We start from the raw sequence: 86,770 nt of genomic DNA, 5'->3' as shown, positions 1-86,770 counted from the left end.
TCGCCTCGGCTCTGCTCGCGGGCGGTTCCCACCACGGCGAGCGGGTGCTCTCGCGGCCGTTGGTGACGCTGATGACCAGCGACCACCTGACCCCGGCGCAGAAGGCGGTCTCCTGCCTGCCGATGACGACAACGAGTCGTGCCTCGTGATGCAGGACATCGAGGGCAACGAATTCTGTCTCGACTGAGTGGCCGCGAACGTGTCACCTTCGCGAGTCGACTGGTGCAGTTCGCCATCACGAGTGTCGCCGTCCCGCCGTCCGGGCGTTCAGTGGGGAAACGCGCGGGGGATGCGTGCGTTGAGGAGTTCGTCGCGGAACGCTTGGATGCGCGTGATGACCTGTCGCCTGCCGATGGTGTTCTCGATGCGGTCGAGGTAGAGGCATCGGGCGGCGAGTTTGTCGAGGTCGACGGTGAAGTAGATCGCCATCAGCGGGTTGACGAACAGGTCGCCTCCGCCGGTGCGCCGGGTGAACCGGACGTCTCCGAACGCGCCGCTGGTGGCGGCGGCGATCTGTCCTTGGACGATGCTGGGCCGGTCCGGGGTGGCGGCCTGGGCGTCGGCGACAGCATCGCGGTAGAGCGCCGCCTCGCGGCTGGAACCGGGGATGGACAGGGCGCCGAGGTAGCCGCCGTCGCGGTCGAGTGCGGCGAGGTTCTCCAGCACCTGGACGTGGTTGACGCCGTCGTAGGCGTCGATGCCGAAGCCGAGACTGGTGACCAGCTTGACCGGTACGTCCAGCGCGGCCACGGCGGCCAGGCTGGTGATGTCCTCCACCGGGGTGCCGAGGTCGCTTTCGTCGCCGCGCAGCAGGACATCGGTGCCGCCGTCGACCAGTACCACTGCATCGATGTTGAATTGTTCGACCAGGTGCCGGTACGCCGCCCGTAACGGCTGGACGCCGAGCGGCGGGAAGGCGTACACGGTCGACGGCAGATGCTGAGCCGCCAGCCACCGGGCGAGCGTGCGTTCCGGGAAGTACCAGTCCGGGCTGGTGGTGTCCGGCTGCACCGCCGCGACGTGCTCCGCTACCCACGCGTCCCGGTCGATCAGCTCGAGCTGGGAGAAGGACAGGCTGGCCAGGTGCACCTGTGCGCCGCCGCGCCACAGGGCGAACGCCAAGGGCAGGCCGGCGTACACGTCGAACCCCCCCATGCCATCCAAGCCACCGCCGCGACCGGCAACAGCGATCGGGTGTACGCACATGCCGCTCGGCAACGATGGCGCGCCGGCGGACCCCGGATCGTCGTTTCCTGACCGCGGACACGAGCGCAGCCGGATCAGCGCCGCGAGCGGTCCAGCCCACGGCCCGCAGTGCCTGCTCGATCTCGTTCGCCGAGGTGCTCCGCTGCCGAGGGTTCTCAGGTGGTGGCCTTGGCCGGTCGGCGGTCGAGCGCAATTGGCTGCACGGCCCCTTCGGCAGGCTTCAGCTGAGCTGTTCGGCCAGTCCGACGATGATGCCCTCGGGGCCGCGGACGTAGCAGAGCCGATAGCTGTCCTCGTACTGCGCCAGCTCGCCGACGAGTTCGGCGCCGTGGGTACGCAGGCGGGCAACGACGTCCTCGATGTCGTCAACGGCGAACATGATGCGACGGATGCCCAGCGTGTTCGCCGGTGCATCCTTCGGCTCGGCGCTGATCGCCTTCGGCGTGTGGAACATCGCCAGCTCGATCCGGCCGTGGCCGTCCGGGGTCCGCAGCATCGCGATGTCCTGTCGGACGCCGTCGATCCCGATGACACGCTCGACCCAGCGTCCCTCGATTGGCCCCTTGCCCTCCAGCTCCATGCCGAGTTCGACGAAGAACGCAATTACCGCGTCGAGATCGTCGACCACGATGAGGACGTTGTCCATCCGCTGGATCGTCATGCAGGGTCTCCTTAGCCTCGTGCGGCCACGGTGGCCGCATCCACTCCTGCGCCGTGCCACCCCGGGCCGGCGGCCGGGCGCGGCGCCCATTCGCTGCTGGTGGCGGCGTCCCGTTGCTCGCGCCTCAGCGTGGCGCGTTGGCGCTCGCGATTGCGGCCTCCCGCGTGGCCTGTCCGATCGGGAGCATCATGGGCCTGGATGCTATATCGACCCCCGGGCCCTCACCGCGGTTACCGGGACGGCATGCTCGGGGTCGGTGCTGCAGGAGTCGTGATGCTGCCAGGTGTTCAAGCCTCCGATGGCAGAAAGAGCGTCCGCTGGCGGTGCCTGGATCAGGGGTCAACGTGGGGCCGCTTTTGTCTGCAGATTCAAAAGTTGAACTGCTTCGACCTAAAGATTAAAGTGTCGGCCGTCGATCTTTTGTGCTGCGAGATCGAACATGCCGGCCCAGGGGAGGAAAGCCGCACCGATCCTCCCGGCCGGGCCCCCACCACTCGCACCAGGAGGAACCATGACCGCACCGAACAGCCGGCGCCGACGCCGGAGAGCGGTACTCGCGGCCGCAGGTGCCGCTTTGGCGACCCTGCTCGCTGCCGTCCCCGCCACCCCGTCCGCGGCCGCACCCGTCAACGCCGACGTCCCGCCCCAGGAACCCGGCGTCACCCTGCGCTCGTACGACATGGGCGTACCACTGGCGGCGCTGTGCACCCTCAAGCCCGCACAGACCCCGAACGTCGACAAGCTCATGCCGCAGATCAACTGGACCAGTACCGACGAGTTCGGCCTGTCCGACCGGTTCATCAGCCACGCCATCGCCAACCTCACCGTGCCCACCGACGGGCAATACACATTCCGGCTCACCAGCGACGACGGGTCGCGTCTGACGATCGACGACCAACTCGTCGTCAACCACGACGGCCTGCACGGCGAGACGTTCAAGGAAGGGTCGGTCACCCTGAGCGCCGGCCTGCACCCGTTGTTCGTCGAGTTCTTCGAGAACGGCGGCGGCCAGGTGTTGCGGCTGGAGTGGCGCCCCCCTGGCGCAAACGGATTCGAGCTCGTGCCGGCCTCCGCGCTGAGCACCGAGGCCGACGTCGTACGCGTCACCGCCCCTGGATGGAAGTACTGCGAGGGCGCGACCGACTCGGCCGGGGACGGCCTGCCCCTCGATCGGGTGCACCCCGGCTACACCCTCACCGACCTGCGCCCCGAAGGCTTCAAGCCGCAGGTCACCGGCATGGCCTTCATGCCTGACGGCGACCTGGTGATCTCGACCTGGGGCGGCAGCGACAACGTGGCCGGCGAGGTCTACCTGGTCGAGGGCGTCACCGGGAAGACCGGCCCCGAACAGGTCACCTACCGCAAGTTCGCCCAAGGGCTGCGCGAACCCCAGGGGGTGGCGGTGGTCGACGGCACCGTCTACGTCAGCCAGAAGCACGAGCTGACGGCCCTGCGCGACACCGACAACGACGGCGTCGCGGATGACTACCGGACGGTGGCGACCTGGCCGTGGGGCCGCAACTTCCACGAGTTCGCGTTCGGCCTGCTCTACCGGGACGGGTACTTCTATCTCAACCTGTCCGTCGCCATCAACCTGGGTGGCGCCACCACCGTGCCCCAGCCGGCGCGCAACCGCGGCACGTCGATCAAGGTGAACGCCGCGACCGGCGATATCACGTACGTCGCCGGCGGCCTGCGCACCCCCAACGGCATCGGATGGGGCCCACGCGGGGAGGTCCTCGTCACCGACAACCAGGGGGGCTGGCTGCCCGCGAACAAGCTGGTCCAGATCCAGCAAGGCGCCTTCTACAACCACTACACCACGCCCGCGGGCCCGTACGACGACAAGGCGGTGACCCGTCCCATCGTCTGGCTCCCGCAGAACGAGATCGGTAACTCACCGTCCACTCCGGTGCTGCTGAAGCAGGGACCGTACGCGGGGCAGCTGGTGGTCGGTGACGTGACCTACGGCGGCCTGCAGCGGGTCTTCCTCGAAGAGATCGAGGGGCAGTACCAGGGCGCCGTGTTCCGGCACACGCAGGGCCTGGAGTCCGGCGTCAACGACGTCGCCCTCGGCCCCGACGGTGCGCTCTACGTCGGTGGCCTGGGCGCCGGCGGCAACTGGGGCCAGGAGGGCAAGCTCACCTACGGCCTGCAGAAGCTCACGCCCAACGGCACCTCGGTCTTCGAGGTCAAGCAGATGCGCGCGTCGCATGTCGGATTCGAGCTGGAGTACACCAAGCCGCTGTCCATCGAGACCGCGCAGAAGCTCGCCGACGCGTACCAGGTGACGCAGTGGCGCTACGGCGCCACGAGCCAGTACGGCGGGCCGAAGCTCGAGCTGGAGACGCTCAAGGTGGCAAGGGCCGAACTATCGACTGACAGCCGCACGGTCAAGCTGCAGATCCCGGGCCTGAAGGAGAACCGCGTGGTGCACGTACGCTCGCCGCGTCCGTTCTCCTCCGGCGACGGCGAGGAGCTGTGGAACACCGAGGCCTGGTACACGCTCAACGAGATCCCGGGACGGGTGGTGCAGCCGCAGACATTCTTCGAGGCCGAGGAGGGCCGAACGGTCGCGGTCGGCATGGCCACCGACCACGCCGCCTACTCCGGCGCAGGCTTCGCCGCCGGGTTCACCCAGAACGGCTCGTCGACCAGCATCTCCGTCGACGTCGGCGAGAGCGGCACGTACGACCTGGCGATGCGCTACAGCAACGGCCCGAACCCCTACTCGGGGCGGAAACAGCTGAGCCTGTACGTGAACGGTGAACGTGTCGAACAGACGGTGTTCCCCTCGACCGTGACCTGGGAGGAATGGGGAACGGTCACCACCACGGTGCCGCTGAACAAGGGGCGCAACGTGGTGGAGTACCGCAAGGAGGCCGCGGACTCCGGGCACGTGAACCTCGACGTGCTCGCCGTACGTCCGCACGGCAAGCGCATTACGCTGTTCAACGGGCGCGAGCTCACCGAATGGCAACACACCGACGGACGCGAACCGACCTGGACCGTCGCCGACGGCGCCATGACGGTGCGCAACGGTGACCTGCGCACGTTGCAGGGCTTCGGGGACTTCCGCCTGCACGTCGAGTTCAACCTGCCGCTGTACCCGCCGGACGTGACCGGCCAGGCGCGCGCCAACAGCGGCGTGTTCCTGCAGGACCGCTACGAGATCCAGGTGCTGGACTCGTTCGGCATCGACCCGCCGCAAAAGAACGACGCCGCGGCCATCTACAACCAGAAGGCCCCCGACGTGAACGCGGCGCTGCCGCCCGAGACCTGGCAGGCGTACGAGATCGTCTACCGGCAGGCCCGCTACGACGCGGCCGGCAAGAAGGTCGAGAACCCACGCGTCACGGTGGTCTGGAACGGCGTCACGGTGCACGACGACGTCGAGATCCTTGGCCCGACCGGCAGCAGCCGGCCCGAAGGCCCGGCGACGGGTGCCATCCGGCTGCAGGACCACGGCAACCCGGTTCAATACCGCAACATCTGGATCGAGCCGCTTGACCTGTAGGTTCGCCAGCGATCAGAGCGCGGGCGGTCGGGTACCGGTTCGCCGTCCCGGCCGCCCGCGGCCCTCGGTGGGTGCCGCCCTGAGCAGGACGTGTTCGTTCACACCGACGAAGAGGTCACTGGTTCGATCCCAGTATCGCCCACCGTGGATACATGCAGGTCAGAAGCTCGTTACCGGAGAACCGGTAACGCGTCGACCAACTCTCGATCGGCGGGCCGTTCCACCCGCCGGTCCGCCAGCGGCGCGACCAGCCTCCGCACGGCCACCGCGCGCGTTCAGCCGCGGCCGCGTACGAGCGGCAGGAACACCTCGTCCACGATCTCGACCAGCACCTCGTCGGGCACGGAGGGGATACCGCGCATCGCGTATTCGGCACGCAGCAGCAGCATCGGCGTCGTCGCTACCCGGTGGTGCGCGGCCGCGGCAGGTGCCTCGCCCCGGGCCGCGGCGCGCTCCAGCATCGCCAGCCAGGCGCGGTCCATGGTGTCCGCGCCGGACCGCTCCCGCATGAGGGTGAGCAGCTCGGGGTCGTCGGCTGCGGCGGCGAGCAACCCGCGCAGGATCGCACCGTGCGGCGACGACCACGTCTCGTTCGCCCGCCGGAGCATCTCCAGCGCGTCGCCCCGCAGGGTGCCCGTGTCCGGGTTCGGCATCACGGTGTCGGACAGGTGACGGTACGCCGCGATGCCCAGTGCCGCCCGGTGCGGCCACCGGCGGTAGATCGCGTTCTTGTTGGTCCCGGCCCGGGCGGCAACCCGGTCCATGGTCATCCCCGCATAGCCGGACTCGCGCAGCTCCTCCGCCGCCGCGTGCAGGATCGCCCGCTCCAGCTCCTCGCCCCGGCGCCTCGTGCTCATGCCTTGCATGGTACTGGACGTACCTTATAGGGTACGCAAAGTACCTTACGAGCGAGGAGAGCCGTCCGATGCGCGTCTTCGGCATGAACTACGACACCGGCTTCGTGAGCGGGGGGTCCACGACCCACGAGCCGTTCGACCCCGAGACCGTGCGGCGCGACCTGCGCGTCATCCGCGACGAACTGCACTGCGACGCGGTGCGCATCACCGGCGGGGTCCAGGACCGGCTCGAGCTGACCGCGCGATTCGCCGCCGAGGCCGGGCTCGAGGTGTGGTACTGCCCGTTCACCAACGGCCTCGACCGCGACGGGCTCATGGCGTTCGTGCTCGACGGCGCGGAGCGGGCCGAGCGGTTGCGGCAGAGCGGGGCGTCGGTCGTGTACCTCACCGGCTCCGAGATCGCCATGTTCACCGATGGCTTCCTACCCGGCCGCGACCTGGCAGAGCGCATGGCGCTGTTCACGGACCCGATGCGGATGCGGGAGGCGGTCCCGGCCGCGCGCGCCGCAGTGCGCGACTTCCTCGCCGAGGCGGTGCCCGCAGTGCGGGAGCGGTTCGGAGGGCCCGTCGGCTACGCCTCGATCCCGCTGGAGGCCGTGGACTGGGCGCCGTTCGACATCATCGCCAGCGACGCCGGGTACCGCGACGCGACCAACGCCGCGGCGTTCCCGCAGACCCTGGCGGCAGCGGTAGGGCAGGGCAAGCCGTACGCCGCGACCGAGTTCGGCTGCTGCACGTTCCGCGGCGCGGCCGACGTCGCGGGCGGGTCGGAGCCGGTGACGTACGACGAGCACGGCCTCGCCGCGAAGCTCACCGCGGGGCTGGAGCGCGACGAGGAGGGCCAGGCCCGTTACGTCGTGGACCTGCTGCGCGACTATGAGGCCGGCGGGGTGGAGGCGGCGTTCGTGTACACGTTCGCGAACCGGCACCTGCCGACCACCGACGACCCGGAGCGCGACTTCGACCTGGCCGCGCGCGGGATCGTCCGGGTGCTGCCGGACGGCTCGTGGACGCCGAAGGCCGCCTTCCACGCCCTAGCCGCGTACGGCCGCTCCCGTGCTCAGAGCCGGTCGGCCGCTCAGGCGCGGTCGGCCACGTAGAGCGCGTGCCGCCGTTGGCGGGGCGGACGCTGATGGTTGTGCGGAGGCCGGTGACGGGCTCGTCGAACACGAGTTCGTGCGGCGCGGCGACGCTCACGTAGACGAACCGGAGCCGGCGGGTCGCGCCGTCCGGCGCGCGGGTGTCGAGCGCGAACTCTCCGCCGGGACGCAGGTCGACGGTTACGGACTCAGGCGGCACGGTGGCGTGCGAACCGCCCCAGAACGCCGCGATGCTTGCGGGCGAGGTGAAGGCGGCCCAGACACGTTCGGGTTCCGCCGAGAGGTGGCGCTTAGCGATCAGTTCGTCGCCGCGGAGCTCTGAGCGGGTGGTCAACGGACCGCTCCGTCATCGGTGAGGTGCTACTCAAGGGCGTCGAGCCGGTCGTCCCAGGCGCGGCGCTGGTCGTCGATCCACGTGCCGAGCAGCGACAGCTGATCGACCCTCAGCCGGCACGGGCGTCTGGTGCCCTCGCGTCGCTGCTCGACCAGGCCGCACCGCCGCAGGACACCAACGTGGTGGGAGATCGCCTGTGGGGTCAGGTCGAACGGTTCAGCGAGCTCTCCCACCGTGGCGTCACTTCGGGCGAGACGAGTCACCAGGGCGCGACGGACGGGGTCGGCGAGAGCGGCGAAGGTCGAGTCGAGGTCTGGGCCAGGGGCCGCGAGCGCGGGAGGCATGGCCTTACCCTAATGCAAAGAGTTGTTTGTGCAAATGGCCGTTTGTGGAGCCCGCGCCAGTTTCCGCTTTCCCGCCCGGTCCGCGGCCCTCCTGATGGCGGCCGCTGGGCGGCGTACCGGCATGCGGCTTCTCTGTCTCGGTCCGGTTACGGACCTTGACAACCTCCGGGAAACTTCAGACCCTTCATTCACTCGCCGAATTTAGCGGTGGAAGGAAGTGTTCGATGACGGCTGCGACGTCCGGACCGCGCCTGCGGGACGTCAACCGGGTCGCCGTGCTTGCCTTGATTGGCCGACACGGACCGATCTCGCGGGCCGACATTGCCCGACGGCTCGGCCTCAGCCCGGCGACCGTCACCGCGGTCACCCGCTCGTTGATCGAGGCCGGGGTGATCCGCAAGGTCGACGACGGCATTCCCCAGGGCGGCCGACCGGCCGAGCTGCTTGCGGTGGTGGGACGGGCCGCCCATGCGATTGGGGTCAAAGTCGCCGCCGGCCGGCTCACCGGCGTGCGCGCCGACCTGGACGGGACCCTCCTCCACACGTTCTCCGCACCGTTCGACGAGACCGCCGTCAACCCGTTCGGTGCCCTGTCCGAGCTGCTCGCGCCGCATGTGGCCGCCGTCGATGACGCACCGCTGCTTGGGATCGGGCTCGGTGTTCCCGGGTTCGTCGACAGCCGCACCGGCCTGGTGGAGGCCCCGCTGCTGGGCTGGCGACACATGCCGCTGCGTGATTACCTCAGCCAGCTTCTCGACGTGCCGGTGCTCGTCGACAACGACGTCAACACCTTGGCGGCGTACGAGCACCTGTATGGGCTGGGCCGGCCGTACGAGGACTTCCTGACCATCACCCTCGGGCAGGGCATCGGCGCAGCCGTCGTTTCCGGAGGTGACCTGCGCCGCGGCGGACATGGGGCGGCGGGTGAGCTCGGGCACCTGCCGATCGATCCCGCGGGCCCGCCCTGCCACTGCGGTAGGCGCGGCTGCCTGGAGACCTACGTCTCCGACGGCGCGCTCGTCCAACAGGCACGCGAGGTCGGAGCCGTCGGGCCGGACGCGGGTCCAGCCGACCTGCGGGCGGCAGCAGACAGCGGGCACCCAGGGGCGCAGGAGGTCTACCGTGCCGCCGGAGCACGCGTCGGGACCGTTGCGGCCGGGCTGGTCACCGTGCTGGACCCGCAGGCGGTGCTGGTCAGCGGTGAAGGAACTCTGGCCTGGACGCACCTGGCGGACGGGTTCGTCACCGCCCTGCGCGCCGGCATGTTCCTTCCCCTCGTTGACGCGGTCAACGTGCACGTCGACCCGTGGGACGACACGAAATGGGCGTTGGGTGCCGCCGCTCTGGTGCTCCGGGCGCCGTTCACGATGAACGCCGAGCCGCACACCGACGCCATCCGCGCGCGGCTGGCGGCCTTTCCCGGTGCCGAGGTGACCCAGTGACCGCACCGCCCGCCGCCACCACTGCCCGGCCATCACCCCGGGCTCGAGCGCCGCAGCGCAGGCGTCGGTCTGGCGCCGCGCGCCGCAGATTGCGTACGGCCATCGCAGTCGCCGGCTTCCTCGCCCCCAGCCTGCTCCTGCTGCTGGGCTTCTGGATCGGCCCGATGCTCGGCACCGCATGGGTGAGCCTGCAGGACTGGAACCTCATCGGCGTACCGACCTTCGTCGGGCTGGACAACTACACCGAGCTGCTGAGCGACGCCGAGTTCCACGCCGCGCTCGGCCACACCTTGGCCTACCTGGCCGGCTACCTTCCTCTGGTGCTGGTCAGCGGGCTCGCCGTGGCCCTGCTGCTGGACGCCAAGCTCCCCGCGATGACCCTCTACCGGGCCACCTTCTTCCTACCGGTGATCAGCAGTTGGGTCGCCGTGTCCCTGCTGTGGAAGTGGCTGCTCAACCCGGCCGACGGGCTGGTCAACCGGATCCTCGGCATGGTCGGCGTCGCGGGACCCGGGTGGTGGACCGACCCGGACTGGGCGATGCCCTCGGTGGTGCTTGCCTCCGTCTGGAAGGACGTCGGGTTCGTCGCGGTGATCCTGCTGGCGGGCCTGCAGGCCATCCCGCGCGACCTGTTGGAGGCTGCCGCTCTCGACGGGGCCGGTTGGTGGCGCAAACTCCGCAGCATCACCCTGCCGATGCTCTCGCCGTCCCTGTTCTTCGTCACCGTGATCAGCCTGATCAACGGCTTCCAGGTTTTCGACCAGGTGTGGGTGATGACCGAGGGCGGGCCGGGCGGCGCGTCCAGCGTCGTGGTCGAGCAGATCGTCAAGAACGCCTTCTCGTACGGGCGGGTCGGCTACGCCTCGGCGATGAGCATGGTGCTCTTCGCAGTGATCCTCCTGGTCACCCTGGTCCAGCTCCGACTGCAGCGCAGGTGGGTGCACTATGAGTAAGAACGTCCTGCGGTATGTCGCGCTGACGCTCGGCGCGGTGGCGATGATCGGCCCGTTCGCCTGGATGCTGATCACCTCACTCACGGGCGACGCGCAGCTAGCCCGGATCGACGCGTCCCTGCTGCCCGACCCGCCGACGGTGGAGCCGTACGAGCGGCTCGGCGAGGCCTTTCCGTTCTGGCGCTTTGCCGCCAACAGCGTCGGCGTCGCGGTCGTGTCCACGCTGCTGCAACTGGTGACCAGCGCCACCGCCGCCTACGCCTTCAGCCGGCTGCGGTTCCGCGGCAGCAACGCGGTGTTCGTGCTCTACCTCGCCACGATGATGATCCCGATGCAGGTGATCATCGTCCCGCTGTTCATCGAGATGCGCCACCTCGGGCTGGTCGACAGCTATGCCGGGCTGCTGCTGCCGACGCTGGTCTCCAGCTTCGGGGTTTTCATGCTCCGGCAAGCCTTCATGGCGCTGCCGAAGGAGCTGGACGAGGCGGCGTACGTCGACGGGGCCGGGCACCTGCGGGTCTTCGCCCAGGTGCTGCTGCCGCTGGTGGCGCCGGCGCTGGCAACCTTCGCCGTCTTCGCCTTCATGTCCAGCTGGAACGCGTTCCTCTGGCCGCTGGTCATCGCACAGACCGAGGCGCACATGACCCTGCCGGTAGGCCTGTCGCTGCTGCAGGGCCGATACAGCACCGCCTGGAACGTGGTCATGGCCGGCTCGACCATGTCGGTCCTACCGATCCTCGCGCTCTACGTCTTCGCCCAGCGCTACGTCGTGCGGGGCATCACCTTCACCGGAATCAAGTCCTGACCCCCCTCACCCCCACACCCCCGAGGAGAGATCCGATGACCACCAGAAGACGTTTCCTCACCGCCGCCGCCGGAGCCTTCGCCGCGATGAGCCTGCTCGCCGCATGCGGGCAGGACGGCTCCGGTGGCGGCGCGGACGACGACGCCACCGGCACCGTCACCTACTTCACCTTCTCAGCCGCCCCCGACCACCTGAAGGACCTCGACGCGATCAAGGCCGAGTTCGAGAAGCAGAACCCCGGCATCACCGTGCAGGTGCAGACGGCCGCGTACGACGACTACTTCACGAAGCTGCAGACGGCGATCGCCGGCGGCACCGCACCGGACACCTTCGAACTCAACTACGAGAACTTCGTGACGTACGCCCGCGCCGGCGCGCTGCTGCCGCTCGACGAGAAGGCCAAGGCCGACAAGGACTACGACGCGAACCGGCTCTACCTGAAGGCGCGAGAGGCCTTCCAATTCAAGGGCAAGCTCTACGCGGTGCCGTCGACCTTCTCCGACGTGGTGCTCTTCTACAACAAGAAGCTCTTCGACGCCGCCGGCGTCGCCTACCCCACAGCGGACTGGACCTGGGCCGACGAGCGGGCGGCAGCGCAGAAGCTGACCAACAAGCCCAAGGGCGTATACGGCGACTACCAACCGGTCACCTTCCACGAGTTCTACAAGGCCCTCGCCCAGAACGGCGGTTCGTTCCTGTCCGAGGACGGCAAGAAGGCGACGTTCAACGACGCCAAGGGCCTGGAGGCCGCCCAGTGGCTACTCAGCAAGCCGGGCACCGTGCAGCCCACCGTCGCGGAGATCGGCGGAAAGGCCGACTACGACACCGCGCTGTTCACCTCCGGCAAGCTCGCCATGTGGCACAACGGAATCTGGCAGATCTCGAAGCTCGCCGGCACCGCCGGCCTGGACTTCGACATCGTCACGGAGCCCGGCAGCACGCAGAAGGCCAACGCGGTGTTCATGAACGCCACGGCCGTGTCCGCGAAGACCAAGAAGGCGACTGCGGCGTGGAAGTGGGCCCGCTTCCTCGGCATCTCACAGAAGGCCGTGGAGACGCGGCTCGCCTCCAACTGGGAGCTGCCGGCGGTCAACGACCAGGCCGCTTTCGACAACTACCTGAAGAAGACGCCCCCGGCCAACCGTCAAGCGGTCTTCGACGCACTGTCGGACATCGCGCTTCCGCCGGTGCTCGACGCGCAGCAGTCGAAGATGCAGGACATCGTGACCCAGGCGCTGGAGAAGGCGGCCTCCGGCCAGGCCACGCCGCAGCAGGCGCTCGACGAAGCGGCCTCCGCCGTCACCGGCCTCATCAAGTAGTCGACACGAACGGGGTGCGGCCGATCCGCACTCGGCCGCACCCCGGCACCCCCACCTACCGAACCCTCCTGGAGGAGCCCCGTGCCGACCGCCGCACGGTCCGACCTGCGCACCCTGGTCGAATCCAGCCTCAACCTCATCGAGGCCCACCAGCATTCGTCCGGTGCCTACCCGGCCAGCCCGAACTACCCCGTCTACCGGTACAGCTGGCTGCGCGACGGCGCGTTCATCGCCGACGCGATGAGCCGCGCCGGTCGGGTGGACAGCGCCGACCGGTTCCTTCGCTGGTGCGCCGCGGTGATCGACGCCCGAGCCGAGCGGATCTCCGACCTCGTGGCCCGCGCCGGGCGCGGCGAGGAGATCAGCGCCGACGAGATGCTGCCGACCCGCTACACCCTCGACGGCGGCGATGGTGACGAGCCCTGGTGGAACTTCCAGCTCGACGGGTACGGCACCTGGCTGTGGGTCCTCATGGCGCACGCGGCACGGCACGGGCGGCCGCTCGACGCCTACCGGCGGGCAGCCGCATCCACCGTGGACTACCTGGTCGCGTTCGGCGACCGGCCCTGCTACGACTGGTGGGAGGAGCACGCCGAGCACCGCCACGTGGCCACCGTTGGCGCGGTGCTGGCCGGGCTGCGCGCCGTGGTCCACGCTCGTGACGAGCACGGAGAGCCGTTGCTCGACGCAGAACGCGCCCGCGGTGCCACCGCCAGCATCAGTACCCTCGAAGCGCTTCTCGCCACGGGCGGCATAGCCGACGGCCACCTCACCAAATGGCTTGGTGGCACGGCGGTCGATGGCAGTCTCCTGGCCTGCCTCACCCCCTTCGAAGTGGTCGACCCGCACGGCCCGCTCGCCGAACGCACCTACGAGCAGGTACGCGACGACCTGCTGCGCGGGGGCGTCTACCGGTACCTGGGCGACACCTTCTACGGCGGCGGGGAGTGGCTGATCCTCACCGCCTGGTTGGGCTGGCACGAGGCGCGCACCGGCCGTCAAGACGAGGCCCTTCGCCGACTGGACTGGATCGCCGCTCAGGCCACCCCCGACGGCCACCTGCCCGAGCAGGTCAGTGGCAATACCCAACACCCTGAGTACATCGCCGAGTGGACCGAGCGGTGGGGGCCCGTCGCCACACCCCTGCTGTGGTCGCACGCCATGTTCGTCACGCTCGCTCTGGAGGTCGGACTGTGAGTGAGTCCCTGATCAGCCACCGCCCGGCCGGCACCGGGCACCCCTACCGGTACGACCTCGACCAGCGGGTCCCGGTGCACCCGTTGCGGGGCGAGGAGTACGAGATCCGCGTGCTCACCGACCCGCGGGTGACCGAGGTTCGGGTCGAGTTCGGCGATGGCACGCAGGTGCTCGCCAAGCGGGTCGACCCCGCGACGGTGACACTCGACTTCGGTGCGCCCGCCGCTCCGCTGACCGGCTCGGCAGGGCACCTGACCTCCGCCGCCTCGGCCGCACCGGACACTGGCGGCCGTACGACTTGGATCGCCCGGGCCATGGCCGAAGGGGACGACGAGTACGCCGTGGTTGGCCGAACCGCCGTGGGCGGTGCGGCCCGCACAGCGGCCTTCCCGGTGCGACCGCTGGTGTGGCAGCGCGACGGCGGGCGGCTCGACCTCCGCGACCCCGATGCCGCCGGCGTTCTCGACCCGGGCAGCGTCGAGTGGTTGACCGGCAGCGACGGACCCCGGCGGGCGCGATTCGCGTTGCGCTTGGCCGAGGGCGAGCACGTGGTGGGCTTCGGTGAGCGGTACCACGCACTCGACCAGCGCGGCGAGGTGCTCGACGCGACGGTGTTCGAGCAGTACAAGCGGCAGGGCCACCGCACCTACCTGCCCATGCCGTTCGCGCTGGTCATCGGCGGAGCGGCCGACTGGGGCTTCCACGTGGTGACCAGCCGGCGGACCTGGTACGACCTCGGCGCCTCCCGACCGGACCGCATTCTCGTCGAGGCCGAGATCGACCCCGCGAAGCCCGTGCTGCCGTTGCGGCTCTACACCGGCGAGCCGGCCGCCGTCGTGCGCGACTTCCTCTCCGACACCGGGCGGCCCCCCGTACCGCCAGCCTGGGTGTTCCGGCCATGGATGAGCGGGAACGAGTGGAACACCCAGGCCAGGGTCCTGACCGAGGTGCGCCGCAGTCTCGCCGAGGACATCCCGGTCGGTGCCGTCGTCATCGAGGCGTGGAGCGACGAGTCGACCTTCGTGGCCTTCCGCGACGCGCGCTACCCGGTGCACCCCGACGGCGCCCCGCACCGCCTCGCCGATTTCGAGTTTCCGGCCGACGGGGCCTGGCCCGACCCCAAGGCGATGATCGACGAGCTCCACGATGCCGGCGTGAAGGTGCTTCTCTGGCAGATACCGCTGATCCCGACCGACCGTGGCGACCAAGGCCAGATCGCCGCCGACCTGGCCACCATGGCCGAGCGCGGCTACGCGGTCCGGGAGGCGGACGGGTCACCGCACCACAACCGCGGCTGGTGGTTCCCCGGCGCGCTTCTGCCGGACTGGACCAACCCGGAGGCCCGGCGGTGGTGGCTGGAGAAGCGCCGCTACCTGGTCGAGGAGCTCGGCGTCGACGGTTTCAAGACCGACGGCGGTGAGCACCCCTGGGGCCACGACCTCCGCTACTTCGACGGATCACGCGGCGATGAGAGCAACAACCTTTTCCCCGTACGCTACGCGTCCGCCTACCACGACCTCATGCGCTCCGCCGACATTGACGGCGTGACGTTCAGCCGAGCCGGCTTCACCGGATCCGCCGCCTTCCCCGCTCACTGGGCCGGCGACGAGGACTCCACGTGGGAGGCCTACCGAGCATCGATCACCGCCGGCCTGACCGCCGGTGTCGGTGGCATCTTCTTCTGGGGCTGGGACCTGGCCGGCTTCTCCGGCGACATCCCCGACGCCGAGCTGTACCTACGCTCCGCCGCAGCAGCCTGTTTCGCCCCGATCATGCAGTACCACTCCGAGTTCAACCACCATCGCCAGCCCTCGGTCGACCGTACGCCCTGGAACATCGCCGAGCGCACCAGGGAGCCCCGGGTGCTGGAGGTTTTCCGCCGCTTCGCCCAGCTGCGTGAGGAACTCGTGCCGTACCTGGTCGAGCAGGCGCAGCGGTCCGTCCAGACCGGCAAACCACTGATGCGACCCCTCTTTTTCGACCACCCCCACGACAAGCAGGTCTGGGACTGGCCGCAGCAGTGGCAGCTCGGCGACGACCTGCTCGTCGCCCCGGTCACGGAACCCGGCGTGACGACATGGCCCGTGTGGCTGCCACCGGGGGAGTGGGAGGACTACTTCACCGGCGAGCGGCACAGTGGGCCTATGGAGGTGCACCGAACGGTCCCGATAGACGAGATTCCGGTCTACCGCCGGGTGGCGTGACGCGGATGTCTTTCCGACCATTCGGCACTCGGCTATCGGCTTCGTGACACACGGCGGAGTTGTGGGCCTACTCGGGTACGCGGTGCTTAACCTGCCGGCGGCCGCCTCGCCCCGAAGCCGCGTTAGCCTCAGCCCCGGCGGACGTTCTTGGTCAGCGCACCAGTCTCGGCCCCGTCTTCATCGAGCGGTAAGGCCGCCAGTTCCTTTCGCGACAGGTAGCCGAGCTTGCGCAGTGCGCTGGAGATGTGGCTCTCGACGGTGCGCCGGGAAAGGAACAGCTCGATGCGATCTCCTGGTTCGTCTTGCCCTCCGCCGCCAACAGCGCCACCTTGCGCTCCCGCGAGGACAGCGTCTGGCCGAGGGAGGGCCGCCCGCCCCGCCACGGGTACGGGATTGGCGCGCCGTTCCGCCGCATGATCCGGCAGATTCGCGCGATGTCGCGGTCGGCGTGCATCGCTCCGTACAGGCGCAGTGCGCTCTCCAGCAAGCGCCCGCCGTCTGCGGCCTCGCGCTCGCAGCGCAACCGGCCGAGCCGTTCGGCGGCCAGGGCCTCCTCGTACCGCAGCCCCGCACCCTTCAGCACGGAATGCGCCGCGTCGAGCAGGCGATCAGCGTGCCCCCATTGGTCGCGGGAGCGGGCCACGACAGCCTGGGCGATCAGCAGGGCGGCCCGGGCGAGCGGCGCGTCGGCCCCCGTGATCCCGGCCGCGAGTTCGTCCACCAGCTCCGCGGCCTCGCCGCCCCTGCCCAGCGCGTGCAGCGCATCCACCAGGCACAGCACAGGCTCGGCGCCCCACACCCAATTCCCCTTGGCCCGGACCTGGGTGAGGGCGGCGCCGGCGTGTTCGGCCGCGCCCGCGGCGTCGTCCAGCGTCAGGAGCAGCCGCGACAGCGTCGTTCTGGCAGGGATGAGCGGCCAGACGGCGCCGACCCGCTCGGCCACCGCGATCACGTCGACCAGGAGGTCCACGGCCTCCTCGGTCGGCCCCATCGCCGTAAGCAGCGCGCCGTGCAGCAGCCGCGAGTCCAGGGACGCCGCGGCGAACGTGGCCGCCGCGCCGCCCAGCCGGCGGACGCGGTCCACCAGGCCCTCCCAACGTCCCGCGGCCTGGTCCACGGCGGCCGTCACCAGCTCGACCACCTCCGCCACCCGCAGGTACTCGGCCTGATCGGCGACCCGGCGCGGGCCACAAGACCGACGACTCCCGGATGATCGCGGTGACGCCCGACGGTGCCACGGTGATCGTCAGCGGGCAGAGCCCGGGCACGGCCGAGAACGGCTACTCCGACTGGGGCACGGTCGCCTACGACGCCAAGACCGGCGAGCAGAAGTGGGTGAACCGCCACGACGGACCGGCGCACGGCTTCGACATCCCGTCGGCGATGGCGATCCCCGTGACGGTCAGTCGGTGATCGTGACCGGCGCCAGCAGTTCGGCCACCACTTCGGTCGACCTGGCGACGGAGGCCTACTCCACCGCCACCGGTGAGCTGCTGTGGTCGGACCGCTACGACGGTCCGGGGCACGCCACCGACAACCCGTACGCCGTGAAGGTGGTCGGCGACCGGGTCTACGTCACCGGCAACACCGAGGGCCAGGGCACGCGCTTCGACATGTCGACGTTCGCCTACGACCTCGCGACCGGCAAGCGGCTCTGGGTCCAGCGGTACGACGGTGCGTCGCACTACGACGACACCTCGTGGGGCCTCGCGGTCACGCCGGACGGCAGCAAGGTGGTCATCACCGGCACGAGCCAGGACACCGACGCCGGCACCGACTACGTGACGATCGCCTACGACGCCGCGAGTGGCAAGCAGGTCTGGCTGGGCAGGTACGACGGCCTTGTCGGCTCCGCCGACCGCGCCCACGCTCTCCGTAGCAACCAGTTCCGGGGCGCGCCCGCTATCCGAAGCGGTCAGCCAGCTTCGTCAGCTTGGTGACGTACGCCGGCCAGTCATAGTCGTGCGGGATGTTGCTGTTCTCCCGCCGCAGGCCGATCGCCGTGTCGTGCTGCTCGCGCATGATGTCGGCGTGACCGGCGTGACGAGCGAGGTCGCAGGTCACGTGGACGATGATCCTTTGCAGCGTCACGGCCTGTCCACCTGGCCGCCACCACGGCACTCGCCCCGGCGCGTCGAGCGGTAGCTGTTCGATCGTCTGATCCGCGAACACCCCGACACGGCGATACAGGTCGATCAGCCCATCCTTCGTCTCCTCCTCCCGCGCGTACCAGTCTGCCTGCGGGTCCTCGTCGTACGCCTGCATGGGGACCAGTTCCTCAGGCGTCGGGAATTCGCGCCCGAAGGTAGGCCCGAAGTAGCCGGCTTCGACATTGAGGCAATGCTTGAGGACTCCCAGCAGGTTGTTGCCGGTCGCGGTGCGGGGCAGCCTGGCCTCGCGTTCGCTCAGCCCGTCGAGCTTCCAGATCAGGTCTTCGCGCGTCGCCTGGAGGTAGTGGTGCAGCGCAGCCTTCGCATCGCCCAAGTCAGCCATGCCCGCCAGTCTCCCTCATGCGCCGAGCCCTGAGATTCAGCGGCGGGACGCCATCGAAGAGCCGCGTGCCGCCGCCGAGCGTCACCGGCACGATGTGCAACCGCAGCTCGTCGATCAGGCCGGCGGCGAGGTGCTGGTTGATCGTGGTCGCGCCACCCAGGATCGACACGTCGCCGTTGCCGGCCGCCTCCCGCGCCTGCCTCAACGCGGATTCGATTCCGGCGGTGACGAAGTGGAACGTGGTGCCGCCTTCCATCGGCTGCGGGTCGCGCGGTAGTGGGTGAGCACGAAGACCGGAGCGTGGAACGGCGGGTTGTCGCCCCACCAACCCTTCCACTCCCGATCCCGCTCGCCACGCACGGGGCCGAACATGTTGCGCCCCACGACGAATGCGCTGGCCGCCGTCATCTGATCGACCTCGGCCCGGCTCTCCTCGCGGGTTTCGAAGATCCAGGCGTGCAGCTTGTTGCCCCAGCCGTCTCCGCCGTCGGCACCGAACAGGCGCTCCTCGGTTTGGTTGTGCCCGGCAGAGTAACCATCGACCGAAATCGACAGGTCGCAAATCACCTTGCTCAATGCCCTCTCCTCTACGGCTGCGCGCTTGTCTGTTGGATCTCTTGCATTACCGCACCACCCGAAATCCCAGGTGCGTCACGGCAGGGGTTACCAGCACTTCGGTGCGTTCGAGGGTGATCGCGGAGTCCAGCGTGGCAAACAGGGGCGTGCCGCCACCCAGCAGGACGGGGATCACGTGCACGCGGATCTCATCGACCAGGCCGAGCGGTAGCGCCTGCTTCTCTCAGGGCGTCCGCACCGGGCCGATTCGAACAGCTCTCCCTTACACGGGCGACGCCCGTGTAGGTACACACGTCCTTCCTCCGCCAGGCGGCCCAAGGGTTAGGACGGCCCGGCGGAAGCAGCGGCGCCGAGAGCGACGATCTGATCTGCGGCCTCGACGAGCGTGCCGACGCCTTCGGTGGTCCACGGGCCGGTCGTGATGACGCTGACGTGATCGATGCCCAGGTCGGCGAACGTCGCGCAGCGGGTCACGAAGGAGGCCGTGGACTCGCCGGGTTGCAACCGTGTCGCGATCACTTTTTCGATCTGGTCGTACGGCCGTCCGAGGTCGTCGCACAGCGCGCGCAGCACGGCGAGCTTGTGCCGTACGGTTTTGCCGCCATCGGGGATGTCGAACACGTGGCAGGCGTCCGCATAGCGCGCGACCAGCGGCAACGTTCGTTTCTCCCCGGTGCCGCCGATCAGGATCGGCGGGTGCGGCCGGGAGACCGGCGGAGGGCTACCCACCGGCGCGTCCAGGGTGTAGTGCCGGCCGTGGTAGGGCGACGTGTCCCCCGTCCATATCTGCAGGGCGATCTGCAGCGTTTCCTCCAGTCGGTCGAAGCGCTCCGGTACGGGCGGCAGCGGCAGTCCCATCGCTGCGGCCTCCTCGCCCTGGTAGCCGGCGCCGATGCCGAACAAGGCGCGACCGCCGGAGAGCACGTCGAGGGTGGTCACGGCCTTGACCAACAGGGCGGGCGGGCGGAAGGTCACCGCGCTCACCAGCGTGCCGAGCCGTATGCGAGACGTTCGCGCGGCGAGGTAGCCGAGCGTGGTGTAGGCCTCCAGCATCTCGGTCTCGCCTGGGCCAGCGCCGTACGGATCGGCCTGCAGCAGGTGGTCGGAGACCCAGAGGCCGTAGATGCCGCCGTGGTCGGCAGCCTCCGCGATGCTGACAAGGTGCTCTTCGAGGCCCTGACGCTCGTCACGCCAGGAGAAGTTGGTGATGCTTATGCTCAGCCGCACGTCTGCGCTCCTTTCGTGTCCACGCGCAGCGGTACCGGAGTTCAGGCTTAAACTCAGCGGACCGTGCCGCTCCGTCCGTCGGTGTTGCGTTGGCGCCTGAGCTCGGGTTAGGACCCCTCAACCGCCGCTGCCGTACGGACGGGTGATGATCTCCAGGTTGTGGCCGTTCGGATCTTCCCAGTACACGCCGCGGCCGCTGTCGTTGGTGTTGATCTGGCCGGCCTGCCGGTGGAAAGGATCAGCCCAGTACGGCAGGCCGCGCTCCCGGATGCGGCCGAAGATCACGTCGAAGTCGGACTCGCCGACGAGGAACGCGTAGTGCTGCGGCCGCACGTTGGGGACGGTCAGAAAGTCCAGCGAGACGTCGTTGTCGAGCTGGACGACCATGAAGTGGCTGAACGAGGTCGGCTCTGGCCGGCCCAGGATCTCGGCCAGAAACCTCGCCGACGAGGCGGCGTCGTGCGCATGGACGATCGTGTGGTTGAGCTGTACGGCCATAGGGTCAGTCTCCTACCGGGGTCGCAAGACGCTCGGCTTCGGCCCAGCGCCGCTCGAGCGCGAGGATCTCGGTAGTGGCCGAGGCGGTCATGACATCTCCTTCCGCTGTGGCCACGGATTACTTGCCGGTACGCACGAGGTCGATCAGCCGGTTCCAGGCGATCCTCGGCTTGACCAGCGTCTGTTTGAAGTCCGTCCGCTCGTCGAGCAGCTGCTTGGCGCGCTTGCGGACCGGCTCGGACGCCTTGCTCATGTGGCCGGCGTCGTACGGCGGCTGCGGGTCGTATTCGATGGTCAGTTGGATCGCCTCGGCCAGCTCTCGTCCGGCGATCTCGCCGACCAGCCACAGTCCCAGGTCGATGCCGGCGGATACCCCCGCCGCCGTGACGATCTTGCCGGTTCGCACGATCCGCTCGTCCGGCCGGGGTATGGCCCCCATCAACCGCAACGGACCCATCGCGGCCCAGTGTGTGGTCGCAGGCCGGCCCTTGAGGATTCCCGCGGCGGCCAGGATCACCGCACCACTGCACACGGAGGCTGTCCACGTCGTGCCCTCGTGCACCGACCGCAGCCAGGCGAGGATCTCCTTGTCCACCATCGCGGTGGGCGTCGTCGGTCCGCCCGGCACCAGCACGAGATCCGGTGCCGGCGTCTCGGCGAGGGTGTGCGTGACGCCGAGCAGCAGGGCACCCCCATCGGCGAGCAACGGGCCGGTTTCCGTGCCCACGAAGCGGACATCGGCGCCCGGCATGCGGCTGAGCACCTCGTACGGACCGACCGCGTCGAGCGCGGTGACGCCGGCGTACAGCAGGATCGCGATCTGCATCTAGGCACGCTCCCGTACATCGAAGCTGAACATCATTCCTGCCTCGGCGTGCTCACCGATGGGGCAGTGCGCCACCCAGCGTCCGGGGTTGGTCACCTCTGAACGCGGGCATGAGGTGCAGGTGCGACCCTCAGCCGGCTCGTTCGTAGACCAGGAGTTGGACGCCGTCGCCGAAGGTTCGTACCGAGGCGAGCCGCAGGCGCCTTGTTTCGCTTGTACCGCCGAACAGGCGCTTGCCCGCGCCGACGATGATCGGATACACGAGAAGGTGTAGGGCATCGACCAAATCGTGCTCGATGAGCGCTTGAGACAGCTGCGGGCTACCGTGCACGAGGATGTCGTGGTCGTACTGTCCCTTGAGCCTCGTGATTTCTTCGACCAGGTCGCCCTTCAAAACCGTCGTGTTTTCCCACTTCGGGTCGTTCAGCGTGGACGAGACGACGTACTTCGGCATCCCGTTGAATCTGTCGGCGAACTCACCCTCGTATTGCGGCCAGGATGCCGCGAACAGCTCGTACGTGACGCGTCCGAGCAACTGGGCGTCTGCGGCCATCGTCTCGTCGACCTTGAACTGTTCGCCCTCCTGGCCGCGGGAAAAGTGATCGGTCCAGCCCGTGCGGGCGAATTGCTCGCTGCCGCTGGGGGCCTCCACGACTCCGTCGACGGATATGTATTCGGTCACTACCAGCCTGCCCATTCGGTGTGCCTCTTTCAGTAGCGGCGTGGGTGTTGACGAGACGCCACGCGAGGCCGGGCGACTCAGCGAGAGCGTTGATGCGGTCAAGCGCTTTGCCCGGCTAGCTCCGGCAGGGAGCGAGCTCGATGTAGCGTCACCCGTGGAACCGTATTCGCCGCGCACCGTTGGGGGACAGGTGCAGCGGTCATCATGTCCGAGATTCTGGAAAACGTGTCCCGCCGGACCGCATCAGGCGCTCCTACGATGGCACTGTGTACGAGCGGCGGGTGGTCGTCGTCGGCTATGACGGCATCGAGTTGGTGGACGTTGCGAGCGTCACCAGCTGCCTCGACATGGCCAACCGGCTCGGCGCGACGCCCGCGTACGCCGTGCGGTTCGCCACGCTGTCCGGCGGGGCGGTGCGCTGTGACTCCGGGCTGGAGCTGTCCAGCCAGGTGGCGCTGCAGGACGTGGGCCCCACCGTGCACACCCTCGTCGTCTCCGGCGGGCTTGGGCACGCCGCGGCCGCCGCGGACCGCCGCCTGCTTGCTCAGGTCCAGCGGCTGGCCCGGAGCTCGAGCCGCGTAGCGTCGGTGTGCACTGGTGCGAGCGTGCTTGCCGCGGCCGGGCTGCTCGACGGTCGGCGGGCAACCACGCACTGGCACCACGCGGCCGAGTTGGCCGCCGCGTATCCGGCGGTCCGATTCGACCCGGCGCCGATCTTCGTACGCGACGGTCACGTGTGGACGTCCGGCGGCGTCACCGCGGCGCTCGACCTCACCCTCGCGTTCGTCGAGGCCGACCACGGCGCCGAGTTGGCCCGATGGGTGGCCATGGGCATGGTCACCTACCTACAGCGACCGGGCAACCAGGCGCAAATGAGCATGTTCGTGCGTGCCCGGCGCCCCGAACACGCCGTGGTGCGGCGCGTCCTCGACCACGTCACGGCCAATCCCGACGCGGAACTGTCCACCGCCCGGCTCGCCGCGGTGGCCAGGGTGAGCGAACGGCACCTCACCCGGCTGCTCGTCGCCCACGCCGGGCTGACTCCGGCCCGGCTCGTCCGTCAAGTGAGGCTGGAGGCAGCGGCCACGGCCCTGGTCACCACCGACCAGGCCGTCTCGTCGATCGCCAAGGCGACAGGGTTTCGCTCCGGCGAAACCCTGCGCCAGGCGTTCACCGCATGGTTCGGCATCTCGCCGACGCAGTACCGAACGGTCCACCGTCGACGCGCATAGCCACCTCGGCTGGCGGGAGTCACGGCAGAATCTCGACGTACCCGTCGGTTCCGTGCACGCGGATCCGCTGCCCGTCGGGGATCAGTCGGGTGGCATCTACCACGCCGACGACGGCCGGCAATCCGTACTCCCGTGCGATCACCGCGCCGTGCGTCATCAATCCTCCGACCTCCGTCACCAAGCCTGCGATGGCGACAAAGACAGGCGTCCAGCTGGGGTCTGTGTGGGGCGTGACGAGGATGTCGCCCGGTTCGAGATCGGCCCGTGCCATGTCCAGGATGACGCGGGCCCGCCCTTCGACGGTGCCGGCGGAGACCGGTAGGCCGATCAGCGCGCCGGCCGGCACATCGTCGCGTCGGTACGCCCCGGCGATGACCTCGCCGTCGGACGTGAGCACCCGGGGCGGCGTGAGCGCTTGATACGACCTGAACGCGTCCTTGCGCCGGCCGATGAGCTGGTCATCCACGCGGTTCGTGCGCACGACGTCGTGGAGCTCGTCGAACGTGAGGTAGAAGATGTCCTCCTTCTCACGAAGTACCTGGGCCTGCACGAGGCGCTCGGCTTCTTCCAACAAGGCCTGCTTGTACACGAAGTAGCGGCTGACCATGCCGTACTTCGGATACTCCCGGTACCCGATGAAGGTCCGGACCCGGTCGATCTTCCGTTTCGTCTCTTCGGCCTTGCGCTCCCCGTCCGGCAGGGCCCGCAAGCGCTCCAGCAGCTCCTGCTCCTTCTGCCAGGCCTCCTGCCGGCCTTGCTCGAAACGCCGCTCGCCGGCTCCCGGCTCGAAGTTCTTGATGTTGCCGAGGATCATGGGCACGAGCGTGGAGGGGCGTTCGCTCCAACGCGGCCGCGTGATGTCGATCTCGCCGACGCAGCGCATGCCGTACTTGTCGAGCCAGGCCTCGATGGCGTCTCGCGCTTCCCGCCCGCCCGCGAGCTTGGGCAGCTCGTCCAGGAAACCCTCGTCCTCGACGTGCTGCAGAAACGCCACCACGTCCGGATGCGGTCGGATCACGTCAGCGACGTCGAGCAGAGCCAGCCCCATCTCCGACGTGACGTTGTGGGGCACGGACTGTGTGAGCGTGTCCGCCGCGTTCTTCTCGCCCAGCCACGCCTCCAGCTGCTCGTTGAGCCACCACGTGGCCTCCATCGCCGACATGAACACCTGATGGCTCTGCGGATCGAACAAGATCCGCTTCAGCTCCTGGATGTCCGCCCGGATGAAGTCGAGCAGCGCCTCTCCGGACTTCGTACGGATGTCGCGTTCCGAGACGGCGATGGATGCCTCGCTGCGCCCGATCAGCTCGGTGACGATGGCCGGATCGGTCTCCATCGGGGCTGGCACGCCGCCCAACAGTGGCCTGGGGGGACCCTCGTCAGGGAGCGGCCGGATGAAGCCGTCGCGTTTGAGGATGGTCTGCACCGCGTCCTTGGTCAGCGGATCGGATCTCCCCATCAGCTCCAGGAGGCCGGCGCGGCTCGCCGGCGAGGCCAGCCTTTGGGTGACGTCGACGAACAGGCGGCCGCCGGCCTCGGCCATGGGCGCGGGGGTCGTCATCTGCCAGAAGGAGAGCCCCAGGGGCTTCATGGGGTCGGTCATCATCTGCTGGTGGCCGACGGAGAGATAGACGCGGTTCTCCCGGTCGCCGGTCTCGGGGATGGGGAACAGCGTGGTGATCGGCCGGCTCTGGACGATCTGGAAGCCGTCGTCGACCAGGCACCATTCGATGTCCTGGGGGCGGCCGAAGTGGGCTTCGATCCGCCGGCCGAGCTGCGCGAGCCGCACGACCTGTGCATCCGTCAGCGCCGGCTGCTGCTGCCGCTCGGGCTCGATCGCCACGTCGCGCGTCCCGCCAGCCGGCACGGCGAGGATGGCACGCTGCTTGGCGCCGATCGCCTTGTCGATGATCTCACCGTCGCGCACCTTGAAGACATCCGGGTTCACCAGGCCGGAGACCAGGGCCTCGCCGAGGCCGAAGCTGGCCTCCACGGAGGCGACCTTCCGGTTGCCCGTGATGGGGTCGGCTGTGAACAGGATGCCGGCCACCTGCGGGAAGACCATCTGCTGCACGACCACGGCCATGTGGACCGTACGGTGGTCGATGCCGTTGCGCAGGCGGTAGGTCACGGCCCGCTCGGTGAACAGCGAGGCCCAGCACCGGCTGACGTGTTGGAGGATCGCCGCCGGCCCCACGACGTTCAGGTACGTGTCCTGCTGGCCGGCGAAGGAGGCCGTCGGCAGGTCCTCTGCCGTCGCGCTGGATCGGACGGCGTAGGCAGCTCGCTCCCCGAGTTGGGTGACAGCCCGGGTGATCGCCGCCGCCACCTCGTCGGGGACGACAGTCGCTTCGATGGTCCGGCGGATCTCCGCACTGAGCGTGCGGATCGTCTCCCGGTCGTCCGGGTTCAGGCGCGACAGCTGATCGAGCCGATCGTCGATCGAGGGCGTTTCGGCCATGATCCGTCGGAAGGCGTTTGTCGTCACGCAAAAGCCAGCCGGCACGCGGATGCCGTCGATCCGCGACAGCGCCCCCAGGTGCGCGCCCTTGCCGCCGACGAGCGCGACCTGCATCTCGTCAACCTCTTGGAGACCTAACACGTACTGCTCGATCACCGCGATACCTCCAAGGCAGCCGTCGTCCGCCGCACTCCACTGACCGCGCGGATCACCGACGTCTCGAGCTCCGTCGAACCTGCTGAGGTCGTCCTCATCTCTCCCTGCCTTCCCCTGTGACCATCGGCTGGCCGCTCCGCCCATTCCGGCTGCGCACACACCCACATCCCCGCGCCGATCGGCCGCAACCGCACCCCGAACGCGACCAGCGGCTCGACGTCGCCGCGCCGCCCACACACGCACGTCGTGCCTCAAATCCGTCCCCCGTTTTGGGTCCGGCCGACGATTCTGCGGCAAGCCCCGGGCCTTGCGGCAAGCCCCCCAGTGCGATATACGTTAAAGTGGGATCGTTCTCCTTGTTTGTCTGCTGCGGACTGAAACCGTTCTTGGCAGCGCTGCCGCGGCGCGAGCGGCGATACACATCGTCGGCCCAGAATGATGTGCATCGGCCTACGGACGCAGCCGCGGAACGAGACGTCTTCCCCTTCTTCGGCAAGACGCGAACGTCGAGCGCACCCCATTCCTCCTCACATGCTGTCTGCCACGGCGATACGGCATCGTCTGGATCACGCTGCAGCAAGCTGGCCAGCCCGGCCGCGACGAGCGGCGGGTGCGGCAGGAGATCGCACGCGAGCGTGCCCGCCCGGACAAGGAGCGCCAGCACTAGGCGAACGCCCTCGCCGCGCTGCGGGCCAAGGGCGATGTCGATCACCCGCTTGACGACCTATGGATCGGAGCGTGATCACTCCGGACCGGTTAGGTCGAGCCGGACCAGCCGATGGCGCACGGTCGCCATGTCCAGTAGTCGCCAGCGATCATGCTGTCCGCCACCGCCACGGCTCGACTATGAAAGGGGAATGCCCCTCTGACCATGGGAGTCCCATGACCATGCCACTCTCGGCCCTGCACCGGACGAGCACCGCCTCCGTCACCTCGCTCGCCGTCGTGGTCGGCCTGCTCACCGCCGCGCCGTGGTCCGCGGCGAACGCGGCGACCTCCACCGCCGGCCACGTCCCGGCGTCGGCCGAGCGGGTCGTCTCCGTGGGCGGCGGAGCCGAGGTCGCCCTGACGCCGCTCGGAGACACCGGCGCCACCTCGCTCGCCGCGCTGCCCGACGCCGACGGTGTGACTCCGGGCCTCGTCGTCGCGACGAGCAAGACTGGCACGACCGTCCAGACGACCGATGCCGCCAGCACGCCGACCGTGATCGAGGGCCGCGCCGCCCTTCTGAACGCCGCCGCTGCCGACCCCGTGCCGCTGCGCTTCTCCGCAGTGGGCCGGGACGGCCGGACCGCCCAGGCCTACATCACCGTGTTCGACCTCGAGCACGGCGCAACGTGGACCCGACAGTTGGTCACCGACCCGGCTCCGGGCGACGAGTGCTCCGCAGCCACCTTCGCCCGGACCACCTGCGTGCTCGTACCGCCCGGCGCTTACTCGGTGATGGCGTTCATCACCACCCTGCCCGCCGAGCAGCCGACCATCGGAAGCAGCCGCACCTTCCAAAACATTTCGCTCGTGGGCGAGCCGGAGACGACGGTGAGCGGTGAGCGGACCTTCGCGTTCGACGCCCGCGACGCCCGGCAGCTCACGATCAAGACCCCGGGGCGCAGCACCAAGGTGCCGCCGCAGGGCGCGATCCTCATCGGCTACGACCGCACCGCCGCGAACGGGTCCGCGGTCCACCTGGACATGCGCCCGGCATACCTCCTCGACCAGCACTTCTACCTGCAGCCCACGCCGCCGGTGTCCATCGGGACGTTCCAGGCGCGCACCCGGGTCCGGCTGGAGGCGCCCGACATCACCCTGTCCGCGCCGACCGCGCCGACCCTCCACCCCGAGTACGTCGACCGGACCTGGTTCTCCGACGTCTTCTCGGACTTCCCGGTCGTCAACGGCCGGTCCCACCTCCCCGTGGTGAACGTCGGCCACGCCACGGCGGCCGATCTCGCCGGCCAGCAACTGCACGGCGCGCTGGCGCTGGTCACGCACTCCGCCGACATGTCGATCGCGGAACAGTCCAACAACGCCGCCGCACACGGTGCTGGCGTGGTCGTGATCCGCAACGACGGCCCCGGTGACATCAGCGACCCGGGCGGCACCGGGGTCAAGCTGCAGGTGCCGACGATCCGGCTGGACCGGGCGGAGGGTCTCGCACTCGCCCACCTCCCTAAGGGAGCCATGGTGACCGTCGACGGAGAGCCGGCCAGCCCCTATGTCTACGACCTCTACCTGAAGGAGAAGAACCGGATCCCCGAGGACCCCACTTACGTTGCCCTGCCCGAGCAGCTCGCCACTCAGGTGCGTCAGGTGTACGGGCAGCCGACGCTTCCCTCGACGTTCTCCGAGGCGGCGTACCCGTGGCAGCCCGGCAACTCGTTCGTCGTCTCCACGGTGTTCCCCCTCGCGGGCGGGCCGCGTACGCGCACCGAGTACCGCATCCCCGACCCCGACACGGCATGGAGCTACGCCCAGTTCGCTCCGGAGTCCTCCTACAACGCGATGTTCCCCAAGGCGCCAGTGCTGCCGATGAACCTGACCATGCCTGGGCGCCAGGCGTATTCGGACCGCGAACAGGACCAGCTGCCCTTCGGCCGGGCACCGATCGCGGCGGCCCCCAATCCCGCCCTGCCCGTCCAGCGCGCCGGTGATCAGCTGCGCGTGGCCGTTGACGGCTTCACCGACGCGGACGGAAACCACGGAACGGAGTACACCCACCCGAGTGGGGTGCACACCCATCTCGAGATCAGGGCCGACGGCGCCCTGGTCAGGGAGACCGACAACCTCCCCTCCGGCACGGTCCGGCTTCCCGCCGGCGAGTCTCGTGTCTCGATCTCGTTCACTGCGGACAACCCGCAGGCGTGGAACGAGCTGTCGACACACACCGACACCGCCTGGAGCTTCCCGTCGACGACGACCGCCGGGGGAGCGGCGCAGACCCAGCCGCTGCTGCTGCCGGACTACGACGTCGGCGTCGACCTGCACAATCGGGTCCGCGCCGACCTCCAGGGGCGAGTGGCGTTCGACCTGCGGCTGCGGCACCCTGACGGCGTACCGTCCACGCCGATCGGCGAACCGAGCGTCGACGCGTCGTACGACGACGGTGCGACCTGGCAACCGGCGGCCGTCACCCGCGGTACGAACGGCTGGCGCGTCGAGCTGCCGGCGGGCAGCGGCCTGGTGTCGCTGCGGCTGCACGCGGAGGACACCGACGGCTCAACGGTCGACCAGACGATCGTCCGGGCCTTCGACGTCGTGCACTGAGCTGTCGAGCCAACCGAGCCGGACCGCCTGTACGCCCGCCTGAAAGCGCGTGCGGACGTGCAGGTGGTCCATCAGCTCGGCGATCCGGCGGCTGAGCGTGCGGGTGCTGGCGCCCAGCCGCCGGGCGACCGCGTCGTCCTTCGCGCCTGAGGCGAGCAGCGCGGCGAGCTGGCGATCGCTGAACCTGCCCTCCTGTGCCGGTGCGACGATCGGCGTCGCCTGCGCCCAGAGCAGCTCGAAGAGCTGGACCAGCGCGTCGAGCAGGGTCGAAGGCCGGATACAGACCGCCGCGTCGGCGCTCTGCGCGCCAACCGGCAGGATCGCCAACCGGCGGTCGCCTATCGCCAGCTTCATCGGGAGGCCGTTGTGCACCCGGGACTGCTCACCCACGCCGGCAGCGTCCTGGACCTCCTCGAGCGCACCCGGCAGCTCCAACGCCTCCGGGGCGTAGATGCCGCGCACCCGCACCTTCGCGCGCAGGAGCCGGCGGACCGAGTTGTCCGACCGCCGGGGATCGGCGACGTACGGCGGGCGATCGAGCACCATGAGCTCGTGCCGGGTGGTGCTGAGCAGTTGCTCGAACCGGGCAGCGATCGCTGCCCGGCCGACCAGCACCTCGATGATCTCCTCCGGGCGGTACCGCTCCTCGGCGGGCATCTCGGCGAGCAGGGCGCGCGCGGCGAGCTGCGTGCGCGCCAGCTCTTCGCGGCGTCGGTCGACCAGCGCGTCGACGGCCACGTCCGGCCGCGCCGCACGCATCCTGGCGGGCTGGCCGGGCAGCCGGTGCACCAGACCCAGCTCCTCGAGCCTGGTCAGCGAGCGGCCCACCTCGGCCGCGCCACGGTCGAGTGCTGCGGCGAGGTCGCGCTGCGATGCCTCGGGGCGAGACAGGAGTTCGCGATAGACCCTCTCGTCCTCGGGGCGGACACCGATCGACTCGAGCACCCACCCATCTTCCCCCGATCGGCCAGGCGGCCACCCAGGCACCCGTCCGTCGGTGGCTAGGGCTGGCGTGGCGCACCATTACGTCCTACTCATCCGGTTCCCCGGCGATAAGCAGGTCGAACACGTCGGTCACCGCCGAGCTTCAGGGAGTCCACCGGAATACGGCCGCAAAAGGCCAGGACCAGCTCACTGGCCGGGCCCGGGCGGAGGCGTCGGCCGCATCGGGGTCCTCGCCGGCAGCGGTGGCGGGCATTGTGCCGGGTGTGGGCAGGCGGGCGGCCCGTGCGCTGCCGGGTGGAGAGCCAGAGGCGCCAGGAGCGGCCCTCGGTGGTGTGGTAGTCGACGGCAGGCCCGTTGCGGGCCTGCCGTCGTCGACTACTTCAGCGTGATGGTCAGGGTGTGCTTCCCGCTGCTGGCGTCCACGACCACCTGGACGCCACGGTCGGTCTGCACGGTGTGGTAGCTGGCGTTGCGCCCGTCGAGCTGGACCTTCGCCACGGTCGTGCCGGACGGTAGCACCGCGCCGAGGGTCAGCTGACAGGGCACGGCGGCATCCACCGTGACCTGCAGACTCGAACCGCTACGCGTCTCGGTCACGTCCACGTGCCCGGTACCGACCCTGATGTTGCTGCCGGAGATGTGGTGCTGGCCGGGCGGCAACTGCGGAACCACCGACAACTGGCCCCGCCCGATGTCGGGGGCGACGCCGAGTTGCTGGTTGATCACTGGCCAGAGGGTGCCGTACGAGCCCCAGGTCTGCAGCACGCTCGATCGGCTGAGGAAGTCGTGCTGCATGTTCGACCCGAAGTCGGGCGACGGAGAGATCTCCGGCATGGCACCGGGCATCTCCCACACCGTCGGGTCGAGTTGGGTACGCGCGTTGGCGTTCGTGTAGTGCCGCTGCTGGGTCAGCCGGCCGTAGTTGCCCTCCGCCACTGCCATGACGGCGGCGCCCAGCGTGAAGATGTTCCGTTCGGACTGCATGGAGGAGACCACGCTGTCGCAGGACGGCCCCTTGTTGCCGGCCGGGTCGCTGGTCGGTCCGGTGCCGGTGTGGTACAGGCCGAACTCGCCGGTGTAGCAGTCACGTTCCCGCTGGGCCAGCCCGGTCTCGGCATGGTCGGTGGCCGCGAGCGGGTTTCCCGGAACGGTCGGTCCGGCGATCTGACCGGGTCCGCCCGACCGGCCGGGCAGCACAGCCTCCATCGGCGTGACGCCGGTCCAGTACCGCTGGAACAGCTTGACGTCGCCCGGATCGGACAGCGAGTCGGCGTAGCCCTTGGCATCGCCCCCGTACCACCAGGCCTTCTCGAAGATCTTCAGGCGGTGCCGTGCCTGTTCGGTGGCCCAGGCGGCCGTGGCGGCGTCGTTCTTGGCGGCGGCCAGGTCGGCCAGGTCGAGCAGGCCGCGGATGGTGTACACCGCGACGTCGAGCTTCTCCTGGCCCATGCCGGCGCGCTCCACGTTGCCGGAGCCCTCCGGCCAGCCGTCGCCGTCGTCGTCCAGCGCCACGGCGTAGCGCATGTTGCGCACCGCGAAGTCGTACATCCGGTCGCGGAAGGCGTTGTCGCCGGTCCACCGCCACACCAGCGCGACCGCGCTGGGGAACTTCACCGTCTCGTCGGTGTTTCCGGGGTCGGCGTTGGCGCCGTAGTACACCTGACCGTCCGGGGTGACCTCGTGGACCACCTTGCCGGAGCGGTGGTTGGCGATGTCGCTGACGTCACGCAGCGCCGTCAGGTGGCTCTTGACGACGTCGAACTGCCCTGCCGCCACGGCGGGGAACGCGCTGTACTCCCCGTCCGTGGCGAACAGCCACGGGTAGTCCGGCCAGCCGGCACCCAGCCACCGGGCCACCGCGACGGTCCCGGACGGCGGCGGGTACTGCCGGCCCTCGTTGCTGGGGAACACCCTCAGGTTGCGGGACTCCTGGACCGAGTCCGCCACGTTCTGCTTGGACCACTCGACGCTGCGCGCCAGCATCGGGTCGCCCGGCAGATCCACCTTGCTCTGCGCCGCGAGCGTCTGCCGCGCGGCCAGCTTCGCGGCGGCGGCGCCGGCCGGGTCGCGCAGGGCCTGCGTCAACTCGGCCTGCGCTGCGGTCGGGCCCGCGTCGGATCCGGCGACCGCGAACCACACCGTGCGGCCACCGGCCGGCACGGTCACCGGGTACGTCAACTCGCCGCCGGTGCCCTTGCCGTACGGTCCGTCGTCGCAGACGGCCGGCTGGGGGTCGCCGCAGACGACGTCGCCCTGTGGCCCCCGGAACCCGGGACCGAGGGTGGCGGCCGAGGGCGTCAGCGTGCTGCCAACCATCGCCGCCCAGTCGTGCGCCGGCGCGTCCGGCACCGGCGGGGTGCCGTTGTCCCGGAACACCAGGTTGCGCCCGTCGAAGGAGCCGGAGTCCGGCAGGTTGAACTGCGCCTGGCTCGGCGACGTCCAGCCCCACGGGTACGCGGACAACAGCTCAGAGTGTGCGTGGACGGTCAGCTTCACCTGCGAGGTGCCGCCGCCCGCCGCGCCGGGGAGGTTCAGACCGACGAGCGTGGCCCGGCCACCGTCGGGTACCACGTCGAGTCGCCGGACGGTGGCGCCGTTGCCGGCCACCATGTCCATCCGGGTGTACCCCTGGCCGCTGGTGAACGTGGTGGTCTTCAACCACTTGCCGTCCACGGCAAACCACAGGCCATCGAGCAGCTTGATCGGTGGCGACCAGAAGCCCCCCATTTCGCCCCGGATGTGCCAGCCGGTGCCGGGGTACGTGCCGTCCGCCGCGCCGACCTCGTAGGCGCGGTCGCCGGTGACGACGAAGCGGCGATTGCTCAACTGGGTCTTCTCGGACAGTTCCGCGCCGCCGCTGCCAGTGGCGACGACATCGCGGCTCGGGGCGAGTCCGGTCCGCGCGGCCGATGCCGGTGCAACGGTGACGCATAACGCGAGAGCGGTGCCGGAGGCCAACGCGATGGCGGCGGCCCGGGCCCGCGGGCGCCTCCATGGTGGACTGATCCGGCGGATGGAGTCGATCATGCGGTCCCCCTCGGGATGCGCTGACGAGTCCCGCTCAGCCTCGTGCAGGCACAGATGCGGCGCAACCCGACATCGACCTCGGTACCGGCGTGACAAGGCGGCGAAGCTGACCCCACGGTGGGGCGCACGTTCAACCCCGACGGGTCGGTCCTGGTCCCCGGCCAGCAGACCTTCAACCAGTGCGGTGTGGCGAAGTGGTCCTGCGTGACGGCGCCGAGCAACGGCATCAACAGCACGACCGTGTCGGTCGTCAACGGTGTGCCCGAGCCCCGTCAGCGACGCGGCGGGCAGCGCCGTGCTGAACCCCACCCGGGGCCAGATCGTGCAGGTGCCCGACAGCCGCAACGGCTGGCACACGGTCAGCCTGCGTGAGGCCATGAAGGGCCCGGGGCAGTTCCTGGGGCCGTTCGTGGCTGACCTGCAGGGACAGAATGACGTCTGGTCGAACGACATCTCCGACGTCGCGATCCGGGCGCGCCAGCAGGAGGACGTCGCCGAGGCGGCCGCCTGGGCGGCCACCAAGGCCGCCAAGGGGTGGACGAACGGCCTGCCCGCCGACGCGAGCGACGTCGACAAGTCCGACTACGCCATCGGGATGCGGCGCGAGCAGGCCCGCAATGCCCGCGTCTACGAGGGCAGCCTCACCAAGCAGGGCGGCGGCACGCTGTTCCTCACGGGCAACAACACCTGGCACGGCACGAGCAGCGTCGAGGCCGGCAAGCTGTCGATCATCGGCTCGCACGCCGGCGCGATCGACGTATGCGGCGGGACGCTCGGCGGCAGCGGCAGCGTGGCGGGCAGCATCAACGTCACCGGGGGCGTGCTGCAGCCCGGCCTGACGTCGGAGGAGGCGGCGCAGATCACCGACGTGCCCGTCACCGCTGGCAACGTGCTGAGCGTCGGCGGGAACGTGAACGTCGGCCAGCAGGGTCGCCTCGCCGTGACCATCTGGGCGACCACGACTGCACCAGCGTCCGCGCCGTGGGTGAGCTGGCGCTCGCCGGCGAGCTGGACCTGGACGTACGCGGATCGCTGACCCCGGGCACCGTGCTGACGATCATGAGCGGCAGCTCGATCAACGGCAGCTTCCACGCGCTGCCCGAGAACCGGGTCCTGAGCGCGGGCGGTTACCTGTTCCGGGTGTCCTACCCGAACAACAGCATGACCCTGACGGTCCTGCGCGCGCTGCCGCAAGCGAACTAATCCCGCAAGGGTTCCGACGATGAGCGGGTGGGGCCGCGACGCCGCGACCGGCGTCGCGGCCCATCGGTTCGGCAGCACATCCCCCCGGCACCGGCCCAGGCCCAGCGTCCGTACGAGCCGTCAAGGTCCGCCTGACGAGGCGGGCCGGGCGGCGGCCCGCTCCCTGGAGGGGCGGGTCGGCGGCAGACAGTGACGGCAGCAGAAGCGGGGGTCGGGATCGGGCTCAGGTCACGCTGTGCGCTGACGCATTCCGCGGGCGACTCGGACAGCGAGCCAGATGCCGCCGGCCAAGAGACCCAGACCGAACAAGGCGGTGACAACCTCATAGGCCCGATCAGCATCGCCGAGAGGCGGCCCATCCGGCGGCAGACCATCCCAAGCGCTCCACGAGCCGTAGACAAACAGCACACCGACAACTGCCAACGCGAGCGCCACAAGCAGAGACGCGGCCCGCCCGATCCACATCAACATCGCAGCAGTATTGCAGCAAAGGCCGCCTCCGGCGGGGCCCCGAGGAGTCCAGGATGGACCTGCCGTACAGCCGAGGGCCAGTAGCCGGAAGCGGGGTCGGCCGTAGGACATCGCACTGCCCGGGAGAGGGTTATCCCGTGGTCATGCCGACGATGAACGGGAGTGTGGCGATGGAGAGCAGTGTCTGCGCGCCGGTGATGGACGCCATGAGGCGGGTGTCGCCGCCCATCCGTCGGGCGAGGACGTAGGCGGAGGGTGCGGTCGGGACAGCGCAGATGATCGCGATGCTGGTGAGCGTCGCGCCGCTGACCCCGAGGGCTGTGGCGATGGCGACCGCCGCGAGGGGCAGGGCGACGAGCTTGAGGGCGGATGCCGAGAGGATGTCGACGACATCGCGCCGCCGCGGGCGGAAGGTGATCGCCGCACCTGCTGCCAGCGTTCCGCACACCAGCGCGGGGGCGGCGAGCATGTCGAGGGTGGTGGCCAGGAACGCGGGCAGTCTGAGGTGGAGCAGGTTCAGGGCGAGGCCGGCCGCGCAGCCCTGGATGAGGGGGTTGCCGGGAAGTTCGCGCCAGAGCCTTGGCCGGTCACGGTCGTCCCGGCTGCCGTGTCGTGACAGGACGCTCACCGATATGACGTTGACGAGCGGGACCATGACGGCGGCGGCCAGGGCGAAAGTGGCAACTCCTTCCGGGCCGTAGGCGGCGGAGGCGAACACGAGCCCGATGTAGGTGTTGAGGCGGATGCTGCCTTGGACCAGCGAGGTCAGTTGCGGGCCGTTCGCGCGGAGCGGGCGACGCAGCGCGATGACGAGCACGGAGACGACGACGACCGGGACGGCCAGGCTGGGCAGCAATGCCGCCGGCGAGGCCGCGGCCAGGTCGGTCGCCCCGATCGAGGTGACGAACAGCGCGGGCGTGAAGACGCGGTAGCTCATCCACTCGATGCCGCGCCAGAATCCCGGGTCGGTCACCAGCCGCCGGCGCAGCACTGTGCCGAGACCGAGCAGCAGCACGATCGGGGCGACCGCCATGACGACGAGATGCATGTCAACGACTGTGTTGCAATGGGTCAGTGCAGTTCAACCATGACAACATGACCGGGGCCCGTCTCGCCGCCGATCTCGCCAACCTCGTGGTCGAGGGCCGGCCCGGCATGAGCGGAGTCGGGGCGGGTGAGATCGAGGCGGTCCTTTGCAGGCATGAGATCCGCCGACCGTCGCTCACGACCCGGCAGGCGGAGGTGCTGCGGGTGTGGGGTGTGCGGCTGCGAGGCGTGTTCGAGGCGCGCGGGACCGACGAGCGCTGTGCGGCGATCAACGCGCTGCTGGGCGACGGGACTGCCGGGGTTTTCCTGACCACCCACGACGGGCTGCGTCCGCACCTGCACTTCACGCCCGAGGACGATGATGTCGTCGGCCGCGTCCGAGCGGTCACGGCCGGCGGTCTGGCGATCTTCGCGGTTGAGGCGGAAGGGCGGCGTCTGGGCGTCTGCGCCCGGTCGACATGCGTGACGGTATTCCTCGACACCAGCCGCAACGGGCGTCGTGAATACTGCTCGGCCCGGTGCGGCAACCACGACGCCGTGCATCGCCATCGAACCCAGCGCCGAGCGGGCAGATGATCGATGACCAGGACACGTCCAGGCCGTCAGCAAGCCGTCGGAGGCCGACCGTGAGCGACCAACGACGACACGTCTGCCCAGGTGGCAGGGCATGGTCGACCGGTCTCCGTGCCGCGTTTCACGCCGTCGAGCCTCGCCGACCAGCGTTTCGTCGTGATCGGCGGGGAGCTATCTGACGTCGACCCCGACACGGGTTCAACGCGCCCCACGGTCCGCCAATGCAACGGCGTCGGTCGCCGCGGTGACCGGCTGGTGTGTATCGGGCAGGTCGACGTCGTACCGGCGAAAGCGATCTTGTTTGTTGTCGAACGCGCAGGTCAGAGGTAGCGTTCTGAACATGTTTGGACAGGTGCTCAAGCTCAAACACGAGCGGGTCGCCGAGCAACTCGCCCGGGAGATCCGAGGAGGCCGGCTCGCCCACGGCACCCAGTTGCCCGGCGAGCACACGCTCGCGACCCGGTTCGATGTGAGCCGGAACACTGTCCGCCAGGCCCTCACCGAACTCAGCCGGCGCGGGCTGATCGAAACCCGCTCCGGCAAGGGCTCGTTCGTCACGTTCGACGGCCGGGCAATCGACGACCGGCTGGGCTGGTCCCGGGCCCTGGCGGAGCAGGGCGTCTCGACAACCGTACGCGTCCTGCGCCTCGAGCTGGTCCACGAACCCGAGCTGGCGGAGCGGTTCGACCTGCCGGCCGCCGAATGCGTCGCGGTCGACCGGCTCCGGTCGCTCGACGGAGGCCCAGCGATCTCGATCGAGCGGAGCCGGATCCCGGCCGTCGGCCCGTTGCGCGAGCTGCCCGAGCGCGGTCTCACCGGATCCCTCTACACGGCGCTGCGCTCGGCCGGCCTCGTTCCGACACAGGGCGAGGAGTGGGTGGAGCTGGCCCAGGTTACGCAGGCAGACGCACAGTTGCTCGGCTGCGCCGCCGGCAAGCTCTTCCTGCACACCCGCCGGCTGAGCCGGGACGCGCGCGGTGAGTTCGTCGAGCACGTGGAGAGCCTGCTGGACCCCGATCGGTTCCGGCTGCACCTGCGCTTCGGGGAGGCGTCGGAATGAGCGCGCCGACCCCGGCCCGGCCCGCGACGATCGAATCGCGGGCCGTCGCGGCCCTCACCGGGCTCGCCGTCGGAGACGCACTCGGCATGCCGACCCAGTCCATGCCGCGAGAACAGATCGTCGCCCGCTACGGCCGGATGGCTGGCTTCGAGCCGGGGCCCGCGGACCAGCCGATCGCGCCCGGAATGCCCGCCGGCACGGTGACCGACGACACAGAACAGGCACTCCTGCTCGGGCGGCTGCTTCTCGACGGCCGAGGCCACATCGACGGGCATCGCCTCGCCCGGGAACTGCTCGCCTGGGAGGACGACATGCGCCGACGCGGCTCGCTGGACCTCCTCGGCCCGTCGACCAGGGCCGCGGTCGCGGCCGTGGCCGCCGGCCGCCCGCTCGAGGAAGCCGGCCGGTTCGGCACCACCAACGGGGCGGCGATGCGGATCGCCCCGGTCGGAGTCGCCGTACCCGCAACCGACCTGGATCGGCTCGTCGACCGGGTCGTCGAGGCCAGCTGGGTCACCCACAACACCGGCGTCGCCCTGGCCGGCGCCGCCGCCGTCGCCGCCGCGGTCAGCGCCGGCCTGGACGGCGCGGACACCGCGACCGCGACCACGACCGCCGTACGGGCGGCGCAACTCGCCGCGGGTCGCGGCAACTGGGTCGCGGCGGCCGACATCTCGGCCCGGATCGCCTGGGCCACCGACCTGGTCGCGGGTCGGACGCCGGAGGCGGCCGCCGACCTGATCTACCGCCTCGTCGGGACGAGTGTGGCAACCCAGGAGTCCGTTCCGGCCGCTTTCGCGGTCCTCGCCGTGCACCCCGACGACCCATGGCAGGCCTGCCTGCTGGCCGCGGGGCTCGGCGGCGACACCGACACGATCGCCGCCATGGTCGGCGCCATCGCCGGCGCCGGCCACGGTGCCGAAGCATTCCCGGACACCGCGCTCCAAACGATCGAGAAAACCAACCACCTCCTACTGCCAGAAATGGCGACACGCCTGCTCGCCCTCCGTCAGCCCCGCTGACGCCGGTACGCAGGGAAAGGCAGGACGACGATGTCCACGACCAAACCGGCCGGCACGATCCCGGCCGACGCCAACCGGGTCGGTGCCATCGAGACCAGAGGCATCGAACCCGTGCCCCCCGCCGAGCGTACGGGCCGACCGGGCCAGCTCTTCTGGGTCTGGTTCGCGGCCAACATCTCCATCCTGGGACTGCCGCTCGGTGCCACCCTGGTCGCGCTGCGCGGCATGAACATCTGGCAGGCGCTGCTGGTCGCCGCGATCGGCTCCTTCGGCTCCTTCGCCCTTGTCGGCCTGATTAGCGTGGCCGGGAAGCGGGGCGGCGCACCCAGCATGACGCTGTCCCGCGCGGTCTTCGGACCCCGCGGCAACCACGGGCCGACGGTGGTCTCGTGGCTGTCCCGGGTCGGCTGGGAGACGGTCAACACGACCACCGCCGCGTATGCGCTGCTGGCGCTGCTGAACATTGCGTTCGGGCTCACGGCGAACCCGGTGCTGACGGTGATCTGCCTGCTTGCCTTCGTGGCGGCCACCCTGGTCGTCTCGGGCCTGGGGCACGCCACGCTGGTCTGGATCCAGCAGTGGGCGACCTACGTCTTCGGCGCGTTGAACATCCTGGTCGCCGCGTTCCTGATCACGCGGGTGGATTGGCAGGCCGTGCTCGACGCCCCGGCCGCACCGCTGAGCGTCGTCATCGCCGGGATCGGCGTGATCGCCGCCGGCACCGGGATCGGGTGGGCGAACGCCGGTGCCGACATGGCCCGCTACCAGCACCGCGACGTACCGGGCGGACGGATCGTCGCGGCAGCCTCGACCGGCGCCGGAATCCCGCTGTTCCTGCTCATCGGGTTGGGTGGCCTGCTCTCGGCCGGCGATGGCCACCTGGCCTCCGCCAGCGACCCCGTCTCGGCGATCCAGGTGATGCTTCCGTCCTGGATGGCGGTGCCGTACCTGCTCACCGCGTTCGGCGGACTGCTGCTGTCCAACAACCTCTCGGTCTACTCCGCCGGCCTGACTATGATCACCCTCGGTATCAGGACCCGCCGGGTGGTGGCCGTGGGCCTGGACATCGTGCTCACGCTGGCCGGTGGAATCTACTTCATGCTGATCGCCGGAAACTTCTACGGACCGTTCATCACCTTCATCTCGCTGCTCGCCGTACCGATCACCGCGTGGGTCGCGGTCTTCCTGGCCGACATGCTCTTCCGTCGCGAGTACGACCCGCGTGGACTGATGGACACCACCCGTACCAGCGTCTACTGGTACCAGGGCGGAATCCGCTGGGCAGCCGTGCTGCCGTGGCTGGCCGGCACCGTCTTCGGTCTGCTCTTCACCACGGCCTCGACCTCGGCGGACGACGTCTGGTTCAGCGGCCCGCTCGCGAACTCCTGGCTCGGCACGAACGGCCTCGGTTGGATCGCGGCCTTCGTCGTCGCTGGTGCCCTGTACCTGCTGCTCGCCGCAGTAGGCGGCCGGCGCGGCGACGACCCAGGACGCGCCCGGCCCGAGGGGAAGACGCCGGCCGGCGGCCGGACCGTCGCGGAGGCACGGCCGTGACCGCGCGGCCGGCCCGGCTGGTGCACACCGGCAACGTCGTCATCGACGTGGTGATGTACCTGCCACGGCTGCCCGAGTCCGGCGGGGACGTGCTCGCCTCCGGCAGCCGGATCACCGCCGGGGGCGGGCTCAACGTCATGGTGAGCGCCGCACGCCAGGGCCTTCCCGTGGCGTACGCGGGGGTGCACGGCAGCGGACCTTTCGCCGACCTCGCCCGCGAGCAGCTGACCCAGGCCGGCGTCGAACTCGTGCAGCCGGCGCTACGGGACGTCGACACCGGGTTCAGCGTCGCGCTGATCGACCCGACCGGAGAGCGCACGTTCGCCACCAGCGTCGGCGCGGAGGCGCGCCTCGGATCGGCGGACCTGGCCCGGATCGACCTGCGCCCCGGCGACGTCGTGTACATCTCCGGTTACAGCCTGGCCTACCCGACCAACGGCCAGGCCCTGGCGGCCTGGCTGCCGACGCTCGCCCCGGAGGTCACCGTCGTCGTCGACCCCGGTCCGCTGGTCGCCGAGATACCCCGGCCCGTCCTCGAATCCGCGTGGAAACGTGCCGACTGGTGGAGTTGCAACGAACGGGAGGCGCGGATACTCACCGATCACGCCGATCCGGAAACGGCCGCGGCGTCCCTGGCGACGCGCACCGGGCGCGCCGGCGTGGTGGTCCGCACCGGGCCGCAGGGCGCCGTCCTCGCCACGAACAACCGGTCGGTGCGGGTGCCAGCCTTCCCGGTGACCGCCGTGGACACCAACGGCGCCGGGGACGCCCACGTGGGCGCCTTCATCGCGGCCCTCGTGGGCGGTCTCGACCCGGTCCAGGCCGTTCGGCGCGCCAACGCCGCCGCGGCGCTGGCCGTCACGCGCCACGGGCCCGCGACCGCCCCCACCGTCGGGGAGGTCGACGAGCTGCTCGCGATGTGCGCAACTCAATGACCGCCCTGCCGGGGTGCGCCGCCGCGATTGGTGGCGGCGCACCCCGGGCGCCGGAACAGGTCCGGCGTAGGCCCTGCGCCGATCACCAGATCCGGTCGCCGCGAGGATGCCGGCCGGGCATCGGCGAAGCGGCGGCGGCCCGGGGCAGGCCGCCCCCGGGCCGTCGTATCCGGGGTTCCCGTCCCGGCGCTCGTCTTCCGCTGATCAGACGGCGCAGTGAGGGCGGGTGCGTCCGGCTCGACGGCCCAGCCGCGCCGCTGTATGCAGGTGGCGATGTGAGTGCAGGGAGGCTCGCCGGCTCAGCTCACCCGTCTGTCGCGATTGCCGCGATGGCGGCGTGTGGCCGATTGGTGCCGTCGCTGGGCCGCTGCAGACGCTCGACTTCCGTGAAGCCGGCTCGCCTCAGCCGCTCGGAGAACTCGTCAACGGGCCAGCGATAGGCGGTCACGACCTTGTGGTCGAAGGCGGCGACCTCGTCACCCACGAAGACACCAAGCACCAACGTCCCGGCCGGGGCCATGACTCGCCGGAACTCAGCGAGCACGCCGTCGAGATCTTGCGGCGGCAGATGGATCAACGAGCCCCAGGCCAGGATGCCGGTGATGGAGTGGTTGGCGACGGCGAGATTTTCCATCGACCCGAGCTGGTAGCTACCGCTCGGGTGGGCTGCCTGCGCATGGGCGATGAACTCGGGGACCATGTCGATTCCCGTTGCGTTGACGCCCAGCGAGCGAAGGTAATCGGTGATATGGCCAGGACCGCAGCCCAGATCGAGCACCGTGCCAGGTCGGCCCGCCAGATGCCGCCCGATAAAGGCGAGGTCGTCGGCGTGCACCTGCTGGCTTGTACCGAACAGCCCGATGTAGAGCTCCGCGACGGACGCGTACGCCTGCCGGACCTGCTCCATGTTCACCCCGTGACTATATGAGCTCTCGGATTGGCAGAGCAGGGCCGGGCCAGCGCGCGGAGGCACGTCGGTCCTTGCGGTGCCCGCATCCGGCGATCCGAGGGCAGGTCAGATGCGCGCTTCCAGCACCTCGACGACGTCCGTCCGCACCCCCCTGGCTCGGACGGGTGACCGCTCCGCCGCGCATGGCGATATCGAGACGCCTCCAGCAGCACACGCCCCTGCCGGTGGCGGTGCCGTGACGAGCTGCGCGAACAGGTCGGCGGCGGCGTCCAGGACGTCCCGGTCGCCGGTGATCAGCAGGTCCAGCAGCAGGCCACGGGTCGCGGCGAGGCTCAACCGGGCCCGCCGGCGGGCCTCCGGGCGATCCCAGCCGAGCTGAGCGAACAGCTCCTCGACAGGGCCCGCCCAGGCGGCGATGACCGAGGCGCGGAAGGACTTGGTCCAGGATCGGTCGAACAGCGCGTGCGCGTAGATCTCGAAGAACAGCCGTTCCGCCGGCGCCAGGGCCGGGTCGGCCAGGTGCCGCCAGAACCGGCGGCTCACCTCGACCGGATCATCGAGCTCCGTGGCGAGGGCCGCGAGCGCGGCGCGCTGCTCGGCCTCGACCCGCCGGACGACCTCCGTGAGCAGGCCCTCCCGGCTGCCGAAGTGATAGATCAGCATGCGGTGGCTGGTGCCCGTACCGGAGGCTATCTCGCGGAGGCTGAGCTGGCTGAACCCGCCCTCCTTCAGGAAGCTGACGCACCGGTCGAGCAGTGCCTCCCGGGCGTCACCTGCCATCGGTGGAGGCCGCTCCGTCGTCCATCGCCGTCACGGCACCCGCCTCGCCGGCCGGGGACGGCGACGGCGCGGCACCCGCCTCGGCGGCCGCCCTGAGTCCGGCCGCCTCCATTCGCAGGTACCGTCGCGTCCGCGCCGCGGTCAGCAGCGCGACCAGCCAGGCGAGGGCGCCGGTCTGCCGGATGCCGATGCTGATCCGGGTCGTCCCGTCGGACTGGCCGTCCACCCGGTGGTAGGCGACGGTGTGCACCCCGGGCGCGTGCGCGTCCCAGGCGAACGACGCACCCGGTCGCAGCTCGCAGACCCGCCACACCGTCGTCGGCAGGCCGGGCTGGCGGATGCGGAACCGGTTGCCCACGTCCAGGGACGGCCCGTCGAGCGGCTCGACATTCGACATAGACGTCGTCCACCGGGGATAGCTCGTCACGTTCGCCAGTGCCGCCCAGGTGGGCCCGGTCCCTGCCGTGGTGGTGATCGTCTCCGCATAGTCCATGTACCAGATGGTACGCAGCGGACGCGAGCGTCAATAGCTGCCGCCTCGGCCCAGTCCTCGGTGGCGCTGGCGGAGTGATCCCGTAGGCGCCACCGAGGCCCTACCCGAGCCTCGGAGGTTTCGGGGGCAGGGGCTACACGTCGAGTGACGTCTTGACGGTGCTCGATCTTCACTTATCCCCACAGATAGTGCATGATCAACCGGCGGCCGTCTCCATGCCCGCAGACACGCCGGCCAGCGCGAAGTCGCCGGAACTCATCGCCGGGCCAGCTACATGACGAACCCGGGCTGCCGTATTAACAGCAAGGCCATTGCTTGTCAGTCGAGGGGGTCAGGCCACTCGTTGACGGGCAGCAGTTCCCTCAGTGTGGCCGACCTGTTTCGGCCGAGGATCACTTCTGTGTTGATGTTGCCGTGGTCGATCTGGCGGATGAACTCGCGGCAGCGCCCACACGGCGGCAGTACGTACAGAGCACCTTCGTCATCTCGCCAGACGGCCACGATTCTCGCGATCTGGTACTCGCCGGCGGTGACCATGGCGGCGATGGCGCTGTGTTCCGCGCAGAAGCCCGTACCCGAACCGGTATCGATGCAGACTCCCGTGTACCGGTTGCCGTTGCTGGTGACCAACGCCGCTCCCACGTCCCCGAAGAGACGATCACCCACAACGTGAGGATTGAGCACGGCCCGCGCCGCCTGGATCAGTTCTTCGTTCGACGTGGTCGTCATGGGGGCAAGCTAACGAACCTCAGGCTACGCGGCATCCGGGTTGCCACTGAGCACGCATCACGGACGGTGACTGCGAATGCCGTGCACCGCCAGGTGGTTTTCGGGCACGCCGTGGCTGCGCTCGGGCGGGCATTCAACGGCGTACGCATCGAACTGCGGCGTTGCGATTGCAGAGGCCGTCCCTCTCGGCGGCCGTCAGTTGAGGGTGGTCCGGGATGGCCCGGTGCATGAGGGCCGCGACGAGCAGGGCGATACCCGACATGAGAACGATGTCGCCGACGCTGATGACCACGTTCAGCCACGGCACGGGCAGGATGTCGCCGAGTATGGCGAGTCGAGTCGTTGCGGTGCCGACCGAATGGTGGGGATCCAATGTGGTGCTGGTAGGGGCGGCGCCGATGTCGCGTAGTGCGGCCGCTGCTACCGGCATGTGTCCGTTCGGCAGGATCGTTGCCGCGTCAACGCGGCGCCGGCGAGGGCGATACCGACGCCGGCGCGGGCCGGCCCGGGCAGGTGGGGGAGGTTGATCAGCAACGCGACGCCGACGGTGGCGAACACCAGGGCGGTCAGCCATCGCTGGGCGGGGTCGCTGAGCAGTCGGGAGCCCGGCGGTACGTGGCTCAGCAGTTGTCCGACCGCGGCTGCGTACAACAGCCAGAGGCCCCGCAAACGCTGGTGGGCCAGCCGGCGTGGCCGGCCGCCGGTGAGGTATCCGGCGGCCAGACCGACGAGGACGGGGCTGACAAGAAGGAAGGACATCGGTTAGCCGGCCTCTTCGATGGTTGCGCCGACGATGCGGAGCCGAGTGGTGAGGGTGACGAACGGCAGGCCGCTGCCGGCCTCATTCTCGAGCCGCGTCAGCCGCCGTGCTGGTGCGGGATCGCTGAACATCAACTGATTCGGTGGTATCGATGGTGATCCGAAGCTGTTCATGCCGAAATCCCTGGCGATCGGGTAGGTAAATGCGTCGATCTGCCGCGAAGACCAGCGGTGTGTCTGCTCAGGTGAGATTGAGAGGATCCGATCTCTGTGCGGCTGGGGCGTCCGGTGGGTGACGGTGAATCGGCGGCTGCGTGTACCTTCTGCCCGTGACCGCCCCCCAGGAGATGCTGCCGTCGCTGACCCATCCGGTGTTGTGCCGGCATCCGATCGACCTCCTCGGCCGCGCCCTGATGCGGGTCTCCAGCCGGCGCCTCCCGCGAAACTCGGTCAGCTGGTTGATCGGCCCGAGCGCGGGGCGCGACATCGTCGGGCATGACTGGGTGGAGCGAACGGCCACCGATCTCGGCGGCTCGCTGAGCACGGGCCCCGATCACGGGCTGCTAACCTCATTCGCCGCGCTCGGCGGCGAGGGTTTCGATCCCGCCGACGTGGACCCACGGATCGCCGACTTCTACGAGCACGCCTCCCGGTGGCACCTGGATCTGTGGTCGGAGTGGTCCGCCCTTGCCTGGCCATTCGGTCGGGCTATCACGGCCCTGCTCAGCGAACGGCTGCAGCAGGCCTGCTTGCCGATGCGACCGCTCGATGCGTCGTTTGGCATGACCAGCAAGGTGGTCCACATCCACGACGCGGACGGCGAGGTCGTCGGCTCGGCCTGGCTCCGCAACATGCGCAAGACAGGCCACGTGACCTACAGCGGCCTGTATGGCGTCAGGACCCTTCCCGGCAACGGGCAGCCCAGTGTCCGCGTCGTGTTTCCTCTGCCGCTGGGCTCGTTGCAGGTCTTCCTCAAGCCCTCCGCCGGCCCGGACGGCAGCTTCCATCTGCACTCCCCGATCGGAGGGTTCGGCGCCAACGGCGCATATCTCGTGCTGGAGCGGTATGACGAAACGCTCAGCGCACGTCGTGTCCCACTGAACGAACACTTCCATTTGTATGTCGACGAGGACGGTGACGTCCGGGCCGATCACAGCCTCAAGCTCTGGAACATCCCCGCAGTTCGGCTGCACTACCGCATGCGGCGCCAGGCCTGAGGAACACGCAACCGGCAGCCCCGCGGGCTCTCCGGTGGCCCCCCGAGTCAGTTTCGGGGCGTATGCCACTGGTCGCGGTCGTGCCGGGTTGGGTGTGCCCGAGAGTTCGAGCCTCCCTCTAGTGCGGGAAATGAATCCCCTCAGGATGGGAGGCGTCATGGTGCCCGAGGCGGCGATCTTGGTGGTGTGAGAGTTCACGGCAGCCCTCGTTGGGCGTACGGCACGTTCGCATGGCTGATCTTTTTCGTCGTGTCCCACGTGGTAGCGGTGTTCCTCCCCGGTGAGGATCCGACCGGCGACGGAGCTTGGGGCCTCAGGGCGTACGTGATCTTCAACATCGCTCTCATCCTCATGTCGGCCGTCGGGGCGGCTGTCGTTGTAGCCACCGTCCGGCCATGGGGGCGACGCGTCCCTCGGTGGGTGCTCCTCACGCCGCTGTGGTTTGGCAGCGCGCTACTCGTCGTCCGAGGGGTTCCCGGGATGGTCGAAAACCTGCTGATGGTTACCGGCATCCGCCGAGGCGGCTTTGTGGGGGCGGAAGACATCTCCACGGCTGAGCTCTGGGCCGGCCTTGGGATTAACACCTATTTCTTTGTTGGCGCGGTGCTGCTCGCCGTGACGACGGTCTCCTACTTCCGCCGGTCACGGGGAGACAGTCACGGCTGATTGCCACACCTCCCACAGCCAGGTCATCCTCAACAGGTAGCCGCGATGCGCGCGGCGGCTCGGGCGCCGCTCGAACACAGCCAGTCACGCACCGTCGAGCCGACCGACACCTCCCCGGTGCCGACCAGTCCCGGCGTACCCCCGCCGCCTGGAGGCGGCGCGAGGATCAGTTGGCCCGCGGAGGCCCCACGTCTTTACCGCAGGTCAGCGGCGATCCGGTCGGCGTCGGCCGTCAAGGCGTCGTAGCCGTCGGTGGTGAGCTTGCCGTCGCGTCGCAGCTCGCCGAGCTTCTCGCGCAGCTTCTTGAGCTGGTCCTCGGCCTGGTCCGGGTCGCTCTCGGCAATCTCCTTCGCGATCGCGTCCACCTTGGCGTGCAGGTCCCTCGCGGCATCTGGGTTCAAGCCGGCCTCCACCTGCTTCCGGATCGACTGGCGCATGCCGGCGATCGGGTCAGCGGGTGGAGTGGGGCTCGGCCTACGGGAGGTGGCCCGAGGGCTCGGTGTCGGGCTGGCCGGATTGCGGGAGGCGGACGCGACGGCTTGCAGCGTCGGCGTGGCGGGCGCGACGGTGAGCGGCACAGCCGGCACGCGGGGCGCCACGGCGGTGGTGGCCGATGCCGGCGGCGTGGTCGATCCCGCGATCGACGTGTGGTCGTCGCGGTCGAGCAGCGTGACGCCGGTCAGGGCGAGCAGCGCGACGCCGAGCAGGGCCGCCGCCAGCAGCGCGTCGCGCCAATGCCGTGCCAGGCGATGGCCAGGCCTGGGGCGTGCCGGGCCGACTGCGTGTGGTCTGGGCGGAAGGGCGATCACCGGCGTGGACCGTCCCGGCCGGCCCGGGTCCGCCGGCGTGACCGACACGAGGGGAACCGGCGTGCCGGCCCGGGGCAGCAGGGCTGCGAGGCGGTCCCGGACTTCGGCCGCGTCGGACGGCCGGTCGGCGGGATCTTTGGCCAGCAGTTCGGTGGCCAGGGCGTCCAGCTCGGCCGGTACGTCGGGCCGGCGCCCGCGCAGCGGCCGGGGTGGCTCGTTGACGTGCTGATGCAGCACGCTGAGCGACTCGCCGACGAACGGCGGCCGGCCGGCGAGCATGGCGTAGAGGGTGCAGCCCAGCCCGTACAGGTCGGTGCGGTGGTCAACCGGCTGGCCGAGAGCCTGCTCGGGAGACATGTACGAACTGGTACCGAGCTTGGCCGCCGGCTCGGTGAGGGCGTTCTCCCCCTTTGCCCAAGGAAGGCAGGCGATGCCGAAGTCGCAGATCTTCACTGTGCCGGTGGCGGTGACGATCAGGTTGCCTGGCTTCACGTCACGGTGCACCACCCCGGCCGCGTGCGCGGCGGCGATCCCGTCGCAGGTCTGCACGGCGATCGACAACGCCTGCAGGACGGTGAGCGGACCGTCGGCGATCAGTGCGGACACGGTCCGCCCCTCCACCAGTTCCATTATCAGGTAGGAGTCGTTCTCCTCGGTGCCGAAGTCGTAGACAGCGACGATGTGCGGATGCGTCAGCCCGGCCGCTGCACGGGCCTCGCGGTCGAAGCGTTCCGCGGCCATCGGCTCCTTCAGGCCGGCCGCGGCGAGCACCTTGATCGCCACCGGGCGATCCAGGCGCAGGTCGCGGCCGCGCCACACCTCACCCATGCCGCCGCTGCCCAGCAGCTCCTCGGACTGGTAGCGGCCATCCAGCAGACGTCTCGGCACCCGCCTCACTGCTCCATCCCTGCGCGCCGCTACCCGGGGGACGGTGACGCGACGGCCGGCATCGGGTCATCGGACGAACCATCAGGAGTCCCTCATGGTGGACGATCCCCCAAGCTGGTCAACGCGCCATCGGCACCAAGGAAACGACCATCGGCGTCGCTGACAGCTTGGCGGAATGCCCTGGCCCCGTCTCGCCGGGACCATCGATGGTCAGGTACATGCGCTGGACCACCTCGAGGTTGACCTACCAGGGCCCTTGACGCTGCCTTAAGCCAAATGTGTAAATAATTCTAGACCTGAATGAAGTCCCGAATCCTCGCGCTGCGCCCGAAACGTTCCCGGTTCGAGACGCTGCGGAGCCGTGCAACGAAGGGATCACGAGGTGTCACGAAGAGGGCTACGCGTCGGGCTGGCCACTGCACTGTCCCTACTCGTGCTTTGTCCGGCCGAGGCGCCCGCCGCAGCGAGCGCGCCGGCGGGGGTTTCGGTGTTTCTCACCGACCTCGGCACCAAGACCTACCTGTCGCGCCGATCCGACGTGTCGTGGCACCGCGGGCAGGCCCCGCAGGGACCGACAATCACCGTCGACAGCCAGCGCCGATATCAGGAGATCACCGGCTTCGGGGCGTCGTTCACCGACTCCTCCGCCTGGCTCGTCGGCACCCGCCTCGACGGCGCACAGCGCGACGCGGCGATGCGTGACCTGTTCAGCCGCCAGGGCATCGGCTTGAGCTTCCTGCGTCAGCCGATGGGCTCCAGCGACTTCGCGGTGAACGGAAACTACTCGTACGACGACATGCCAGCGGGTCAGAGCGATCCGACGCTCGCCCGTATCTCCATCGACCACGACCGGGCATACATCATCCCGCTGCTCAAGCAAGCCCGTCAGCTCAACCCGGAGCTGACGGTGATGGCGTCGCCGTGGAGCCCGCCAGGCTGGATGAAGACCAGCGACTCGATGATCGGCGGGACGCTCAAGCCGGATGCCTACCAGCCGCTGGCCGACTACTTCGCGAAGTTCCTCGAAGGCTACGCGCAGGCGGGGGTTCCGGTCCGCTACATCACCCCCCAGAACGAGCCGCTCTACGTGCCCTCCGGCTATCCGGGCATGTCGCTCAGCGCCGAGCAGCAGAACAACCTGATCAAGAACTACCTCGGACCGGCACTACGCGACCGCAAGCTGCATACCGGGATCCTTGGTTACGACCACAACTGGGATGTCGTCAGCTATCCCGAGACCATGTACGCCGACCCGGCCGCGACCGGCTTCGTGGCCGGCACGGCCTGGCACTGCTACGGCGGCGACGTGCGAGCCCAGGCTGTGTCGCACAACGACTACCCCAACAAGCCGGCGTGGCACACGGAGTGTTCGGGCGGCACGTGGGAGGGCGACGAGCAGGCGGCTTTCGCCGCGGCACTGGGCCTGGTCATCAACAGCACCCGTGACTGGGCAAGGGGTGTCATCCGCTGGAACATGGCGCTGGATCAGAACAACGGACCGACCAACGGCGGCTGCCTGACCTGCCGCGGCGTGGTGACGGTCGCGCAGGACGCGGCAGGTCAATGGTCGTACACCAAGACCGTCGACTACTGGGCGCTCGGTCACGCCAGCAAGTTCGTGCGTCCGGGTGCCCGCCGGGTGGCGTCCAACTCACTTGGAGCCGGTGACGTGCAAGACGTCGCCTTCGTCAACCGCGATGGCTCCACGGCGCTGGTCGCGTTCAACTCCGCGGACAGCCAAAAAACGTTCCACGTGCAGTGGGGCAACAAGTGGTTCACCTACCGCCTCCCTGGCGGGGCGGCAGCCACGTTCACCTGGACCGGTACCCAGCATGGCGAGGTGGACCCAGCCGCGATCGGCACGGTTGATGTTCCGCTCGAGAACCCCGACGGGACGCGAGCGCTGATCAGCTACGACGCTGGACTGCTGGCGCACCAGGCTCAGGTGCGGGTCGGCGACCAGTGGCTCGGCTACACGCTCCCCGCCGGCGCGTCGCTCACCCCTCCGACGGCCGCAGTGCCGTTGCCGCGCGCCGCGTGGACGGTGTCGGCATCGGCGAGCAATGCCACCGAACCACCTGACCGGGCGATCGACGGCGACCCAGCCACGCGGTGGAGCACCGGCCGCGGCATGGGGCCCGGTGACTGGTTCCAGGTCGACCTCGGCTCGGAGCAGACGTTCAACCAGGTCGTCCTGGACACCACTGGAAGCAGCGGCGACTCCCCGCGGGGGTACGAGCTCTTTGTGTCCAACGACGGCACGAACTGGGGCCAGCCGATCGCGACCGGACCGGGCAGCCCGGTGGCCAAGATCCTCATTCCGCAGGTCACCGGCCGCTACATCCGCGTGGTGAACCAGGGCGATGCCGGCAACTGGTGGTCGATCCACGAGCTGAACGTGCTCGGGCCCGCCGGCCCGGCGAGCGTGGCGGCAGGCTCGGACAGCGGCGTCCAGCGCAAGACGGCCGTGTTGCACGACGGCACGCAGCTTCTCGTCGTGTACAACTCGGGCCGCTCGGTCGCCACGTTCGACGTGCCGTGGGGAGACACGACCTACGCCTACCGCCTGCCGGTCGGGGCCGCCGCGATTTTTACGACGCGCCAAGGCTAACCGGTGGCGCTGTGCCGGCCGGAGCATCCCTGGCCGGCACAGCGTCGCGGCCGTCTCTCGCCGGTAGAGGTCCAGGACCCGGCGCATCTTCGATGAGACGTTGGGGTTGGTGCTGGCCTTCCACGTCGTGGTGGCCTGCCAGGCCACGCCGCGAGGTAGCTACCGTCGTCGATTGGCGCGAGTAGCATCGTTCCCGCTCGGTCCATTCAGGACGTCACGTGGAGGATGCCTTGCGTAGAAGAACGATCTTCAAGGCCGCGGCCGCAGCTGCGGCAGCCGCTCCGGCGGCCGCCCTGCTCGGCGAGGCGCCCGCGCAGGCCTACGCCACCTATGACGTGGCCGTCTGCGAGCAGTACCACAATCAGATCCAGATCTACCCGTCCAGCTCCGCGTGGAGCACCTCTACGCTGACGTGGAGCTTCAGCCCGGGCACCGCGAACGGGTGGTCGAACCTGTCGGACGTCAAGTTCCGCAACACCTCGGCGTTCGGCGTGGTCGCCCTGGTCACCGCGTCCGGCGGCAAGGTCGGCATCGTCAACAAGACCACCGAGGCGGCGCAGGAGCTCAACGACCTGCTCTGGTACGCCACGCCGGGGAACAATCCCCACGCGATCGAGCGCATCCCGAACATCGGGGCGATCGTGGTGGCGTCCTCCGGCGGATACCTCTATCTCTACGGCCCGACCGCGGTGAGCGACCCGAGCACACTTGCGCTGGTGCAGACGATCTCCTTCCCAGGCGCCCATGGCGTCTGGTGGGACGACGTCTCCGGAATGTTGTGGGCGATCGGCCAGGACTACGCCCGGGTCTACACCGTGTCCGGGACGTACCGCAGCACACGGCTGTCGTTGTCCCGGTCGATCTCGATCGGCGCCCATCTGGGACATAGCCTGGACGCCAGCTACTCCCACAGCAACCTCATGCTGGCCACGGACGGCAGCAAGGTCATGACCATCGACAAGACCACGTACGCCGTGACGCAGGCCTATGCCGACAACTCGGTGAAGTCGTACTCGCAGCACAGTTCGGGCGAGCGGTTCTGGGTACAGGCCACCGGGGCGACCTACCACGGGGACACCCGGAACTGGGTCAGCCCGACGGTGCAGTTCTTCGACGCGTCAGGGGTGAGGTCGTTCACCCGCTCCCTGTCGTACGGCGCGGAGTTCTACAAGGCACGCCTGTACAACGTGGCCTTCCACTGAGGATTGGTGTCCGGCGGCGCTGAGTGCGGCAGCGGCGTGACCTCGTGTGCAGGAAACCGAGCGCCGAAGCCGTGGCTGCCGATCGGGAGGGCTGCGGGCTCTTCGCTATCCCTGAGTGACGGGTCCGAGGTCGCCAGGACCAATCGTCTTCGCCACCTCGCTGAGGTCATTGTCCAGCTGGTGATCGCGCCCAGGCAGCCGGTGCAGCTGTGCCTGCGGTATGGCGCGGGCGTACAGGTCAGCGTGCGACGGTGGGGCAATCTCGTCCTGGAGTCCATGGAACACATGCACCGGCACGCCGTGCGGCAGCCTCGCGCCGAGGTCGTGCGGCAGCTCGAACTCGTCGCCGGGCCAGCCGCCCGCACCGACGAACGGAGCGGCGATCAGCACGATCGCCGTGAGCTCCGGCGCCGGCGGCCGCTCGGCGAGCGCGTTGATGAGGATCGTCCCGCCCACGGAATGGCCGACGACGACCGCACCGTCGTCCAAGGCCGTCATCTCACGCCGGATGGCCGCGCTCCACCTGGCGTAGGTCGGGTCGTCCTCGTCGGGCATGCGCGGATAGCGGACCTCGTAGCCGTCCCCGAGCTCCCGCCGCAGGCTGTCGAACAGCTTGGCGTCCCATTCGTCGTGCGCGCCCGCGCCGCCGCCCTGAATGAAGAGGATCTGCCGGATCCCTGCCATGACGGTCCTCCCTCGCGCCCTCGTGACGATTGGGTTTGATACCCGCTGCCGGCCCGCGCGAAGTCGGTGCGACCTACCGGGCCCGTTCCCGCCGCACCCGGCCCGTGCGCACCAGGTCGCACTGTTGCCGCACCCAGGTGGCCTTGATGCCCTCATCTTGCCTGACGGGCCCGACAGTCTTGCGGACTTCGTCCTCGAGGGCCTCCCACAGCGCGTAGATGCATGCGGCCGTTGACTCGGTGGCGGAGTTCCGCCCGTGCGCGACTCCGCCAGCGCCAGCTATTCACCCGGCTGCAACGGCGGCGATAGAACATGTTGCATGTCATTCCCCTTGCAGCCCTCTGCGCCTGGCCGGGCGCGGCGCCGGTTGATCGCCGCGGCGACAGCGGCGGGACTGGTCGCCGGCGGAATCGCCGCGATCCAGCCGCCCGCGATCGCGGCGAGCCCCGGTGCGGCCCCCCCGGCCGCGACCAGATCCACGCACACCATCACCTTGATCACCGGCGACGTCGTCACGGTGACCACCTCCGCCGACGGCGCGGAGGCGGTCGACGTCGACCGGCCCGACAACGCCACCGGCGGCGTGCACCTCCAGGAGAGCGGAGACGACCTGTTCGTCCTGCCCGACGAGGCGATGCCGCTGCTTGCCGCCGACAAACTGGATCGGCGGCTGTTCAACGTCACCGATCTCATCGAGATGGGGTACGACGACGCCAAGACCCCGAGCGTGCCGGTGATCAGCAGCTACGCGCCGGCCAAGGCGCGCACGGTCAAGCCGGTCGCGCCGCGGGGCGCGAAGCTGGTTCGCGACCTGCGGGGGGTCGGCGCCGCGGCGCTGGCGGTGGACAAGAAGCAGATCCGTTCCTTCTGGACCAACCTCGCGCCGGCCGCCGCCGGGTCCGCACCGGCGCTCAGCAGCGGGATCGGGAAGCTCTGGCTGGACGGCCGGGTCACCGCCACCCTCAAGGAGAGCGTGCCGCAGATCGGCGCGCCCGAGGCGTGGGCCGCCGGCTACGACGGCCACGGGGCCAAGGTCGCGGTGCTGGACACCGGCGTGGACGCGACCCACCCCGACCTGGTCGGCCAGATCGACGGCAAGGTCAGCTTCGTGCCAGGCGAGGACACCTCCGACGTCAACGGGCACGGCACCCACGTCGCCTCCACGATCGTGGGTACCGGCGCGGCATCCGACGGCGCGTACAAGGGGGTCGCGCCCGGCGCGGATCTCATCGTCGGCAAGGTGCTCGACAACGGCGGTTCCGGCCTGGATTCCTGGGTGCTCGCCGGCATGCAATGGGCGGCCGAGTCCGGAGCGGACGTGGTCAGCATGAGCCTGAGCGACCCGACGCTGTCCGACGGGACCGACCCGATGGCGGTCGCGGTGGACACGCTGTCCGCGCAGTACGGCACGCTGTTCGTCATCGCCGCCGGCAACGCCGGACCGCAGAGCATCGGTACGCCCAGCGCTGCGGCCAGCGCGCTGACCGTCGGCGCGGTCGACAAGCAGGACCGTCTGGCGTACTTCTCCAGCACCGGTCCGCTGGTGCGCAGCGGCGCTCTCAAGCCGGACATCACCGCGCCCGGGGTCAACATCACCGCCGCGCGTTCGCAGCAGATGACCAGCGGCAGCGGCCTGTACCGGACGATCAGCGGCACCTCGATGGCCACCCCGCACGTGTCGGGCGCCGCCGCGATCCTGGCCCAGCGCCACCCCGACTGGTCCGGCGCGCAGCTCAAGGAGGCGCTGATGAGCAGCGCGAAGGGCCTGGCCGCCGGGTACACGCCGTACGAGGTGGGCACGGGCCGGCTCGACGTCGCCGCCGCCGTCCGCACGAGCGTCCGGGCCACCGGCTCGGCCTTCTTCGGCTTCTTCGACTGGCCGCACGAATCCACCGACGCCCCGGTGACCAAGCAGGTGACGTTCACCAACTCGGGCAGCACCGGCGTAACCCTGAACCTCGCCATCACCGGTGACGGTCCGTTCTCGCTGGGCGTCCCCTCGGTGACGGTGCCCGCCGGCGGCAGCGCGACCGTCCCGGTCACCGGCGACCCGACCAAGCCCGGCGCCGGCCAGTTCACCGGCTACCTCGTCGGCACCGACGCCGCCACGGGCGTCGCGGTCACGCGTACCTCGCTCGGTCTGCTCAAGGAGGACGAGCGCTACGACCTGAAGGTCAAGCTCATCGGCCGGGACGGCAAGCCCGCCGCCTCGTTCGTGGTGATCAAGAAGGCCGGCGTGTCCGACCCGTGGTTCTTCACCATCAAGGGTGAGATGACGTTGCGGATGCCGCCGGGCACCTACACCGTCGATTCCTCGCTGGCCGTTCCGGGTGAGCGGGCCGACTCGCTCGGTCTCGCCCTGCTGATGGACCCGGAAACCGTGCTCGACGGTTCCGGAGCCGAGGTGGTGCTGGACGCGCGCAAGGCGCGCCTGCTGGACACCGCCACGCCGCAGCGGAGCCAGGACCGGCAGCGCAAGCTCGACTACGCCGTCACGTACGCCGACGGCGACAGCTTCCGCGACGGGTTCCTGGTGCCGATCAAGTACGACGACCTCTACGTCACGCCGACCGAGAAGGTCACCCAGGGGTCGTTCACGATGGTCACCCGGTGGCGCAAGGGCGAGCCGCAGCTGAGCGTGGACATCGCTGGGCTGCCGCCGGTGGACGTCACGGTCCAGCCGGGCAGCACGCTCACCGCCGGCAGGCAGACCCTGCCCACGGTCTACGCGGGCACCGGCGCGGCCGCCGACTACGCCACCCTCGACGCGAAGGGCAAGGCGGTGGTGGTGACCCGCAGCGACGTGGTCAGCGCCAGCGATCGTGCCGCCGCCGCCGTGGCCGCCGGGGCGAAGCTGCTGCTGGTCGTCAACGACGGCGTCGGGGTGCTCAACGAGTCGGTCGGTCGGTCGCCGATTCCGGTCGGCACCGTGCACCGCGACGCCGGATCGCAACTGATCGGTCTGGCCAAGACCGGCAGGTTGTCGCTGGTCACCAACCAGGTGCCGTACGCGAGCTACCTCTACGATCTGATCCGCACCTACTCCGGGCAGGTGCCGGACAAGGCGCTCACCTATCACCCGGCTCAGGAGGATCTGGCCCGGATCGACGCTCGCTACTACAACGTCACGCAGCCGATGGAGGGCTCCGGACTCCGGAATGACCTGACCTTCAGGCCGTCCCTCGGCTTCCCTGAGCGGGAGTGGCATCCCGGCACCCGCACCGAGTGGGTCACCCCGGACCAGGTCTGGGGCGAGTCGCACGAACAGGGTGGTTGGACGGACGTGTCCAACCGCCACGCGTACGCCAAGGGCACCACCACCCGGCTGGACTGGTTCGCCCCGGCGATCCGGCCGGCGTTCAACCGGGCATTCGCGGTGCAGAACAGCCGCTGGCGCGACAACATGACCATCAACGTGCAGGCCTGGAGCCCGTCGGCCGACGTGCTGGAGCACGGCGGATACCTGGACTGGGGTTCGGTGCCGAGCAACCTGAAGCTCTACCAGGGCGACCGGCTGCTGTACGAGAACAAGTTCGGGGCCGACCTGCAGTGGAGGTCGGTGCCGGCCGGGACGTTGCCCTACCGCCTGGTGCTGGACGCGTCCCGCCCCGCCGACCAGTGGCGGCTGTCGACTCGTACGCACACCGAGTGGGACTTCGTCTCCAGCTCCAACGATGCGGACTTCTTCGAGCCGTTCGCGTTGCTGCAGATGGAGTACCGTCTCGACGCCGACCTGCACGGTGACGTGAAGGCGGGCAGCACCGAGCAGATCCGCCTCAAGCCGATCCCGCAGGCGGGTGGCGGCCCCAGCACGGGCAACGTCACCTCGGTGACCCTGGAGGTGTCGTACGACGACGGCGCCACCTGGCAGCAGGTGACCCTGAGCAAGGACGCCGGCGACTGGTGGAACGGCGAGCTCAAGCTGGCCAAGCAGCCGGGCGGCTACGTGTCGCTGCGCACCACCGGCACGACCGACGCCGGCTTCGGCATCAAGCAGGAGATCATCCGGGCGTACGGCCTCCGGTGAGACCGTTCGAAGGGCCCTGGGACGGCGACGTCCCGGGGCCCGTCCCGTCTTGTCGCCCGCCAGCCGGGGCTGGGCAAGATCCATCACCGTGGCCCATACTCTCCCCGCAGCGACGGGTGGAGGGAAGGCGGCCGCCGATGCTGGATGCGTTGGGCCTGAGCCCCGAAGACGAAGCCGTCTATGGCATGCTCGCCGGACGCGCCGAGGCCAACCCCGCTGAGCTGGGCGAGGCCCTGCACCTGCCCATACCGGTGGTCGACGCGACGCTGTCGCATCTGATGGCGTGCGGTCTGGTGAAGTCGACCCCCGACGGCGCATTCGCCGCGGCACCGCCCGCGGTCGCGCTCGGGGCGCTGATCAGCGAACGGCGGGCGGCTCTGCGCAGCGCCGAGCTGGCGCTCGTCACCCTCGCCGAGGAGCATCGCCGGGCGATGGCCGGCCGCAGCATCAGCGAGCTGGTCGAGGTGGTCACCGGCGTCGAGGCGGTCCGGCACCGGTTCGCACAGGTGCAGCACGCCGCCCGCACAGAGGTACGTAGCTTCGTCACCACACCTGCCGTCGCCGTGCCGATCGGTGCCAACTCCGCCGAGGCGCAGCTCGTGGCCCAGGGGGTGCGTTACCGGGTCGTGGTCGATCGGGCGGTGCTCGCCGAACCCGGCGCGGTCGCCGGGACCATCGAGTCGCTGCGTTCGGGCGTCGAGGTGCGGGTGGTCGAATCGCTACCGATCAAGCTCGTGCTGGCGGACAACGAGCTCGGCCTTGTGCCGTTGACGGTTGAGCCCGATGGTGAGCCCGGCGTTGTGCTGCTGCACCGCACCGGGCTGCTGGCTGCCATGGATGCGATGTTCGAACTCGTGTGGCGTTACGCCCACCCGATCGGCGTCTCGGCACTGGGCGGGCTGACCGATGATGCCGCCAGCAGAGCGGATGCGGATGCCCCGACGACGCTGGACCGGAAGATCCTGGCGTTGCTGCTGGCCGGGCTCACCGATCAGGTCGTCGCCAACCAGCTCGGCATCTCCTTGCGGTCCCTGCAGCGTCGGTTACGCGTGCTGATGGACCTGGCCGGTGTCAGGACCCGGATGGAGCTGGGCTGGTACGCCGCACGCCACAACTGGGCGTGACGGCTCCCTCTGCGAGTAGGGTGCCGGTGACCTGAGCACGTCGGGCGCCCCGGAGAGATTCGGGGCGCCCGACGCACTCATCGGCTCAGGCAGAAACCTGGTTCTGGCCTACTGCTACCCGCAGCGCAACTCGTCGGCCGTGATGGTGCCGTTGACCTGGGCGATCCGGTGGTCATAGCAGGTGCCGTGCGGGCCCGTCAGGCGGTACCGCTGCTCGGACTCACCGACGGCGTGCCGCTCGGAGCGTGGTACGCCGAGCGTCCAGGACGCCGAACCGGCGAACGTGTTCGCCAGCCGGCTCCAGGGCGCCTGCCCGGTGCCGGCGGTCGTCTCGTCGGCGTAGTCGCCGAGCGTCATGCGGGTGGTGAGCCGGTTGTCCGCGATGGTGATCTCACCATCGACGGTGAACCGCTTCTCGATGCGGCTGACCCGGGGCGCTGACTCCCGCCCCGACACCGTCACCGTGGACGTGTCCGTCCAGACCGCGTGCTGGCCGTCCGGGCTCTCATCGGGGCCCCAGTAGTGCTCGTTGTGGTTGGTGAGCGCCTGCTCGACCGTGGTCACCACCCGGCCGTGCGAGGTCTCGAGGTAGCCGACCGCCCGGAACCGGTGCGCCGCCTCGACGTTGACGTGGTGGATGTCGCCCTCGACGGAACTGGTCAGGTCGTTGCGCAACCCACCCAGGTCGTGGCTGAGCAGTCCGCCGCTGGTGCGGGCGCTGCCGTGGTCCCGCCACACCAGGAAGTTGGTCGGGGTGTCCCAGCCCGACTGCCCGGCTGGCACGCCGATGGCACGTACCCGTACCTGGTGTGGCTGACCGTCGGTGAGCAGCCCCACGAACGGGGTCAGGTCGTACCGGATGGCTTGGACGTTGAAGGCGCGCGGCGCGGGCAGGACGTACCAGAGGAACGGGTTGGACCAGCCGCCGGTGTAGATGTACGGATACGGGGCCGCGATGCCGGCGACCTGGTCGTCGATCAGCACCTGCACCTCCCGGTACGGCCCGTCGGCGGCGGTGCCGCAGGAGTAGCCGGTGTCGGGCGGCGTGGTGCCGTACCAGAACTCCTCGCAGCCACCACCGGAACCGGTGGCGTACACCTCGGCCACCAGCCGCTCGGTGTTGCGCGCCACCGTGACCGCGCCGTGCAACTCGCCGTCGGACTGTCTCGCGTCGGCGAGCGGCAGCACGTCGTCGGAGGTCTCCGCCGCCGGATACTCCTCAGTGGCCTGGTAGAAGGTCAGGTCGACCCTGGTGTCCAGGATTCCGGTGTACGTCTCGTTGACCACGTTGCCGATCAGCATCCAGACCGGCTGCTGGCGGGTGAGCAGCGGGGCGTAGCGAGTGACGTCGGACTCCACCGCCCACCGGATGCCGTCGACGGATGGCTCAGCGGTGGAGGTCTTGAAGATCGTCACCCCACTCAGGCTGAGCGAGCCGAGACGGTCGTACTGCCGTCCGGCGATCGAGGTTTCCATCCGCAGCACCACCTTGTTCCACGGCCCGTCACAGTGGGCCGGTGGGGTGTAGGTGCCGGTGTAGGGCGTGAAGTCCCGGAACTCGTGGTCGACGATCGTCACCGCGCAGGACGGGGTCGGCGGCTTCGATACGGGTTGATCCGCGGTACGCGGGTCGTCCCAATCCGAGCCGAACTCGGCGGGAGGCTCTGCGGCATGGGCCGCCGTGCCGGTGAAGAGGGCGAAGCCAAGCACGGCGGCTCCGACCGCGACGAGACGTCTCATCGTGCTCCTAGCGCGATCCTTGTCGGTAGGTATTCCTGCTGCCGGCGATGCTGCGCGACATCCGTCCGGACATTACGGGAATGACGGTGACCAGGGAACGTCTCCTGTGGAGTCTGGTGACGACAGGCCAGGCCATCGAACGCGGGCCCGACGCGGTACGACGTCGATAGGTAGGCTGCGGTCTCGGCCGCCGTCGGTACGAGTTGAGGGGACAGCGCGTGACCTTGCCTGGCAGTGAGCCTGAGGAGTTTCGGGCCTCGTGGCGGCACGTGGTACACCCACATCAAGCCGTTCCTGAAGTCCAACATCCTGATCGCGCTGATCACGTGGGTGCTCGGCTACATGTTCGGCGGCCCGGTCTTCTCTGTGCTGCTGCCGGTCATCCTTGTCGGCCTGATCACGCTGCTGCATCGGGTCGCCAGCCGCGGGCACGGCCTTCGGGTGTCCGCCAACGGCGTCGAGTTCCTGCGTCGTGACGGTGTTGTCGTGCGCATGCGGTGGGCCGACATCCAAGGGATTACCGTGCTGGCGCAGCGCCGGACCGGTGTCGTCGCACCCACCGGTGCCGCCCGGTCGGTCGCCGCTGCCGACTCCGCGGCGTTTGCCGCCGCCAACACCGGCCATGGGATCGTCGGAATCGGCGAGGTGCTGACCCGGGCGCAGGTGGCGCAGCAGCGCCAGGCCGGCCCGGTGTGGCAGCCGTTCGGCAAGACCGACGACGCGTTCCTGCGTCTCACGCTCGTCGACCGAGAGTGGCGTACCGGCCGGATCGGCGAGTGGTTCCGGGCCTACCGGTCCGACCTCATGCCCTAGTCCTCCGCGGGCTGGACGCCGGGCAGGCGCGGGCTTCGGCGCTTACGCTCCCCGCCGGCCTCACCAAGCACTACTAGTGCGCGGGGGAGGGGGCCTCGGGGGGACGGCCGGCGGCGTGGTGGGCGTCGGCGAGGGCGACGGCGAGCAGTATGAGTCCGGCGACGACCGGGGAGGCTAGCGGTGGGGCGAAGTACAGGGGGACAGCGACGACTGCCAGGGCGGCGATGGCGACGACGCGGCGGAGCGAGAGCCGGTTGAACACGATGCGTTCCAGGCGGATGCGGCCGTAGAGGAACAGTGCGGGGCCGCCGAGGCTCGTGATGAGCCACGCGGGTTCCGGCAGGCCGTGCGGGTGTTTCAGCACGGCCTCGAAGCCGACGGCGGTGGCGACGATGCCGAGCACCATGAGGACGTGAGCGGTGCCGGTGGCGCGGCCGGCGGCGTCCCTGTTCCCTGCGGCGGCGAGGGCTTCGGCGAGAATCTGGCCGGAGCGGTAGAAGTAGATGCGCCACAGCAGCACCGTCGACAGGAACGCCACCACCAGCAGCGCGGAGGTGGCCGGGCTGGCCGGCTGGCTGGTGAACGTGGTGCCGACACCGAGCACGGATTCCCCGAGGGCGATCATCAGGAGCTGCTGGTATCGCTCCGGCAGGTGATGCTTGCTGTCCGTGGCCCACGCGCTGACCTGTGGTTCGGTCGTCCCCGGTGCCGGCCAGCGCAGCTGCGCGGAGACGATGTCCACGGTCACGGCGGCCCCCCACAGGGCGGTCCAGATGTTCTTCAAGCTCGGGCTGATCAACACCCACTGGCCGCTGATCCTGGTGCCGATCTTCGGCGCGCCGAGCGTGCTGGCGACGTTCATCATGCGGCAGTTCTTCATCAGCCTCCCCGGCGAGTTGGAGGAGGCGGCCCGGGTCGACGGGCTCGGCCGCTTCGCCACCTTCTGGCGGATCGCGCTGCCGCTGTCGCGGCCCGCGCTGGGCGCGGTGGCGATCTTCACCTTCCTGCACAGCTGGAACCTGTACCTGGAACCGATCGTGTTCCTCTCCTCGCCGGAGAAGTTCACCCTCCCCCAGGCGCTCACCCAGTTCGTCGACGCCTACGGCGGCCCCATGTGGGACGTGCAGTTGGCCGCGGCGTCAATGACCGCGCTGCCGGTGCTGGTGGTCTTCGTCATCGCGCAGAAGCAGTTCGTCGAGGGCCTCGCGCACACCGGCCTGAAGGGATGACGGCACCGGTGGTCGGGGTCGACATCGGCGGCACCAAGACAGCCGCCGCGCTGGTCGGCCCAGGCGGGACAGTGCTGGACCGCCGCGAGGTGCCCACTCCCGCCCGGTCCGGGCCCGACGCGGTGCTGGACACCGCCGCCGGGCTGGCCGCCGACCTGCTCGACGCCGGCGCCGGGCCGGTGGGGGTGGGCACCGCCGGCGCGGTCGACCCGGCGACCGGCAGCATCCGGTACGCCACCGACAGCCTGCCCGGCTGGGCCGGCACCCCGGTCGCCGACGCGCTATCCGTACGGCTGGGTCGAGCCGTGCGGATCACCAACGACGTGAACGCGGCGGCGCTGGGCGAATGCTGGGCCGGCGCCGGACGGGACCGCCGCCATGTGCTGCTGGTGGCCGTCGGCACCGGGCTGGGCGGCGCGATCGTCCGCGACGGCCGCGTCGAGACCGGTGCCCGCGGCGCCGCCGGCGAGGTCGGGCACCTGCCGGCCCCGGACGCCGAACGGCTGCGCTGCGGGTGCGGCCGATACGGGCACCTGGAGGCGATCGCCTCGGGCACCGGGCTGGCCGCCGCGTACGCCCTCGCCACCGGCACCCGGACCACCGGCCGGGCCGTGGCCGACCGCGCGGCGGCCGGGGACGAGGTCGCCCGGCAGATCGTGGACCGGGCCGGCAGCGTCCTCGGCGCGGCCCTGGCGGGGTTGGTGGCCCTGCTCGACCCGGAGGCCGTCCTGGTGGCCGGCGGGGCGGCCGGCGCCCTGCTGCCCGCCGCGTCGGCTGCCTACTCGGCCGAGCTGCCGGCGGGCTGGGCCGACGTGCCGTTGCTGCCCGCCACGCTGGGCGCCGACGCCGTCGTGGTCGGCGCGGCCCGGCTGGCCATGGACCCGCCCGACATCGATGGAAGGACCAGAGGGTGAGTGTGCTCGACGACCTGGCCGGCGGGCTGGTGGTGTCCTGCCAGCCGCTGCCCGACGAGCCGGACGACCCGATGCGGGATGCGTACGTCCAGGCCCGGGTGGCCGCCGCGGTGGTACGCGGCGGCGCGGTGGCCGTCCGGGTCAACGGGCCGGACGACGTCAGGGCGGTACGCGCCGCGGTCGACGTGCCGGTGATCGGGCTGTACAAGCACGGCACGGAGGATGTGTTCATCACCCCGACAGCGGCGCACGCGCTCGAGGTGGCGCGGGCCGGGTCGGACATCGTCGCGGTGGACGCCACCGACCGTCCCCGACCGGACGGGCGCACCTTCGCCGACACGGTCCGGGCTATTCGCGAACGGACCGACGCGCTGGTCCTGGCCGACGTCTCCACCACGGCAGAGGGCGTCGCCGCCGTCGAGGCCGGCGCGGACGCGGTCGCCACCACGCTGTCCGGCTACACCCCGGCCAGCCCACCGACTGACGGGCCCGACCTCGGGCTCGTGGCGCGACTCGCCGCACTGCTGCCCGTACCGGTGATCGCCGAAGGGCGGTACCGCACCACGGCGCAGATCGGCGCGGCCTTCGAGGCCGGTGCCCACGCGGTGGTGATGGGCAACGCCGTCACCTCACCGCTGTGGATCACCCGCCGGCTCGTGCCGGCCACCCCCCGCGCGGCGGGCGCGCCCAGGTAACAAGGGAGAACCGATGAAGAGACGTACCGTCCTGGCGATCGGCATGGCCGGGCTGGCCACCGCGGCCATCGGTCGGCCCGCGTTCGCCGGGTCCGCCGAGCGGCAGCTGACCGTGGCGCTGGTGCCGCTCGACGACCGGCCGGTCAACACCTACTGCCCCCAGATGACCGCGGCGAGCGCCGGCGCCCGGCTGCAGCTGCCGCCCCGGGAACTGCTGGGCCGCTTCTTCACCCCCGGCGACGGGGCCGCCATCGCCCGCTGGCTCGGCACCACCGACGGCGTCGACGGGTACGTGATCTCGGTGAGCATGCTCGCCTACGGCGGTCTGATCGCCTCCCGTACCGCCGCCCCGGCCCTGGCCGGCGCCCTGCAGAACCTGGCCGCGATCCGGAACCTGCGCGCGGCCCGGCCCGGCGCGGTGATCGAGGTGCACGACACCATCCAGCGGCTGGCCATCACCAGCACCGGCACCGACCTGGACAAGTACCGCGACCGGCTGGTCGAGTGGGCGAAGCTCTACGACCAGGTGGTCAACCTCGGGCAGGGGGAGCTGCGGGCCCGGCTCGACGCCGTCCGGGCGCAGATCCCGGACCAGGTCGTCGCGGACTATCTCGCCGCGCGGGCCCGTAACCACCAGGTCAACCGGCTGATGGTCGAGTGGGTCGCCGACGGCACGATCAGCCACCTCGTGCTCTCCGAGGACGACACCGCGCTGGTCGGCCTGGCCCGGGCGGAGCGGGTCGAGCTGGAGGCGCTGGTCGCCCGGCTCGGGGTCGGCGATCGGGTGGAGATCTTCCCCGGCGCCGACGAGGTCGACGCGCTGCTGGTCGCGCGGGTGATCGCGGCCGGCACGGCACCCACGTACCGGGTGGAGTACGCCGGTGTGTCGGGCGAGGACTGGACCGCCCAGCTGGAAGGCATCCCGTTCGCGGAGAACATCCGCCGGCACGTGGCTGCCGTGGGTGGACGGGTGGTGGACGGCGACGCGGACATCGTGCTCGCCGTGAACACCCCCTCGGCGGTACCCGCGCAGCGGACCGCCGACCTGGACGCCTTCGTCGGGCGGATCGGCGACCTGCTGGCCGCCGGCACGCCGGTGATCGTGGTGGACCCGCTCATCGTGAACAAGGCGGACCACGAACTGGTCGCGCGGATGGAGTCCCGCCTGGACCTGGCGGCGCTGCTGTCGTACTCGGGGTGGAACACCGGCGGCAACGCGCTCGGCCTGGCGCTCGGTCACGGCACCGCCCGCTGGGCGTACCTGCGCTCCTCCGCCAGCGGCTACGGCGTGCCGGACCTGCGCGGGCCTGGCCTGGCGCACGCCGAGTACCTGCTCTACCGGTTCGTCAAGGACGATCCGTGGAAGAACATCGTGCAGGTCGAGGCGTACGCGCACGCGCGGGCGCAGGGCTGGGACCCGCTCGCGCTCACCCCGCAGCAGAAGACCTACTTCGACGGCTGGGTGAGCGAACGGCTGGTGCCGCTGACCGAACGGTACTTCGTCGACCACTTCGCCGGGCACCGTGTCGTGCTCGGTCGGCGGGGCGCGAAGACGTTCACGGCGACCCTCACCCGCTTCGAGTCGGCACGTGTCGAGCTGCCGTGGGACCGGCTCTTCGAGGTGATCCTGGAGCCCCGGCTGAGAGTGTCCTGATCGCGCACCGGTCGCGCCGGCACTGATCTGCCGGCGCGACCCGGTGCCGTTGTCCATGGTTGTGGCTCGCCGCCGGCTCGGTTGTTTGACCCGCTTTCCTGCCCCTGCTTTGATCACAGCGCGGCACGGTGTTTCACACGGGAGATACGAGGCGCGGTGGCCAGACGATCGCTGGGCCGGCAGTTCGGATGGCTGTGGACGGCGTACGCGGTCAGCGCCTACGGCTCCGGGTTTGGGTTCGGCGCGTTGCCGCTGATCGCCGTGCTGGTGTTGCACGCCAGCCCCACCCAGGTGTCCGCGCTGTCAGCGGTGGGGCCGGCAGTGGGCGCGCTGATCGCGTTGCCGCTCGGCCCGTGGGTGGAGTTTCGCCGCAAGCGGCCGGTGATGATCGCGATGGACCTGGCCCGGTTCGCGGTCATGCTGACGATCCCCGTCGCCTACGCCCTCGGCATGCTCAGTTTCGTGCAGTTACTGGTCGTCTCAGCCGTGGTCGCCGCAGCCAAGATCGCCTTCAACGCGGCGAGCGGCGCCTACCTCAAGGCCCTCGTCCGGCCGGATGACCTGCTCGTGGCCAACGCGCGGTTCGAGTCGACGACGTGGAGCTCCATCGCCGTCGGGCCGCCGCTGGGCGGAGCGGCGATCGGCCTGTTCGGGCCGGTGGCCACCCTGCTGGCCGACGCGTTCAGCTACCTGTTCTCCGCGCTGGGCATCACCGCGATTCGAGGCCGGGAAGAACAGCCGCAGCGAACCGACAAGCGCGGGGCCCGGGCCGGCGAGTTGCTCGACGGCTGGCGGCACCTGCTGACCCATCCCGGCCTGCGGGCGCTCTACCTCAACCATCTGCTCGTCAGCGGACTCATCATGGCCACCGAGCCGCTGCTGGCCGTGCTCCTGCTCCGCCAGCTCGGATTCCCACCCTGGCAGTACGGCCTCGCCTTCGCCGCCCCCTGCGTCGGCGGACTCATCGGCTCACGTCTTGCCCGCCGTGTCGTGGCGCGGTATGGCCAGCACCGGATCCTCCGTACAGTCGGCACGCTGCGTGCGGTCTGGCTGATCGGCCTCGCCTTCGTCCAGCCCGGAGTCGCCGGCCTCACGACGGTGATCGCCGTCGAGCTCGCGATCATCATCAGCATGAGCCTTTACAACCCGGTGCTCGCCACCTATCGGCTCGAACACACCCCCAAGGATCGCATCGCCCGCACCCTGTCGGCCTGGTCGATCAGCAGCAGCGCCTCCATCGCCGTCCTCAGCGCATTCGGCGGACTGCTCGCCGGCGCCACCAGCCCACGCACGGCCATCACGGTCGCGGGACTGCTGATCCTCGCCAGCCCGCTGCTGCTACCCCGCCGCCAGCATTCCGCACCTGTACCCGACCTTGAGCCGGCAACAGCTGGTCCCCGATCAAAGGAGAAGGAGGTCACCGGCCGGATCTGAGGCGAAGAACTCGCTTCAGATCCGAGTCACCGCCGGCGCCCGGGGACAGCGCATGATCCCGGTGCGGCCGGCGGCCACCGCCGCCGCAGGAGGCTGGCGGGGTCACCGGACGACGAGCATCAGGCCATCAGCTCCTTCATCGACACGGCGTGCAGGCCCCGCTGGCGCAGCCCGTCAAGGATCGGCCCGATGGCGGCCAGCGTGTCCCGGTGGCCGAAGTGCAGGCTGACGATCGAACCCGGCCGGACCTGGCTCATCGTCGTCCGTACCACCAGCGGCGCCCCTGGGTCGGTGTTGTCGAGCGAGTCCACGTCGTACGACACACACGTCGGATAGCCCACCCGGCTGGCCTGGGCGCGAATCATGGCGTTGGCGTGCTGGGTCTGCGACGGGCGGAACCAGGTGCCGATCGAGCCGGTGAGCTGCTTGATCCGCTGGGCGCACCGGTTGATCTCCTCGAACGCCTCGGCCGGCGTCATCCGGCTGATGTCGGCATGGTTCTCGGTGTGGTTGCCCAGCTCATGACGGCCGTCGAGGACTCGCCGCGCCATCGTTGGCTGGTCGGCCAACCACGTGCCGACCGCGAAGACGGTGACCCGGGCGTCGGCCCGCTCCAGTTCGGCCAGCAACTGGCGGGCGAGGGCGGGCTCCCCCTGGCCATGGAAGGTCAGCGCCACGTTGGGTCGGTTCCGTGGTCCGCTGCTGATCTCCCCCGGCAGGACGGGAGGACCGGAGGCACCTGCGGTCGACCGGGGTGGGGAGGCGGGCGGCGAGGTGGTGCCGGTCCCCGGCGTGGCCGACCGGGCGACCGACGGTCGGCGCGCCGGGTCACAGCCGGCCAGTCCGACAAGTCCGGCGGCTGCAGCGGCGGCGGCGCGGAGAGCGCCGCGGCGGTCCGGTGACACTCCGCGATGCTAAGCCGCCCCAGGTGTGGCGGAGAGGAAATCGACGAGACGGTGTGCCGTCTCCGCGGGCGGGCCACCGTGCACCCGCGTCCGCCCGCCCAGACGGCTCGCGACGGGTCCGGGAGGACACACGGGGGCGACTAGGAGATCCAGCGCGGCCGACCCAAACCCCAAGATCGACACTTTGGAAAGTCACTTCCCGGACCCGCCACCGACCAGCTTAAAACACTGCTCTCCATCACCACCTGACACCGCGGGGCGCCAGATGAGTTCACCGAAGCTGGAGCAGCCCACGTTTGGCCATATAGGCTCGCAACGTCTCGGCGTCCTCGGCGGACATCAAGCGGCGTGGGATCACGGTCGCCGGCATCCGGCCGACGTATACGATCCAGAACTCAGGGGTGTCCCTTACCTGGGCGACCCCGTCCCAGGCGATGCCGCCGGACTCCGAGCCGCTGCGCATCATGATGTTGTCGTCGGTGATGTCGTAGGCGCCCTCGACAGCGTAGCGACCGGAGCGGCGCCGGGCGCGCAACCGCACCCACGGCGAGTACAGCATCGACAGCAGGCCACCCACGACCATCGCCATGCACAGCGGCGAGATCTGGTCGCCCCACGCGAACCCCCGCGAGACGGCGAAACCGATCGCCCCGACCGCCGCCAGCACCGCGCCGACATAACCGTACTTGCGTAGCCGAACACTGCTGAGCGCAGCGGCCACGCGGCCTGGGTAGGCGGGATCTGCTGGGACGTCAAAACGGATGTGCACGCCAGAACGATAGTGCCCCCAACCTCCCCCGGGCAGCGGCGGCGGGCGACCAGGTAGCCCGCGGTGCCGGCGACAAGAAGCAGCCCGCCGAGCGGACGCCCACGGCACCCCCATCCCCGGCCCGGCAACACCTCGGGCCTGGAAGGCGTCTGTCGTGGTGGCCCTTGACGCCGGCGCCGTCAGACACGTGTCCAGTGCGTCAGACGGTGATGACGACTTTCGCCCGCGCGTGCTCACCTTCGAGGTACCGGATGGCCTGGGGCACCTCGTGGAGCGGGTAGGTCCGGTCGATGACCGGAGTGAGGCGGCCGGCCTCGGCGTGGGCGCGGAGCGTGTCGAGGTGTTGCCGGCTGGGTGTCGTGGTGAGCGTGACGATGCGGTGTCGGACGAAGGGCGCCAGCAGTCGCCCACGCGTGATGAGCCAGATCGGTCCGATCACACTGCCGCCGCGGTACACGCCGCCGCCGGAGAGCACCAGCGTCCCGGCCGGGGTCAGCGCCCGCCGGAGCGCGCTGAGGCTGCGGTTGCCGACCAGGTCGAACACGACGTCGTGGCGGCGCGTGTCGTGGGCGAAGTCTTCGCGGGTGTAGTCGACAACGTGGTCTGCGCCGAGGGAACGGACCAGGTCGACGTTGCGGGTGCTGCACACCCCGGTCACGGTCGCGCCGAGCGCCTTGGCCAGTTGAACCGCCAGGGTGCCGACGCCGCCGGAGGCGCCGTTGATGAGGACGCGGTGGCCGGGCTCGACCCGCCCGACGTCGCGCAGTCCCATGAGCGCGGTGGTGCCGGCCAGCGGCAGGGCGGCCGCCTGCTGCGGCGTTAGGTTCGCCGGCTTCGGTGCGACGAGGGTCTCGGGTACGCACACGTACTCGGCGAACGCGCCATTGGCGTCGCCGAGGTCGCCGAAGACCGTGTCGCCCGGGCGTACCTGTCGAACCTGGGTGCCGACGGCCTCGATCCGGCCGGCGAAGTCGCGGCCACGGATGCGTGCTCGGGGCCTTGATCGGCCCATTGCCAACCGTGCCAGCCGTGGGTCGCCGCGCATGGCATGCCAGTCGTAGGCGTTGAGCGCGGCGGCCTCGACCCGTACGAGCACCTCGTCGGCGGCAGGCACCGGCGCGTCGACGTCCGCGAGCGTGAGGGTCTCCGGTGGGCCGTATCGGTCTTGGACGATCGCTTTCATTTCCCCTCCCTCAGGTGTACGGCGTACACCTCATGGAAGCAGGGTAGGTGTACGCCGTACACCGGTCAAGGTGGTTATGGTTTCAACCGTCGCCGGAAGACGAGGACCGAGATGGTTGAGCAGGCCGATACGTTGCGCCGGACGCCGCTGAGCAGGGACCGGATCCTGCGCGCTGCCGTCGCGCTCGCCAACGAGGCCGGGATCGAATCCCTCAGCATGCGCAACCTCGCCCAGGACCTGGGCGTCGTGCCGATGGCCCTCTACAAGCACGTGGCCAACAAAGATGAACTGCTCGATGGCATGATCGACGTGGTCGTCGGCGAGATCGACCCGCTGGTGCCCGGCGCCGACTGGAAGCACATGGTCCGCAGGCGCATCCTCTCGGCGCGGCAGGTGCTGCGCCGCCACCCCTGGGCGCCGCTCGCGATCGAGTCGCGGAACATGGCGACGCCGGCCATCCTCGCCTACCTCGACTCGATGGTCGGGGCGTTCCGGGCCGGCGGGTTCTCCGCCGACCTCGCCCATCACGTGATGCACGCGATGGGCAGCCGGATCCTGGGCTTTAGCCAGGAGTTGTTCGACGCCGCCCGGCGCGCCGGCCGGTCCGGCACGACCGTGCCCGATTCGCCGGCGGCGCTACCACCGGGGGTCGCGGCCCGGTTCCCGCACCTCGCGGAGATCGCCACGGCGGCATCTCACGACGACGAGTCGGTCGTGGGGCAGGGCTGTGACGACCAGTTCGAGTTCGAGTTCGCGCTGGACCTGCTGCTGGACGGCATCGAACGGCTGCACCAGCAAGGCTGGACATCGTCGCGCAGGCCCCGGTGAACGGCGTGCGGATCCTGCCTCCTGGCGCATCACCGCGGCTCCGCGCGGGGACGACCATGCGTCCCCGCGCGGAGGCGGTCAGGCCGCCGGCCGGTCAGGCGTCGGCGATCGGGCTGGTGCCCAGGCGGACGTTGTCGATCGCCCAGTACCAGTTGTTGCCGGCGTTGAAGATCCGGAAGCTGACCTTCGCCGACGTGACCCCGGCCGGGACGGGGCAGGAGAGCCGGACGAGCCGGTTCTCCTGGTCCTGGCCCTGGTTGGTGTTCCCGGAGGTGGCGCTGCTGTAGTGCAGCAACTGGACCTTGTCGCCGGTGTCGAACTGGACGGTGACCTCGGCCTCCTGGGGGCTCTCCTGCCGGTAGTGGGAGTCGAAGCCCAGGTGGAGGGTGGAGGTGCCCGACGGGATGGCCACTGCCGGGGTGGTCAGGGTCGAGTCGAACCGACCCCGGCCGGACGGGTTGCCGGTGTCGTCCCAGTCATCGGGATCGGCGACCGCGACGACGCCGAGGGACCGGCCGAAGTTGGGGCGGTTCTGCCCGCCGGGGAACCAGAACTGCTTGGACAGGAAGGTCCAGCCCTGCAGTTCCCGGGTGCCCTGCGGCATGGCCGCCGCGTTGGTGACCGTCCAGCCCTCGGGGGTGGTCCGGGTCCAGCCGAGCAGGCCGGGCCGGCTGAGGTCGGCCGCCGGGGCGAGCGCGGGGACGACGGACTCGAAGTCCTCCGCGAGCAGGTAGCCGGTCATGACGGGCCCGGTCTTGGCGGACAGGGACGCGGTCGCCTGCTGGATGCTGTCGCTCAGCTTCGCCGTGACGGTCGCCTTGAGGCTGCCGGAGGCGCGCGCCGCCGAGGCGGGCGCGACGACGTCCCACTCCAGGCGGGCGGAGGAGCGGGCTGGAACGGTCGTCGGCGCGTCGCCTCTGGGCGTGGCGGTCCAGCCCGTTGGGCGGGCCAGCGTGGCGGCCAGGCTGGTGAGCGGGGTGCTGCCGGCATTGGTGACGGTGGCGGTCACGGTGACCGGCCTGCCCGGCGACATCACGGTGCCGTCGGTGCCGGGCGAGCTCGCCGGACCGGTCAGTAAGACGCTCATCGCAGGGGCGACCCGGGACCGAACACGTGCCTCGGCGAGCCTCAGCAGGCCGTTGCCGTCGCCGTGGGCGGCGACCACCAGGCTGCCTGCGGTGGCATTCGGGGCAGGCGTGACCGTGAACCGCACATCGGCCGAGTCCCCGGCGGCGACCACCGTCGGCGCTGCGGCGGCCCGCTCGACCGTCCAGCCGGAGGTGGCGAGCAGGGCGACCGAGAGCTGGCCGAGCTTGGCGTCGGCCTGGTTCCGCACGGTGACGACGACATCGGTCGGGTTGCCCTGCGCGAACGGCGTGTCCAGCGAGGGCAGCGGCTCCGGCAGGGTGATCATCGCGGCCAGCGCCGGGGCGGTACCGGTCGCCGGGTCGGTGACGCCAGGCCTGCCGTCGGCCAGACGGCCGGTCATCCGGCGCAGGAACGCCGGGTCCCCCTGGTCGACGACCACGACGTCGTACCAGCCGTGGTCGGGGAGGTGGATCGGCACGGTCTGGGTCTCGCCGGGCGCGAGGGTGACGGTCTGGACATGGTCACCGGGGTTGCGCGGGTAGACCGACTCGCCGACGAGGAGGGTGCGGGTGGCGGTGGAGGGGTTGGCGCACTGGACCTTCACCTGGCCGGAGGCGGCCTGCTCGACCAGGTACGCCTCGGCGCCCACACCGGTGCCGCGCAGCTCCCAGACGGACCAGCCGGGGCCGGTGACCTGCAGGTCGTAGCCGTCGGCGCCGTACCCGACCGTGTCGTCGGCGGTCCCGCCCGCGGAGACGGTCCACGCGTGCGGGGCGGTGCCGTCACCGGGGTAGGCGGTGAACGTCGCGGCGGTGGTGCCCGCGTTGTCGAGGCGGAGGCGGACGCCGGAGCCAGTGACGTCGGCCCGCAGGGACAGCCGGTACGGAGAGGGGCGCGTCGGGCGGGTGCCGGCCTCCTGCTGCGGGAGCGACTGGTTCTTCGGCGGTACGGGGTTCCAGCGGCCGACCGCTGACGGCACCCGGCCGGGCTGCTCCAGCTTGGGCTGGGCGTATCCGCGGTTGAAGTCGAAGGCAGAGGTCAGGTCGCCGAACACGCTGCGGCGCCAGGCGCTGATGTTGGGCTCCTGGACCCCGGTCCACCTCTCCAGGAACCGAATGACCGAGGTGTGGTCGAACGCCTCCGAGCAGACGAAACCGCCCACCGTCCACGGCGAGACGACCGTCATCGGCACCCGCGGGCCGGGGCCGACCGGGAGGCCGTTGAACCAGTCGTCGCTGTTGCCGGAGGCCGGCCGGGGCTCGACCGGGGCGGGCACGTGGTCGAAGTAGCCGTCGTTCTCGTCGAAGTTGATGAACAAGGCCGTCTTCGACCAGGTCTTCGGGTCGCTCGCGATGGCGTCGAGGAGGTCGTAGATAAGGTTGGCGCTGCCGACCGGGGTGGAGGAGCTTGGGTGCTCGGAGAGTGCCGCCGTCGGAACCAGCCAACTCACCGTCGGCAGCGTGCCGTTCTTGATGTCGGACCTGATCCGCTGGACGAGGGTGTTCGGCTCGGAGCGGTAGGCGCCCCGCATGAACAGCCGGCGTTCCGGCTCGGTCAGCGAGTCGACACCCTGCTGGAACTGCGTCAGCGCGGCCTTTCGCTGGTCCGCGGTCTTGCCCCACAGGCCGTCGTAGAACTGCTCTGTGGTGGAGTACTGGCCGCTGACCTTGGAGAGGATCTTCCGGCCGATCTCCTTCCAGGGCCGGAAGTACTCCACCGCGTTGTCGGTGAAGTTGTCCCACTCCTGGTAGATCTGCCAGGAGACGCCGGCGGCCTCCAGGCGCTGCGGGTATGTCGTCCAGTCATAGCCCGCGTGGGTGTAGGAGTACGCGGCGTTGGTGACAGCTCGGTTGACGCCGTCCGGCTCGTAGCCGGTCGTGCCGGTCCACAGGTAGTTGCGGTTGGGGTTGGTCGAGCCGTAGACCGAGCAGAAGTAGGCGTCGCAGATGGTGAAACGGTCGGCCAGTTCGTACTGGAGGGGGATGTCGCGCCGGTCGTAGAAGGCCATGGTGCTCTGGCCCTTGGCCGCGACCCAGTCGTTCCACCAGCCGTTCGCCCGGGCCTGGTTGGCGTCGGAGAAGCCGTGCGGGAGCGCGCCGAGGTACTGGATGTCGCTCTCGGGGCGGCCGGCGGCGACCGCCGCCTGCCGGGCCGAGAACGGCAGGACCTTGCCACCGCCGGACCGCGGCTGTTCGAAGGCGGTGGCCCCGGTGGGCAGACGCAGCGGCGTACGGTCGCCGAAGCCGCGCACGCCCTTGAGGGTGCCGTAGTAGTTGTCGAAGGAACGGTTCTCCTGCATCAGGATGATGACGTGTTCAATCGCATCCATACCACCGGGAGGCAGCGGCGCGGCCATCGCCTTCAGCAGTGACGGGGGCAGAAAAGAGAGTGCGGTGCCACCGGCGACGGCGCCGAGAAGCCTGCGGCGGGAGATGTGAGACATGGCGCGGAGACTAAGTCGCTCCGGTAGCAGAGGTAACCCTTGAGGGGCGAATCTTCATTGACTGTTCAATCATCAATGTGGAACGTTCCGTCGTTCGTATAGCCAAGTTCTCGGTCGCACCCGTTCGAACGCGGCCCGAGATCGCCGCTCCCACCCTTCTAAGAAACGGGGGCCCGTCCGCACAATTGGCCTGACTTGATCCATGCCGAACGGAAGTGTTTCAAGCGATGCGGCTGCCGGGATCCGGAGACGGGCAAGCCGTCTGGGCATCTGGGGTGGCGGCGTACTCCGCTATGTGGGGCGGTCCTGCCGGGGTTGGGCCGTCCGGTAGGTTTCGCAGGCCAGGTTGACGAGTTCGGTGAGGTGGGCGGGAGGGTCGTCCTTCCACCAGGCCAGCCAGACCGGTATCGGCTGGGCGTCGCGGACGGCGCGGTACGCCACGCCGGGCCTGGGGTTCTGGTTGGCGGTGGCCTCGGAGGTGATGCCGACCGCCTGGCCGGCGGCGATGAGGGTGAGCCACTCGTCGACGCCGTGGGTGGTGCGGATGGTCGCGGGTTCGGCGCCCGGCGGGAACAGGGCGGGTGTGGTGGTGCCGGTTCGGCTGTCGATGGCGACGGTGTACCTGGCCAGGTCGGCGGTGCGTACCGATCGTCGCCGGGCCAGCGGGTTGTCGGTGGCCACGGCGGCGTAGCGGGCCTCCACGCCGATCAGTGCGGTGTCGAAGCGGGGATCGACCAGGTGCCGACGGACCACGGCGACGTCGGCGGTGCCCTCGCTGAGCCCGGCGGTCGGGGTGTTGGACTGGACGAACACCAGCGGCACCTGGGGGTGTGCGGCGGCCCAGGTCTTCTGCAGTCGTCTGGTGTGTTTGCCCAGCGCCGCCCAGGCGTAGCCGACGCGCAGCTCGGTGCGGGATTCCTCGACGATCCGTTGCAAGTGGGCGACCTCGTCGAGCACCCGGCGCGCGGCGGCGACAACGCGGGCGCCGGTGGGGGTGAGCGAGACGTGCCGGGTCGTTCGCTGGAGCAGGCGGGCGCCGAGCGCCGCTTCCAGGGCGCTGACGGAGCGCGAGACCGCCGCTTGGGAGACGCCCAGGACAGCCGCGGCGTCGGTGAAGGTGCCGGCGTCGAGCACCGCGACGAGGGTACGGAGCTGACGCAGCTGCACATCCATACGCCAAGCGTATAACTGCGGCGGCTAGTGCATTTCTTGCATCAGTCGGCGCGGGTCGACACTGCCTTCATGACCGTGAAGACGGCAGGTGAAGCTGCTGCTCAGGGCCTCCGCAAACCGGCTGGCGCCAGCGGTGGGCCGCTGCTGGCCGGGATCGCCACGATGACCGGAAGTGCGGCGAGCAGCCAGGTCGGGGCGGCCCTGGGGGCGCACGCGTTCGCCACCCTCGGGCCCGCCGGGGTCGTCGCCGTGCGGCAGTTCGTCGCGGCGGCGGTGCTCCTGCCGACCGTACGCCCGAACCTGCGTCGCTTCACCTGGGCGCAATGGTGGCCGATCCTGCTGCTCGGGCTGGTCTTCGCCACGATGAACCTCAGCCTCTACACCGCGATCGACCGGATCGGGCTCGGCCTGGCCGTCACCCTGGAGTTCCTCGGCCCGCTCGCCGTCGCCCTGGCCGGCTCACGAAGCCGGCTCGACCTGCTCTGCGCGGCGGGCGCCTGCGTCGGCGTGTACGTCCTGGTCCTACCGGGCCCGGCCAGCGACTACCTCGGCGTCGGGCTCGGCCTGCTCGCGGCGGCGTGTTGGGCGGCGTACATCCTGCTCAACCGGCTCGTCGGGACCCGCCTGCCGGGGTTGCAGGCACCGGCGGCGGCAACCCTGGTGTCTACGCTGCTCTCCCTGCCGGTCGCGGCCACCCTGCTCGCGCAGGGACGACTGGCCGGCACCGCGATCCTCTACGCCATCGGTGCGGGCATCCTCAGCTCGGTCGTGCCCTACGCCGCCGACCTGGTCGCGCTGCGTACCGTGCCGGCCCGCTTCTTCGGCGTGTTCATGAGCATCCACCCGGTACTGGCCGCGCTCGCCGGCCTCATCCTCCTCGGCCAGCACCTGGCACCGCACGAGTGGCTCGGCATCGCCATCGTCGTGTCGACCAACGCCCTGGCCGTCCAGACCGCCTCGACAGGCAAGGCACGGGCGGCGGTGTGCGGGTGGTCGAATCGACGATCACCGGGCCTCCGGCAGCGTCATGGTCGCTGTTAGGGGTTAGACATGGGGAGGCGCACGGTCATCGGCGGCCTGAGCAGGGCCACGCCATGAACGAAGCCCGAACACGCCCTCCGTCGCATCCAGCATCGGCGTCGGGCGGCTGGCCGCGTTCCGGCGTGAGTTCCACCGTTGTCTGACCGCTCGCGGGGACGCGTTGTCCGAGCTGGCAGACGCTCCATCGACCTTGACAGATGTCAGCCCCTCTGCCATGTTTAGACGACGCGAAATCCCGAGTTCTTCTTCCGCATATCGAAAAAGCGCCATTGACGACAGTGCAGCGGCCCGCTCGACGGGCACGCGGTTCAACGCGCGCGCCAGCCGGATTGCGCAGTCTCCCTCAACTTCCTGGCTGAGGCGGCTTCGTGGTTCCAGAGGGCCAGGGCGCGGAGATGTCACCGATCCGGAAGGGAGACCAGAGTTGCGAGGCGAAGGCGCGAGCTCGGAAATGTCCTCTGTTGAGAAGCTGCTGGCGGCGAGATGGGCGCGGCGGCGGTTCCTGACGGTGACGGGCGCGGCGGCGGGCCTGGCGCTTGCCACGGGCCTGCCCGTCGCCGCGACGCCCGCCGACCAACGCATTCGCGGCTATCCGTTCACGCTCGGAATCGCCTCGGGCGATCCCCTGCCCGACGGGGTGGTGATCTGGACCCGTCTGGCGCCCGAGCCCCTGGAGCCGTTCGGCGGCATGGAATACGGCAAGAAGGTCCCGGTGCGGTGGGAGGTTGCCGAGGACGAGGCGTTCCGCCGGGTGGTACGCCGCGGGACGGCGTTCGCGCTCTCCGAGTACGCGCACACCGTCCACGTTGACGTTCGGGGTCTGCGTCCATCGGCCGAGTACTTCTACCGCTTCATGGCCGGGTCGGACATCTCCCCTGTAGGCCGCACTAAGACGGCGCCGGCGCTGGGGGCAGCGATCTCGAACCTGAACTTCGCCTTCGTGTCCTGTCAGCATCGCGTCGTCGGCTACTACACGGCCTACCAGCACATGGTGCAGGAAGACCTCGATGTGGTGTTCCACCTCGGCGACTACATCTACGAAGGCGGCGACCAGGGCACGCTCGGTCGGGGACATTTCCCAGCCCGGACCCTCGCGACGCTGGACGATTTCCGGCTCCGGCTCGCGCAGTACAAGACAGACCCGGACCTGCAGGCGGCCCATGCCGCGTTCCCGTGGATCGTGACCCTTGACGACCACGAGGTGCTTAGCAACTGGGTATCCAAGTACTCGTTCTATTACCCGCAGGAAAGCTTCGAGCAGTTCCTGGTGCGTCGGGCCAACGCCTTCCGCGCGTACTGGGAGCACATGCCGCTGCGGCTCGCGCAACTGCCCCAGGGACCGGACATGCCCCTCTACCGCCGCTTCGCCTTCGGCGACCTGGCCGAGTTCAATGTCCTCGACACCCGTCAGTACCGCGACGACCAGCTCTACAACGACGGCACCGCGCCGCCGGATGCGCTGACCCGGGACCCCGCCCGCCAGATGATCGGTGCTCAGCAGGAGCAGTGGCTGTTCGACGGGCTCCGCAAGTCCGGCGCCACCTGGAACGTACTCGCCCAACAGGTCTTCTTCTCCCAACTCGACCTCGACCCCAACGACGCCGGAGAGCGGTACGTCATGGACGCCTGGGACGGCTACGAGGCGCAACGCAACCGGATCGTGGACTTCTTCCACGACCGCAACATCGCCAACCCGGTCGTCCTCACCGGCGACGTTCACGCCAACAACGCGTGTGAGATCAAAAAGAACTTTGACGATTCGGACTCCGCCACTGTCGGCGTCGAGCTCGTGGGTACCTCCATCAGCAGCTCTGGAGACGGCGCTGACACCGATCCGGGACGGGATGCCCTGGCCAGCCAACTCCCGCACATCAAGTACTACAACGTCCAGCGCGGCTACGTCCGCTGTGAGGTCACGCCCGAGCAGTGGCGCACCGACTTCAAGGTGGTCCCCTACGTCAGCCGTCCCGGAGCACCCATCCGCACCGACGCCACCCTCGTCACGGAAAACGGACGACCGGGGCTGGAGCTCGGATGAGGGCGCCCCAGCGCCGGGCCTTCTTTCAGGAGCAAGGGAGGGAAAGACACGTGTTCCACGCGCATATGACCACCAGAAGAGGCGTCGCTGCGGCCGTGCTCGTCGTAGCCCCGCTGGTCGCCGTCGCGTCCAGCGGCCAGATCACCACGGCGAAGGCCGAAACCCGGAAGGACCCAACCGTCACGATCTCGGCGTCGCCGCAGCGGCTGGACCTGCTGCCGCGCCCGTGCATTCCGGCGCTGCTGACGGTCGGATTCCACCACCAATCCGGTCAGCCGACCTATACCAGCGCCTTCATCCGCTCCACGGCGCCGGTGCGGGTGTCGGACGAGGTCGTCACCACATACGTCCCCCCGGATTACGCCGCCACCGCGCCGGTCGAGGTCCGCGTACCCGGTGACACGCCGCCGGGCGAGTACCCGATCTATCTGGAGGCGGGACGCGAGCGGGTCACCGTCCCGGTCGTCGTGTCGGCAGAGCCCGACGACCCCAACCGCAACCTCGCCCTCGGCCAGGCAACCATCGCTTCGTCCACGGGCGGCGTGTTGGACCCCTGCGGCGCCGTCGACGGCAACCATACCTACACCTTGCTCGGCTACAACCGCCCGGCGACGGCCTGGGCCGACGCCACTCCGAGTGAGTTTCCGGACCAGGTCCAAACCACCCTCGCCAAACCGGCACAGATCGGCAGGGTCGACCTCTACACGCATGCCGACCGGCGGTTCGCCCTCCGGGACTGGGACGTCCAAGCTCTGACGGACGGGGGCTGGCAAACGGTGGCGCAGGTACGAGGACACACCGCCGGTCGCTACAGCTCAAGGTTCGCGCCGGTCACCGCCAGCGCCGTCCGCATCAATATGCTGGCCACCAACGGATACGCCTACTCGACTCTGGTCGAGTTGGAGATCTACCAACAATAGGTATGAGGATGGTGGCGGCCGATCGTCGGGACCGCCGCCTCGGCGGTGTCGCGAGTCCGTCCGAATTGGGTGTGTGATGAGGCCCCTTCAGTCCAGCGCTTCGGGATTGACGCAGAAACACAACGGCTCCCCACGCAGGTACCGCCCGACCTCACCAGCGGCTATCCGCGCGGCGTTCGCGGCAGTATGCTTGCTCGCTCCGGCGAGATGCGGGGTCATGACGATGTTGTGCGTCGTTAGTAAGCGGGAGCCGGCCGGAATGGGTTCCTGCGGGAAGACGTCGAAGGCGGCGCCAAAAAGGTGCCTGCTGTCGAGTGCGTCGCAGACGGCGTCGTAATCGAGGAGCGCCCCGCGGGCGCAGTTGACAATGACCGATCCCGGCGGCATCAGGGCCAGCTGCACGGCCCCGATCATCCTGGTGGTCTGCGGCGTGACCCGGGCATGCAGCGACACTATGTTCGACCGGGACAGCAGGTCCTCGAGCGTTGTCAGCTCGGCGACGTCGCCGAGCTGTTGCTGGTTGACGTAGGGGTCGTGGACGAGAATGCGGGCGCCGAAGCCACGCAGTAGCTGTGCGACGCGACTACCGACGGCACCGAACCCGACCAGTCCCAGGATGCTGCCGCTCAGCTCCGGCCCGACGCTGTCGTACCGGTAGTAGTCGCCGCGCCAGAGGCCACCGGTCAGGTCCATGTGCGTCGATGCTATCCGGCGGATGACGGCGAGGATCATGGCGACCGTGTGCTCGGCGGTGGCGGCGGCGTTCCGCCCCGGGGCGGAACAGACCGCGATCTTCCGCTCGGTGGCGGCCTCGATGTTCACGTTCACCGGACCGCCTCTGGTGACGCAGACCAGTTTCAGGTCGTGGGCGGCGTGCAGCACTCTTCTGGTCAGCGGTGCCATCTGCGTCACGCAGATCTGGACGCCGTGCAGCGCCTCGATCAGGTCGTCCTCGGAGCCGGAGGCTTCGTCAACCTCGCCGACAGGTCCGAACGGCTCGACCGGCCACGGCAGCGTCAGCTGCCGTATGTCGATGCCGTCGGGTAACTCGGCGTGCACCGCGTCGACCAGCAGATGGTTGAGGACGAAGTGATCGCCGGCGGCGAGCAGCAGAACCGTCATCATCCAACCTCGGGCAGCAAGGTTTGACTGGCCAGGGGTCCTGGTCCGGTGGTGATCCGAGCGTTGAACGTGAGCAGTGAGAATCGCCCGTGGTGCAGCCTGATCTCGGAAACGGCGCAGTTGTCGACGACCGGGAACACTCGCCGATACTCCCTCAACGGCATCCCTAGCAGGTGACACAGCGCAAGGCGGATGACGGTCCCGTGGGCTACCACCAAGACCCGACCTTCCGGGTGGTGGGTCGTCATGTCGTGCAGGCAGTCGGTGAACCGGTGCGCCGCCTCCACCGGGTTCTCGCCGCCGGGAAGGTGGTGGGCGACCGGGTCGTTGCCGAAGGCGTTCAATGCATCAGGGAACCGCTCGCGCATTTCCCTCCTGGTGAGTCCTTCCCCGCTACCGAAATTCAACTCCCGCAGCCGAGGGTCGACCATCAGTGCGACGTCCGCCGCCTGCGCGCATGGCAGGGCGGTGAGCTGAGCCCGGCTCAGTGTGGAGGTCCACACACCCGATAGCTGTGTCGCCGCCGCCCAGCTCGCCAGCCGTCCCGCCTGCGTGTGTCCGAGCGCGGTGAGTGGGACGTCACTGACACCGGCGTACCTGTTTTCGGCGTGCCAGACCGTCTCACCGTGGCGCACGAGAAGGAGGTCGGTCATCGGGATGTCCTCTTGCGCGCGTGTTCGGCGGTCGCCGCAGGTAGCCAGGCCCGCTGTTCGAGGATCTGGACCAGGCGCAGGTATCCCGGTCGGAATCGGCCGGGTGAACCGGGGCGGGGCTCGATGACCGCGCGGACGCGCACCATGTCCGCTGCGGTAGTGACCAGGTCCCGGTCCGCGCCGGCAGCGAGGATCGCCATCCCCAGCGCGGGTTGCGCGTTCTCGGGCAGTACTACCGGTCGTTCGAGGATGTCGGCCCGGATCTGATTCCAGTAGTCGTTGCGGGTGGCGCCGCCGGTGAGGACGAGATCCCCGTGGAGCGGGGCGCCGAGCAGGTCGAGGTGATCGAAGCAGAGTCGCTCGATATAGGCGACGCCCTGCAGCACGGCTGCGAACCGTTCGGCCTCATCCTGAGGTTCGCCGGCGAGGAAGCCGCGGGCCTGCGGGGCTACGAAGGGGAACCGCTCTCCGTCCGAGACGAGGGGGTAGCACACTGGTGCCGCGGGTTCGTAGGAGGCGGCCGTCTTGTTCAATGCGTCGAGGTCGTCGGATGGGTAGTCGCGTGCGATGACCCTGGCGCCGGTACTGGATGCGCCGCCGGGCAGCCATGTTCCGTTCGGGCCTCGGTGGGAGTAGACGGCGCCGGCTGGATCGTGGATCAGGTCTCGCGTGACGCCCTTGAGTACCAGTGTGGTGCCGAGGACGGAGTTCCAGCTGCCGATCCGCAGGGCTCCGGAAGCGACCTGTGCCGCGCAGCCGTCGGTCATGCCGGCGACGACCGGTGTGCCGGTTGGGAGACCGGTCTCGGCGGCAGCGGTGGCGCAGACGGGGCCGAGGCGCGTGCCGGATCTGACCAGTGGGGGTAGCAGGTTCTCTGGAACGTCGAGAGCGTGGATCACGTCCTCCGGCCATGCGCCTGTGATGAGGTTCGCCCCGGTCTTCAGCGCGTTGCTCAGATCGGTGGCTACCTCCCGTCCCACGAGTCGTCGGTTGATCACGTCACTCTGGTGGGCCAGCGTCAGTCTGTGGAAGGCGGGCTGGTAACGCCCCAGTAGCCACAGCAGCTTGGGCAGGGCCCAGGTGGGCTGCATCCGCTGGTAGCCCAGATTCTCCCACAGTTGCGCGCCGGCCTCGTTGACGCGGGAGACCTCGTTAGTCGCCCGGGCGTCGTCGTACATGATGCCCGGCGTCACGGGCGTACCTCTGGGGCCGAGCAGGACAATGCTGCCGGACGTTGCGGCGACGGCAACTCCCCGGATCGCGCGTGGCGGTACCTCGACCAACGCCTGGCGGGTGGCGGCGGCGACCGCCGACCACCACTGCTCCGGGTCTTGCTCGTGGCGGTTGTCGGCCCGGTGGCTGGTAAGCATCGAACTGCCGTGACCAGCCACGACACCTCGTGCGGTGACTGCGAACGCACGGGCACTCTGGGTGCCGAGGTCGATCCCGATCCACACGTCGTCCTCATGTGTGGTCATGGTTTGCCTCCTGGCGGAGGGCGGCGAGCTGGGGCCAACCCCCGGCGGCGTGTCGTCGCAGTGGCACGAATTGGCCGAACAGGTCGTCGTATCGCGGGGAGAGAACGGGATCGGGTTCGATGGGGTCGCGGACGTTCACGTACTCCACCACCGCCTCCTCCGCGCTGGCCATTGCACCGGTGGCGACCCTGCCCACGACGTAGGCGCCACGGGCACCGATCTCGCTGTCGGTGCAGCGCCGCACCGGCAGACCGACGATGTCGGCGATCAGTTGAGCCCAGTCATCGTTGGCGGCGCCTCCGCCGCAGATCCGTAGCTCGGCGGGGGTGACCCCGGAGGCGGCCAGGCAGTCACGTATGACGAGGGTGAGCCCTTCGACGACGGCGCGGGCGACGTGCTCACGTCCGTGTTCCAGGCAGAGTCCGAGCAGCGTGCCGCGTGCCTGCGGGGCGATGAACGGAGCCCGTTCCCCGGCTGGTGACAGGTAAGGGAGAAACACCAGGCCGGAGGCACCGGCCCGCGCCTGGCCCGCGAGCTCGATCAGATCGTGGGGCTGCATCAGGCCGAGCAGTTCACAGGCCCAGGTGAGCACCTGCGTACCGGCCAAGGTCGGCATGGCCCGAAGGTGGCGTCCCGCCAGACCCAGCGCGACTGTTAGTCCATGCGGCTCGGGGCCGAGGGTTACCTGGTCGGTGACCACTTCAGTGCATAAGGTCGTTCCGAGGATGCTGCATGCTTGACCCGGTCGTATGGCGCCTACGCCGATGGCTGTTGATGCGATGTCGTACGGTGCGGCCACCACTGGCGTACCAGCGGGAAGGCTGACCTCGGCGGCGGCGGCGGCGCACAGCGGGGCGACCCGCCGCCGATCAGCGGCTACCGGTGGGAGGAGCCGCTCAGCCCAGTCAAGGTCGAACAATTCGAGCAGGCGAGGGTCGTACTGGCTACGGTTGTGAAGGCTTCCGAATGGCGCGGAGGCATCCGACTCCTCCATGATCACAACGCCGGCAAGTTGGGCGAACAGCCAGCCGCCGCAGGTGAGCAGCGTGGCCGAGGCGGCAAGTCGGTCAGGGTCGTTTACGCGCAACCAGCTGAGAATCGCGTTGGGCAGCCCGGCGAATGTCACGCACCCGTTCCGATGGTATGCCGCGGCGAGCCGTCCGTCGTCGGACCACTGCTGAACTACGGACGTGGCCCGGCTGTCGTTCCATAGGACGGCGGGCCCGGTGGGTGCGCCGGCGTGGTCTGTCAGCCAAGCGCCATCGCCTTGGGCGGTGACCGCGAGGAACTCGACTCGGCCGGGCAGCTGTTTGGCGACCGCACGTACCGCGTCGAACACCGTGTGCCGCACCTGCATCATGTCTTGCTCGGCCCAGCCGGGTCTGGCGTGTAGGACATGCGTCGGCTGCCGTACGACGACGGTCTCCCGACCACCGTTGTCGTAGCCGACCGCCTTGATGATCGTGGTGCCGGCGTCGACGCAGATCGCTGCCACCGTGTCCTCCGTCAGTGCCCTGGTCGCGGTCCGGTCTCCCGAGTCGGTCGACTACCGGCGGCCGGCGGCCGGCGGCCGGATCGGGTCCGTGGCACGAGCGTGGTCGGGCGTGGTGGGCGTGGTGGGCGTGGGTTGGTTGCCCATCTCGTTACCTCCTCTTCAGCTGCTGCCGCCCTTGGTGGTCAGCGAACCGACTTGGTGCCGATATCGACGGCGAGGGCGTGCGTGCCTGCGAGGAGGCCGCCGTCAACGACGAGGTCGGTGCCGGTGATCCAGGAGGCACGGTCAGACGCCAGAAAGGCGACCGCGTTCGCGACGTCCTCCGGGGTGCCGACGCGGCCCATTGGATACCAACGCCGGGCGCCCTCCAGGGCGTCGGAGTGGGTTCGGAGGCGTTCGTCCCAGCCTCTGGTGGCGATGGTCCCGGGTGATACCGAGTTGATCCGTACGCCGAATGGGCCGTACTGGACCGCGAGGGCGCGGGTGAGGTTGATGAGACCCGCTTTTGCAGCGCTGTACACGTCGTGGCCGAAGTAGCGGTGGCCGTTGACGGAGGCGACGTTGAGCACCACTCCCCTCCCAGCCTGTCGCATCGACGGGAGCACCGCCTGGCACATCCGGATCGCCCCGCCGAGTACGACGTCGAGGTCCGCCGACCAGGTGGGCTCGTCGATGGCTTCGAAGTGCTCGTTGGCGCACACGGCTGCGTTGTTGACGAGGACGGTGAGCGGTCCGTTTGCGTCGATGAGATCGGCGAGCGTGCGATGTACCGCGCCAGCCGACCGGACGTCGAGTTCGACGGCGGTGGCGCCGGGCACCTGCTCGGCCCCATGTTGTGCCCGTGCCGGGTCGAGGTCGCTCATCACGACCTGGAGGCCGGCGGCGACCAGCGCACGGGCGATCGCGACGCCGATGTCCCCGCCCGCGCCCGTGACCAGGGCGTACGGCGTGCTGGCTTCCCGCTCGTCCATGAACGCTGCCTCCTTGCTGCGGGTGCGTGACTCGCCGCCGTTCAGCGGCGCTGGCGTCGGGCCTCAGATCGCTGCATCTCGGCTCGGCCCGCTCATCGGTCAGACAGGTCGGGCAGCAGGTCGGCGAAGTCGATCAGGAACCGGTCGATCATGCGCCGCTCCTCGCGGTCCAACTCTCGTGCTGGGGCCCGGCAGAAATCGGTGGCGATCATGCCGCGGCGGGCCGAGATGTGCTTTTCCGCGGCGATGATGAGTTCTGTGTCGAGCATCCAGTACGAGATGTACGGCAGGAGCCGGCGGTGCAGTTCCTCGCCGCCCACTTCGTCGCCTTCGCTGAACCGGCGCCAGATTTCCACGTAGATTTCCGTGAAGGAGCAGCCGGGTTGGGTGCCTACCGCTCCCCGACGGATGGCGTCGGGAAGTTGCACCCCGGCGTATCCCTCGATGGACGGTAGCGGGGGGTCGAGCGCTGCCAGTTCGGCGATGAAGCGCCCGGGTGGGCTGCACTCCACCTTGACCAGTCGGAGGTTGGGGTGCCGCGCCGCGATCTCGGCCACGGTCGTGCAGTCCAGGCTGGTGCCAGTCTCGGTGGGTGCGTACTGGAGCACCACGGGCGTCGGGGCTACCGCGTCGAGGACCGCCCGGACGTGGTCGACCAGCACCCGACGCGACGGCGACAGGAAGTGCGGGGGCAGGAGGTTGATCAGGTCAGCGCCGGCGGCGATGACCTCGCGGGCCCGGGCGACGGCCAACCGCGTGGCATGGTCCTGCACCGCCACGATGGCCGCAACGTCCGCGCGAGGTCCGGTCTCGGCGAGCAGCACGGCCGTAAGCGTCCGCCGCTCGTCCTCAGCGAGCTTGTAGAACTCGGAGGCGAACCCGGGGAACATCATGCTGCTCACCCCGGTTGCGAGCACGTAGCGCACCACGCGCCGGAAGCTGTCGGGGTCGATGTCCCCAGTCGCGGTGAAGGGCACCTCCAGGACCGGCGAAACACCGCGCACCAGCGCTGCGGGATCGTTCGAGAAGGAGACATCCCGGGAGACTGTTGCTGGCGTAACACTCATTGCCCGCCCACCATCCTTGATGCCATTCGTCGGGCCTTGGTCGCATCTCCAAGGCGGGCCGACTTTCGAAATCCTGGAATTATCTTTCGATTAGCAGATATAATATGGCTTTCATCGATCTCGAACAACCCGCCGCGGCTGTCAGCCGAGTAACCGCCCGATCGTCCCCCCGAGCACGTCCCGGCGCGACGGCTCGTCGATCGGCCAGTCCAGCACCCGGCGCAGCTCGCACCTGGGCACGGTGTAGGGCGCGTCGGTGGAAAACACCAGCCGGGACGTCCCGATCTCGGGATCCCGCCCAAGTTCGCTGAGCACTGTGTCCCACGGGGCGTAGCAGGTGTCGCCGTACAGGTTGGGTGCGTGCCGAAGGGCCGGGGCGGCGTCGATCCAGAAGTCGGTCGCTCCGCTGCGGCCCATCACGAACGGGACGTCGGGGTACCGCCGGGCCAGTGTCGCCAGCGGCAGCGGCAACGCGTTCGGTGGAGTGCCGGTCCGCACGTAGACCAGCCACCTGTTGTCGGATGCGAACTCCAGCAGCGGATCCACCAACCCGTCCAGAAGGTCGAACCCCTGAAGCACGCTGTCCACGTGCAATGCTCGGGCGCCAGCGTCCCGGGCCCGCGCCAGTTCCTCCACCGCCTCAGGGCCCCGCCACGGATTGGCTACCGCGTACGGCACCAGCCGGCCAGCCGACTGCGCCCCGGCGTTCGTCACAAGCTCGTTCCCGGCCCGGTTGTGGTAGGCCACGCATCGTTCGTCGGGGGCCACGAGCGCCCGGTCGATCCCCAGCTCGTCCATGCTTGACAGCAATTCGGCGACGTCTAGGGACACCTCGCGTCCCCGGCCCAGCCGCACGTGCGCGTCGATGATCACCGCTATCCTCTCTCGCTCGCGACCGGCTGATCGGTCGGAGCGCCGGCCAGTTCGCCGCCCTCCGATGTCGCGAGGGCCGGCGGACGGCGCAATCCGAGTGCTGCCAGTGCGTCGGCGTGGATGATCTGCTCGATCAATTCCTCTGGGACCCGG

General features: G+C 69.8%; 79 protein-coding genes and 2 pseudogenes. 37 read left to right on the top strand and 44 right to left on the bottom strand.

The window, feature by feature from the left end:
* Window positions 1-109: 109 nt before the first annotated feature.
* A pseudogene (locus tag ONA70_RS02890) lies at window positions 110-187 on the top strand (VOC family protein); the annotation flags it as partial.
* Window positions 188-267: 80 nt separating this feature from the next.
* Here the strand turns inward: ONA70_RS02890 and ONA70_RS02885 are convergent.
* Together ONA70_RS02885 and ONA70_RS02880 are read right to left on the bottom strand one after the other, a co-directional pair.
* On the bottom strand, window positions 268-1,155 hold the full coding sequence (locus tag ONA70_RS02885; RefSeq protein ID WP_265004737.1) for a DUF1152 domain-containing protein: 888 nt from the start codon (window positions 1,153-1,155) through the stop codon (window positions 268-270).
* Window positions 1,156-1,426: 271 nt separating this feature from the next.
* Window positions 1,427-1,867: a VOC family protein gene (locus tag ONA70_RS02880; protein ID WP_265004736.1), complete on the bottom strand. Its 441-nt coding sequence runs from the start codon at window positions 1,865-1,867 to the stop codon at window positions 1,427-1,429.
* A gap of 574 nt (window positions 1,868-2,441) precedes the next feature.
* Here ONA70_RS02880 and ONA70_RS02875 point away from each other — a divergent pair.
* Window positions 2,442-5,384, top strand: coding sequence for a family 16 glycoside hydrolase (locus tag ONA70_RS02875; protein WP_265004735.1), 2,943 nt, complete (start codon window positions 2,442-2,444; stop codon window positions 5,382-5,384).
* Between the two features lie 275 nt (window positions 5,385-5,659).
* On the opposite strand, the gene ONA70_RS02870 is transcribed toward ONA70_RS02875, so the two are convergent.
* A complete protein-coding gene (locus tag ONA70_RS02870; RefSeq protein WP_265004734.1) occupies window positions 5,660-6,241 on the bottom strand; it encodes a TetR/AcrR family transcriptional regulator in 582 nt (193 codons plus the stop codon).
* Window positions 6,242-6,309: 68 nt separating this feature from the next.
* On the opposite strand from ONA70_RS02870, the gene ONA70_RS02865 reads away from it, so the two are divergent.
* On the top strand, window positions 6,310-7,341 hold the full coding sequence (locus tag ONA70_RS02865; protein WP_265004733.1) for a hypothetical protein: 1,032 nt from the start codon (window positions 6,310-6,312) through the stop codon (window positions 7,339-7,341).
* 49 nt (window positions 7,342-7,390) lie between these two features.
* On the opposite strand, the pseudogene ONA70_RS02860 reads toward ONA70_RS02865, so the two are convergent.
* Both ONA70_RS02860 and ONA70_RS02855 read right to left on the bottom strand, forming a co-directional pair.
* Window positions 7,391-7,675: pseudogene (locus ONA70_RS02860) on the bottom strand (SRPBCC family protein); the annotation flags it as partial.
* Between the two features lie 26 nt (window positions 7,676-7,701).
* Window positions 7,702-8,019: an ArsR/SmtB family transcription factor gene (locus ONA70_RS02855; protein WP_265004732.1), complete on the bottom strand. Its 318-nt coding sequence runs from the start codon at window positions 8,017-8,019 to the stop codon at window positions 7,702-7,704.
* 155 nt (window positions 8,020-8,174) lie between these two features.
* On the opposite strand from ONA70_RS02855, the gene ONA70_RS02850 reads away from it, so the two are divergent.
* The 6 genes from ONA70_RS02850 to ONA70_RS02825 all read left to right on the top strand — a co-directional run bounded on the left by ONA70_RS02850 (window position 8,175) and on the right by ONA70_RS02825 (window position 15,939).
* Window positions 8,175-9,461 carry an ROK family transcriptional regulator gene (locus ONA70_RS02850; RefSeq protein ID WP_265004731.1) on the top strand — a complete coding sequence of 429 codons (1,287 nt, stop codon included), beginning with the start codon at window positions 8,175-8,177 and terminating at the stop codon, window positions 9,459-9,461.
* An 89-nt stretch (window positions 9,462-9,550) separates the two neighbouring features.
* Window positions 9,551-10,414, top strand: a complete 864-nt coding sequence (locus tag ONA70_RS02845; protein ID WP_265004730.1) for a carbohydrate ABC transporter permease — start codon at window positions 9,551-9,553, stop codon at window positions 10,412-10,414.
* Complete coding sequence (locus ONA70_RS02840; RefSeq protein ID WP_265004729.1) at window positions 10,407-11,219, top strand: carbohydrate ABC transporter permease; 813 nt, start codon at window positions 10,407-10,409, stop codon at window positions 11,217-11,219. The genes ONA70_RS02845 and ONA70_RS02840 overlap by 8 nt, the downstream gene beginning before the upstream one ends.
* Before the next feature lie 35 nt (window positions 11,220-11,254).
* Entirely contained in the window at window positions 11,255-12,538 is a 1,284-nt protein-coding gene (locus tag ONA70_RS02835) for an ABC transporter substrate-binding protein (protein ID WP_265004728.1), read from the top strand.
* A gap of 81 nt (window positions 12,539-12,619) precedes the next feature.
* Window positions 12,620-13,735, top strand: coding sequence for a glycoside hydrolase family 15 protein (locus tag ONA70_RS02830; RefSeq protein WP_265004727.1), 1,116 nt, complete (start codon window positions 12,620-12,622; stop codon window positions 13,733-13,735).
* On the top strand, window positions 13,732-15,939 hold the full coding sequence (locus ONA70_RS02825) for a glycoside hydrolase family 31 protein (protein WP_265004726.1): 2,208 nt from the start codon (window positions 13,732-13,734) through the stop codon (window positions 15,937-15,939). The genes ONA70_RS02830 and ONA70_RS02825 overlap by 4 nt, the downstream gene beginning before the upstream one ends.
* A 128-nt stretch (window positions 15,940-16,067) precedes the next feature.
* Here ONA70_RS02825 and ONA70_RS36825 read toward each other — a convergent pair whose 3' ends face one another.
* Window positions 16,068-16,322, bottom strand: coding sequence for a LuxR C-terminal-related transcriptional regulator (locus ONA70_RS36825; protein WP_406601134.1), 255 nt, complete (start codon window positions 16,320-16,322; stop codon window positions 16,068-16,070).
* A 203-nt stretch (window positions 16,323-16,525) separates the two neighbouring features.
* On the opposite strand from ONA70_RS36825, the gene ONA70_RS36820 reads away from it, so the two are divergent.
* Genes ONA70_RS36820 through ONA70_RS02810 form a run of 3 tightly spaced genes read left to right on the top strand, consistent with a single transcriptional unit; the run spans window position 16,526 to window position 17,879 of the window.
* Entirely contained in the window at window positions 16,526-17,152 is a 627-nt protein-coding gene (locus tag ONA70_RS36820; RefSeq protein WP_406601133.1) for a hypothetical protein, read from the top strand.
* Window positions 17,149-17,352, top strand: a complete 204-nt coding sequence (locus tag ONA70_RS02815; protein WP_265004724.1) for a hypothetical protein — start codon at window positions 17,149-17,151, stop codon at window positions 17,350-17,352. Before ONA70_RS36820 ends, ONA70_RS02815 begins: the two co-directional genes overlap by 4 nt.
* The gene (locus ONA70_RS02810; protein WP_265004723.1) at window positions 17,349-17,879 is read left to right on the top strand and encodes a PQQ-like beta-propeller repeat protein; all 531 of its coding nucleotides are present in this window, start codon (window positions 17,349-17,351) and stop codon (window positions 17,877-17,879) included. Before ONA70_RS02815 ends, ONA70_RS02810 begins: the two co-directional genes overlap by 4 nt.
* Here the strand turns inward: ONA70_RS02810 and ONA70_RS02805 are convergent.
* From ONA70_RS02805 to ONA70_RS02770, 9 genes are all read right to left on the bottom strand, one after another.
* Window positions 17,842-18,432, bottom strand: a complete 591-nt coding sequence (locus tag ONA70_RS02805) for a DinB family protein (RefSeq protein ID WP_265004722.1) — start codon at window positions 18,430-18,432, stop codon at window positions 17,842-17,844. The two genes, ONA70_RS02810 and ONA70_RS02805, sit on opposite strands and share 38 nt — an antisense overlap.
* Entirely contained in the window at window positions 18,425-18,688 is a 264-nt protein-coding gene (locus ONA70_RS02800) for a dihydrofolate reductase family protein (protein WP_265004721.1), read from the bottom strand. Before ONA70_RS02800 ends, ONA70_RS02805 begins: the two co-directional genes overlap by 8 nt.
* The gene (locus ONA70_RS02795) at window positions 18,634-18,999 is read right to left on the bottom strand and encodes a dihydrofolate reductase family protein (protein WP_265004739.1); all 366 of its coding nucleotides are present in this window, start codon (window positions 18,997-18,999) and stop codon (window positions 18,634-18,636) included. The genes ONA70_RS02800 and ONA70_RS02795 overlap by 55 nt, the downstream gene beginning before the upstream one ends.
* A gap of 55 nt (window positions 19,000-19,054) precedes the next feature.
* A complete protein-coding gene (locus ONA70_RS02790; protein WP_265004738.1) occupies window positions 19,055-19,207 on the bottom strand; it encodes a hypothetical protein in 153 nt (50 codons plus the stop codon).
* A gap of 122 nt (window positions 19,208-19,329) precedes the next feature.
* Window positions 19,330-20,235 (bottom strand): TIGR03560 family F420-dependent LLM class oxidoreductase, encoded by a 906-nt coding sequence (locus ONA70_RS02785; protein WP_265004720.1) that lies wholly within the window; start codon window positions 20,233-20,235, stop codon window positions 19,330-19,332.
* A gap of 117 nt (window positions 20,236-20,352) precedes the next feature.
* The gene (locus ONA70_RS02780; RefSeq protein ID WP_265004719.1) at window positions 20,353-20,733 is read right to left on the bottom strand and encodes a VOC family protein; all 381 of its coding nucleotides are present in this window, start codon (window positions 20,731-20,733) and stop codon (window positions 20,353-20,355) included.
* Window positions 20,734-20,851: 118 nt separating this feature from the next.
* The gene (locus ONA70_RS02775; RefSeq protein ID WP_265004718.1) at window positions 20,852-21,559 is read right to left on the bottom strand and encodes a DJ-1/PfpI family protein; all 708 of its coding nucleotides are present in this window, start codon (window positions 21,557-21,559) and stop codon (window positions 20,852-20,854) included.
* Window positions 21,560-21,655, bottom strand: a complete 96-nt coding sequence (locus ONA70_RS36815; RefSeq protein WP_406601132.1) for a multicopper oxidase domain-containing protein — start codon at window positions 21,653-21,655, stop codon at window positions 21,560-21,562.
* Between the two features lie 34 nt (window positions 21,656-21,689).
* Window positions 21,690-22,256, bottom strand: coding sequence for a dihydrofolate reductase family protein (locus tag ONA70_RS02770; RefSeq protein ID WP_265004717.1), 567 nt, complete (start codon window positions 22,254-22,256; stop codon window positions 21,690-21,692).
* Window positions 22,257-22,507: 251 nt separating this feature from the next.
* Between ONA70_RS02770 and ONA70_RS02765 the strand changes: the two genes are divergently transcribed.
* On the top strand, window positions 22,508-23,473 hold the full coding sequence (locus ONA70_RS02765) for a GlxA family transcriptional regulator (protein ID WP_265004716.1): 966 nt from the start codon (window positions 22,508-22,510) through the stop codon (window positions 23,471-23,473).
* A gap of 19 nt (window positions 23,474-23,492) precedes the next feature.
* Here the strand turns inward: ONA70_RS02765 and rph are convergent, their stop codons facing one another.
* On the bottom strand, window positions 23,493-26,090 hold the full coding sequence (gene rph / locus ONA70_RS02760; RefSeq protein WP_265004715.1) for a rifamycin-inactivating phosphotransferase: 2,598 nt from the start codon (window positions 26,088-26,090) through the stop codon (window positions 23,493-23,495).
* Between the two features lie 882 nt (window positions 26,091-26,972).
* Between rph and ONA70_RS02755 the strand changes: the two genes are divergently transcribed.
* A complete protein-coding gene (locus tag ONA70_RS02755) occupies window positions 26,973-29,354 on the top strand; it encodes a PA domain-containing protein (RefSeq protein WP_265004714.1) in 2,382 nt (793 codons plus the stop codon).
* On the opposite strand, the gene ONA70_RS02750 is transcribed toward ONA70_RS02755, so the two are convergent.
* A complete protein-coding gene (locus ONA70_RS02750) occupies window positions 29,307-30,299 on the bottom strand; it encodes a helix-turn-helix domain-containing protein (protein WP_265004713.1) in 993 nt (330 codons plus the stop codon). The genes ONA70_RS02755 and ONA70_RS02750 overlap by 48 nt on opposite strands.
* A gap of 375 nt (window positions 30,300-30,674) precedes the next feature.
* The gene (locus ONA70_RS02745) at window positions 30,675-33,326 is read right to left on the bottom strand and encodes a glucosidase family protein (RefSeq protein ID WP_265004712.1); all 2,652 of its coding nucleotides are present in this window, start codon (window positions 33,324-33,326) and stop codon (window positions 30,675-30,677) included.
* A gap of 256 nt (window positions 33,327-33,582) precedes the next feature.
* Between ONA70_RS02745 and ONA70_RS02740 the strand changes: the two genes are divergently transcribed.
* Both ONA70_RS02740 and ONA70_RS02735 read left to right on the top strand, forming a co-directional pair.
* Window positions 33,583-34,362, top strand: coding sequence for an autotransporter-associated beta strand repeat-containing protein (locus tag ONA70_RS02740; protein WP_265004711.1), 780 nt, complete (start codon window positions 33,583-33,585; stop codon window positions 34,360-34,362).
* Window positions 34,308-34,529: a hypothetical protein gene (locus ONA70_RS02735; protein ID WP_265004710.1), complete on the top strand. Its 222-nt coding sequence runs from the start codon at window positions 34,308-34,310 to the stop codon at window positions 34,527-34,529. Before ONA70_RS02740 ends, ONA70_RS02735 begins: the two co-directional genes overlap by 55 nt.
* A gap of 228 nt (window positions 34,530-34,757) precedes the next feature.
* Here the strand turns inward: ONA70_RS02735 and ONA70_RS02730 are convergent, their stop codons facing one another.
* Together ONA70_RS02730 and ONA70_RS02725 are read right to left on the bottom strand one after the other, a co-directional pair.
* The gene (locus tag ONA70_RS02730; RefSeq protein WP_265004709.1) at window positions 34,758-35,000 is read right to left on the bottom strand and encodes a hypothetical protein; all 243 of its coding nucleotides are present in this window, start codon (window positions 34,998-35,000) and stop codon (window positions 34,758-34,760) included.
* 130 nt (window positions 35,001-35,130) lie between these two features.
* Window positions 35,131-36,048, bottom strand: a complete 918-nt coding sequence (locus ONA70_RS02725) for an AEC family transporter (protein ID WP_265004708.1) — start codon at window positions 36,046-36,048, stop codon at window positions 35,131-35,133.
* Between the two features lie 26 nt (window positions 36,049-36,074).
* On the opposite strand from ONA70_RS02725, the gene ONA70_RS02720 reads away from it, so the two are divergent.
* From ONA70_RS02720 to ONA70_RS02700, 5 genes are all read left to right on the top strand, one after another.
* The gene (locus ONA70_RS02720) at window positions 36,075-36,623 is read left to right on the top strand and encodes a CGNR zinc finger domain-containing protein (RefSeq protein ID WP_265004707.1); all 549 of its coding nucleotides are present in this window, start codon (window positions 36,075-36,077) and stop codon (window positions 36,621-36,623) included.
* A gap of 337 nt (window positions 36,624-36,960) precedes the next feature.
* On the top strand, window positions 36,961-37,680 hold the full coding sequence (locus ONA70_RS02715) for a GntR family transcriptional regulator (RefSeq protein ID WP_265004706.1): 720 nt from the start codon (window positions 36,961-36,963) through the stop codon (window positions 37,678-37,680).
* Window positions 37,677-38,702 (top strand): ADP-ribosylglycohydrolase family protein, encoded by a 1,026-nt coding sequence (locus ONA70_RS02710; RefSeq protein ID WP_265004705.1) that lies wholly within the window; start codon window positions 37,677-37,679, stop codon window positions 38,700-38,702. Before ONA70_RS02715 ends, ONA70_RS02710 begins: the two co-directional genes overlap by 4 nt.
* A 30-nt stretch (window positions 38,703-38,732) precedes the next feature.
* Complete coding sequence (locus ONA70_RS02705; protein ID WP_265004704.1) at window positions 38,733-40,256, top strand: purine-cytosine permease family protein; 1,524 nt, start codon at window positions 38,733-38,735, stop codon at window positions 40,254-40,256.
* Window positions 40,253-41,191, top strand: a complete 939-nt coding sequence (locus ONA70_RS02700; protein ID WP_265004703.1) for a PfkB family carbohydrate kinase — start codon at window positions 40,253-40,255, stop codon at window positions 41,189-41,191. The genes ONA70_RS02705 and ONA70_RS02700 overlap by 4 nt, the downstream gene beginning before the upstream one ends.
* A gap of 304 nt (window positions 41,192-41,495) precedes the next feature.
* Here ONA70_RS02700 and ONA70_RS02695 read toward each other — a convergent pair whose 3' ends face one another.
* The 7 genes from ONA70_RS02695 to ONA70_RS02665 form a co-directional block, all read right to left on the bottom strand.
* Entirely contained in the window at window positions 41,496-42,104 is a 609-nt protein-coding gene (locus ONA70_RS02695) for a class I SAM-dependent methyltransferase (RefSeq protein ID WP_265004702.1), read from the bottom strand.
* Between the two features lie 102 nt (window positions 42,105-42,206).
* Window positions 42,207-42,881 (bottom strand): TetR/AcrR family transcriptional regulator, encoded by a 675-nt coding sequence (locus ONA70_RS02690; protein ID WP_265004701.1) that lies wholly within the window; start codon window positions 42,879-42,881, stop codon window positions 42,207-42,209.
* Complete coding sequence (locus tag ONA70_RS02685) at window positions 42,871-43,374, bottom strand: SRPBCC family protein (protein WP_265004700.1); 504 nt, start codon at window positions 43,372-43,374, stop codon at window positions 42,871-42,873. The genes ONA70_RS02690 and ONA70_RS02685 overlap by 11 nt, the downstream gene beginning before the upstream one ends.
* Before the next feature lie 318 nt (window positions 43,375-43,692).
* Window positions 43,693-44,103 carry a cytidine deaminase family protein gene (locus ONA70_RS02680; protein ID WP_265004699.1) on the bottom strand — a complete coding sequence of 137 codons (411 nt, stop codon included), beginning with the start codon at window positions 44,101-44,103 and terminating at the stop codon, window positions 43,693-43,695.
* A 133-nt stretch (window positions 44,104-44,236) separates the two neighbouring features.
* On the bottom strand, window positions 44,237-44,533 hold the full coding sequence (locus tag ONA70_RS02675; protein WP_265004698.1) for a DUF5317 domain-containing protein: 297 nt from the start codon (window positions 44,531-44,533) through the stop codon (window positions 44,237-44,239).
* Window positions 44,524-44,862 (bottom strand): hypothetical protein, encoded by a 339-nt coding sequence (locus tag ONA70_RS02670; RefSeq protein ID WP_265004697.1) that lies wholly within the window; start codon window positions 44,860-44,862, stop codon window positions 44,524-44,526. Before ONA70_RS02670 ends, ONA70_RS02675 begins: the two co-directional genes overlap by 10 nt.
* A gap of 3 nt (window positions 44,863-44,865) precedes the next feature.
* Entirely contained in the window at window positions 44,866-45,036 is a 171-nt protein-coding gene (locus tag ONA70_RS02665; RefSeq protein ID WP_265004696.1) for a hypothetical protein, read from the bottom strand.
* 155 nt (window positions 45,037-45,191) lie between these two features.
* Between ONA70_RS02665 and ONA70_RS02660 the strand changes: the two genes are divergently transcribed.
* Both ONA70_RS02660 and ONA70_RS02655 read left to right on the top strand, forming a co-directional pair.
* Complete coding sequence (locus tag ONA70_RS02660; RefSeq protein WP_265004695.1) at window positions 45,192-46,079, top strand: hypothetical protein; 888 nt, start codon at window positions 45,192-45,194, stop codon at window positions 46,077-46,079.
* A 249-nt stretch (window positions 46,080-46,328) separates the two neighbouring features.
* Window positions 46,329-46,745 (top strand): hypothetical protein, encoded by a 417-nt coding sequence (locus ONA70_RS02655; protein ID WP_265004694.1) that lies wholly within the window; start codon window positions 46,329-46,331, stop codon window positions 46,743-46,745.
* A gap of 194 nt (window positions 46,746-46,939) precedes the next feature.
* On the opposite strand, the gene ONA70_RS02650 is transcribed toward ONA70_RS02655, so the two are convergent.
* Window positions 46,940-48,442, bottom strand: coding sequence for a serine/threonine-protein kinase (locus ONA70_RS02650; RefSeq protein ID WP_265004693.1), 1,503 nt, complete (start codon window positions 48,440-48,442; stop codon window positions 46,940-46,942).
* Between the two features lie 487 nt (window positions 48,443-48,929).
* Between ONA70_RS02650 and ONA70_RS02645 the strand changes: the two genes are divergently transcribed.
* On the top strand, window positions 48,930-51,053 hold the full coding sequence (locus ONA70_RS02645) for a discoidin domain-containing protein (protein ID WP_265004692.1): 2,124 nt from the start codon (window positions 48,930-48,932) through the stop codon (window positions 51,051-51,053).
* Between the two features lie 230 nt (window positions 51,054-51,283).
* Window positions 51,284-52,255 (top strand): hypothetical protein, encoded by a 972-nt coding sequence (locus ONA70_RS02640; protein ID WP_265004691.1) that lies wholly within the window; start codon window positions 51,284-51,286, stop codon window positions 52,253-52,255.
* Window positions 52,256-52,360: 105 nt separating this feature from the next.
* Here ONA70_RS02640 and ONA70_RS02635 read toward each other — a convergent pair whose 3' ends face one another.
* Window positions 52,361-52,939, bottom strand: a complete 579-nt coding sequence (locus ONA70_RS02635) for an alpha/beta fold hydrolase (protein WP_265004690.1) — start codon at window positions 52,937-52,939, stop codon at window positions 52,361-52,363.
* A gap of 279 nt (window positions 52,940-53,218) precedes the next feature.
* Window positions 53,219-53,455 carry a hypothetical protein gene (locus ONA70_RS02630; RefSeq protein ID WP_265004689.1) on the bottom strand — a complete coding sequence of 79 codons (237 nt, stop codon included), beginning with the start codon at window positions 53,453-53,455 and terminating at the stop codon, window positions 53,219-53,221.
* On the opposite strand from ONA70_RS02630, the gene ONA70_RS02625 reads away from it, so the two are divergent.
* Entirely contained in the window at window positions 53,433-56,966 is a 3,534-nt protein-coding gene (locus ONA70_RS02625) for a S8 family serine peptidase (protein ID WP_265004688.1), read from the top strand. The two genes, ONA70_RS02630 and ONA70_RS02625, sit on opposite strands and share 23 nt — an antisense overlap.
* 137 nt (window positions 56,967-57,103) lie before the next feature.
* A complete protein-coding gene (locus ONA70_RS02620; protein WP_265004687.1) occupies window positions 57,104-58,090 on the top strand; it encodes a helix-turn-helix domain-containing protein in 987 nt (328 codons plus the stop codon).
* 114 nt (window positions 58,091-58,204) lie between these two features.
* Here the strand turns inward: ONA70_RS02620 and ONA70_RS02615 are convergent, their stop codons facing one another.
* Window positions 58,205-59,830: a peptide-N4-asparagine amidase gene (locus ONA70_RS02615; protein ID WP_265004686.1), complete on the bottom strand. Its 1,626-nt coding sequence runs from the start codon at window positions 59,828-59,830 to the stop codon at window positions 58,205-58,207.
* 234 nt (window positions 59,831-60,064) lie between these two features.
* On the opposite strand from ONA70_RS02615, the gene ONA70_RS02610 reads away from it, so the two are divergent.
* A complete protein-coding gene (locus tag ONA70_RS02610) occupies window positions 60,065-60,643 on the top strand; it encodes a hypothetical protein (RefSeq protein ID WP_265004685.1) in 579 nt (192 codons plus the stop codon).
* A 73-nt stretch (window positions 60,644-60,716) separates the two neighbouring features.
* Here ONA70_RS02610 and ONA70_RS02605 read toward each other — a convergent pair whose 3' ends face one another.
* Window positions 60,717-61,427 (bottom strand): low temperature requirement protein A, encoded by a 711-nt coding sequence (locus ONA70_RS02605; protein ID WP_265004684.1) that lies wholly within the window; start codon window positions 61,425-61,427, stop codon window positions 60,717-60,719.
* Here ONA70_RS02605 and ONA70_RS02600 point away from each other — a divergent pair.
* From ONA70_RS02600 to ONA70_RS02580, 5 genes are all read left to right on the top strand, one after another.
* The gene (locus tag ONA70_RS02600) at window positions 61,417-61,872 is read left to right on the top strand and encodes a carbohydrate ABC transporter permease (protein ID WP_265004683.1); all 456 of its coding nucleotides are present in this window, start codon (window positions 61,417-61,419) and stop codon (window positions 61,870-61,872) included. The two genes, ONA70_RS02605 and ONA70_RS02600, sit on opposite strands and share 11 nt — an antisense overlap.
* A complete protein-coding gene (locus tag ONA70_RS02595) occupies window positions 61,869-62,786 on the top strand; it encodes an ROK family protein (protein WP_265004682.1) in 918 nt (305 codons plus the stop codon). The genes ONA70_RS02600 and ONA70_RS02595 overlap by 4 nt, the downstream gene beginning before the upstream one ends.
* Complete coding sequence (locus ONA70_RS02590; protein WP_265004681.1) at window positions 62,783-63,481, top strand: N-acetylmannosamine-6-phosphate 2-epimerase; 699 nt, start codon at window positions 62,783-62,785, stop codon at window positions 63,479-63,481. Before ONA70_RS02595 ends, ONA70_RS02590 begins: the two co-directional genes overlap by 4 nt.
* 13 nt (window positions 63,482-63,494) lie before the next feature.
* Window positions 63,495-65,135, top strand: a complete 1,641-nt coding sequence (locus ONA70_RS02585; protein ID WP_265004680.1) for a DUF4127 family protein — start codon at window positions 63,495-63,497, stop codon at window positions 65,133-65,135.
* 156 nt (window positions 65,136-65,291) lie between these two features.
* Window positions 65,292-66,569 (top strand): MFS transporter, encoded by a 1,278-nt coding sequence (locus ONA70_RS02580; RefSeq protein ID WP_265004679.1) that lies wholly within the window; start codon window positions 65,292-65,294, stop codon window positions 66,567-66,569.
* 119 nt (window positions 66,570-66,688) lie between these two features.
* Here ONA70_RS02580 and ONA70_RS02575 read toward each other — a convergent pair whose 3' ends face one another.
* The 3 genes from ONA70_RS02575 to ONA70_RS02565 form a co-directional block, all read right to left on the bottom strand.
* Window positions 66,689-67,474: a polysaccharide deacetylase family protein gene (locus ONA70_RS02575; RefSeq protein WP_265004678.1), complete on the bottom strand. Its 786-nt coding sequence runs from the start codon at window positions 67,472-67,474 to the stop codon at window positions 66,689-66,691.
* A gap of 271 nt (window positions 67,475-67,745) precedes the next feature.
* Window positions 67,746-68,243 carry a YcxB family protein gene (locus ONA70_RS02570; RefSeq protein WP_265004677.1) on the bottom strand — a complete coding sequence of 166 codons (498 nt, stop codon included), beginning with the start codon at window positions 68,241-68,243 and terminating at the stop codon, window positions 67,746-67,748.
* 199 nt (window positions 68,244-68,442) lie between these two features.
* A complete protein-coding gene (locus ONA70_RS02565) occupies window positions 68,443-69,426 on the bottom strand; it encodes an NAD(P)-dependent alcohol dehydrogenase (RefSeq protein WP_265004676.1) in 984 nt (327 codons plus the stop codon).
* Window positions 69,427-69,537: 111 nt separating this feature from the next.
* Here ONA70_RS02565 and ONA70_RS02560 point away from each other — a divergent pair, with 111 nt between their 5' ends.
* Window positions 69,538-70,254, top strand: a complete 717-nt coding sequence (locus ONA70_RS02560) for a TetR/AcrR family transcriptional regulator (RefSeq protein ID WP_265004675.1) — start codon at window positions 69,538-69,540, stop codon at window positions 70,252-70,254.
* Window positions 70,255-70,348: 94 nt separating this feature from the next.
* Here ONA70_RS02560 and ONA70_RS02555 read toward each other — a convergent pair whose 3' ends face one another.
* Together ONA70_RS02555 and ONA70_RS02550 are read right to left on the bottom strand one after the other, a co-directional pair.
* Window positions 70,349-73,786 (bottom strand): phosphocholine-specific phospholipase C, encoded by a 3,438-nt coding sequence (locus ONA70_RS02555; protein ID WP_265004674.1) that lies wholly within the window; start codon window positions 73,784-73,786, stop codon window positions 70,349-70,351.
* A 291-nt stretch (window positions 73,787-74,077) separates the two neighbouring features.
* On the bottom strand, window positions 74,078-74,959 hold the full coding sequence (locus ONA70_RS02550; RefSeq protein ID WP_265004673.1) for a LysR family transcriptional regulator: 882 nt from the start codon (window positions 74,957-74,959) through the stop codon (window positions 74,078-74,080).
* Window positions 74,960-75,028: 69 nt separating this feature from the next.
* Here ONA70_RS02550 and ONA70_RS02545 point away from each other — a divergent pair, with 69 nt between their 5' ends.
* The 3 genes from ONA70_RS02545 (at window position 75,029) to ONA70_RS02535 (ending at window position 78,958) form a co-directional block, all read left to right on the top strand.
* Window positions 75,029-76,000 carry an EamA family transporter gene (locus ONA70_RS02545; protein ID WP_265004672.1) on the top strand — a complete coding sequence of 324 codons (972 nt, stop codon included), beginning with the start codon at window positions 75,029-75,031 and terminating at the stop codon, window positions 75,998-76,000.
* Between the two features lie 451 nt (window positions 76,001-76,451).
* Window positions 76,452-78,038: an alkaline phosphatase D family protein gene (locus ONA70_RS02540; protein WP_265004671.1), complete on the top strand. Its 1,587-nt coding sequence runs from the start codon at window positions 76,452-76,454 to the stop codon at window positions 78,036-78,038.
* Between the two features lie 50 nt (window positions 78,039-78,088).
* Window positions 78,089-78,958: a discoidin domain-containing protein gene (locus ONA70_RS02535; protein WP_265004670.1), complete on the top strand. Its 870-nt coding sequence runs from the start codon at window positions 78,089-78,091 to the stop codon at window positions 78,956-78,958.
* 87 nt (window positions 78,959-79,045) lie between these two features.
* Here the strand turns inward: ONA70_RS02535 and ONA70_RS02530 are convergent, their stop codons facing one another.
* The 7 genes from ONA70_RS02530 to ONA70_RS02500 form a co-directional block, all read right to left on the bottom strand.
* A complete protein-coding gene (locus ONA70_RS02530) occupies window positions 79,046-80,080 on the bottom strand; it encodes a 2-hydroxyacid dehydrogenase (protein ID WP_265004669.1) in 1,035 nt (344 codons plus the stop codon).
* Entirely contained in the window at window positions 80,080-80,733 is a 654-nt protein-coding gene (locus ONA70_RS02525; RefSeq protein ID WP_265004668.1) for a histidine phosphatase family protein, read from the bottom strand. Before ONA70_RS02525 ends, ONA70_RS02530 begins: the two co-directional genes overlap by 1 nt.
* The gene (locus ONA70_RS02520) at window positions 80,730-82,211 is read right to left on the bottom strand and encodes an FGGY-family carbohydrate kinase (protein ID WP_265004667.1); all 1,482 of its coding nucleotides are present in this window, start codon (window positions 82,209-82,211) and stop codon (window positions 80,730-80,732) included. The genes ONA70_RS02525 and ONA70_RS02520 overlap by 4 nt, the downstream gene beginning before the upstream one ends.
* Window positions 82,198-83,706: an FGGY family carbohydrate kinase gene (locus ONA70_RS02515; protein WP_265004666.1), complete on the bottom strand. Its 1,509-nt coding sequence runs from the start codon at window positions 83,704-83,706 to the stop codon at window positions 82,198-82,200. Before ONA70_RS02515 ends, ONA70_RS02520 begins: the two co-directional genes overlap by 14 nt.
* A 182-nt stretch (window positions 83,707-83,888) precedes the next feature.
* Window positions 83,889-84,677, bottom strand: coding sequence for an SDR family NAD(P)-dependent oxidoreductase (locus tag ONA70_RS02510; RefSeq protein WP_265004665.1), 789 nt, complete (start codon window positions 84,675-84,677; stop codon window positions 83,889-83,891).
* A 92-nt stretch (window positions 84,678-84,769) separates the two neighbouring features.
* Entirely contained in the window at window positions 84,770-85,681 is a 912-nt protein-coding gene (locus tag ONA70_RS02505; RefSeq protein WP_265004664.1) for a dihydrodipicolinate synthase family protein, read from the bottom strand.
* 204 nt (window positions 85,682-85,885) lie between these two features.
* Entirely contained in the window at window positions 85,886-86,617 is a 732-nt protein-coding gene (locus tag ONA70_RS02500; RefSeq protein ID WP_265004663.1) for an amidohydrolase family protein, read from the bottom strand.
* Window positions 86,618-86,770 lie beyond the last annotated feature (153 nt).

It is taken from the genome of Micromonospora yasonensis (assembly GCF_026013475.1).
GTDB classification, from domain to species: domain Bacteria; phylum Actinomycetota; class Actinomycetes; order Mycobacteriales; family Micromonosporaceae; genus Micromonospora; species Micromonospora yasonensis.
The sequence above is the reverse complement of the archived record's forward strand: the minus strand, read 5'-3'. Positions and strand labels throughout refer to the sequence as shown.

Excerpts from the sequence above, each read along its gene's own strand:
- ONA70_RS02555 (WP_265004674.1), bottom strand. The coding sequence starts at position 73,786 with ATGTCTCACATCTCCCGCCGCAGGCTTCTCGGCGCCGTCGCCGGTGGC.
- ONA70_RS02770 (WP_265004717.1), bottom strand. The coding sequence starts at position 22,256 with ATGGGCAGGCTGGTAGTGACCGAATACATATCCGTCGACGGAGTCGTG.
- ONA70_RS02600 (WP_265004683.1), top strand. The coding sequence starts at position 61,417 with ATGTTCTTCAAGCTCGGGCTGATCAACACCCACTGGCCGCTGATCCTG.
- ONA70_RS02615 (WP_265004686.1), bottom strand. The coding sequence starts at position 59,830 with ATGAGACGTCTCGTCGCGGTCGGAGCCGCCGTGCTTGGCTTCGCCCTC.
- ONA70_RS02870 (WP_265004734.1), bottom strand. The coding sequence starts at position 6,241 with ATGAGCACGAGGCGCCGGGGCGAGGAGCTGGAGCGGGCGATCCTGCAC.
- ONA70_RS02835 (WP_265004728.1), top strand. The coding sequence starts at position 11,255 with ATGACCACCAGAAGACGTTTCCTCACCGCCGCCGCCGGAGCCTTCGCC.
- ONA70_RS02745 (WP_265004712.1), bottom strand. The coding sequence starts at position 33,326 with ATGATCGACTCCATCCGCCGGATCAGTCCACCATGGAGGCGCCCGCGG.
- ONA70_RS02710 (WP_265004705.1), top strand. The coding sequence starts at position 37,677 with ATGAGCGCGCCGACCCCGGCCCGGCCCGCGACGATCGAATCGCGGGCC.
- ONA70_RS02775 (WP_265004718.1), bottom strand. The coding sequence starts at position 21,559 with ATGCAGATCGCGATCCTGCTGTACGCCGGCGTCACCGCGCTCGACGCG.
- ONA70_RS02705 (WP_265004704.1), top strand. The coding sequence starts at position 38,733 with ATGTCCACGACCAAACCGGCCGGCACGATCCCGGCCGACGCCAACCGG.
- ONA70_RS02530 (WP_265004669.1), bottom strand. The coding sequence starts at position 80,080 with ATGACGGTTCTGCTGCTCGCCGCCGGCGATCACTTCGTCCTCAACCAT.
- ONA70_RS02800 (WP_265004721.1), bottom strand. The coding sequence starts at position 18,688 with ATGGAAGGCGGCACCACGTTCCACTTCGTCACCGCCGGAATCGAATCC.
- ONA70_RS02595 (WP_265004682.1), top strand. The coding sequence starts at position 61,869 with ATGACGGCACCGGTGGTCGGGGTCGACATCGGCGGCACCAAGACAGCC.
- ONA70_RS02690 (WP_265004701.1), bottom strand. The coding sequence starts at position 42,881 with ATGGCAGGTGACGCCCGGGAGGCACTGCTCGACCGGTGCGTCAGCTTC.
- ONA70_RS02805 (WP_265004722.1), bottom strand. The coding sequence starts at position 18,432 with ATGGCTGACTTGGGCGATGCGAAGGCTGCGCTGCACCACTACCTCCAG.
- ONA70_RS02730 (WP_265004709.1), bottom strand. The coding sequence starts at position 35,000 with ATGTTGATGTGGATCGGGCGGGCCGCGTCTCTGCTTGTGGCGCTCGCG.
- ONA70_RS02680 (WP_265004699.1), bottom strand. The coding sequence starts at position 44,103 with ATGACGACCACGTCGAACGAAGAACTGATCCAGGCGGCGCGGGCCGTG.
- ONA70_RS02725 (WP_265004708.1), bottom strand. The coding sequence starts at position 36,048 with ATGCATCTCGTCGTCATGGCGGTCGCCCCGATCGTGCTGCTGCTCGGT.
- ONA70_RS02715 (WP_265004706.1), top strand. The coding sequence starts at position 36,961 with ATGTTTGGACAGGTGCTCAAGCTCAAACACGAGCGGGTCGCCGAGCAA.
- ONA70_RS02560 (WP_265004675.1), top strand. The coding sequence starts at position 69,538 with ATGGTTGAGCAGGCCGATACGTTGCGCCGGACGCCGCTGAGCAGGGAC.
- ONA70_RS02865 (WP_265004733.1), top strand. The coding sequence starts at position 6,310 with ATGCGCGTCTTCGGCATGAACTACGACACCGGCTTCGTGAGCGGGGGG.
- ONA70_RS36820 (WP_406601133.1), top strand. The coding sequence starts at position 16,526 with ATGCGCCGCGTCGAGCAGGCGATCAGCGTGCCCCCATTGGTCGCGGGA.
- ONA70_RS02665 (WP_265004696.1), bottom strand. The coding sequence starts at position 45,036 with ATGAACAGCTTCGGATCACCATCGATACCACCGAATCAGTTGATGTTC.
- ONA70_RS02675 (WP_265004698.1), bottom strand. The coding sequence starts at position 44,533 with ATGCCGGTAGCAGCGGCCGCACTACGCGACATCGGCGCCGCCCCTACC.
- ONA70_RS02545 (WP_265004672.1), top strand. The coding sequence starts at position 75,029 with ATGACCGTGAAGACGGCAGGTGAAGCTGCTGCTCAGGGCCTCCGCAAA.
- ONA70_RS02885 (WP_265004737.1), bottom strand. The coding sequence starts at position 1,155 with ATGGGGGGGTTCGACGTGTACGCCGGCCTGCCCTTGGCGTTCGCCCTG.
- ONA70_RS02525 (WP_265004668.1), bottom strand. The coding sequence starts at position 80,733 with ATGACCGACCTCCTTCTCGTGCGCCACGGTGAGACGGTCTGGCACGCC.
- ONA70_RS02685 (WP_265004700.1), bottom strand. The coding sequence starts at position 43,374 with ATGGACTATGCGGAGACGATCACCACCACGGCAGGGACCGGGCCCACC.
- ONA70_RS02550 (WP_265004673.1), bottom strand. The coding sequence starts at position 74,959 with ATGGATGTGCAGCTGCGTCAGCTCCGTACCCTCGTCGCGGTGCTCGAC.
- ONA70_RS02780 (WP_265004719.1), bottom strand. The coding sequence starts at position 20,733 with ATGGCCGTACAGCTCAACCACACGATCGTCCATGCGCACGACGCCGCC.
- ONA70_RS02520 (WP_265004667.1), bottom strand. The coding sequence starts at position 82,211 with ATGACCACACATGAGGACGACGTGTGGATCGGGATCGACCTCGGCACC.
- ONA70_RS02855 (WP_265004732.1), bottom strand. The coding sequence starts at position 8,019 with ATGCCTCCCGCGCTCGCGGCCCCTGGCCCAGACCTCGACTCGACCTTC.
- ONA70_RS02635 (WP_265004690.1), bottom strand. The coding sequence starts at position 52,939 with ATGGCAGGGATCCGGCAGATCCTCTTCATTCAGGGCGGCGGCGCGGGC.
- ONA70_RS02880 (WP_265004736.1), bottom strand. The coding sequence starts at position 1,867 with ATGACGATCCAGCGGATGGACAACGTCCTCATCGTGGTCGACGATCTC.
- ONA70_RS02510 (WP_265004665.1), bottom strand. The coding sequence starts at position 84,677 with ATGGACGAGCGGGAAGCCAGCACGCCGTACGCCCTGGTCACGGGCGCG.
- ONA70_RS02540 (WP_265004671.1), top strand. The coding sequence starts at position 76,452 with ATGTCCTCTGTTGAGAAGCTGCTGGCGGCGAGATGGGCGCGGCGGCGG.
- ONA70_RS02840 (WP_265004729.1), top strand. The coding sequence starts at position 10,407 with ATGAGTAAGAACGTCCTGCGGTATGTCGCGCTGACGCTCGGCGCGGTG.
- ONA70_RS02755 (WP_265004714.1), top strand. The coding sequence starts at position 26,973 with ATGACCATGCCACTCTCGGCCCTGCACCGGACGAGCACCGCCTCCGTC.
- ONA70_RS02815 (WP_265004724.1), top strand. The coding sequence starts at position 17,149 with ATGATCGCGGTGACGCCCGACGGTGCCACGGTGATCGTCAGCGGGCAG.
- ONA70_RS02620 (WP_265004687.1), top strand. The coding sequence starts at position 57,104 with ATGCTGGATGCGTTGGGCCTGAGCCCCGAAGACGAAGCCGTCTATGGC.
- ONA70_RS02585 (WP_265004680.1), top strand. The coding sequence starts at position 63,495 with ATGAAGAGACGTACCGTCCTGGCGATCGGCATGGCCGGGCTGGCCACC.
- ONA70_RS02565 (WP_265004676.1), bottom strand. The coding sequence starts at position 69,426 with ATGAAAGCGATCGTCCAAGACCGATACGGCCCACCGGAGACCCTCACG.
- ONA70_RS02670 (WP_265004697.1), bottom strand. The coding sequence starts at position 44,862 with ATGTCCTTCCTTCTTGTCAGCCCCGTCCTCGTCGGTCTGGCCGCCGGA.